Annotated in this window: 97 protein-coding genes, 10 tRNA genes, 1 rRNA gene and 1 riboswitch; of the genes, 55 read left to right on the top strand and 53 right to left on the bottom strand. The window is 45.0% G+C overall.

All coding sequences use genetic code 11. The features are described from left to right. Positions 1-3: 3 nt before the first annotated feature. The 3 genes from rrf (at position 4) to MU515_RS16975 (ending at position 1,417) form a co-directional block, all read left to right on the top strand. Positions 4-119: ribosomal RNA gene (rrf, locus tag MU515_RS16985) — 5S ribosomal RNA — on the top strand. Between the two features lie 68 nt (positions 120-187). Continuing rightward, positions 188-264, top strand: a tRNA-Asp gene (locus MU515_RS16980). A 457-nt stretch (positions 265-721) separates the two neighbouring features. Then, on the top strand, positions 722-1,417 hold the full coding sequence (locus MU515_RS16975) for a DedA family protein (protein ID WP_260261575.1): 696 nt from the start codon (positions 722-724) through the stop codon (positions 1,415-1,417). 66 nt (positions 1,418-1,483) lie between these two features. Here MU515_RS16975 and MU515_RS16970 read toward each other — a convergent pair whose 3' ends face one another. Beyond that, positions 1,484-2,767, bottom strand: coding sequence for a cation:proton antiporter (locus MU515_RS16970; RefSeq protein WP_260261574.1), 1,284 nt, complete (start codon positions 2,765-2,767; stop codon positions 1,484-1,486). Positions 2,768-2,940: 173 nt separating this feature from the next. On the opposite strand from MU515_RS16970, the gene metH reads away from it, so the two are divergent. Next, positions 2,941-6,618, top strand: a complete 3,678-nt coding sequence (gene metH / locus MU515_RS16965) for a methionine synthase (RefSeq protein WP_260261573.1) — start codon at positions 2,941-2,943, stop codon at positions 6,616-6,618. Between the two features lie 70 nt (positions 6,619-6,688). Here the strand turns inward: metH and mgtE are convergent, their stop codons facing one another. The 12 genes from mgtE to MU515_RS16905 all read right to left on the bottom strand — a co-directional run bounded on the left by mgtE (position 6,689) and on the right by MU515_RS16905 (position 15,859). Further along, positions 6,689-8,044 carry a magnesium transporter gene (mgtE, locus tag MU515_RS16960; RefSeq protein ID WP_260261572.1) on the bottom strand — a complete coding sequence of 452 codons (1,356 nt, stop codon included), beginning with the start codon at positions 8,042-8,044 and terminating at the stop codon, positions 6,689-6,691. Positions 8,045-8,158: 114 nt separating this feature from the next. Further along, entirely contained in the window at positions 8,159-8,437 is a 279-nt protein-coding gene (locus MU515_RS16955) for an HPr family phosphocarrier protein (RefSeq protein WP_260261571.1), read from the bottom strand. A 3-nt stretch (positions 8,438-8,440) separates the two neighbouring features. Then, positions 8,441-9,304 (bottom strand): RNase adapter RapZ, encoded by an 864-nt coding sequence (rapZ, locus tag MU515_RS16950; protein ID WP_260261570.1) that lies wholly within the window; start codon positions 9,302-9,304, stop codon positions 8,441-8,443. 7 nt (positions 9,305-9,311) lie between these two features. Continuing rightward, a complete protein-coding gene (gene ptsN, locus MU515_RS16945; RefSeq protein WP_260261569.1) occupies positions 9,312-9,758 on the bottom strand; it encodes a PTS IIA-like nitrogen regulatory protein PtsN in 447 nt (148 codons plus the stop codon). Between the two features lie 2 nt (positions 9,759-9,760). Then, positions 9,761-10,048, bottom strand: coding sequence for a ribosome hibernation promoting factor (gene hpf / locus MU515_RS16940; RefSeq protein WP_260261568.1), 288 nt, complete (start codon positions 10,046-10,048; stop codon positions 9,761-9,763). 24 nt (positions 10,049-10,072) lie between these two features. Then, a complete protein-coding gene (locus MU515_RS16935; RefSeq protein WP_260261567.1) occupies positions 10,073-11,533 on the bottom strand; it encodes an RNA polymerase factor sigma-54 in 1,461 nt (486 codons plus the stop codon). 43 nt (positions 11,534-11,576) lie between these two features. After that, on the bottom strand, positions 11,577-12,302 hold the full coding sequence (gene lptB, locus MU515_RS16930) for an LPS export ABC transporter ATP-binding protein (RefSeq protein ID WP_260261566.1): 726 nt from the start codon (positions 12,300-12,302) through the stop codon (positions 11,577-11,579). 2 nt (positions 12,303-12,304) lie between these two features. Next, on the bottom strand, positions 12,305-12,802 hold the full coding sequence (lptA, locus tag MU515_RS16925) for a lipopolysaccharide transport periplasmic protein LptA (protein WP_260261565.1): 498 nt from the start codon (positions 12,800-12,802) through the stop codon (positions 12,305-12,307). Continuing rightward, positions 12,783-13,346 carry an LPS export ABC transporter periplasmic protein LptC gene (gene lptC / locus MU515_RS16920; protein ID WP_260261564.1) on the bottom strand — a complete coding sequence of 188 codons (564 nt, stop codon included), beginning with the start codon at positions 13,344-13,346 and terminating at the stop codon, positions 12,783-12,785. The genes lptA and lptC overlap by 20 nt, the downstream gene beginning before the upstream one ends. Then, on the bottom strand, positions 13,343-13,900 hold the full coding sequence (kdsC, locus tag MU515_RS16915; protein WP_260261563.1) for a 3-deoxy-manno-octulosonate-8-phosphatase KdsC: 558 nt from the start codon (positions 13,898-13,900) through the stop codon (positions 13,343-13,345). The genes lptC and kdsC overlap by 4 nt, the downstream gene beginning before the upstream one ends. Further along, entirely contained in the window at positions 13,900-14,865 is a 966-nt protein-coding gene (locus tag MU515_RS16910; RefSeq protein WP_260261562.1) for a KpsF/GutQ family sugar-phosphate isomerase, read from the bottom strand. The genes kdsC and MU515_RS16910 overlap by 1 nt, the downstream gene beginning before the upstream one ends. 22 nt (positions 14,866-14,887) lie before the next feature. Beyond that, positions 14,888-15,859, bottom strand: a complete 972-nt coding sequence (locus tag MU515_RS16905) for a calcium/sodium antiporter (protein WP_260261561.1) — start codon at positions 15,857-15,859, stop codon at positions 14,888-14,890. Positions 15,860-16,093: 234 nt separating this feature from the next. Between MU515_RS16905 and mlaF the strand changes: the two genes are divergently transcribed. From mlaF to MU515_RS16860, 9 genes are all read left to right on the top strand, one after another. Then, positions 16,094-16,888, top strand: a complete 795-nt coding sequence (gene mlaF / locus MU515_RS16900) for a phospholipid ABC transporter ATP-binding protein MlaF (protein ID WP_260261560.1) — start codon at positions 16,094-16,096, stop codon at positions 16,886-16,888. Beyond that, positions 16,888-17,679: a lipid asymmetry maintenance ABC transporter permease subunit MlaE gene (mlaE, locus tag MU515_RS16895; protein ID WP_260261559.1), complete on the top strand. Its 792-nt coding sequence runs from the start codon at positions 16,888-16,890 to the stop codon at positions 17,677-17,679. The genes mlaF and mlaE overlap by 1 nt, the downstream gene beginning before the upstream one ends. Before the next feature lie 2 nt (positions 17,680-17,681). Continuing rightward, positions 17,682-18,170 (top strand): outer membrane lipid asymmetry maintenance protein MlaD, encoded by a 489-nt coding sequence (gene mlaD, locus MU515_RS16890; RefSeq protein WP_260261558.1) that lies wholly within the window; start codon positions 17,682-17,684, stop codon positions 18,168-18,170. 2 nt (positions 18,171-18,172) lie between these two features. After that, positions 18,173-18,811: an MlaC/ttg2D family ABC transporter substrate-binding protein gene (locus MU515_RS16885; protein WP_260261557.1), complete on the top strand. Its 639-nt coding sequence runs from the start codon at positions 18,173-18,175 to the stop codon at positions 18,809-18,811. After that, positions 18,808-19,119: an STAS domain-containing protein gene (locus MU515_RS16880; protein WP_260261556.1), complete on the top strand. Its 312-nt coding sequence runs from the start codon at positions 18,808-18,810 to the stop codon at positions 19,117-19,119. Before MU515_RS16885 ends, MU515_RS16880 begins: the two co-directional genes overlap by 4 nt. Positions 19,120-19,132: 13 nt before the next feature. Beyond that, positions 19,133-19,387 carry a BolA family iron metabolism protein IbaG gene (ibaG, locus tag MU515_RS16875; RefSeq protein WP_260261555.1) on the top strand — a complete coding sequence of 85 codons (255 nt, stop codon included), beginning with the start codon at positions 19,133-19,135 and terminating at the stop codon, positions 19,385-19,387. Between the two features lie 9 nt (positions 19,388-19,396). Next, entirely contained in the window at positions 19,397-20,662 is a 1,266-nt protein-coding gene (murA, locus tag MU515_RS16870; protein WP_260261554.1) for a UDP-N-acetylglucosamine 1-carboxyvinyltransferase, read from the top strand. A gap of 107 nt (positions 20,663-20,769) precedes the next feature. Further along, entirely contained in the window at positions 20,770-21,498 is a 729-nt protein-coding gene (locus MU515_RS16865; protein WP_260261553.1) for a 1-acylglycerol-3-phosphate O-acyltransferase, read from the top strand. Between the two features lie 132 nt (positions 21,499-21,630). After that, the gene (locus MU515_RS16860) at positions 21,631-22,671 is read left to right on the top strand and encodes a serine hydrolase domain-containing protein (RefSeq protein WP_260261552.1); all 1,041 of its coding nucleotides are present in this window, start codon (positions 21,631-21,633) and stop codon (positions 22,669-22,671) included. A gap of 60 nt (positions 22,672-22,731) precedes the next feature. Here the strand turns inward: MU515_RS16860 and MU515_RS16855 are convergent. The 13 genes from MU515_RS16855 to mutY form a co-directional block, all read right to left on the bottom strand. Next, positions 22,732-22,807, bottom strand: a tRNA-Asn gene (locus MU515_RS16855). Positions 22,808-22,812: 5 nt separating this feature from the next. Further along, positions 22,813-22,888 (bottom strand) — tRNA-Thr (locus tag MU515_RS16850). 39 nt (positions 22,889-22,927) lie between these two features. Then, positions 22,928-23,003: transfer RNA gene (locus MU515_RS16845), tRNA-Asn, on the bottom strand. Between the two features lie 40 nt (positions 23,004-23,043). Further along, positions 23,044-23,119: transfer RNA gene (locus tag MU515_RS16840), tRNA-Thr, on the bottom strand. A 54-nt stretch (positions 23,120-23,173) separates the two neighbouring features. Beyond that, positions 23,174-23,249 (bottom strand) — tRNA-Phe (locus MU515_RS16835). A 221-nt stretch (positions 23,250-23,470) separates the two neighbouring features. Further along, on the bottom strand, positions 23,471-25,096 hold the full coding sequence (locus MU515_RS16830) for a methyl-accepting chemotaxis protein (protein WP_260261551.1): 1,626 nt from the start codon (positions 25,094-25,096) through the stop codon (positions 23,471-23,473). A 635-nt stretch (positions 25,097-25,731) separates the two neighbouring features. Beyond that, a tRNA-Asn gene (locus MU515_RS16825) sits at positions 25,732-25,807 on the bottom strand. A 38-nt stretch (positions 25,808-25,845) separates the two neighbouring features. Next, positions 25,846-25,921: transfer RNA gene (locus MU515_RS16820), tRNA-Phe, on the bottom strand. A 7-nt stretch (positions 25,922-25,928) separates the two neighbouring features. After that, a tRNA-Thr gene (locus tag MU515_RS16815) sits at positions 25,929-26,004 on the bottom strand. 59 nt (positions 26,005-26,063) lie between these two features. Next, positions 26,064-26,139 (bottom strand) — tRNA-Phe (locus MU515_RS16810). 103 nt (positions 26,140-26,242) lie between these two features. Then, positions 26,243-27,379, bottom strand: a complete 1,137-nt coding sequence (gene mltC / locus MU515_RS16805; protein WP_260261550.1) for a membrane-bound lytic murein transglycosylase MltC — start codon at positions 27,377-27,379, stop codon at positions 26,243-26,245. Positions 27,380-27,436: 57 nt separating this feature from the next. Next, positions 27,437-27,709 carry an oxidative damage protection protein gene (locus MU515_RS16800; protein ID WP_260261549.1) on the bottom strand — a complete coding sequence of 91 codons (273 nt, stop codon included), beginning with the start codon at positions 27,707-27,709 and terminating at the stop codon, positions 27,437-27,439. Positions 27,710-27,768: 59 nt separating this feature from the next. Next, positions 27,769-28,821, bottom strand: coding sequence for an A/G-specific adenine glycosylase (gene mutY / locus MU515_RS16795; RefSeq protein ID WP_260261548.1), 1,053 nt, complete (start codon positions 28,819-28,821; stop codon positions 27,769-27,771). Between the two features lie 173 nt (positions 28,822-28,994). On the opposite strand from mutY, the gene trmB reads away from it, so the two are divergent. Continuing rightward, positions 28,995-29,714 carry a tRNA (guanosine(46)-N7)-methyltransferase TrmB gene (gene trmB / locus MU515_RS16790; protein WP_260261547.1) on the top strand — a complete coding sequence of 240 codons (720 nt, stop codon included), beginning with the start codon at positions 28,995-28,997 and terminating at the stop codon, positions 29,712-29,714. A 122-nt stretch (positions 29,715-29,836) separates the two neighbouring features. Continuing rightward, positions 29,837-30,757 (top strand): glutaminase B, encoded by a 921-nt coding sequence (gene glsB, locus MU515_RS16785; RefSeq protein ID WP_260261546.1) that lies wholly within the window; start codon positions 29,837-29,839, stop codon positions 30,755-30,757. A gap of 76 nt (positions 30,758-30,833) precedes the next feature. Here glsB and hemW read toward each other — a convergent pair whose 3' ends face one another. The 6 genes from hemW to MU515_RS16755 all read right to left on the bottom strand — a co-directional run bounded on the left by hemW (position 30,834) and on the right by MU515_RS16755 (position 35,235). After that, positions 30,834-32,009, bottom strand: coding sequence for a radical SAM family heme chaperone HemW (gene hemW, locus MU515_RS16780; protein WP_260261545.1), 1,176 nt, complete (start codon positions 32,007-32,009; stop codon positions 30,834-30,836). A gap of 5 nt (positions 32,010-32,014) precedes the next feature. Further along, entirely contained in the window at positions 32,015-32,611 is a 597-nt protein-coding gene (locus tag MU515_RS16775; protein WP_260261544.1) for an XTP/dITP diphosphatase, read from the bottom strand. Between the two features lie 124 nt (positions 32,612-32,735). Next, positions 32,736-33,026, bottom strand: a complete 291-nt coding sequence (yggU, locus tag MU515_RS16770; RefSeq protein WP_260261543.1) for a DUF167 family protein YggU — start codon at positions 33,024-33,026, stop codon at positions 32,736-32,738. Continuing rightward, a complete protein-coding gene (locus tag MU515_RS16765) occupies positions 33,026-33,598 on the bottom strand; it encodes a YggT family protein (RefSeq protein WP_260261542.1) in 573 nt (190 codons plus the stop codon). The genes yggU and MU515_RS16765 overlap by 1 nt, the downstream gene beginning before the upstream one ends. Positions 33,599-33,689: 91 nt before the next feature. After that, the gene (proC, locus tag MU515_RS16760) at positions 33,690-34,508 is read right to left on the bottom strand and encodes a pyrroline-5-carboxylate reductase (protein ID WP_260261541.1); all 819 of its coding nucleotides are present in this window, start codon (positions 34,506-34,508) and stop codon (positions 33,690-33,692) included. A gap of 19 nt (positions 34,509-34,527) precedes the next feature. Further along, positions 34,528-35,235: a YggS family pyridoxal phosphate-dependent enzyme gene (locus tag MU515_RS16755; protein ID WP_260261540.1), complete on the bottom strand. Its 708-nt coding sequence runs from the start codon at positions 35,233-35,235 to the stop codon at positions 34,528-34,530. Between the two features lie 24 nt (positions 35,236-35,259). Between MU515_RS16755 and MU515_RS16750 the strand changes: the two genes are divergently transcribed. Together MU515_RS16750 and MU515_RS16745 are read left to right on the top strand one after the other, a co-directional pair. Further along, a complete protein-coding gene (locus MU515_RS16750) occupies positions 35,260-36,291 on the top strand; it encodes a type IV pilus twitching motility protein PilT (protein WP_260261539.1) in 1,032 nt (343 codons plus the stop codon). An 11-nt stretch (positions 36,292-36,302) separates the two neighbouring features. Continuing rightward, positions 36,303-37,409: a PilT/PilU family type 4a pilus ATPase gene (locus tag MU515_RS16745; protein WP_260261538.1), complete on the top strand. Its 1,107-nt coding sequence runs from the start codon at positions 36,303-36,305 to the stop codon at positions 37,407-37,409. Positions 37,410-37,470: 61 nt separating this feature from the next. On the opposite strand, the gene lysC is transcribed toward MU515_RS16745, so the two are convergent. After that, positions 37,471-38,823 (bottom strand): lysine-sensitive aspartokinase 3, encoded by a 1,353-nt coding sequence (gene lysC / locus MU515_RS16740; protein WP_260261537.1) that lies wholly within the window; start codon positions 38,821-38,823, stop codon positions 37,471-37,473. A 122-nt stretch (positions 38,824-38,945) separates the two neighbouring features. Next, positions 38,946-39,124: riboswitch (Lysine riboswitch) on the bottom strand. 229 nt (positions 39,125-39,353) lie between these two features. Here lysC and MU515_RS16735 point away from each other — a divergent pair. Next, positions 39,354-40,475, top strand: a complete 1,122-nt coding sequence (locus tag MU515_RS16735; protein ID WP_260261536.1) for a pyridoxal-phosphate-dependent aminotransferase family protein — start codon at positions 39,354-39,356, stop codon at positions 40,473-40,475. Between the two features lie 68 nt (positions 40,476-40,543). Here the strand turns inward: MU515_RS16735 and MU515_RS16730 are convergent, their stop codons facing one another. The 4 genes from MU515_RS16730 to MU515_RS16715 all read right to left on the bottom strand — a co-directional run bounded on the left by MU515_RS16730 (position 40,544) and on the right by MU515_RS16715 (position 46,999). Beyond that, positions 40,544-42,307 (bottom strand): PglL family O-oligosaccharyltransferase, encoded by a 1,764-nt coding sequence (locus MU515_RS16730; protein WP_260261535.1) that lies wholly within the window; start codon positions 42,305-42,307, stop codon positions 40,544-40,546. Positions 42,308-42,395: 88 nt separating this feature from the next. Then, positions 42,396-45,218 carry an excinuclease ABC subunit UvrA gene (uvrA, locus tag MU515_RS16725; RefSeq protein WP_260261534.1) on the bottom strand — a complete coding sequence of 941 codons (2,823 nt, stop codon included), beginning with the start codon at positions 45,216-45,218 and terminating at the stop codon, positions 42,396-42,398. Between the two features lie 142 nt (positions 45,219-45,360). Then, positions 45,361-46,233, bottom strand: a complete 873-nt coding sequence (galU, locus tag MU515_RS16720; protein ID WP_260261533.1) for a UTP--glucose-1-phosphate uridylyltransferase GalU — start codon at positions 46,231-46,233, stop codon at positions 45,361-45,363. Between the two features lie 118 nt (positions 46,234-46,351). After that, the gene (locus MU515_RS16715) at positions 46,352-46,999 is read right to left on the bottom strand and encodes a LuxR C-terminal-related transcriptional regulator (RefSeq protein WP_260261532.1); all 648 of its coding nucleotides are present in this window, start codon (positions 46,997-46,999) and stop codon (positions 46,352-46,354) included. A 392-nt stretch (positions 47,000-47,391) separates the two neighbouring features. Between MU515_RS16715 and MU515_RS16710 the strand changes: the two genes are divergently transcribed. The 26 genes from MU515_RS16710 to tldD all read left to right on the top strand — a co-directional run bounded on the left by MU515_RS16710 (position 47,392) and on the right by tldD (position 77,504). Next, the gene (locus MU515_RS16710) at positions 47,392-47,919 is read left to right on the top strand and encodes a single-stranded DNA-binding protein (protein WP_260261531.1); all 528 of its coding nucleotides are present in this window, start codon (positions 47,392-47,394) and stop codon (positions 47,917-47,919) included. 217 nt (positions 47,920-48,136) lie between these two features. Further along, on the top strand, positions 48,137-50,143 hold the full coding sequence (gene csrD, locus MU515_RS16705) for an RNase E specificity factor CsrD (protein WP_260261530.1): 2,007 nt from the start codon (positions 48,137-48,139) through the stop codon (positions 50,141-50,143). A gap of 7 nt (positions 50,144-50,150) precedes the next feature. Next, on the top strand, positions 50,151-51,590 hold the full coding sequence (locus MU515_RS16700) for an MSHA biogenesis protein MshI (RefSeq protein ID WP_260261529.1): 1,440 nt from the start codon (positions 50,151-50,153) through the stop codon (positions 51,588-51,590). Then, a complete protein-coding gene (locus MU515_RS16695; RefSeq protein WP_260261528.1) occupies positions 51,590-52,243 on the top strand; it encodes an MSHA biogenesis protein MshJ in 654 nt (217 codons plus the stop codon). Before MU515_RS16700 ends, MU515_RS16695 begins: the two co-directional genes overlap by 1 nt. Further along, the gene (locus tag MU515_RS16690) at positions 52,236-52,559 is read left to right on the top strand and encodes an MSHA biogenesis protein MshK (protein ID WP_260261527.1); all 324 of its coding nucleotides are present in this window, start codon (positions 52,236-52,238) and stop codon (positions 52,557-52,559) included. The genes MU515_RS16695 and MU515_RS16690 overlap by 8 nt, the downstream gene beginning before the upstream one ends. Before the next feature lie 15 nt (positions 52,560-52,574). Next, positions 52,575-54,224 carry a pilus (MSHA type) biogenesis protein MshL gene (mshL, locus tag MU515_RS16685; RefSeq protein ID WP_260261526.1) on the top strand — a complete coding sequence of 550 codons (1,650 nt, stop codon included), beginning with the start codon at positions 52,575-52,577 and terminating at the stop codon, positions 54,222-54,224. A gap of 3 nt (positions 54,225-54,227) precedes the next feature. After that, positions 54,228-55,067, top strand: coding sequence for an ExeA family protein (locus MU515_RS16680; RefSeq protein WP_260261525.1), 840 nt, complete (start codon positions 54,228-54,230; stop codon positions 55,065-55,067). Between the two features lie 3 nt (positions 55,068-55,070). Next, positions 55,071-56,195 (top strand): tetratricopeptide repeat protein, encoded by a 1,125-nt coding sequence (locus MU515_RS16675; RefSeq protein WP_260261524.1) that lies wholly within the window; start codon positions 55,071-55,073, stop codon positions 56,193-56,195. Then, positions 56,185-57,909: an MSHA fimbrial ATPase MshE gene (gene mshE, locus MU515_RS16670; protein ID WP_260261523.1), complete on the top strand. Its 1,725-nt coding sequence runs from the start codon at positions 56,185-56,187 to the stop codon at positions 57,907-57,909. The genes MU515_RS16675 and mshE overlap by 11 nt, the downstream gene beginning before the upstream one ends. An 8-nt stretch (positions 57,910-57,917) precedes the next feature. Then, on the top strand, positions 57,918-59,138 hold the full coding sequence (locus tag MU515_RS16665) for a type II secretion system F family protein (protein WP_260261522.1): 1,221 nt from the start codon (positions 57,918-57,920) through the stop codon (positions 59,136-59,138). Between the two features lie 3 nt (positions 59,139-59,141). Beyond that, complete coding sequence (locus MU515_RS16660; RefSeq protein ID WP_260261521.1) at positions 59,142-59,612, top strand: MSHA biogenesis protein MshF; 471 nt, start codon at positions 59,142-59,144, stop codon at positions 59,610-59,612. A 69-nt stretch (positions 59,613-59,681) separates the two neighbouring features. After that, entirely contained in the window at positions 59,682-60,257 is a 576-nt protein-coding gene (locus tag MU515_RS16655) for a prepilin-type N-terminal cleavage/methylation domain-containing protein (RefSeq protein ID WP_260261520.1), read from the top strand. A gap of 36 nt (positions 60,258-60,293) precedes the next feature. After that, the gene (locus MU515_RS16650; RefSeq protein WP_260261519.1) at positions 60,294-60,764 is read left to right on the top strand and encodes a prepilin-type N-terminal cleavage/methylation domain-containing protein; all 471 of its coding nucleotides are present in this window, start codon (positions 60,294-60,296) and stop codon (positions 60,762-60,764) included. 124 nt (positions 60,765-60,888) lie between these two features. After that, complete coding sequence (locus tag MU515_RS16645; RefSeq protein WP_260261518.1) at positions 60,889-61,356, top strand: type II secretion system protein; 468 nt, start codon at positions 60,889-60,891, stop codon at positions 61,354-61,356. Continuing rightward, on the top strand, positions 61,353-61,913 hold the full coding sequence (locus MU515_RS16640; RefSeq protein ID WP_260261517.1) for a type II secretion system protein: 561 nt from the start codon (positions 61,353-61,355) through the stop codon (positions 61,911-61,913). The genes MU515_RS16645 and MU515_RS16640 overlap by 4 nt, the downstream gene beginning before the upstream one ends. Then, entirely contained in the window at positions 61,913-62,695 is a 783-nt protein-coding gene (locus tag MU515_RS16635; RefSeq protein WP_260261516.1) for a PilW family protein, read from the top strand. The genes MU515_RS16640 and MU515_RS16635 overlap by 1 nt, the downstream gene beginning before the upstream one ends. Continuing rightward, positions 62,685-63,128 carry an MSHA biogenesis protein MshP gene (locus MU515_RS16630; protein WP_260261515.1) on the top strand — a complete coding sequence of 148 codons (444 nt, stop codon included), beginning with the start codon at positions 62,685-62,687 and terminating at the stop codon, positions 63,126-63,128. Before MU515_RS16635 ends, MU515_RS16630 begins: the two co-directional genes overlap by 11 nt. Beyond that, on the top strand, positions 63,125-66,640 hold the full coding sequence (locus MU515_RS16625; RefSeq protein ID WP_260261514.1) for a DUF6701 domain-containing protein: 3,516 nt from the start codon (positions 63,125-63,127) through the stop codon (positions 66,638-66,640). Before MU515_RS16630 ends, MU515_RS16625 begins: the two co-directional genes overlap by 4 nt. Before the next feature lie 166 nt (positions 66,641-66,806). Further along, positions 66,807-67,850 (top strand): rod shape-determining protein, encoded by a 1,044-nt coding sequence (locus MU515_RS16620; RefSeq protein WP_260261513.1) that lies wholly within the window; start codon positions 66,807-66,809, stop codon positions 67,848-67,850. Between the two features lie 69 nt (positions 67,851-67,919). Further along, on the top strand, positions 67,920-68,807 hold the full coding sequence (gene mreC / locus MU515_RS16615; RefSeq protein WP_260261512.1) for a rod shape-determining protein MreC: 888 nt from the start codon (positions 67,920-67,922) through the stop codon (positions 68,805-68,807). Beyond that, positions 68,797-69,285: a rod shape-determining protein MreD gene (gene mreD, locus MU515_RS16610; RefSeq protein WP_260261511.1), complete on the top strand. Its 489-nt coding sequence runs from the start codon at positions 68,797-68,799 to the stop codon at positions 69,283-69,285. The genes mreC and mreD overlap by 11 nt, the downstream gene beginning before the upstream one ends. A 2-nt stretch (positions 69,286-69,287) precedes the next feature. Beyond that, positions 69,288-69,848 carry a Maf family protein gene (locus MU515_RS16605; protein ID WP_260261510.1) on the top strand — a complete coding sequence of 187 codons (561 nt, stop codon included), beginning with the start codon at positions 69,288-69,290 and terminating at the stop codon, positions 69,846-69,848. A gap of 20 nt (positions 69,849-69,868) precedes the next feature. Next, positions 69,869-71,338, top strand: a complete 1,470-nt coding sequence (rng, locus tag MU515_RS16600) for a ribonuclease G (protein WP_260261509.1) — start codon at positions 69,869-69,871, stop codon at positions 71,336-71,338. A 7-nt stretch (positions 71,339-71,345) separates the two neighbouring features. Then, positions 71,346-75,218, top strand: a complete 3,873-nt coding sequence (locus tag MU515_RS16595) for a YhdP family protein (protein ID WP_260261507.1) — start codon at positions 71,346-71,348, stop codon at positions 75,216-75,218. Between the two features lie 12 nt (positions 75,219-75,230). Further along, on the top strand, positions 75,231-76,049 hold the full coding sequence (locus tag MU515_RS16590; RefSeq protein ID WP_260261506.1) for a carbon-nitrogen hydrolase family protein: 819 nt from the start codon (positions 75,231-75,233) through the stop codon (positions 76,047-76,049). A gap of 9 nt (positions 76,050-76,058) precedes the next feature. Continuing rightward, the gene (tldD, locus tag MU515_RS16585; protein ID WP_260261505.1) at positions 76,059-77,504 is read left to right on the top strand and encodes a metalloprotease TldD; all 1,446 of its coding nucleotides are present in this window, start codon (positions 76,059-76,061) and stop codon (positions 77,502-77,504) included. An 88-nt stretch (positions 77,505-77,592) separates the two neighbouring features. Here the strand turns inward: tldD and arcA are convergent, their stop codons facing one another. Continuing rightward, positions 77,593-78,813: an arginine deiminase gene (gene arcA / locus MU515_RS16580; protein WP_260261504.1), complete on the bottom strand. Its 1,221-nt coding sequence runs from the start codon at positions 78,811-78,813 to the stop codon at positions 77,593-77,595. A 583-nt stretch (positions 78,814-79,396) separates the two neighbouring features. Between arcA and rraB the strand changes: the two genes are divergently transcribed. Further along, on the top strand, positions 79,397-79,810 hold the full coding sequence (gene rraB / locus MU515_RS16575) for a ribonuclease E inhibitor RraB (protein WP_260261503.1): 414 nt from the start codon (positions 79,397-79,399) through the stop codon (positions 79,808-79,810). Between the two features lie 118 nt (positions 79,811-79,928). Continuing rightward, positions 79,929-80,729, top strand: coding sequence for a glycosyl hydrolase 2 galactose-binding domain-containing protein (locus MU515_RS16570; protein WP_260261502.1), 801 nt, complete (start codon positions 79,929-79,931; stop codon positions 80,727-80,729). A 6-nt stretch (positions 80,730-80,735) separates the two neighbouring features. Here MU515_RS16570 and MU515_RS16565 read toward each other — a convergent pair whose 3' ends face one another. The 5 genes from MU515_RS16565 to argR form a co-directional block, all read right to left on the bottom strand. Further along, a complete protein-coding gene (locus tag MU515_RS16565; protein WP_260261501.1) occupies positions 80,736-81,122 on the bottom strand; it encodes a DUF2061 domain-containing protein in 387 nt (128 codons plus the stop codon). A gap of 131 nt (positions 81,123-81,253) precedes the next feature. Continuing rightward, positions 81,254-81,691: a universal stress protein gene (locus tag MU515_RS16560; protein ID WP_260261500.1), complete on the bottom strand. Its 438-nt coding sequence runs from the start codon at positions 81,689-81,691 to the stop codon at positions 81,254-81,256. A gap of 45 nt (positions 81,692-81,736) precedes the next feature. Continuing rightward, on the bottom strand, positions 81,737-84,316 hold the full coding sequence (locus tag MU515_RS16555) for a TRAP transporter permease (protein WP_260261499.1): 2,580 nt from the start codon (positions 84,314-84,316) through the stop codon (positions 81,737-81,739). 217 nt (positions 84,317-84,533) lie between these two features. After that, a complete protein-coding gene (locus MU515_RS16550) occupies positions 84,534-85,502 on the bottom strand; it encodes a TAXI family TRAP transporter solute-binding subunit (RefSeq protein WP_260261498.1) in 969 nt (322 codons plus the stop codon). Positions 85,503-85,835: 333 nt separating this feature from the next. Further along, the gene (gene argR / locus MU515_RS16545) at positions 85,836-86,306 is read right to left on the bottom strand and encodes a transcriptional regulator ArgR (protein WP_260261497.1); all 471 of its coding nucleotides are present in this window, start codon (positions 86,304-86,306) and stop codon (positions 85,836-85,838) included. Between the two features lie 362 nt (positions 86,307-86,668). Between argR and mdh the strand changes: the two genes are divergently transcribed. Further along, on the top strand, positions 86,669-87,601 hold the full coding sequence (gene mdh / locus MU515_RS16540; RefSeq protein WP_260261496.1) for a malate dehydrogenase: 933 nt from the start codon (positions 86,669-86,671) through the stop codon (positions 87,599-87,601). A gap of 112 nt (positions 87,602-87,713) precedes the next feature. Continuing rightward, complete coding sequence (locus MU515_RS16535; RefSeq protein ID WP_260261495.1) at positions 87,714-87,905, top strand: hypothetical protein; 192 nt, start codon at positions 87,714-87,716, stop codon at positions 87,903-87,905. A gap of 77 nt (positions 87,906-87,982) precedes the next feature. On the opposite strand, the gene ispB is transcribed toward MU515_RS16535, so the two are convergent. Then, on the bottom strand, positions 87,983-88,954 hold the full coding sequence (gene ispB / locus MU515_RS16530) for an octaprenyl diphosphate synthase (protein WP_260261494.1): 972 nt from the start codon (positions 88,952-88,954) through the stop codon (positions 87,983-87,985). Between the two features lie 270 nt (positions 88,955-89,224). On the opposite strand from ispB, the gene rplU reads away from it, so the two are divergent. The 6 genes from rplU (at position 89,225) to folA (ending at position 93,138) form a co-directional block, all read left to right on the top strand. After that, entirely contained in the window at positions 89,225-89,536 is a 312-nt protein-coding gene (gene rplU / locus MU515_RS16525; RefSeq protein ID WP_260261493.1) for a 50S ribosomal protein L21, read from the top strand. Between the two features lie 20 nt (positions 89,537-89,556). Then, positions 89,557-89,817, top strand: a complete 261-nt coding sequence (rpmA, locus tag MU515_RS16520; protein ID WP_027251812.1) for a 50S ribosomal protein L27 — start codon at positions 89,557-89,559, stop codon at positions 89,815-89,817. 251 nt (positions 89,818-90,068) lie between these two features. Further along, complete coding sequence (gene cgtA, locus MU515_RS16515) at positions 90,069-91,241, top strand: Obg family GTPase CgtA (RefSeq protein ID WP_260261492.1); 1,173 nt, start codon at positions 90,069-90,071, stop codon at positions 91,239-91,241. Positions 91,242-91,412: 171 nt separating this feature from the next. Continuing rightward, a complete protein-coding gene (locus MU515_RS16510) occupies positions 91,413-92,177 on the top strand; it encodes a threonine/serine exporter family protein (protein WP_260261491.1) in 765 nt (254 codons plus the stop codon). Then, positions 92,174-92,647 (top strand): threonine/serine exporter family protein, encoded by a 474-nt coding sequence (locus tag MU515_RS16505; RefSeq protein ID WP_260261490.1) that lies wholly within the window; start codon positions 92,174-92,176, stop codon positions 92,645-92,647. The genes MU515_RS16510 and MU515_RS16505 overlap by 4 nt, the downstream gene beginning before the upstream one ends. Positions 92,648-92,658: 11 nt before the next feature. Continuing rightward, on the top strand, positions 92,659-93,138 hold the full coding sequence (gene folA / locus MU515_RS16500) for a type 3 dihydrofolate reductase (protein ID WP_260261489.1): 480 nt from the start codon (positions 92,659-92,661) through the stop codon (positions 93,136-93,138). A gap of 70 nt (positions 93,139-93,208) precedes the next feature. Here the strand turns inward: folA and apaH are convergent, their stop codons facing one another. Genes apaH through lptD form a run of 6 tightly spaced genes read right to left on the bottom strand, consistent with a single transcriptional unit; the run spans position 93,209 to position 99,984 of the window. Next, positions 93,209-94,012: a bis(5'-nucleosyl)-tetraphosphatase (symmetrical) ApaH gene (gene apaH, locus MU515_RS16495; protein ID WP_260261488.1), complete on the bottom strand. Its 804-nt coding sequence runs from the start codon at positions 94,010-94,012 to the stop codon at positions 93,209-93,211. A 22-nt stretch (positions 94,013-94,034) separates the two neighbouring features. After that, positions 94,035-94,415, bottom strand: coding sequence for a Co2+/Mg2+ efflux protein ApaG (gene apaG / locus MU515_RS16490; RefSeq protein WP_260261487.1), 381 nt, complete (start codon positions 94,413-94,415; stop codon positions 94,035-94,037). Positions 94,416-94,473: 58 nt separating this feature from the next. Beyond that, entirely contained in the window at positions 94,474-95,289 is an 816-nt protein-coding gene (gene rsmA, locus MU515_RS16485; protein WP_260261486.1) for a 16S rRNA (adenine(1518)-N(6)/adenine(1519)-N(6))-dimethyltransferase RsmA, read from the bottom strand. Next, positions 95,286-96,275, bottom strand: a complete 990-nt coding sequence (gene pdxA, locus MU515_RS16480; protein ID WP_260261485.1) for a 4-hydroxythreonine-4-phosphate dehydrogenase PdxA — start codon at positions 96,273-96,275, stop codon at positions 95,286-95,288. The genes rsmA and pdxA overlap by 4 nt, the downstream gene beginning before the upstream one ends. After that, complete coding sequence (gene surA / locus MU515_RS16475; protein ID WP_260261484.1) at positions 96,265-97,560, bottom strand: peptidylprolyl isomerase SurA; 1,296 nt, start codon at positions 97,558-97,560, stop codon at positions 96,265-96,267. The genes pdxA and surA overlap by 11 nt, the downstream gene beginning before the upstream one ends. Before the next feature lie 51 nt (positions 97,561-97,611). Then, positions 97,612-99,984: an LPS assembly protein LptD gene (gene lptD, locus MU515_RS16470; RefSeq protein WP_260261483.1), complete on the bottom strand. Its 2,373-nt coding sequence runs from the start codon at positions 99,982-99,984 to the stop codon at positions 97,612-97,614. Positions 99,985-100,132: 148 nt separating this feature from the next. On the opposite strand from lptD, the gene djlA reads away from it, so the two are divergent. After that, positions 100,133-100,984: a co-chaperone DjlA gene (gene djlA, locus MU515_RS16465; RefSeq protein ID WP_260261482.1), complete on the top strand. Its 852-nt coding sequence runs from the start codon at positions 100,133-100,135 to the stop codon at positions 100,982-100,984. 77 nt (positions 100,985-101,061) lie between these two features. On the opposite strand, the gene MU515_RS16460 is transcribed toward djlA, so the two are convergent. From MU515_RS16460 to pyrB, 3 genes are all read right to left on the bottom strand, one after another. Further along, entirely contained in the window at positions 101,062-101,451 is a 390-nt protein-coding gene (locus tag MU515_RS16460; protein WP_260261481.1) for a RidA family protein, read from the bottom strand. Between the two features lie 134 nt (positions 101,452-101,585). Then, positions 101,586-102,047: an aspartate carbamoyltransferase regulatory subunit gene (gene pyrI, locus MU515_RS16455; protein ID WP_260261480.1), complete on the bottom strand. Its 462-nt coding sequence runs from the start codon at positions 102,045-102,047 to the stop codon at positions 101,586-101,588. 16 nt (positions 102,048-102,063) lie between these two features. Beyond that, on the bottom strand, positions 102,064-102,993 hold the full coding sequence (gene pyrB / locus MU515_RS16450) for an aspartate carbamoyltransferase (protein WP_260261479.1): 930 nt from the start codon (positions 102,991-102,993) through the stop codon (positions 102,064-102,066). Positions 102,994-103,171 lie beyond the last annotated feature (178 nt).

Here is a 103,171-nt window from a genome sequence, read left to right as displayed (position 1 = left end):
TTGCTTGGCGACCATAGCGTTGTGGACCCACCTGATTCCATGCCGAACTCAGAAGTGAAACGCAATAGCGCCGATGGTAGTGTGGGGTTTCCCCATGTGAGAGTAGGACATCGCCAGGCTTACATTTAGTTTTTAGATTTTAGAAAAATCTAAAGGCAAAAACTTAGACTTCAAGTCTAACCAGTGCGGAGCGGTAGTTCAGTTGGTTAGAATACCGGCCTGTCACGCCGGGGGTCGCGGGTTCGAGTCCCGTCCGCTCCGCCACTTATTTAGAAACCCAGTCCTCGGACTGGGTTTTGTCGTTTTAAACGTATCAAATATCCCTTTCAGAGAACGAGCCTCGGTTGCCCGCAACCCCGGACTAGGCGTCCCCACCATCATCCACTTATTTTAAGACAAAGCCCTAGACTACGCGTCCCGGCAGAAATGCTAGGGCTTTTTCATTTGCAATGAGCAAATGAGTCCCGGTTGTGTGCAACCCCAGACTAGGCGTCCCCACCGTCAGTCACTTATTTCAAGATAAAGCCCTAAACTACGCGTCCCGGCAGAAATACTCGGCTTTTTCGTATCTATAAGATCCTAATTTTTCTTCTTATTTTCTTTCTCTTATTCTTTAATCCTAACGATAGATCTTGCTAGTTGAACCAAACTGATACTAGGGATAAAACCCTATCAGTATAAAAGTATTCCTAGTCTTTTTATGACTGGTTTGGGGTTAGCAATGTTAGAGTCTATCTACTCTGTTCTTATCGCGCTTTGGCAACAAGACTTTACTGCCTTGATGTCTCCAGGAAGCGCTGTTCTTGTTTATTGCGTTGTCGGTGGTTTGATTTTCTTAGAGAGTGGCTTTATTCCTGCGGCTCCTTTTCCATGTGATAGTGTGGTTGTTTTGTCTGGTACGCTTGCTGCAGTTGGTGTACTTGATCCATTTCTCTTGTTGGCAATCATCATAAGTAGTGCGGCGTTAGGTAGTTGGGCGGCTTATGGGCAAGGACATTGGCTTAATCGACTACCGATAGTGCAGCGCTGGGTAAGTGCTGTACCAAGTAATAGAATGCAGCAGGTTGACGTTTTACTTGGTAAGCATGGCCTTGTTGCGTTGTTTTGCGCGCGTTTTGTGCCTGTGGTTCGTTCTTTGTTACCACTAATGATGGGTATGAGGGCGAATAAGGTCGCGAAGTTTCATTACTTCTCGTGGCTGAGTGCAATCTTATGGACTCTGCTATTGTGCTCGTTAGGTATGTTGCTTCCTCAATTGCCTGAACACTTGAGCCGTATCGTTACTATGGTGCTTATGGCTGCGCCTGTGATTACTTTGGTTACTGCTATCATCGGTATTGTGTCAGTGAAGCTACGTAAGACATATAAGCAGCAAAGTAAGCTAAAAGCAGTCGCTAGTGAGCAGAGGGTAAAATAGATTTTCTCAATCAACAGTTATAAAAAAGGCAGCCGGTTGGCTGCCTTGTTGTATCACTATTCCTAATTATAGCTGAAGTGGCTTCTCTGCTTGCTTGGCTTTCTCAATCATAGGTGTGATAGTCGAGCCTTGGATCAAGATAGAGAACACAACTACTGAATAAGTCATCACCAAGATGATTTCTTTCACATCGATAAGCTTATCGGGAATAACCCAGATTCCGGCAGGGATTGAAAGTGCCATCGCTAGTGCTAAACCGCCTCTTAGCCCACCCCATGTCAGGATTCTAATCGACCATGGGTTGTAGCTGCGATAGCGCTTAAAGCCAACATAAGATAGGGCGACACTAAGGTAACGTGCAGCGAGTACTAGAGGTATAGCAAATGCCATTAAGATGAAGTCTTCTTGATGGAATTTGAATAATAGCATCGACATACCAATTAGCAGGAATAGCACACCATTTAAGAACTCATCGATCAGTTCCCAGAAGTGGTCTAAGTGATCTTCACTCTCTTTGGAAAAGCCGATAAAGCGTGTCCAGTTGCCAATCATAATGCCTGAAACAACCATAGCTAATGGGCCTGATACATGGATGACTTCAGCAAACGCATAACCCGCCGTCGGAATACCTATAGTCAGCAATAACTCCATCGAGTGATCATCAGTCGCGCTGATTAGGTAATGGAAGAGAAGGCCAAGAGCAAAGCCGTAGGCGATACCACCGATAGCTTCTTGAGCAAATAGCATGGTGACGCTGCCGACGGTTGGCGTTTCAGTGCCAAACGCGATGGTGTATAGAGTGACGAAGATAACTAATCCAAAACCATCGTTAAAGAGTGACTCGCCCTCAATTTGAGTCGAGATACGGCGCGGCGCATCGAGTTTTTTCACTATTGCCAGAACCGCAATCGGATCGGTTGGGGAAATCAGGGCGCCAAATAGTAAACAGTAAACTAAGTCGAACTGAATGCCGATAAGTTGGCAGAATCCGTAAAGTACGAATCCAATAAAGAAGGTGGAGAAGAGGGTTGCCCCTAATGCTAGAACGGTAATTTCCCATTTCTGATCTTTGAGGTTCGGCAGCTTGATGCCAAGCCCTCCTGCAAACAGCAAGAAACCAAGAATCCCCTTGAGTAGGAAATCTTCGAAGTTAATACTCGCGACTGTTTCAGTCGCAATCTCAGTTAACTGGAACCAATCGTTCTGACCTGCAATCAGGATCAGTAGTGAAAGCATCATTGAGCCAGCAGTGATGGCTATCGTGGTCTGCATTTTACCTATTTTGCTGTTTACAAAGGCAATTAGCATAGCTGCTGCAGAAAGGAAGCAAAGCGTGTAATAGACCGACATGAGATAACTCTTATGTAACAAATTATGAATAAGAATTTTGTGCCTAGAGTGGATAAATAGCAAACTTTATTTTGTTGGTATCGTGTCAGGGATTTAGTTGTTTTAGACGTCTAGACACCTTTTTAATCTGTGATAGGATGGAGAGATAATTAAAGGAATAATGAGGCTGTATTGTGGGAAGCAAGTTAAGACAACAGATAGAAGCTCAGCTAGCGCAACGGATTATGCTGATCGATGGTGGTATGGGCACCATGATTCAGGACTACAAGCTAGAAGAGAATGACTATCGCGGTGAGCGATTCGCTGATTGGCACTGTGATTTAAAAGGTAACAACGATCTGTTGGTATTGACCCAGCCAAAGATGATCAAAGATATCCACTTAGCCTATTTGGAAGCGGGCGCGGATATTTTAGAAACTAACACTTTTAACGCGACGACTATCGCGATGGCTGACTATGACATGGAAAGCCTCAGCGAAGAGATCAACTTTGAAGCGGCTAAATTGGCTCGTCAAGCGGCTGATGAGTGGACAGCTAAAACGCCAGATAGACCACGTTATGTCGCAGGCGTATTGGGCCCAACCAACCGCACGTGTTCTATCTCTCCAGATGTAAACGATCCTGGCTATCGAAATGTTAGCTTTGATGAACTTGTTGAAGCCTATTCTGAATCGACTCGAGCCCTAATTAAGGGCGGTTCTGATCTTATCCTTATCGAAACCATCTTCGATACGTTGAATGCTAAGGCGTGTGCATTTGCCGTCGAGACTGTATTTGAAGAGCTTGATAACTATTTACCTGTGATGATCTCCGGCACCATCACCGATGCGTCAGGGCGAACGCTTTCTGGTCAAACGACGGAGGCTTTCTATAACTCGTTGCGTCACGTCAATCCTATCTCATTTGGTTTGAACTGTGCGTTGGGGCCTGATGAATTACGCCCTTACGTAGAAGAACTGTCGCGAATTTCTGAAAGCTATGTTTCTACTCACCCTAACGCCGGTTTACCTAACGCATTTGGTGAATATGACCTCTCGCCTGAAGATATGGCTGAACATGTTAAAGAGTGGGCGCAAAGTGGTTTCCTAAACCTCATTGGTGGTTGTTGTGGTACTACGCCAGAGCATATTCGTCATATGGCAATGGCCGTTGAAGGTATTAAGCCTCGCGCGCTGCCTGAGTTAACCGTCGCCTGTCGCCTGTCTGGCCTTGAGCCATTGACCATCGAAAAAGAGACACTATTCCTAAACGTTGGTGAGCGAACTAACGTCACAGGTTCGGCTCGCTTTAAGCGTCTAATCAAAGAAGAGCTGTATGAAGAAGCATTAGACGTTGCTCGTCAGCAAGTTGAAAACGGTGCGCAGATCATCGATATCAATATGGATGAGGGTATGATCGATGCGGAAGCGTGTATGGTACGTTTCCTAAATCTGTGTGCCTCAGAGCCTGAAATTTCAAAAGTGCCGATCATGGTCGACTCTTCCAAGTGGGAAGTGATCGAAGCCGGTCTGAAGTGTATTCAGGGTAAAGGTATCGTGAACTCAATTTCTCTCAAGGAAGGCAAAGAGAAGTTTTTACAGCAAGCTAAACTGATTCGTCGCTACGGCGCTGCGGTTATTGTGATGGCTTTTGATGAAGTTGGCCAAGCAGAAACGCGAGAGCGTAAGCTAGAAATTTGTACCAATGCCTACAACATTCTAGTGGATGAAATAGGCTTCCCGCCAGAAGACATTATTTTTGACCCGAACATCTTTGCCGTCGCGACAGGTATTGAAGAGCACAATAACTACGCGGTGGACTTTATCGAAGCGGTTGCGGATATTAAACGCGACCTACCGTATGCGATGATCTCAGGCGGCGTATCTAACGTTTCTTTCTCTTTCCGCGGTAATAACTACGTTCGTGAAGCGATTCATGCGGTATTCCTTTACCACTGTTTCAAGAACGGTATGGATATGGGTATCGTTAATGCTGGTCAGTTAGAGATTTACGATAACGTTCCTGAAAAACTGCGAGAAGCAGTAGAGGATGTGGTGCTTAACCGCCGTGATGATTCTACCGAACGCCTGTTGGATATTGCCTCTGAATATGCAGGTAAAGGCGTGGGTAAAGAAGAAGATGCTTCTGCGCAAGAGTGGCGTACATGGTCAGTCGAGAAGCGTTTAGAGCACGCACTAGTTAAAGGTATTACTGAGTTTATTGTCGAAGATACAGAAGAAGCGCGAGTGAATGCTTCTAAGCCACTAGAAGTGATTGAAGGCCCTCTAATGGATGGCATGAACGTAGTAGGTGATTTATTTGGTGAAGGTAAGATGTTCTTACCTCAGGTGGTGAAATCAGCTCGTGTAATGAAGCAAGCGGTGGCTCACCTTGAGCCATATATCAATGCATCAAAACAAGCAGGCTGTTCAAACGGTAAAATCTTACTCGCTACCGTAAAAGGTGATGTGCATGATATCGGCAAGAACATTGTGGGTGTTGTACTGCAATGTAATAACTACGAGATTATCGATTTAGGGGTGATGGTCCCGTGTGAAAAGATCCTCAAAGTCGCCAAAGAAGAGAACGTCGATATTATCGGTCTATCTGGGTTGATTACTCCTTCTCTAGATGAAATGGTTCACGTAGCAAAAGAGATGGAGCGTCTTGATTTCGAACTGCCACTTCTTATTGGCGGCGCGACAACCTCTAAAGCGCATACTGCGGTTAAGATTGAACAGAACTACAAAAACCCAGTGGTGTATGTGAACAATGCTTCACGTGCCGTTGGTGTATGTACCTCATTGCTTTCTGACGAATTACGTCCTGGTTTTGTTGAAAAGCTCGATGCGGATTACGTTCGAGTGCGTGACCAACATAACCGTAAAAAACCGCGTACTAAGCCTGTTACTTTAGAACAAGCACGTGCGAACAAGGTTGCAATTGATTGGCAAAACTACACACCACCAGTGCCGGCAAAGCCGGGCGTCCATGTATTTGATGATTTTGATGTTGCAACGCTACGTAATTATATCGATTGGACGCCGTTCTTCATGACTTGGTCATTAGTTGGCAAATACCCAGCTATTTTGCAGCATGAGGAAGTAGGTGAAGAGGCTAAGCGTCTATTCAAAGATGCGAATGATTTATTAGATCGTGTTGAGAAAGAAGGTCTTTTGAAAGCGCGCGGTATGTGTGCTTTATTCCCTGCTGCTTCTGTAGGCGATGATATTGAGGTTTATACCGACGAGTCTCGCACCCAAGTTGCTAAGGTGCTGCATAACTTGCGTCAGCAGACAGAGAAGCCAAAAGGCTTTAACTACTGTTTATCTGATTACATTGCTCCCAAAGAGTCAGGTAAGAAGGATTGGATCGGTGCATTTGCCGTAACCGGCGGTATTGGCGAGCGCGAGCTGGCTGATGAATATAAAGCCAACGGTGATGACTACAATGCGATTATGATTCAAGCTGTTGCTGACCGTCTTGCTGAAGCCTTTGCTGAATACTTGCATGAGCAAGTGCGTAAAGAAATTTGGGGTTACTCCGCAGATGAGAACTTATCGAACGATGATTTGATTCGTGAGAAGTATCAAGGTATTCGACCTGCTCCGGGTTACCCTGCATGTCCTGAACATACAGAGAAAGGCCCACTGTGGGAGCTTCTTAAAGTAGAAGAAACCATTGAGATGTCGCTGACTACCAGTTATGCCATGTGGCCGGGTGCCTCGGTTTCTGGTTGGTACTTCTCTCACCCAGACTCGCGCTACTTCGCGATCGCACAGATCCAAAAAGATCAGGCAGAGAGCTATGCCGATAGAAAAGGTTGGGACATGCTTGAAGCTGAAAAATGGCTCGGGCCAAATATGAACTAATCGATAGGTCTATAAGTACTAAAAAGCGCTGTGATTACAGCGCTTTTTGTTTGCTGGTGGTCTGAAAAGATTAAATCAGAATAGTCGCTAAGCCTAGGAATACCGATAGACCAATAACATCGGTTACCGTGGTTAAGGCCATACCGCCAGCTAAGGCTGGGTCGATATTCATCTTTTTCAGTAAGATGGGAATTGTTACCCCCGCAATACCCGCGACCAGTAAGTTGGTCAGCATGGCTGCGGAAATAATACCGCCAAGCATCCAATTGCCTTTCCAAGCCACTACGATACCGCCAATAATCAGCGCCCACATAATGCCATTCAAAAAGCCGATCGCAGCTTCTTTCATTAGTAGTTCGCGTTTGTTTGAGTCACCAATGTGACCAAGTGCTAAGCCACGAATAACCAGTGCAACGGTTTGGTTGCCGGCAACGCCACCCATTGAAGGTACAATCGTCATCAGTACCGCAATGGCCGCCATTTGGTCTAATGTGGCTTCAAACATGTTGGAAACTGATGCAGCAGCAAGAGCCGCCAATACATTAGCACCGAGCCAAACACTACGTTTACGAGCCGATTTGACCACAGGTGCGAAGGTATCTTCGTCATCATCCATACCCGCCATACTCATCATTGAGTGTTCTGCATCTTCACGAATGACGTCTACCACGTCATCGATGGTGATACGGCCAACAAGGTGTTGGTTTTCATCAATGACCGGCGCAGATACCCAATTACGACGTTCAAACAGACTGGCAACATCAGAGTCGCTCATGGCAACTTCAATTGCTTCGTCGGCATCTTCCATTACATCGGCAACTTTGACATCTGGCTGAGTGGTTAAAATGGTGGTTAAAGAGATCTCACCAATCAGTCGGTCTTCATCGTCGATGACGTATAGCGCATCGGTATTTTCTGGTAACTCCCCCTTTATTCGCAGGTAACGCAATACCACGTCCACATCGACATCACCACGAATGGTGATAACGTCGGTGTTCATGATACTACCAGCGGTATCTTCAGGATAAGAGAGGGCGGTTTCTACGCGCAGACGATCTGCGCTGTCCATCTGTGAAAGAACTTCACGAGAGACATCGTCAGGTAAGCTACGTAGTACGTAAGCAACGTCATCGGTGTCCATACCTTCGGTTGCTTCGGCGAGTTTCTCTGGCGCCATTTTGGCGACGAGATCGTCTTTTACATCCTCGTTTAGCTCATCGAGGATTTCACCATAATCTTCAGGATCGGTAAGTTGCCACAGGACTTCACGGCTTTTACGCGGGGAGGCTTCTAGCAGGTGGGCGATATCTTCCGGTTCCATGTCTTGTAGCTGACGACGGACATGGACGAAACGGCCATTTTCTAGAGCTTCAGTGACTTCTTGGAGGGCTTGGTGAGCTTGGTCGAATTCTATTTGCTCTGCCATTCATTCCCCCTAACTCTATCTGCTTACAATGCGTTGAATAGTAACTTAATTTTAGATCGAGTTTAATAAGTTAATGTGAAGGGAGGAAAAATAAATTTTTAGAGTGGGTGATGGTCACTCTTCTTCGTCAAATTTATGCTCAATTAATTGGCACACCGCATCCAACGCTTGAGGGGCATTATTGCCTTCAGCTTGAATGGTGACGTATTCACCCTGGGCTGATTCCAGCATCAATAAACCCATTACACTATCAGCAGTTGCGGTTTTTCCTTCGTGGTTTTCAATCGTTAGAATAGCATCAAAAGATTGGGCGAGTTCAACCAGTTTAACGGCAGCACGAGCATGTAGCCCCAAACGGTTTTGAATCAGGACGGTTTTGCTCTGTTGCTGCATTGATTAATCCTTTAGGTTTTTCTCAAGCGAGGTATGTCTGATTTGAACTTGATGACCAAGCTCTGCAAAGTATTCGCCTAACTGTTGGGTTAAGTACACGGAGCGGTGCTTACCACCAGTACAACCAATCGCGACAGTCAGGTAGCTGCGGTTATTCTTCTCTAATGATGGTAGCCAACACTCGATAAACTTGAGCACTTGTTGCTTCAGTTCCATCACCTCTGGGTGGCTTTCTAAGAAGGATTTAATTGGCGCATCTAAGCCGGTCAATGGGCGCAAGTCTGGCTCCCAGTGCGGGTTAGGTAGAAAGCGCACGTCAAACACGTAATCTGCATCGCTTGGTAGACCGTATTTAAAGCCAAATGATTGGAATACCATCACAAGGTCTTTACGCTCGCGGCCTTCTACGCGGCGGCGCACCGTTTCACTGAGTTCGTGCAGTGACTGATTGCTGCTGTCGATGATTAAATCAGCATGCTCTTTTAGCGGAGATAGAATGGTCTTTTCTTTCTCAATGGCTTGCTCCAAAGAGGTGCTTTCTTCAGTGCGAGATAGTGGGTGGATGCGTCGAGTTTCGCTGTAGCGTTTTAGTAAGGTGTCTTTATTCGCATCAAGGAATAGCACGCTTACGTCAGTATCTTGCTTGAGTTTATGCAAGACATCTTCAACTAGCGTTGGCTCTTCTGGCAGGTTACGAATATCGATACTTACCGCTACATTTTGCTTACTGCCTTGTACTGACTGAACGAACACGTCCAGTAAGTTAACTGGCAGATTATCAACGCAGTAGTAGCCTAGATCTTCAAGCACACGCAGTGCGACACTTTTACCAGCGCCAGATTGGCCACTTACCACTATTAATCGCATGAGGTGATTACCTGTTGATCATGATGTCGTAAAGCTCTTGGTCTGACTCAGCTTTACGAAGTTGTTTGAGGATCTGTTTGTCGTTAAGACGTTCAGCCATACTTGAAAGGGTTTTGAGATGCTCTTTGCATTGCGCATCTGGCACAAGCAGTGCGAACAGCAGATCGACCGGTCGATTGTCGATCGCGTCAAATTCAATAGGGCTTTCACATTGAAGTAGAACCGCTACTGCTTGATCGCTTGAGTGCATACGAGCATGGGGAATGGCTATTCCATTTCCAATGCCAGTACTGCCCATTTTTTCGCGGCTAAGCATACATTCAAACAGTTCGGTGGAGTTTTGCCCGGTTTGTTCTGCGACAATTTCGCTGATCATTTCTAGGGCACGTTTCTTACTTGTGCATTGGACTGCACTTTTGGTGCAGTCCAATGATAGGATTTCGCTAAGTTGCATGGTTAATGACTGTGTAGTTTTTCTTTGTGCTTGTTTAACTGTCTAACAAGTTTGTCGGTTAGAGAGTCAATAGCGGCGTACATGCTTTCTTCATCTGCAGATGCATGAATTTCGCCTTGGTTGACGTGAAGGGTAGCTTCAGCGATTTGACGGAGTTTTTCAACTTTTAATACCACATGGACACTGTTGATATGGTCAAAGAAACGCTCAAGTTTTTGAAACTTTTCGTTTACGTAGTCTTGCATTGAATCGGTAAGATCAACGTGATGGCCATTAATATTGATTTGCATAGACTTTCCTTCTCGGTTGTTGCCTTAAAGCAGGCGTTTGCGCTGACTCGAAGGGGCAATGCCTAGTGACTCTCGGTATTTGGCTATTGTTCGTCTAGCTACCTGAATCCCTTGGTCAGCGAGTAGAGCTGCAATCTTGCTGTCGCTGAGTGGCTTAGCACTGTTTTCAGCAGCAACAAGCTTTTTAATTAAAGCGCGGATTGCAGTCGATGAACATTCTCCACCATTATCAGTGCTGACATGGCTAGAGAAGAAGTACTTCAATTCAAATATACCACGAGGGGTATGCATGTATTTCTGTGTGGTGACACGAGAGATGGTTGATTCATGCATATCCACCGCTAATGCGACGTCATTGAGTACCATAGGCTTCATTGCCTCTTCGCCATACTCAAAGAAATCTCGTTGATGTTCAACAATACACTTGGCAACTTTGAGCAGCGTCTCGTTTCTACTCTCTAGGCTCTTAATAAGCCATTTTGCCTCTTGCAAATTGGAGCGAATGTACTGGCTGTCTGCACTATTGCCTTTTCCGAGTGCCGCATATTGTTGATTTACTTTAAGTCTAGGAATGGAATCTGGGTTGATGGTGACCACCCATTTACCATGATCTTTAAATACAGAAACGTCAGGAATAACGTACTCTGCATGCTCCTCTGAGATACGACTACCAGGGCGAGGATCAAGCTGCTGAATCAGTTTCAACACTTCTCGTAGATCCGCTTCTTTTAGCTTGGTTTCTTTAATAATCAGTTTGTAATCACGGTTACCAAGCTGATCAATATGATCGGTTAAGATCAGTTTAGCTTCATTTAGCCAAGGTGTATCTTCAGGGAAAGTCGCAAGTTGCAGCAATAAGCAATCTTGCAAGTTGTTTGATGCGACGCCAAGCGGGTCAAACTGCTGAACGCGCTTGCGTACTGCTTCGATTTCGTCGAGTTCAATTTCTTCGTTATCAAAACTTTCAAGAATGTCTTGAGTTGATACGGTCAAATAGCCGTAGTCATCGATGGCATCGATAAGAGCCATGGCGATGGTGCGGTCTGTGTCACTAAATGGTGTGAGGTCTAATTGCCAGATGAGGTAATCTTGCAGCGACTGGGTGGTCTCACCTTGATAAATCGGTGCGTCATCATCCAGCGCAAGCCCAGTGCTGCCACTGTTGGCGCTGTAGACATCATCCCATGTGGTATCGATTTCGAGTTCAGAGCTGATTTCAGACTTTTCAATTAGCTCTGAGCTATCAGAAACTTCAGGCTCGCTAACCTCTACACTTGGCTCTTTTTCTTCGTTTACTGGTTTCTCTTCACTCACTGCGACATCTTCATTACCGTCTTCTACTTCGAGAAGAGGGTTGGAATCCAAGGCATCTTGGATCTCTTGTTGAAGATCTAACGTAGACAGTTGCAACAAACGAATTGCTTGTTGTAACTGAGGCGTCATCGCCAACTGCTGTCCTAGCTTGAGTTGTAATGAGGGTTTCATTCAGTAATACGTGCCTTTTTAAGTGCTACAGACTTTCTTTTAATCATAGACGGAATTGCTCACCGAGATAAACTTGTTTTACTTGCTCGTTATTGAGCACGTCATCTGGTGTCCCTTCTGCGATCAGGTGTCCTTGGCTAACAATGTATGCTTTTTCACACACATCCAAAGTTTCGCGAACGTTGTGGTCAGTGATTAAAACACCGAGGCCACGGTCTCTCAAATGCTCGATAATCTTCTTAATATCAATTACCGAGATTGGGTCAACGCCTGCAAATGGTTCATCCAACAGAATGAACTGTGGGTTTGCTGCTAGTGCGCGTGCAATCTCTACACGACGACGTTCACCACCTGATAGTGCCATACCCGCACTTTCGCGAATGTGCTGAATGTGGAATTCTTCTAACAAATCTTCGAGCTTGTCCTGGCGCTGTTCGCGTGTTAATTCTTCGCGAGTTTCCAGTACCGCCATGATGTTATCTTGTACAGAGAGCTTACGGAAGATAGACGCTTCTTGCGGCAAATAGCCAATACCCATACGTGAACGGCTGTGCATTGGTAAGATACTAATATCTTGGCCATCAATGCTGATGGTACCTTCATCTCGGGCTACCAAACCAACAATCATGTAAAAAGATGTGGTCTTACCCGCACCATTTGGGCCAAGTAAGCCTACTATTTGGCCAGACTCAACTTGTAAACTAACGTCTGACACTACCTTACGGTTTTTGTAGCTTTTCGCTAAATGCTCTGCTTTTAAGACTGCCATAATTACTCTTGTACCGCTTGAGGCTGTAGAACTGTCGAGACGCGGTCGCCTTTTTGTTTGCCGTCAGCAATTAGCTTTTGTGACGAGATTTTGTAACGAATTTTAGGGCCGCGAATCTCACTATCATCTTGAGACAGCATGGCTTCGTCGATCATAGTGAGCTGGTCTACACTCACTTCGTAGTAAAGCTCTTTTGCTTCGCCGTATAGAGTTTTACCGTCGTCAGTCAGCTGAGAGAAGGTAGCTAAATCACCATAGCCTTCAATTTTTTGAATTGAGCCGTCAGCTTTACTACGAGTCACAATAACTTTGTCAGCATTGATGGCAATACTGCCTTGCTTCAACTTTACATCACCAGCGAAGGTTACTTGGTTGCTTTGCATATCTAATTGCTGAGTATCAGAATAGATATGTACTGGTTGGTCTCTGTCAGTAGACAGTGCCATCGCCTGTGTTGATGCGAACAAACAAGCAATTAAACTAAGGTGTGAGAGTTTCATATCTGCCTTGTACATGTTTGTAGAGAATAGCGGTATTTTCAGCAAAGTTACCTTTCATTGCTTGGCCTACCGTCTCAAACTGAGGGCCGACTAAAGTTACTTGGTTGTCTGCCCAAAAATCACGATTATCGAGTTGGATACTCAATGTATCCGTGGATAAGGTATCAAAACCTGAGTCAGGTAATAAGTTTTTACCTAATACATTGTGATGCAGTGTAAGAACATGGTCACTATTTAACACGCCTTGCTCTGCTGTAATTTCCCATTCTTGAATTGAACCTTGCTTATAAACTTTTAGTACGGGTTTATCAAAAATGGTGTCGCCACTTTTTGCGTAGTTTTCTAGGTGAGTTGAAGTGATCACATAGCTACGCACACCGGCTTCACTGTATGAGGTGTTTTTTAAGTTGCGACCCGTAAACATGGGTAGCTCTGTATCTGGCTCAACTTGAATATCGTATGTATCGCCACTGTTGGTCAGGTAATAGGCTGACACAGCAATGACGAGCAACAATAGTAGCTGGCCAATACGCGCTAAACTCATATGCTTAAACCTTTGTGCACATCCAGTTCATTTCTTGCTTGAAGAATGAGATCGCAGACTTCACGTACAGCGCCATGACCACCACGGATAGTGGTGACGTAGTTGGCACGTTTTACCAATAGTGGATGACCATCTGCAACACACACTTTTAGTGCTACTTTTTCCATTACAGGCCAGTCAATCAGATCATCGCCAATATAGCCAGTATGTTCAGCGGCAATGTCTAGTTTGTCACAGATATCTTGGTACGCTTTTACTTTGTCATCTTGGCCTTGGTAAATCAGAGAAATACCGAGTGCTTTCATGCGGTTTTCCACGATTTTTGATTGGCGGCCAGTGATGATGGCAATTTCAATGCCTGCATTCATTAATGATTTTACGCCATAGCCGTCACGGGTGTGGAAAGTTTTTAGCTCTTCACCATCATTACCCATGTAGACAAGGCCGTCAGAAAATACGCCATCAACATCGCAAATCAGTAGCTTGATCTGTTTCGCTACGGCGAGGATTTCTGGCTCGACTTCACCATAAAGTGTTTCGATTTTCGCTGACATTACATCACTCCTGCTTTAAGTAGATCATGCATGTTAAGTGCACCGACGACTTTGTTATCTTGGCAAAGCAGTAATCCGTTAATGCTTTTCTCTTGCATTAGATTTACCCCTTCCGCTGCTAGCATATTCGGGTCAGCGACGGTTGGGTTTTTAGTCATGACATCACCAATAAGCGCGGTATGAATATCGACACGCTTATCTAGAATACGGCGTAAATCACCATCGGTAAAAATACCTTGCAGCTGGTGGTTTTCATCTACGACCGCAGTCATACCTAAGCCTTTTTGGCTGATTTCAAGCAAAGCTTCTCGGATAAGTGTATCTGAAGAAACCAAAGGCAAAGCGTCGCCAATGTGCATGATATCAGACAGCTTAAGCAGCAATTTTCTTCCCAATGCACCACCTGGATGAGACAAAGCGAAATCTTCAGCAGTAAAGCCGCGCGCTTGCATCAAGGCCATTGCTAATGCATCGCCCATCACTAAGGTTGCTGTAGTGCTTGACGTTGGCGCAAGCTGAATTGGGCAAGCTTCTTTTGGCACAGTGATTTGCAGGTGAATATCTGCCAGTTTCGCCATGTTGGATGATGGCTTGCCTGTCATACTGATGATGGTGATTTTAAGGCGTTTTAATACTGGGAAAAGCGCTAAAATTTCGTCAGATTCACCTGAGTTTGAAATCGCTAGCACGATATCACCGGGCTCAATCATACCAAGGTCGCCGTGCGCCGCTTCACCAGGGTGAACAAAAAACGCGGAAGTGCCCGTACTTGCAAGCGTTGCCGCAATCTTATTACCGATATGGCCTGATTTACCCATACCCATTACAACGACTTTGCCGTTCTCGTTGGCCAGAATAAGTTCGCAAGCACGAATAAAATCATCATTGAAGTATTGTTCTAGCTGTTGAATGGCTTGAACTTCAGTGTTTAAAACTTCTAATGCGGCAGCGCGGTAATCAAACATGGATAACTCCTGCAAAAACAGATTAAGCGGTCATATTGACGATTAGGTAGCCTTGATAGGCAATAAATAGGGTGAATAAGATGCCACCCTCAATGCGATTAATACTTCTCGACTTACCAAGGGCCATTACGACTAATAGTAGTGAGATAGCGAGCATCACCCAGAAGTCTCGTCCCATCGCGAATTCGCTAAGGAAAGATGGGTTCAAAATGCCCGGAATGCCCATTACGGCAAGGATGTTGAAAACGTTTGAGCCGATGATGTTACCAACGGCCATGTCATCTTCGCCTTTCATTACACCCGCTAGCGAGGCTGCAAGTTCTGGCAAGCTAGTGCCCACGGCAATGATGGTTAGACCGATCACCAGATCGCTCATACCTAGTTCTCTAGCAATTTCTACCGCGCTATCCACTAGTGTATCGGCAGCGATCGGTAAAACTATTAGGCCAATGACAACCCAAGCCGCGGCTTTAAGGTTGTTAACGCCTTCAGGTACTTCAGATTCTTGCTCTTCTAGTAGGGCGTCAGCTTTGTCTTTGGCTTTCTCTTTACGTGAAATGTAAAGCATGGTCAGAATGAAGGCTGCAAAAAGTACAAACAGTAAAATACCTTCATAGAAACCAAGATGGCCATCCCATAGGATAGCGCCAGCAATCAGTGTTACACCAATCATCAATGGCAGCTCTCGGCGCAACACATCTGAGCTAATTGAGAGCGGTTTAATTAGTGCGGTAATACCTAAGATTAACGCGATGTTGGCAATGTTTGAGCCCAGTACGTTACCGACAGCGGTGTCAGTTTTACCGTCTAGGGCTGCAGTTGCGGATACCATCATTTCAGGGGCTGAAGAGCCCATCGCAAGGATAGTCATGCCGATCACTAATGGGGAAATACCGAAATTGCGAGCTAAGGCCGCAGCACCAAACACCAGTTTGTCGGCGCTCCAAACAAGAAAAACAAGACCTATAACTAGAAACGCAACCGCCTCAAACATGATATTTCCTAATTGATGTATAAAGAGAACAAATTAACCGCCAATTTTGACGCGTTGAGGTTTAAAAGGGAAGCTGAACATTCAATTATTTGTCGGTCATTTTGTATTTAAAAGTGTTAATTATTAAATATGACGTTCCATAAATGCGAAGTGTATAATCGAACAGTGCTTTTAATTCTACGCTAATGTGCTTATGATTGCCCATTCTAAAAGGATTCTTATTAAGAGAAATGCATGTCATTGAATGATTTGGTCACGATCAACAATCTGACTTTCTCACGCGGCGAGCGTAAGATTTTTGATAATGTAAGTTTGCACGTACCCAAAGGCAAAGTGACGGCCATCATGGGGCCTTCAGGCATTGGTAAGACAACCTTATTACGCCTGATTGGAGGTCAAATCTTACCTGAGCAGGGAGAGGTTATCTTTGATGGCGACAACATTCCTACTCTTAGCCGCAGTAAACTCTATCAAGTGCGCAAAAAGATGAGCATGCTGTTTCAATCTGGTGCGCTTTTTACCGATCTCTCGGTATTCGATAATGTGGCCTTCCCTCTACGAGAACACACTCAATTAGATGAATCTCTAATTCGTACTTTGGTGTTGTTGAAGCTAGAAGCCGTTGGCTTACGCGGCGCAGCTCAATTAATGCCGAGTGAGCTTTCTGGTGGCATGGCAAGACGAGCGGCACTTGCTCGCGCGATTGCACTTGATCCAGAACTCATCATGTTTGATGAGCCTTTTGTCGGCCAAGACCCAATCACCATGGGCGTATTGGTCGAGTTGATTCGAAATCTTAATCAAGCACTTGGCGTAACCTCTGTGGTGGTTTCACACGATGTCCCTGAGGTGATGAGTATTGCTGATTGGGTTTACATTCTGGCCAATGGCAAAGTGATTGCCAGTGGTACGCCAGACGAGTTACGCGCAAATCCTGACCCACAAGTTCAACAGTTTTTATTAGGTGATGCGGATGGGCCTGTACCATTTCGTTATCCTGCTAGCCCAATTAGTGAGGATCTATTCTGATGATGTCGATGCTATTGGATTTTGTCGCTAGCACAGGTCGCCGCGCGATGGCGACATGCGAATCCGTTGGCCGAGCGAGTTTAATGCTGTTTGGCGCTCTTGCTGCGCGTCCGCGACCAATCAAAAACGCACCGTTACTGATCAAACAACTTTATAGTGTTGGTGTTCAATCTTTATTGATCATCGTTTTGTCCGGTCTGTTTATCGGTATGGTACTTAGCCTGCAAGGTTACGTAATACTGATTGATTTTGGCGCAGAGGGCGCATTGGGCCAAATGGTGGCGCTTTCGCTGTTGCGTGAGCTTGGCCCTGTCGTGACGGCTTTGTTGTTTGCTGGCCGTGCTGGGTCGGCTTTGACGGCTGAAATTGGCTTAATGAAAGCCACAGAGCAGCTTTCAAGTATGGAAATGATGGCGGTTGACCCACTTAAGCGGGTGATTGCTCCGCGCTTTTGGGCGGGTGTTATTTCTATGCCTTTATTGGCAATGATTTTTATGGCGGTCGGCATTTGGGGCGGCCAACTCGTTGGTGTTGATTGGAAAGGCATCGACCATGGCAGTTTTTGGTCTGCAATGCAGGCTTCGGTAGAGCTTGGCCAAGATATTGGCAACAGCTTTATCAAAAGTTTAGTGTTCGCAATTTCAGTGACTTGGATTGCGCTCTTTAATGGATACGATGCTATTCCTACTTCGGAAGGCATTAGCCGTGCGACAACTCGCACTGTTGTACACTCTTCATTGGCAGTACTTGGACTAGACTTCGTACTGACCGCATTGATGTTCGGGAACTAATCATGCAACAAACACGAAAAACAGAACTTTGGGTGGGCAGCTTTGTACTCGCGGGTATTTGCGCAGTCTTGATTATGATTTTTCAAGTCGCTGACGTAAAAGGTATTGGATCAAACGATACTTACACTTTGAGTGCCGAGTTTGACAACATTGGTAGTTTGAAGGTGCGTTCGCCGGTTAAAGTCGGTGGCGTTGTCGTTGGCCGAGTCACCAGCATTAGCCTTAACCCTGAGTCATTGTTACCTGTGGTTAAAATGGCAATCAGCAGTCAATACACTCAGTTTTCTGAGACCTCAAGTGTGCAAATACTTACTTCTGGCCTGATTGGCGAACAGTACATCGGATTAAACCCTGGCTTTGTGTTTGAAGATGAGCAAATGCTGGTGGATGGGGATTATGTTGAAGACACTAAATCAGCTCTAGTGTTAGAAGACTTAATCGGACAAGTTTTATATAGCGTAGGTGGCTCTGGTTCAGAGAGCGGAGAATAACAATGCTTAAAAAGTTAGTACTTACTTTTGTTGCGCTGCTTTTACCTATGGTAGGTAACGCGCAAGACGTAGATAGAACGCAGCCTTACCAAATGATGACTCAAGTGGCAGAGGTCGCGTTTGAGCGTCTTAAGGCGGAACAAGATTTAGTAAAGCAAGATCCTAATCATTTGAAAGTGATTGTCGAACAAGAGTTGATGCCGTACGTGAATGACAAATATGCGGCGCTTAAGCTTCTTGGTCCTAACCTCAAGGGAGCGAAGAAAGCCGACGTGGCGGAGTTCATCACTGCGTTTCGTGCATATTTGGTGAGTTCGTACGCGCAAGTATTGACTCAATATACTGATCAGCAGATTAAATTTGGCCCAGAGCCAAAGCTTGACCCTAAGAAGACGATTACCGGCATCAAAGTAGAGATCATCGATTCTCCACGTCCTAATATCCAAATCGAATTTAAACTGCGTAAGGATAAGAAAACTGGCGAATGGAAAGCGTTCGATATGATTGCTGAGGGCATCAGTCTTCTTTCTAGTAAACAATCGGAGTGGAACACTAAGCTGCGCCAAGAAGGTATTTTATCTGTGGCCAAAGAACTTGAAGGTTTAGCAGCGCAACCGATTCGATTCGAGACTAAGCAATGATTGCTCACCCTCAATGGCAACCATCTAACGACCAACAAATGGCGTTAAATGGTGTGCTGGATAGAGACTCTGTGCCGAGCTTATGGACTGCGCTAAAACAGTGGCAGCCCTCGCAAAGCCAGCTGGAAATCAGTCTTGAGCATGTTTCTCGTGTAGATTCTGCCGGAATGGTGATGCTGATTCACCTATTAGAGCATGCAAAAAAACAAAACTGTCATATAATGCTCAGCTTCGTGCCGCAGCAGCTGGAGACCTTATTCCAGTTAAGTAACGTGAATACGTATGTTGCTGAGCATATAAAGAATTAGTTAGAGGTAAATTGTGGATAGCGCAAAAGTACAACAGATTTTAAACGACGCACTAAACCTAGAAGAGATACACGTAAAAGGCGAGGGTAGCCATTACGAAGTGATCGCTGTTGATGCTAGTTTCGAGGGAATGAGCCGCGTTAAGAAACAACAACTTATCTATGCACCATTAATGGAGTATATCCAGAGAAATGACATCCATGCTGTTTCAATCAAGGCGTTCACGCCGGAAGATTGGGCGCGCGACAAAAAGTTGATGTCTCTGTAAGGTTTTAGAATGGAAAAATTTAGAGTAACAGGTTCCAAGCAGCCGTTGGTTGGTGAGGTTACCATTTCTGGTGCGAAGAATGCCGCACTGCCTATTTTATTCGCCTCTATTTTGGCGGAAGACGCAGTAGAAGTAGCAAATGTGCCACATCTGCGTGATATTGATACGACAATTGAATTACTTAAGCGTTTGGGCGCGAAAGTAGAGCGTAATGGCTCTGTTCACGTTGACCCTAGCAGCATTAATGAGTTCTGCGCTCCGTACGATCTTGTAAAGACCATGCGTGCATCGATTTGGGCACTTGGCCCGCTAGTCGCACGTTTCGGTGAAGGCCAAGTATCTCTGCCTGGTGGCTGTGCTATCGGCGCTCGTCCAGTTGATTTACATATTCACGGCCTAGAGCAGCTAGGCGCAACTATCACACTAGAAGATGGTTATGTAAAAGCGAAAGTAGATGGTCGCCTGAAAGGTGCTCACATCGTAATGGATAAAGTGAGTGTTGGTGCAACTATCACAGTGATGTGCGCAGCAACATTAGCCGAAGGCAAAACCGTACTAGACAATGCCGCGCGTGAGCCTGAAATTGTCGATACTGCAGACTTCCTAAACGCACTGGGCGCGAAAGTGTCAGGTGCAGGTACTGATACCATCACGATTGAAGGTGTGGAGCGTCTTGGTGGCGGTAAACACTCTGTAGTGGCAGACCGCATCGAAACGGGTACATTCCTTGTAGCAGCAGCGGTGTCTGGCGGTAAAGTAGTATGTCGCAATACAAGCGCACATCTGCTTGAAGCGGTATTAGCGAAGCTAGAAGAAGCTGGTGCGAAAGTTGAATCTGGTGATGATTGGATTTCTGTCGATATGACTGACCGCGAACTAAAAGCGGTAACAGTGCGTACGGCACCTCATCCGGGTTTCCCTACAGACATGCAAGCGCAGTTCACGCTACTTAACCTAATGGCGAAAGGTGGTGGTGTTATTACTGAAACTATCTTCGAAAACCGTTTCATGCATGTACCTGAATTGATGCGTATGGGCGCGAAAGCTGAGATCGAAGGCAACACAGTGATCTGTGGTGATGTCGATTCTCTAAGCGGCGCACAAGTGATGGCAACCGATCTGCGCGCTTCAGCAAGTTTGGTTATCGCTGGCTGCATTGCCGAAGGCGAAACTATTGTTGACCGTATCTACCACATCGACCGTGGTTACGACAAAATTGAAGATAAGCTAACGGCACTTGGTGCGAAAATTGAACGTTTTCGCGACGATAGCTAATTTAAGCTAACATATGTAAGCCGAAACTAAGGTTTCGGCTTTTTTATGGCTTGAAGATACGTTAGATTATGAGCCATTACTCTACCCATTGTTCTTGGAGAGCATGAATGATTGCACTGTTACGTGTTTTTGCAGTCGCACTTTTTGCGATTGTTATGTTTGTTTTTGGATGCGGTTACTGCTTACTGAGCCCACGTAATCCAAAGCACGTATTCACCTTTGGTCGCCTATTCGGCAAGATGTCTCGTGTATTTGGCATCAAACTCGAACTGCGTTTGCCAGAAGACGCTTACCAACGAGGTCAGCATGTTTACATTGCTAACCACCAAAATAACTGGGATATGTTTACGGTATCTTCAGCAGTGACGCCTAAAGTAGTGACTGTGGGCAAAAAGAGCCTAGCTTGGATGCCATTGTTTGGTCAGCTTTACTGGCTTACGGGTAACATTCTGATTGACCGTGCTAATCGCAGCAAAGCGGTAGGTACAATCGATCAAGTGGTCAACAACATGAAAAACAGCGATGTGTCAGTGTGGATGTTCCCTGAAGGTACGCGCTCTCGTGGCCGTGGTTTACTGCCATTTAAGACAGGCGCTTTTCATGCTGCAATTGGCGCTGAAGTGAATGTGGTGCCAATTGTGTGTAGCTCCACTGATGGCATTAATTTAAACCGTTGGAATAACGGCCATGTGATTGTCGAGATGCTGCCTCCAGTGAGCACAGAGGGCTACAAGAAAGAGAATGTTCGTCAGTTAGCGCAAGAGTGCCGTGAGCAAATGGAAGCGAAACTGAATGAGTTGAATGAAGAAGTGAAGCAGTTGAACAAAGCGAGTTAACTTCTTATTGAACTGAATATCCAATAAAGCGTGCGCTTGGTCGCACGCTTTTTTTATGCCTGTAGAAGCACGCTGTATTCCCTCACGAAATTTGATTTATTAGTTTTATAAATCTCGGAGGGAGCAAAATAAATGAGGCTCGTATGTGTTCTGGCGCTGCTTTTAGTTGGATGCGGGCAGCCAGAGGTTGATGTTGTGGTAGGGAAGGAGGACTTCGCCTCAATTGTTGAGAGAGTGGAAAGTGGTAAAGCCAATAACATCCACTCACTGATGGTTTGGCAGCAGGGCGAAAAGGTCTTTGAGCTGCATAGACAAGGCGGAGGTATGATTGGCACTCGAACTGCGCCTAATATCCCTGTTGGGCCTGACGAACTGCATAACCAACACTCCATCACTAAATCATTCGTTGCCACGTTGATCTTTATGGCGGTTGATGAAGGCAAGCTAACCAGTCTCGATGTGCCCATTTTTAGTTTATTCCCTGAATACCAAGCAGATGATAGAGATCAGAAACTGCAAATTACCATTCGTGATGTTCTGAATATGTCTACTGGATACGCATTAGATGAGCTTGCGACATCTTATGCTTCGGGGGCTGGTAACCCGTTCATGTACCACTATTATGCGAAAGATTTAAAAGCTCAGTTTCTTGAGACAAAACTCGCTTTTATACCTGGAACTCGATTTGCCTACAGTGGCTTATCTACCGTTGGGTTATCAAAAGTTATCGAGCAGCTGTATCAAGAGCCATTTACCAAGGTCATGAAGCGTAAGATATTTGTACCGTTAGGCATTGAAGACTATCAGTGGGAAACGAATCAGGGTAGCGGAGAAGCTGGTGCGGACTGGGGGTTGAGATTAACGCCAGAAGATATGGGTAAGTTTGGCGAGCTGTGGCTGAATAAAGGTGAATACCAAGGAAAAAAACTGCTTGGTGAGCAATGGTTTAGGCAATTACAACAAAGTAAGTTCTACAGCTATACCTTTGGTTATGGTTTGCATTTCTGGCAAGTACCGTTAGTAGATGGCGCTGTATCAGCTGTTGGGATAGGGGAGCAATACATTATGATGTTGCCCTCTAAAAAAGCCGTTATAGTGGCTACAGGAGGCAATTACGACATGCCTCAAAGCCCAACCTATACCACGTTAGTTGAATTGACCAAGTTACTGTAATTTCTCTGGATGCTAGAAACGAAAAAAGCCAAATCTTTCGATTTGGCTTTTTTCTTAATATGGCTCCCCCTGCGGGACTCGAACCTGCGACATACGGATTAACAGTCCGCCGTTCTACCAACTGAACTAAGGGGGAAAAGATGGTGCCGACTACCGGAATCGAACTGGTGACCTACTGATTACAAGTCAGTTGCTCTACCTACTGAGCTAAGTCGGCGCCGTTTTAATTAACTAGTGTAGACTAGCTAATTGAAAGTGGCTCCCCCTGCGGGACTCGAACCTGCGACATACGGATTAACAGTCCGCCGTTCTACCAACTGAACTAAGGGGGAATTATCTTTTCTTGTATAAAGACCGTTCTTAAGTAAAGAATGGTGCCGACTACCGGAATCGAACTGGTGACCTACTGATTACAAGTCAGTTGCTCTACCTACTGAGCTAAGTCGGCGTTCTTTATACTATTACTCGTGATGTCTTAACAGCACCAGCAATTAATAAATTGTGGTGCCCGGAGGCGGAATCGAACCACCGACACGAGGATTTTCAATCCTCTGCTCTACCGACTGAGCTATCCGGGCGACGAGGTGTATTAAACGGTTTTTCGCTTTTGAGGTCAACATTAAATTGCAAAAAAAATATCGTTTGTTGCTTTTCTATACTTAATGGGCTGTTTTTGTTCATTTGCCAATGTTGAAGTACCGACAATCAGCGAAAAATGAAAGTTAAATGATAGGGTTTATCGGTTAAGGACATAAAAAAAGCACGCTAAAAAGCGTGCTTTTACTATTTAAGTTATCGATTACTGCTTAACAGTAAACTTACTTACCCAATTTTCAAGTTCGTTAGCCAATTGCGCAAGGCTTTGAGTGCTGTTATGACTCTCTGTCACAACGCTACTTAGCTGAGTACCACTCTCTTCAATCATGTTGATGCGTTTCGAAATATCATCACCAACTTGCGTTTGTTCTGCGGCTGCAGTGGCAATCTGATGGCTCATTTCGGTAATCGATTCTAGAGCTACGACGATTTGCTGCAGAGCTTCAGACGCATTTTGTGATTCTTCAACGGTGCTTTGGCTTGTTTCCGCACAAACCTCCATAGTTTGAATCGCATTGCGAGAACCTTCTTGCAGGTTAGTGATCATCTGTTGAATTTCTTTGGTGCTTGATTGAGTTCGACCTGCAAGGTTACGAACTTCATCTGCAACAACGGCAAAACCACGGCCTTGTTCACCAGCACGTGCCGCTTCAATCGCAGCGTTCAGTGCTAGAAGGTTAGTTTGCTCGGCAATATCACCGATAACATCAAGTACTTTAACTATGTTGTTTACGTCATTGTCTAAGTCAGCCACTGCTTGGCTTGCAGTACCTAGCTGCCCCGCTAAACCTTGAATATTATCAACCGTGTTATGGATAAGCTGCTGCGTGTGTTGGCTCTGCTTGTCCGCTTCTTCGGTGTTGCGTGCCGTGTCGCTTGCTGAGTCTGCCACGTTGTTGGCTGATGAAGCCATTTCCGTCATTGCTGTTGCAATCATTTCTGTTGATTGCTGTTGCGTGCCTGTTAGATGCGAGATGCTCGCAGCACGCTCTTCAACATGAGAAAGCTCACTACGCAAAGCGACCATTGAACCATCTAAGTTCTTCACTAGCTGCGCAAGCGATAGACTCATGTTCTGCACGGCTTCGTAGATGCTGCCTTTCGGTGCTTTGTGTTCGAATGATGCTTGAATATCACCATTAGCCACTGCTTGTACTGCTTTGCGAACATCTTGAGGCTCACCACCAAGTAGGGCTAGCATCTTACGAATTGAGATAATTAGAGATGCAAGAATAGCTGCTGCAATCACTAGACATAGAGCAAGCTGCCACTGAGCGGTTGACCAGAAACGTGCATTCACTTCGTTGAAGCCGATGCCTGTACCTACTACCCAACCCCAATGAGGTGTTTTTTCTGCGATGGAAAGCTTTTCTTCGATAGAGCCGTCAGGCAGTTTCTGCGTCCATGTATACTCAACAATTTTGCCAGTACTGTTACCAAGAACATCAATGATGAGCTGACCAACACTGTTACCATCGCCATCTTTAAAGTCATGGAAGCTAGTGCCATGCAATTGAGGGTCCAGTGGAGTCGCCACGAACATCATGTTTTCATCGGCAACATAAACGTATTCGTTGTCTTTGTAGATGTTGTTACGAAGCAGGCGAGTTGCCAGTGTCTTCGCTTCATCTTCTTCTAGTGTGCCTTCAACAGCCATCTTCTCAACTTCAGTTAGAATGCTGTATGCACTTTTGAATAGCTCAGTTACACGAGCTTTGTTGTCGAGATCGCTTGCTACGCGAAGTGTCCATAGGCCAGTTGCTGTCAGAGCTAAAAGGGCGACCAAAATGATGGCTGACAGAATATAGGCTTGAGTTTTTAATTTCATATACCCTCACGATTTTGCTTACCAGGTAAGGACTCATATTGGCAGAAGCATCCACTTCATCTGCTTGAGTCACTTTCTCTGAGTTATTTATTGCACAATTATTACGTTAGGACTGAACTCGGTATAGCAACATTCAGTCAAAATATGACCTGGATTAAATTTTTGTTGCGAAATAATTAAAGAGAACGATTGCTTATCACTTGATACTCTAGAGTTAATTTCAAATGTGAGAGCTACGTTTGAAATTAAGTGTCGATCTTGTTTGGTTTTTTTCGTTTGTTGCGAATTATCTCCTATAAAACGGAATCGTTATTTCTATTAATAGATAAGTAATAATGTAAGCGAGTTGATAGGGTGGTTATTGAATAGGGATCACACAATCAAAGTTTGCGTGGCTAAATTCTGTGCATGTTGGTTTTTGGAGAGAAATAAGCACAATTTGCTTTGTTAGAGGTAATTAGCGAGCACGGAGATTAGAGGGCTCAAATCTTTAAAGCAAGAAGCAATAAGCAAGAAGTAAGAAGCAATAAGCAATGTAGTGGGGATGTTTGGTTGGAAGTGTCTATTTGGAAGCTGCTAGTGATGACTGCAGATACGAAAAAGGCCAAATCTTTCGATTTGGCCTTTCTCTAATATGGCTCCCCCTGCGGGACTCGAACCTGCGACATACGGATTAACAGTCCGCCGTTCTACCAACTGAACTAAGGGGGAATTATTTGTGTCATCTCATTGAGATAAGCACCAAATAATGGTGCCTCGAGGCGGAATCGAACCACCGACACGAGGATTTTCAATCCTCTGCTCTACCGACTGAGCTATCGAGGCAAAAGAATGGTGCCGACTACCGGAATCGAACTGGTGACCTACTGATTACAAGTCAGTTGCTCTACCTACTGAGCTAAGTCGGCACACTGTATTCTTTGTGCAAATTGCTGATGATGTTTAAGCACCAACAATTATCAAATTGTGGTGCCCGGAGGCGGAATCGAACCACCGACACGAGGATTTTCAATCCTCTGCTCTACCGACTGAGCTATCCGGGCGACGGAGCGCTATTAAACGGATTTTCCGCTCCCCCGTCAACTGCTTTTTTTAAATAATTTCAAAAAAGTGTGTGTTTGCTTGGTTTTTATCCAAAACTTAGGCTTAAGTTTTACCAGCGTTAAAATCCTTTTTGAATTTTGTAACTTTTTCCAAGTATCTGCGTGCTTCGGCGTTGGGGTGTTTTTTAGTTAGCGCCCAATAAACTTGATTTGGTTGCAGTGAGTTGAGATCTCTCATTGCTCGTTTGCGGTCATTACGATTAAAGGTGTTTAACACGCCGCCGGTTCCACCGTTATACGCTGAGATCATGCTGTATTCTAACGACAGAGGATGATCGACATCTTTCAGGTAGCGATTTTTCAAAATATAGAAATACGCAGTGCCCGTATCGATGTTGTTTTCTGGGTTGAACAAATATTCAGGGCTAGGTTGTCCAGAACGCTTCTTCACTAATTTGAATACGTCTTTACCCGCAGTTTTAGGCACTACTTGCATCAAGCCATAGGCATTGGCCCAGCTTACCGCGTAGGGGTTGAAACTACTCTCGGTTTTAATGATGGCGTAAATCAAATCTTCTGGAATGTTGTACTTACGAGAAGCTCGGCGAACGATGTCGGCGTATTTGTAACTGCGGATTTCCACTTGGTTTTCAACCATTGGAATTTCCACGTAATACGCTTTTTTGAAATCAACATCTTTCACTTTTAGATGATTGGCAATGAGGTAGTCCGCAAAACGGTTCGCGCGCCAAGACCATTGAATCGCCTTTTGATCTTGGTCTACCACTTGCTGGTAGAGAAAAGGACGGCCTTCGAGTTTGATGCTTTTGGATGAAAAAAGGTCAACATTGGCAGGATCATCAGGGGTTAGCAATGTCGTTATGATCGCGTTTTTTAGATGAACTTTGGGTTCGGTAGGGGAAACGGTTTCGACAATGATGGTGCCTTTGGCGAAGTTTACTTCCGAGCGGCTTAGATAATTGTCTATGTATTTCACATAGTTACTTTTACCAGCAACTTTAATCTCATTTCGGCCCCAACGTTTTTGAATGTTGCCGTTAAAACTGTTGATCAAGGCATCGAGTGCGGCTGTGTCTTTTTGAAATTGTCCCGGGAGCTGGGCGAGGTTCTTGGCGAAACGGTTGGTCGGCTCGTAGTCGACTTCATAAATACTTTCGATGAATTCACGGCTGCAACCGACTAACAGCAAGGCTGTTAAACAAAACGCGAGTTTTTTCATGGGCGTCCTAACTGCAAAAATGGCACTGCATCCTATGCAGTGCCATTCTAATTCGACTTATTCACTTGGTGGCGTGTAGCCTTCGATGTGTACGTCTTTACCTTCAAATAAGAAGTTAACCATTTCAGTTTCCAGTAACTTACGGTGTTCTGGGTCCATCATGTTTAGCTGCTTCTCATTGATCAGCATGGTTTGTTTGTGTTGCCACTGAGCCCATGCTTCTTTTGAAATGTTATCGAAAATACGTTTGCCTAGATCGCCAGGGTAAAGTTGAAAGTCTAAACCTTCAGCGTCTTTCTGTAGTCGAGCACAAAATACAGTGCGGCTCATAATGGTTTCCTTTTATTGATACCAAACTAGATTTTTGTCTTGATAAATCTAGGGTATGACTAACGAAGTTCATACGGCAAGCTTTCAAGTAATTGTTTTACAGGTGCAGCTAAGCCGACTTCTTCAGGTTGAGATAAGTTATACCAAAGACCTTTGTCTGCTTCCATTACCACATCCGGCTGCTTTGACATGTTCACCAAAATTGGTGTGATATCGAGGTGATAATGGCTAAAGGTATGGCGAAAGGCGATCAATTGTCTTTGGTCTATGATGTCTTTGCTTGCAATTGAGCGGCGGTCTAGCTCGTGATGAATGGCATCACTGCTACTTTCTGGGAAGCAAAATAGCCCGCCCCATATGCCTGATTGTGGGCGCTGCTCTAGCCAAATTTGGCCATCACAGTGCAGCATGACAAACCAAGTTTGCTTCACTGGCTTCTCTTTTTTCGGTTTTTTCCCCGGATAATCGAGTTGATTGCCTTGTTTTTGCGCGACACAAAACGACTCCACAGGGCATAGGGTGCATTTCGGTTTACTGCGAGTGCAGACCATTGCACCCATATCCATCATAGCTTGGTTGTACTTGTCGGTATCACTGCTCGGCGTGTTTTCTTCCGCGTAGTGCCAAAGTTGGTTTTCCACTTTCTTTTGCCCCGGCCAGCCTTCTACAGCAAAGCTGCGCGCCAATGTGCGCTTTACGTTGCCATCAAGAATCGCGTGAGGCTTTTTGTAGACTGATGAAAGCACCGCTGCCGCAGTCGAGCGGCCGATGCCGGGTAGGGCATTTAGCTGTTCAATATCGGTAGGAAAATCGCCATTGTATTCCTGAGCCACGATTTTGGCGGCTTTGTGCAGGTTACGCGCCCTTGCGTAGTAGCCAAGCCCGGTCCATAGGTGCAGGACTTCATCTTGCTCTGCGTTGGCAAGGTCTTTCACGCTTGGGAATCGCTCAAGGAAGCGTTGGTAATAAGGGATCACGGTTGCCACTTGAGTTTGTTGCAACATAATCTCTGAAAGCCAAACACTGTAGGCGGTTTTGTCTTGTTGCCAAGGTAGGTTCTTTCTACCGTAAGCGTCATACCAAGTTAAAATGGCTTGGGCAAAAGGGGTCACGACGAGCTCGATATAGTGTAATTGTATTATTGGGCTAAAATTGCACCATAGAATTGTGGTTAAGTACAACCTATAAAGTGTACGGTTTTAGCGATAAAAACTTGCACCCTTGGCAATTCTTTGGATAATCACAATCCCTTTGAGTCGAGACCAATTTTTAAACAGGCAAAATCATGAGTGAAGTGACCACAAACGAATACAATGAAGACGGCAAACTGATTCGCAAAGTACGCAGCTTTGTGCGTCGTGAAGGTCGTTTAACCAAAGGTCAAGAAAACGCGATGAAAGAGTGTTGGCCGACCATGGGTATTGATTACCAAGAAAAGCTTCTAGATTGGAAAGAAGTATTCGGTAACGACAACCCTGTGGTACTAGAAATTGGTTTCGGTATGGGCGCATCTTTGGTTGAAATGGCAAAGAATGCTCCTGAGAAAAACTTCATCGGTATTGAAGTGCATAGCCCAGGTGTTGGTGCTTGTTTATCAGATGCTCGTGATGCAGGTGTGACTAACCTACGTGTTATGTGCCACGATGCGGTAGAAGTGTTTGCTAATATGATTCCGGATAGCAGCCTAGCAACGCTACAATTGTTCTTCCCTGACCCATGGCACAAGAAGCGCCACCACAAGCGCCGTATTGTTCAGCTTGATTTCGCTGAGATGGTTCGCCAAAAGCTTCAAGTTGAAGATGGTATTTTCCACATGGCGACTGACTGGGAAAACTACGCCGAGCATATGATTGAAGTGATGACGGCGGCTCCTGGTTACGCCAATATTGCGGTTGATGGCGATTACGTACCTCGTCCAGAAGAGCGCCCATTAACTAAGTTTGAAGCGCGTGGCCATCGTCTCGGCCATGGCGTGTGGGATATTAAGTTTAAGCGCATCGCTTAATCTCACGGTTTTAAAGGGAAATCCCTTTTATAATTGACTAAAAGCCAACATGAAAATGTTGGCTTTTTGCCCCCTAAAGCAAGCCGTTTTAGGCAAAGACAATAATAATCGATAGGTCACACATGAAACCAACACAAGCAATCTTGGCTGATATCTTACAAGAAGTTCGCCCTTTGATTGGTCAGGGTAAGGTCGCTGACTATATTCCTGCGCTAGCAAAAGTTTCGAACCAAAAACTGGCGATCGCGGTGTATACCAATCACGGTGAAGTGATCAAAGCCGGTGACGCGGAAGAAGGCTTTTCGGTGCAGTCGATCTCTAAGGCGCTCAGTCTTACATTAGCGATGTCTTTGTATAAACCGGAAGAAATTTGGTCTCGCGTGGGTAAAGAGCCATCTGGCCAAGCGTTTAACTCGATGATTCAGCTTGAGATGGAGCAGGGTATTCCTCGCAACCCATTTATCAATGCGGGTGCTATCGTTGTTGCTGACTTATTGCATAGCCGTCTGTCAGCCCCTAGGCAGCGTCTGTTGGAGTTTGTGCGCCAATTGTCGGGTGATACTCACATTACTTACGACAAGGTGGTAGCAGCCTCTGAGATGCTGCATAGCGACCGCAATGCAGCGATTGCGTATCTGATGCGCTCGTTTGGCAACTTTGAAAATGACGTGATCCCAGTATTGAACAATTACTTCCACGCTTGTGCACTTAAGATGAGCTGTGTGGATTTGGCTAAGACATTCAGCTATTTGGCCAATAAAGGCGTATCGGTACAAACAGGTAAGCAGATCATTACTCCGACCCAAACCAAGCAGTTGAATGCTTTGCTCGCGACATGTGGCTTATATGATGGTGCGGGTGAGTTTGCTTATCGGGTGGGTATGCCGGGTAAATCAGGTGTCGGCGGCGGTATTATTGCCGTTGTTCCGGGAGAAATGACCATTGCGGTTTGGTCGCCAGAGCTAGACCCATCAGGTAACTCGTTGGCGGGTACTAAGGCGTTAGAGCTGCTTTCAGAGCGCATTGGGCGTTCTATTTTCTAGCCTTTAGTTTCTAGTCATCAATGAATTTGCAGCCTTGTGCGCTGCAAATTCATATTTTTATGATGACGTTTTCTATCTACTCTTCTTCTGCCATGAAGGCTTCTAGCAAATCATTGAGGAACAGTTTTCCTTTTTCTGTGATTTGCCAATGAGTGTCACTTTCACTTAAGTATTGCTTACCTAATGCCCAATCTATAGTGGGTTGAATCGCTTTTAGCGGTAGCCCTGTCGTATCTATGAAATCTTGTTTTGGGCACGCCTCCAGTAATCTAAAGCGGTTCATAAAGAACTCAAATGGCCTATCTTCATTTGCCACTTCAAACTCATCACTGATGTAAGGTTTCACCATATTTTGGTAAGCGGCTAAGTAGCCTCTCGGGTGTTTTACTTTGGTGGTACGAATAATGCGCCCATCGCTAAAGCTGAGTTTACCGTGAGAGCCACAGCCTATGCCTAGGTAATCACCAAAGCGCCAGTAGTTGAGGTTGTGTTGGCATTGATAACCCGGTTTGCTGTAGCCAGAGATTTCATATTGCACGTAACCCGCAGCGCTCAGTTTTTGGTGGCCTTGTTCAAAAATGTCCCACAAATCATCGTCGTCTGGCAGAGTCGGCGGTTTGTAGTAGAACATGGTATTAGGCTCAATAGTTAATTGATACCAAGATAGATGCGGCGGATTGAGCTCGATCGCTTTATCTAAATCAACGAGCGCTTGCTCAATACTTTGATCCGGAAGGCCATGCATTAGATCGAGGTTAAAGCTGTTTAAGCCTATTTGATGGGCTAGATGAGCGGCATTGATTGCTTCTTGAGGGCCGTGAATTCGCCCTAGCTTCTCAAGTTTTGATTGCTCAAAACTTTGCACTCCTAGCGAGATACGGTTTACCCCGACCGCTTGGTAGCCAGTGAAGCGCTCGGCTTCTACCGTGCCTGGGTTGGCCTCCATGGTGATTTCAATATCATCTTTAAACGGGATTCGCTGTTCAATACCCGTTAAAAGGCGGCCAATTCCTTCTGCAGTGATAAGGCTTGGTGTGCCACCACCGATAAAAATCGAGTGCAACGCTCTCGGTGCGTCATTTAATCGATACTTCTCTATATCGGTATCAAGATCTTCTAATAGTGCATCGATATATTGATCTTCAGGGATCTCAGCTTTTAGTGCATGTGAGTTGAAATCACAATACGGGCACTTTTGTACACACCATGGGATGTGTACATATAAGCTAAGTGCTGGTGGAGATAAGCGCATAGAGTTTACTGTTGCTCTGATAGGGTTGCGAACAGCTGTTTGAGCGCTTTGCCGCGGTGAGACAGTTGCTTCTTACGTGCTGGCGCTAATTCTGCTGATGCACAATTATCTTCTGGGACAAAGAATACTGGATCGTAACCAAAGCCGTTGTCACCTTGAGCTTCGGTAAGAATTTGGCCCTCCCATTTGCCGTGGCAAACAATTGGTGTTGGGTCGTTTTCATGACGCATTAGTACCAGTACACAATGAAAGCGTGCAGTGCGTTGCTCTTGCGGCACGCCTTTCATCGCATCAAGCAGTTTTTCTAAATTCTGTTGGTCACTTGCGTTTTCACCAGCGTAGCGCGCTGAGTAAATGCCCGGAGCGCCATTAAGAAAATCCACTTCCAATCCAGAGTCATCTGCAATTGCTGCTAGGCCTGTTTCTTTGGCTGCGTGACGAGCTTTGATGATGGCATTTTCGATAAAGGTTGTACCGGTTTCAGCGACTTCTGATACGTTGAATTCGCTTTGTGCTAATACTTCAAAACCGAAATCTGACAGTAGATCTGCCATTTCTTTTACTTTGCCTTGGTTGCCTGTCGCAAGAACGATTTTGCTCATCAGTAGCCTCGTTTAATTTCAATGAAAATGAATTGGGGTGAACTTTAAATGGCCTTTACCATGAATGCTAGTTTTTGCTGCAGACTATTTACAGGTTACTTAGCGACAAATAGTAAAAAAGCCATCATAGGATGGCTTTAATCTCTTCGGGCATTTGTGTCGGAGCGGTGATTCGCACTTGCTTGTGCCGCCCCAGTTCACCTTTTTCGATGCTAATAAGGCCTTTGGCGACCTTAAACTGTTTGGCGAGGTACTTACTCAAATGCGCATTGGCTTTGCCATCCACAGGTGGAGCCGTAATTGCGATTTTTAATTCTTCACCGTGTAAGCCAACAATTTTATCTCGGCTGGCCTTAGGTTGAATGTAAAGGCGAAGAACCACGTCTTCGCCTTCAAGCCATGCGGCATTGGACATTACAACTGGAACCAAAGGATGCCAATTAGTGGCGAGAGCAACTCACCGACCAGTCGGTTAGCAAACTGTAAGGCAATAAATAGCACCAAGATACTGAAATCGAAGCCGCCCATTGCCGGAATTACACGGCGAATTGGTGCAAGCATAGGTTCAGTTAGCTGGTGGAAAACATATTCCACAGGGCTTCTTCCTTGGCTTACCCAACTCAAAATGGCACGCACGATCAGTACATAGAATAAAATCTTACCCATGGTTTTGACTAACGCGAACATTGCAACAAATAGGTGGCCTTGTAGGGTTACGCTGAAGGCCTCTTTTGGCGCAACAAGCGCTATCAGTGCAAATTTGCCGACCATTAGCGCGTAAGCAAACAGCAAGGTGGCGAGGTCAATACTACCAATCGACGGAATAAAGCGACGTAAAGGGCCTACGACAGGCTGGGTTGCATTGACGACAAATTGAGAAAATGGGTTGTAGAAATCTGCGCGCGCAGCTTGCAGCCACATGCGTAGAATGACCACCATGATGTACAAATCAAATAGGGTGGCAATAAGAAAACTCATTGAACTCATAGGTTTCCCTTAATTCATGAGAGCTAACTGACTAGCTCAGGTTAATATACCAATCGAGATGAGCTGATACGCTTTCTCGTGGTGAGTGTTATTAAAATTGTTTTTCCATCTCTTCAGCACGAGTGACGGCAGCTTGCATTGCTTTGGCTACAATATCAGACAATTGATGTTGATTGAATGTACGTAACGCTTCTGCTGTTGTACCGCCTTTAGATGTCACTTGTTCGCGCAAGGTCGAAAGCTCAGTTTCAGGATTAGCTATAACCATTTCTGCTGCGCCCAATGCCGATTGTTGAACAAGTAAACGAGCGGTTTGCTGATCAAAACCTTGTGCGATAGCCTCAGCCTGCATCGCTTCCATAAATAGGAAGAAATAAGCCGGTGCGCTACCTGCTGCTGCGATTATGTTATTGATGCCAGATTCTGTCTCTACCCAGCACACTTTACCAACCGCAGTCATGAGATCAGCGGCAAATTGCTTGTCTTGCTCTGTTACTTGTTTAGGTGCGTACAGACCACTCATACCTTGGCTGACAAGCGCTGGGGTATTTGGCATGACACGTACCAGCTGTAATTGAGCCGCGAACATTTCATTTAAACGTGCAGCACTGATACCTGCCGCAATCGAGATGACTAATTTATCGCTATAATCGATGCTTTGTAGCCCTTCAGCCACAACTGACATCAGCTGAGGTTTCACAGCCAGTACGATGACGTCTGCACCTGAAGCGGCAATTAAGTTATCAGCTTCGGTTTGAATGCCATATTGCGTAGCAAGGAAATCACGCTGATCTTGATTTGGGTCGGTAGCAGTAATGAGTTTGGCGGGATACCCGCTTGCAACTAGACCAGCAATAATTGAGCGCGCCATGTTTCCTGCGCCGATAAACGTAATTTTCTTGTGTTGCATAATGGCTTCCTAATTTATTTTATTTGTAATCACGAGCACCGAAAATGGCCGTGCCGATACGAACCATGGTACTACCTGCTTCAATGGCGGCTTCCATATCACCACTCATACCCATCGAAAGTGTATCGAGATTTAGATCTGGGTAGCGCGCAGATAACGCGTCTTTTAGTTCGGCTAACTGATTGAATGCCTGTAACTGTGACTGATAGTCAGTCACGTTAGCTGGAATTGACATCAACCCTCTTAACGTGAGGTTGGGTAGAGAATAAATCAACTCGGCTAACTCAAATACTTGCTGATCATTAACACCAGACTTGCTGCTTTCAGCACTGGTGTTGACTTGGATAAGTACCTGAAGTTTATCCAAGCTCGAAGGGCGTTGATCATTTAATCGCTGCGCAATTTTTGCTCTATCAATAGTATGAACCCATGCAAAATTCTCTGCGACAGGTCGCGTTTTGTTGGATTGGAGTGGGCCAATGAAGTGCCACTCCAACTTGAGCTCTGGATGGTGTTCTGAAAAATATGCTATTTTATCCACGCCCTCTTGCACATAGTTTTCACCGAATGCAGTTTGACCTGCATGAGCGGCTTCTAAGACAGCTTGATTCGGTTTGGTCTTACTCACCGCCAGAAGTTGCACGGACTCTTGAGTACGACCACACTTTTGCTGCGCGGCTAAGATCTGTGAGGTGATCTGTTCAATATTTTGTTGAATACTACTCATGGCTAACTTTACTAAGGAATTTAAATGGATATCGCTGAGTTATTGGATTTTAGTGTAAAACATAATGCGTCAGATCTACATCTTTCTGCTGGAGTTTCTCCAATGGTGCGCATTGATGGTGAAGTGAGAAAGCTCAGCATGCCTGAATTAGCTCACGCGGACGTGCACCGCTTGGTGTTTGAAATCATGAATGATGCTCAGCGCAGCGAGTTTGAAGAACACCTTGAAGTGGACTTCTCATTTGAATTGCCAAACGTTGGTCGTTTCCGTGTTAATGCATTCAATCAAACGCGTGGCTGTGCGGCGGTATTTCGTACCATCCCAACTAAGGTTCCTACGCTTGAAGAGCTTGGTGCGCCAGATATATTCAACAATATTGCCAATATAGATAAAGGCCTAGTGCTTGTGACTGGCCCTACGGGCTCAGGTAAATCGACCACTTTGGCGGCCATGGTGGATTACATCAACCGCAATCACAAAAAGCATATTCTTACCATTGAAGACCCAATTGAATTTGTGCACAGCAATAATCAATGTTTGGTTAACCAACGCGAAGTACATCGAGATACTCATAGCTTTAAAGCGGCGCTGCGCAGTGCGCTGCGTGAAGATCCAGATGTCATCTTAGTAGGTGAGCTGCGTGACCAAGAGACGATCAGTTTAGCGCTTACCGCGGCGGAAACAGGCCACCTAGTGTTTGGTACTTTGCACACTAGCTCAGCTGCTAAAACTATCGACCGTATCATCGATGTGTTCCCTGGCAGTGATAAAGATATGGTGCGTTCAATGCTCTCTGAATCTTTGCGTTCGGTTATTGCACAAAAACTGGTGAAGCGTATTGGCGGCGGCCGTGTTGCTTGTCATGAGATCATGATGGCGACACCAGCGATTCGTAACTTGATCCGTGAAGATAAAGTGGCACAGATGTATTCAGTGATTCAGACTGGAGCTTCTCAAGGCATGCAAACGATGGAGCAGAATGCGAAACAGTTAATTGCCAAAGGGTTAGTCGACCCGCAAGAAGTTGCTTCTATCATTGATACAACGACGTTTTAGGGAGAAGGGATATGGATATCGATGCTTTTTTACATGGAATGACAGATCAGAAAGCGTCTGATCTCTATATTACGGTTGGTGCTCCAGTGCTCTATCGGGTTGACGGTGAGCTGCGCGCGCATGGTGATAAACTGACTCAGTCGCAAGTGATGCAGTTACTCGACACTATGATGGATAGCGAACGCCAGCAAGAGTATCGCCGCAGCCGTGAGGCCAATTTTGCAGTGGTACGCGATATTGGCCGTTTTCGTGTGTCGGCATTCTTCCAGCGAGAACTTCCGGGCGCTGTAATTCGCAGAATCGAAACCAATATCCCGACATTTGAGCAGTTAAAGCTGCCCGATGTGTTGCAAGATTTAGCAATTGCAAAGCGTGGTTTAGTGCTGGTTGTTGGTGCAACGGGGTCGGGTAAATCAACCACCATGGCAGCAATGACAGGCTATCGTAATATGCACCGAACAGGGCATATTTTAACGGTAGAAGATCCGATTGAATTTGTTCATGAGCATAATCGTTGTATAGTTACTCAGCGTGAGGTCGGTTTGGATACCGAAAGCTATGAAGTGGCACTTAAGAACTCTCTGCGTCAAGCACCTGACATGATTTTGATTGGTGAGATACGCAGTCGTGAGACTATGGAATATGCCATGACCTTCGCCGAAACTGGCCATTTGTGTATGGCGACATTGCACGCCAATAACGCCAACCAAGCTTTAGAGCGTATTTTGCATTTGGTGCCTAAAGAGCAAAAAGAGCAGTTTTTGTTTGATTTATCGATGAACCTAAAAGGGGTGGTGGGCCAGCAACTCTTGCGCGATAAGCATGGCCAAGGACGTCATGGTGTGTTTGAGATACTGCTTAATAGCCCGCGCGTGTCTGACTTGGTTCGTCGTGGTGATCTGCATGAACTTAAATCAACCATGGCGAAATCACAGCAGGTAGGGATGCAGACCTTTGATCAAGCGCTATATCAGTTGGTCATCGATGACAAAATCAGTGAAGAGGATGCGTTGCACAGTGCAGATTCCGCCAATGATTTACGCATTATGCTTAAAACGCAACGCGGCGAGAGTTTTTCTGGTGGTGCACTTTCGAATGTTAAGATTGATATGGATTAAGGTCTGGGTTTAACAGAAATAAAAACGAGCGCATTGGTGCTCGTTTTTGTTTGAGGAGAGTTTAACTTTCAAAAAGCTCGGTGTGCAGCTTTTGGATAGCCTGACGAGAGACAGATTCGTGTAGCAAGAAGCACAAGTTGTGTGGGCTTGCACCGTAGCAAATCATGCGTAAGTTGAAGTCTTCTAAAGTGCTGAATACTTGTTTCGCGTAGCCTTTGCTTTCACTCATATTGTTACCAATTAGAGCCACTAAGCAGAGGTTCTGCTCGACATCGACGGTACACAACTGTTCTAACTCTTCTTTTGCCGCTTGCGGCAGTTCAGGCGCACCGCCAGATGTGTCTGTTTGATCAAGTGTTAAAGAGACGCTGATCTCTGACGTAGTAATGAGATCAACAGAGACTTTATGTTTCGCAAGGATCTCAAACACTTTAGCTAAGAAGCCATAGGCATGGAACATGTTCGCGCTGCGCAGCGTCACCATGGTTTGATTGCAACGCAATGCCAACGCACGGAAAAGTGGCGAGCTTTCTACTTGATGACGAATCCAAGTGCCGCCTTTTTCTGGTTCTTTTGAAGAGCCGACAAAAACGGGAATGTCGTGACGAAGAGCTGGGATAAGAGTCGATGGGTGCAAAATCTTAGCACCAAAGTTCGCCATCTCAGATGCTTCACTAAAGCTGATTTCTGGGATAGGAGAGGCTTTGGCCGCAATGCGCGGATCGGTGGTGTAGATGCCCGGAACGTCTGTCCAAATTTCTAGGCCACTCGCTTGTACCGCCTCAGCAATTAGGGCTGCGCTATAGTCACTGCCGCCGCGACCTAAAGTGGTTGTATTGCCCTCTGGGTCAGAACCTATAAAGCCTTGCGTTACTACCACGTGGTTTTGACATAGAGGAACGAGTTTTTGTTCTGCCAATTGACGAATCGTTTCTAACTGAGGTTCTGCTTTGCCAAAGTTATCGTCTGTTTTGAGTACATCGCGAATATCAAAACGAACCGCATTGAGCCCGCGCTCTTTCATTAATTGTGTAAGTAAGTGAGTAGACATCAACTCACCACACGCGACTAAATGATCGGTCAATTTAGTGCTGGCTTGAATTGAAGCTGCTTCAGCTAAGTTAGTGACGGTATCGAGAATTTTTACTATCTCAGCCGCCGTTTCATCTGCGACTTCTAGCTTATCCAACACTGCTTGGTGAATAGCCGCTAGTTTGGTTAGAATTTCTGCGCGTTGAGCAGAGTCTTGCACACCATTGGCAAGCTCGACCAATAAGTTGGTCACGCCTGAACATGCGCTACTGACAATCAGTTTGGTATTTGGATTTTGTTCAATGATGGCCGCACAACGGCTCATTGCTTCAAAGTTTGCGACACTTGTTCCGCCGAATTTGGCGACATTAAAAGAGCTCACAGTGATTCTCCCACGACTTCCTAAGTTGTTGTTGGTTGTCCAACGTCCGATGTTTTGTTTGAAATCTCAAACAAGAAGAGAGTTTTTGAGCGATAAAAGAGGTAGATGTTTGCAACATTATTCACCTCAGAAGCGCTTCATCAGGCTGCGCTGATGACAATTGATGAGATTCAACTCAAGTCAACCGACGTACCGAAACCTGCAACTTCGGTCAATCTCGGCATTACTCTCCCTCAATACATCGTTTAGGATTTGCGGCTCCACGATGCATCTACCTAGGTAATGCTCCTCTTCTGTGAATAATTATTGAACGTTTTTATGTGATCAAAGTCAACGGTTAATTTGGTCAAAAAATCATTAATTTGTAACAAGCAGGAAAACGTTGGCGATGAATAAAACCTAGTTTCGAAAAGCTAAGGGTTGATGCAGATCTTCTATAGACTTAGGGCCAATTGCCGAGTTTGGTTTAATACTCTATGGTGGCTATGAATAATAATTAAATTCGAACAAGTCTGCTGCAAGGAGTGATCATGACAATCCAAAGTTTTATTCCCCCTCATCGTATTTTAATGGGGCCTGGGCCTTCAGATATATCACCTCAAGTTCTCCAAGCATTGAGTCGCCCTACTGTCGGCCACTTAGACCCACTATTTATCGGTATGATGGATGAGCTTAAACAGTTACTGAAATACGCCTTTCAAACCGAGAACGATTTTACTATTGCGGTATCTGCGCCGGGTAGCGCTGGTATGGAGGCGTGCTTCGTTAATTTGATTGAGCCGGGCGACAAGGTGTTGGTTTGTCGCAATGGCGTGTTTGGCGAACGAATGCGTGAAAACGTGGTTCGTGCTGGTGGTGAAGCGATTATTGTTGATGATGAATGGGGTACGCCTGTTTCTGTAGAGAAAGTAAAAGACGCTTTAGCGCAGCATGATGACATTAAAATTGTGGCATTCGTTCATGCTGAAACCTCTACAGGGGCTGTTTCTGATGCGGCATCACTCGGCCAATTAGCCAAGCAATATGGTGCGCTGACTATTGTTGATACCGTGACATCACTAGGTGGTGTTGAGCTACGCGTTGATGAATGGCAGTTAGATGCGGTCTATTCGGGCAGTCAAAAGTGTTTGTCTTGTGTGCCTGGTTTATCTCCGGTGACCTTTTCTCAGCTAGCCATCGAGAAAATTAAATCTCGTCAAACTCCGGTACAGAGCTGGTTTTTGGATCAAAGCTTAGTGCTTGGCTATTGGAGTGGTGAAGGTAAACGTAGTTACCACCATACTGCGCCAGTAAACAGCTTATATGCGCTGCATGAGGCGCTGTTGATATTGAAAAATGAAGGACTTGAAAATGCATGGCAGCGCCATAAAACCATGCATGAAACCTTGAAAACCGGATTAGAAAAACTCGGTTTTCGCTTCGTGGTGGATGAAAAGCATCGTTTACCACAACTAAACGCGGTTTATGTACCTGAAGGCATCGATGAAGCGAAAGTGCGTAATCATCTACTTGATACCTATAATCTTGAAATTGGCGCTGGCCTTGGCGCGCTCGCGGGTAAAGCGTGGCGAATCGGTCTCATGGGCTATGGTGCTCGTGCGGAAAATGTCGCCTTGTGTCTTCGAGCGCTAGAAGAGTCACTCACTCAATAGTCTCGGAAAAGATAGCAATGAAAGAAAAAGCGGCTTCATGATGAAGCCGCATTATTAAGATGCTTGGTTTATTCTGCTGCTGATGCTTTTAAAGCATCAATGTCCGGTGCTATGTACTGGACTTTATCAAAGTCTCGCGCTGGAAATAAGAACTGCGCTTCGCTGCGTATTTGCTCCGCTTTTTGCTCTTCCCCTAAGCCTTGGTAGGCCATTATAAGGTTGTTATAGAAGGCCGGCCTTGGTGTGTCTTTGATAATTTTCAACGACCAATCAACATAAGGTTGAATGTATTCGGGGTTTTGAGTCACCAAGCCTATGTTTAGATACACACTATAGACGTCCCAGTCGTAACGGTTTTTCCACACAATTGGATTAGACACTTGAGCCAATATATTCGGGTCTTTTGGCTGTGATTTTTCAAATTGAGTGAGCACATAGTTGGTATGAAGCGAGCTACCCATATATAGGGTGATGACTATCGGGACGACTAAACTGAACACTCTCAATAGTGTTTTCGAGACAATGCTAAACGAAAATGTGCGATAAGAATTCGCTCGTTGATCGACCCAGTAGAGTAAAACAATAAAGATGATCCAATGAATTATGGAGTGATAAAACGGATACTCTAATTGGCTATGAAGCAATATTGGTACGAATAACGCGAACATGGCCAAGCGAGTTCCTTTTTTCGCTTGATACATACGCAGAAGTACGAAAATAGCGGCTAATAGAATCCCAAGTAGAGGCAATAATCCTCCTTCCACACCCCAATACAGTAGCTCATTGTGCGGGTGATCCAGTGCTGCTAAACCAACGTGATAATCGGAATTGAGTTGATGCTGCCTTGCCGTGTACAAAATATATTCAGCTTCAAAGCGGCCATAACCGTATCCTGTAAATGGTTTTTCAACCAGCATATCTGCCGCTTGTGGGTAGATGTAGCTTCTCGCACTCTCTAAGTTTGCCTTCGCTTCAATAGAACCTGTTGCTTTATTTAGCGCTGGGAGCGTAAAAGCAATGGCAATACCTAAACATACCGATGCGCACCAACCAAGCAGGCGCTTTTGTGTGGCGAAGCGATATAAATATGGAATGACCAATACTGTTGCTAGGGCAGCACCTAACCAGCCAGTACGAGAGGCAAGAAATACCAACAACGGAATCGTGAGGGCGGGCATGATATACAGAATGATGACGGCACTTAAACGGCTTTGGTATTTCGCTGGGTGGCGCGCCAGTAGATAGCCTGAAAGCACAAATCCTGTTGCAAGAAAGCTTGCCATCACGTTTGGTTGTTGGAATATGCCGTATGGTCTGTTGGCGGATACGTCGTAACCCATAAAGTTGCCAGGTTCGAGAATAAGGTATTGTGTCCAACCAAGTAGCGCTTCAATCAATACGGCAATGATGATAAACCAGAGTAAACGCTGCTTCTGACGGTTACTAAATCGGAATTGCTGCAAGATGACAAACAGCATAAAGCCAACCCAAAGCCCGGAGAGTCGACCAAGACTCAATTCTAATGAGGCATTGGGGTAGAGCACAGGGGCGGTTAGCATTAGACATACGGCAAATAGAACAATAGTCAGCTTGTTGTAGCGAAGCGCTCCTTCAGTGCCAATTTGATACAAACCAATTGCAATTGCCACACCTAAAGCGAGCCATGTTGTTGCATTAAAAGATAGCGCTAGCCCAGAACCACCAGGGTTAGGCATAAAGAAGTGCATGGCTACGATGAACATCACAGCTATAGAAACTAAAAATGGACGAATCAGCGGAACTCTAGGCGCTTGGGGTTCAAGTTGAGTGCCAGATAAATGAATGGTTGCCATACACGCTCTTTGCTAAAAAGAAACCAGCGTATCATACGCTGGTTTGTTAGTTCACAGACCCTTGAGGATCACAGGTATAAAGATTTTACTACTTTAACATAGGTTTAAGGAATCTGGCTGTATGTGAACCTTCGACTAAAGCCACATCTTCTGGCGTACCTTGTGCAATGATTTCACCGCCACCTTGACCGCCTTCAGGGCCTAAATCGACAATCCAGTCTGCAGTTTTGATCACATCAAGGTTGTGCTCTATCACTACCACTGTATTGCCATGGTCGCGTAACCTATGCAATACCGTTAGTAACTGTTGAATATCGTGGAAATGCAGGCCGGTTGTTGGCTCATCCAAAATGTAAAGGGTCTTACCGGTATCGCGTTTTGATAGCTCACGCGCCAGTTTTACTCGCTGTGCTTCACCGCCAGATAGAGTGGTGGCCGCTTGGCCCAGTCGAATATAGGACAAGCCTACATCCATTAATGTTTGAAGCTTACGAGCAATGACAGGTACAGGATCAAAGAATGTTCGCGCATCTTCAACGGTCATTTCCAACACTTCATCTATGGTTTTGCCTTTGTAGCGCACCTCTAATGTTTCTCGGTTGTAGCGTTTACCTTTACATACATCACACGGTACATAGACATCAGGTAAGAAGTGCATTTCAACTTTGATTACACCATCACCTTGGCAAGCCTCACAACGGCCTCCGCGGACGTTAAAGCTAAATCTGCCTGGTTTATAGCCTCGAGAACGAGCTTCTTGAGTGCCCGAAAACAGTTCACGAATAGGTGTGAATATTCCGGTGTAAGTCGCAGGGTTTGAGCGAGGTGTACGGCCGATAGGGCTTTGATCGATATCGATCACTTTATCGAAGTGTTCAAGGCCTTTGATCTTTTTATATGGTGCAGGCATTGCTGTGGTTGCACCATTTAGCTGAGTATGAGCAATTTTAAAGAAGGTATCGTTGATAAGAGTCGATTTACCTGAACCCGATACACCAGTAATACAGCTGAATAGGCCGACGGGAATTTGCAAGTTGACGTCTTTGAGGTTGTTGCCGCTGGCACCTTGCAACTCGACAATTTTCTTCTTATCAAAAGGAGTGCGCGTGGTTGGAATCGCAATCTCTTTTGCGCCGCTTAGATATTGGCCTGTTAGAGAGTCTGGCGTGGCAAGTATCTCTTCCATCGTGCCTTGGGCAACGACAGAACCGCCGTGTACACCTGCTCCAGGGCCAATATCAATCACATGATCGGCGCAGCGAATTGCATCTTCGTCGTGCTCGACGACAAGAACGGTATTGCCAAGATCTCGTAAGTGAGTGAGGGTTTTAAGTAGGCGCTCGTTGTCACGTTGATGAAGGCCAATCGAAGGTTCATCTAAAACGTACATTACGCCAACGAGACCTGCGCCAATTTGGCTAGCAAGGCGAATACGCTGTGCTTCACCACCGGATAAAGTTTCCGCACTGCGTGATAGGTTTAGATAATTGAGACCAACATTGACCAAAAATTCTAAGCGGTCGTTGATCTCTTTCATGACCTTTTCGGCAATTTTGGCTTTTTGGCCATCTAGCTTGAGTGAAGCGAAAAAGCCTAACGCGTCAGCAATACTTAGCTCAACAATCTCAGGCAATGTAGTGTCAGCAATAAAGACATTACGCGCTTCGAGACGTAGGCGACTACCATCACAACTTGAACAGCATTTGGTTGAGATATATTTGGCGAGATCTTCGCGCACGGTGTTTGACTCAGTATCTCGGTAACGGCGCTCAAGCGTGTTGAGAATCCCTTCAAACGGGTGACGCTTAACTCGCATATCACCACGATCATTGATGTATTTGAATTCGATTTCTGTTCTGCCAGAGCCTTTTAAAATGATCTCTTGGGTTTTCTTCGGCAGTTGTTCAAAAGGTTGGTGAAGATCAAAGCCGTAGTGATCTGCCAATGAGGTCAACATTTGGAAATAGTAGTAGTTCTTTTGATCCCAACCGCGAATTGCCCCTTGAGCCAGGCTTAGAGATTCGTCTTGAATCACGCGCGCAGGATCAAAATATTGCTGAACACCTAGACCATCACAAGTACCACATGCACCGGCAGGGTTATTGAATGAAAATAATCTTGGCTCTAACTCTTGCATGCTATAGCCACAATGAGGACAGGCAAAGTTAGCGGAGAATACCGTTTCTTCGCCATCACCATCCATAGGTGCTACGACAGCAATACCACCGGATAACTCTAGAGTGGTTTCAAACGATTCTGCCAATCGCTGCTGAAGATCGCTACGTACTTTGAAACGGTCGACAACGACTTCAATGGTATGTTTTTTATGTAGTTCTAAAGGAGGAGGATCGGATAAATCGCAGGTTTCACCATCAATACGGGCGCGAATGAAGCCTTGTGCTGCAAGGTTTTCCAATGTCTTTACATGCTCGCCCTTACGCTCTTTGACGATAGGGGCAAGTAGCATCATTTTAGAACCCTCAGGCATCTCAAGCACCTTATCGACCATCTGAGAAACCGTTTGAGCTGCTAAAGGCACTTTATGAGTCGGACAGCGCGGTTCACCGACGCGAGCATAGAGTAGGCGTAAATAGTCGTAAACTTCGGTAATAGTACCAACGGTCGAGCGAGGGTTATGCGACGTGGATTTTTGCTCGATAGAAATAGCCGGTGATAAACCCTCGATATGATCGACATCGGGCTTTTCCATCAATGACAGAAATTGACGGGCATAAGCTGAAAGCGATTCAACATATCGGCGCTGCCCTTCCGCGTATAAAGTATCAAAGGCTAATGAAGATTTACCTGACCCCGATAAGCCTGTGATGACAATTAATTTGTCACGAGGAATAGTGAGGTTGATATTCTTGAGGTTATGCGTGCGGGCGCCACGAACTTCTATCTTATCCATTATTATCGCTCTAACTCGTTTAGCTTAAATTAGCAATCAACTAAGTATTACATAGTGCGAGAAATGTTCAAAGAAAATACTGGATAAAAAGACAGTAAAAAGGCAGCGATTGTCGCTGCCTTTGAAGGTAATATTAGAAGAATTAAGCTTTCTTAGTCGTCGGAGTTTTACCTAGTTCAGATTTCTTACTGTCTTTTTGGTAAAGGTTTTCGAAACAGTAGTTGGTTGCTTCGATATAACCTTCAACGCTACCACAGTCAAAACGTTGGCCTTTAAATTTGTATGCCAGTACGCAGCCTGCTTTCGCTTGTTTTAACAGCGCATCAGTGATCTGAATTTCACCGCCTTTGCCTGGTTCAGTATTTTCGATCAATTCAAAAATATCAGGAGTCAGAATGTAGCGGCCAATAATCGCCAGATTGCTTGGCGCAGTGCCTGGTTCTGGCTTCTCGACCATGTCATCGACGCGGTAGATGTCGTCTTTGATCATCTCACCAGAAATTACGCCATATTTATGGGTTTCGTCTGCTGGCACTTCTTGAACCGCAACGATAGAGCAACGGAACTGCTTAAATAGTGCGACCATTTGTGCAAGTACGCCTTCTTGCTCATTAACACATAAGTCGTCGGCAAGAACTACTGCAAACGGTTCATCACCAATAAGCTCACGGCCAGTAAGAATCGCATGGCCCAGGCCTTTCATTTCGCGTTGGCGAATATAAGTAAAGTGAGCAGATTCGATAATATCGCGAATATCAACCAACAGCTCTTCTTTATTAGTGCCGTTGATTTGATGTTCTAGTTCATAGTTTTTATCGAAGTGATCCATGATGGAGTGTTTACCACGACCGGTGACAATACACATGCCATCCATACCCGCTTGGATAGCTTCTTCAACACCGTATTCAATCAATGGTTTATTTACAACAGGCATCATTTCTTTTGGCATTGATTTAGTTGCAGGTAGAAAGCGAGTTCCGTATCCAGCTGCAGGGAATAGGCATTTTTTAATCATGATAAAACCCTTTATCTTTTCTGACGAAATTTAAATTGGCGACACCATATCACGGTTTTTATGAATAGATAATTAATGACTTAGTGCAAAAGTTGATTTTTTGGCCGTTGCTTTAAATTTAAGACATTAGGTGTTGGTTTGCCCAAGATATGGCTTGAACGCGATTTTTCACCGAAAGCTTCTTGAAAATTTGATAAAGATGCGATTTTACCGTGAACTCGCTGATGAACAGGTCTTCTGCAATCTGAATATTAGAAGCGCCAGTTTTGAGGCTACGCAGTATTTGAATCTCGCGGGTGGTGAGGTCAACGGTTGCTGGCGCAGTCTGGCTGTCGATTACATGGCGGTAATGATGAAGCAGCTGTGCGGCTACTTTTCTCGGTAGCCAGTTTTGGCTGTTGATGACCTCTCCGCATCCGTAGGCGATATCTTCAATGGCGTCATTACGATAGAACAGTGCTTTCAAGTTGCCAAAGCTGAGTAACTCATCTGTGGTTAGGCGCTTTTCCACGTTAAAAATAACCGTTTCAAAAATCTTGTTGGATAGCGGTAAGTTGCGAATAGCGCTATTTAATTTTTGATAGTCATTGTGATCAATCAGCAAAATTTTATGTTTGTGCTGCTGCATCGCCAGCATGAACTCTTGGGGTTCCATTTTAGGAATAGGTAAGCCGAGGGCCTTTTCAATTCTTTCAACGTTAGGGTATTGCGCGTTTTTGTCTTCGCAAAGGAAGTAAAGGGTGCGTGCGTAGATATTCTTAGCCATAGTCATCTCGTTGTTAGTCAGTTCATTATTGAGTGCTTATTTTTTGCACTATCCTCGGTGATCTTTTGTCAGAATACGATTGTGATATTGTCAATTTTGCATCTTGTTTCATATTTGATATGGCGTTAGTTTTCTCTCATATAGATTGCGGAGAAAGTTACGGAACCCCATATCAAAAGGGGTGACGTTGCTTCAAAAAGGATGAAACAGAATGAGAAGATGGCATTGTTGAGAAGGGTGAACGACAATTATTAGAGCGGTATTGAATTCTGGAACTGGGTTCGGCAATTCTTTACTGATAAGCGACTATCGATAGTTGTGCCATTTGCATTTAATGTTATCCTTATGCGCGATTAAAATTGAACACCAAATTAACCGAGACGGAGCGAAACATGGCTAGCCGTGGAGTAAACAAAGTAATCTTAGTAGGCAACCTTGGGGGAGACCCAGAGGTACGTTACATGCCTAGTGGCGGCGCAGTTGCCAATATCACCGTAGCGACATCTGAATCATGGCGTGACAAAGCAACCGGCGAGCAGCGTGAAAAAACCGAATGGCACCGTGTAGCTCTGTTCGGCAAGCTTGCTGAAGTAGCGGGTGAGTACCTGCGCAAAGGCTCTCAAGTTTATATTGAAGGCCAACTTCAAACACGCAAATGGCAAGATCAAAGTGGCCAAGACCGTTACACGACAGAAGTTGTCGTGCAAGGTTTCAATGGTACGATGCAAATGCTAGGTGGCCGTGCGCAAGGCGGAGCTCCTGCACAAGGCATGGGTGGTCAGCCACAGCAGCAAGGCTGGGGTCAACCTCAACAGCCTGCAATGCAGCAAAAACCAGCTCAACCTGTACAACAGCCGCAACAGCAGCAGCCTCAATACAATGAGCCACCAATGGATTTTGACGACGACATCCCGTTTTAATCTATCCAAATTGAAAAAAAGCCGCGAATATCGCGGCTTTTTTATATAGTGAATTCTTATAGTTCGTTACAAGTGACGTTGAGTGATGAAAGCTGGGATAGTTAACTGTTAGAATCTGTCAGGGAGACGATGGTTCTATGTGATTTAACGCCCAACTGACTAAATCGTTTCATTCGGTAAACTTATAACATCTCACTGAGAAGGGAATTCACCACCTATGAGGTATACGCCTACCTTAAAGCTTAGTACTCGTCTTGTTGCTTTTGTTACGGTTATTGTTACCAGTGCCATGTTTATTCTGTTTCTTGGCGGTACTTTGTCGTTTAAAAGTTTAGGGCAAGAGTACTTGCAGCATTCCTTAAAAGGCATTGTTGAAGTGGTCGATAAAGAGATGGAAGATCCTGACGCGGCCTATTCTCTTCAGCGCTGGATGCCGAAAATGCTGCAAGCATCGAATATTGTTGAGATGCAGCTTTCCTCAGAGGTTGGAGTGATTTACCGCTTTAAAGATACCTCCTCCCGAGTTGATCCTGCCTTTTTACATCAAGCCGAATATTTACTTGAACGAAACAGCGGCTACTCGATTCGTTTTAAAGCCATTCCACCATACCTTGGTTACGGCTATTCAATGCAGGCCTTATGGTCTATCACCCTCGCGGTACTTTTGATTGTGTTCTGTTTGGTGCGTGGGGTGAAATGGCTCAAAGAGCAGTTGCATGGTTCGGAGTTACTAGAAGAACGTGGTCGTATGATCTTAGCTGGCCGCGTTGAAGAATTTGCCAAAGGTGATGAGCGTGAGTGGCCATACACGGCAAGCGAAGCGCTAGATCGCTTAATAGAAGAATTGCAAGATGCCCGGCAGGAGCGCAGCCGTTTCGATACCTTTATTCGCACTCAAACTTTCCTTGACCAATTAACGGGCACGGCCAATCGCGTGTTGTTTGACAGTAAGTTGGAAGCAGCATTATCAGAAAGTGGCTCGCACGGTGGCGTGCTGTTACTCAGAATCGACGATTGGCAACATGTCAAAGAGGAGTCTGGTAAGCAAGTTGCGAATGATTTTGTGGTGGAAGTGGGTGAAAGCATTAGTAATGTTATTCAGCGCTACCCTGATGTTATTTTGTCGCGTTACTACAATTCTGATTTCGCGATATTTGCCCCTCACTTGAGCAGTAAAGATACCTCGAGCATTGCGATTAACTGCCTTAAACAGTTAGCAAAAGTAACACCACCAGAGCCGTTAGATAGGGATAACTGGTGCCATATTGGTATCAGTATGTTCCATGAAGGCGAGCGCCAAGGCAAAATAATGGATGAGGCTGAAACGGCATTAAAAAGTGCTCAGCTTCAGCAGGTTAATACTTGGAATCGCTTCCAAAAGCTGGCAACACAAGAGCAGGAGCGTGGCAGCGTACGTTGGCGCACCCTGTTTGATAAAGTACTTAAGCCAGAAAAGCTGTTTATTTTTGAGCAACCCTGTTTCTTACTTGGTTCGCATCAAGAGGAAAAACTTCATCACCATGAGCTGTTTGTTCGAATAAATGATCCAGAGAAAGGTTTAATAAAGGCGTCACGTTTTAATCCTGCAATTGAGTCAGTCGGTTACGAAAGTCTTTTAGATCGCTCAGTTTTTTGTGCTGTCGCCAAATTTTTGAAAGCGTCAAAAAATGGTTTATGTTATTCTGTAAACCTTCATGTGACTCCATTTGCAGATAGAAAGTACTTTCGTTGGTTTAGAGACGAGTTATTGCAATTGCCAATGGATAAACGTCAGCAATTAATGTTTGAATTTGCTGAAGCCAGATTAGTGAAGCACCTCGATTATATGCGACCTGTGATCAAGATGATTGCCGGTTTAGGGTGTAAAGTAGTGGTGGGTCAAGCTGGGCGTTCTATTGTAAGTACTCACTACCTGAAAGACTTACCGATCGATTATCTAAAACTGCATAGAAGCCTGGTCAAGGAAATCGATAAAAGGCATGAAAATCAATTGTTTGTACGAAGCTTACTTGGCGCGTGCAAAGGCTTGAAAACAAAGGTCATCGCCGTTGGCGTAGACCAAAAGCAAGAATACAAAACCATGTTGGATCTTGGCGTGAATGGCGTGCAAGGTAGGTACTTCCAGCAAGAGCGACAGATGCTCCCTGTTCAACAGGCGACTCAAAATGTACAGACTCAATCGAAAGTTAAGGTTGGGCGACGGAATCGTTGGCGAAAAAGTTAAGTAGTAGATGAATATAAAATCTTTAATAGGAAAGTTTGGTTCTGGTGCGCGTTCAACTAACTGCCTAAGAGTGGTTGTTCAGCCGTACGCCTTATATTTTTCGCCATTGGAAGGCGTAGAGTTACCTAAGCGTGTCTCGATTGAAAGTGGCGATTGGCAAAAGATTTTGGTGGAAACGCTCACTAAAGCCAATGTAAATGATTTAACGATCGATGTGGTGCTCAACTCCAATTTATATCAAACCTATCAGATAGATAAGCCCAATGTGCCTGACGAGGAGTTAGGTCAGACTCTGCCATTCCTACTCAAAGATCTTATCTCTGAAAAAATCACCGACATCATCGCTGATGCCACGGCACTTCCAAACAGCAACAAGCTGCAAGTCTATGTGGTACCTAAAGCTTTAGTATTTGGTTTGGTTCAACGCTTGGAAAAAGCCAAGTTGAGCTTAGGCCATGTGTTAGTTGAAGATGATGTTTGGGGACTAGCAGCCACAGACGCAGAGCGTTTTGTGTTATTGCAGCGCAGTAAAAACAGCCAATATAAAGTCAGTGCATTTATCGATAACCGCTGTGTGTTCCAACGCACGATTCGCGGAGTAACAGCGCCACTGGTTGGTGTTGCGAGTAGCAGTTTGCAGCTTGATGGCATCGCACTAGAACTACAGCGCTCTGTCGATTACCTTTCATCACAGCTACGCGGTGCAACCTTACACCACATGAAAGTGTGTTGTGATGAAGAAAATAACGATGATTTGGCTCGAGAGCTGGATGAACGCCTCAGTGTTAAAGTCTCCCGTTTAACCGACTTACCGTTGGAATCTGGAGAGCTTCTTACTCAATATGTCGCGGATATTTGTGATTCGGGGATTAATTTATACCCAGACCATCTAAGGCCAAAAGTAGAGCGATTTACGCTTAATACGGTCGCTGCGGTATGTGCCTTAATTGCGGTTACTTTGCTTGGTAGTTATGGGTATTTCACCTGGCAACAAGTCGGCCTCAACGCTGAACTGTCTAGCCAAAGAAGCCAAGAAGAGCAGTTAAAACAGCAAGTTCAACAGCTTAATCAAAAGCTAGCTAAGCATAAGCCTTCGGCGCAAAAAGTCGCTGCGGTAGAGCGTTTGAAAGAAGAAATTCGTGCCAAGCAGGATTCTTTACTTGCCGTTTCTCGTTTTGATGATGAGCAAAATGTCGGTTATTCCGGTGTGATGAAAGGCCTAGCCAAGTTAGGGCGCAATGATATCTCGCTGAACTACATCAAAATGAGCTCTGACGTATTGGATTTAAAAGGTCTAGCGCGCGAACCCCAGTCTATCCCCAATTGGGTGAATCAATTTAAGAATGAGTTGAATCTTGTTGGACGCTCATTTGAAAAGTTAAAGATAGGACGTAATGAACAAGATGTACTCACCTTTGAGTTGCACACCAAAGAGGATAAGAAGTAATGGGTACATTTTGGAGTAATTTGAACGACAAATTTGCCAAGCTGAGCCAGCGCGAGAAGGTGCTGATCAGCTTGTGTTGCGTGGTGATAATTTCGCTTGGTCTGTATTTGTTGGTGGTTGAGCCAGCATTTAAGTCTAGTCAGGCACTGAAAAAACAAGTGGTCGCAACTAAGTTAGCCAACCAACGCTTGGAAGGTGAAATTTTAGCGATCACCGCAAAATTGAAAAAAGACCCTGATCAAGCGATCAATATCGAGTACAAAAGGTTATTGAAAGATAGCCAAGTGTTGTCAGAGCAATTAGCGAAAATTATTGAGAATCTAATTTCACCAAGCCAAATGGCTGAGTTGTTAGAGCAAGTTCTGGCTGGTACATCTGGATTACAACTTGTGTCGTTGGAGTCTTTGAAAGCGGAGCCTATCGTAGGGAATCAAAATGCGGATCAACAATACGCCGGATATTACGTCCATCCTGTGCGTATTGAATTAGAAGGGAAGTACTTTGCGATTCTAAAATATTTAGAAACGTTAGAGTCATTACCGATGAACTACTACTGGCGCAGCTTTAGCTATCAGGTTGACGATTACCCAACCGCAACCTTAGTGCTTGAAGTGTATACCCTAGGAACCAGACAGGAGTTCATTGGTGGCTAATAAGTTTTTAATCGCATTATTAGGTTTTTCTTGTAGTGCTTTTGCGCAGCAAGACCCAACAGCACCGCTAGGTTGGCAAAAAGCACCGGAGAGTCAACCGGTGAAAAGAGTCGTGCGCCATAAAGTCCCAACGTTGCAAAGCATCGTGTGTGGTGTGCAGTCAGAGTGTTACGCCATCTTAAATGGTAAGGCGCTCTCTGCAGGTGAAAAAATTAACGGCTATCAGTTGAATAGTATTCAAAGTGGCTACGTCACAGTGGCTCGTGGCGGTAAGCAATGGAAACTTGAGATGTTTCCTTTAGAAGTAAAACAATAAGGTTATTGGAATCGTATGCGTAAACTCGTTGTAGCAATCACAATCGCTTCGTTAGTGGGCTGTTCTAGCACTATGGGCCACAGAGACCCAGTTGAAGCGAAAAGTACGTTGAATGAAGCAATCAATGAATCGAATAGCCGTGCATTGCAAGAGCTGCCACCTTCTGTTGAAGCGGATCTTATGCCTGATCTTGAAGGTTCTAGCCCTACTGCTGTTGAAACTATGAAGCGCTTCCGAGTTCAGGCTAACAATGTGGATGCTCGGGCATTCTTTGCTAGCTTGGTCAAAGGCACTGAATTTAGTGCTGCGATTCACCCTGATGTTAGCGGACAAATTACGGTTAACCTTTCGGATGTGACGCTGGATGAAGTGCTTTCTGTCGTAAGCAATATGTACGGTTATGATGTACAGAAATCTGGCAAGGTGATTCAAGTTTACCCTGCTGGTTTGCGCACCGTTACTATTCCAGTCGATTACCTGCAATTCAAACGTTCTGGTCGTTCGTTGACCTCTATTACGACAGGTACGATTACCAATACCGATAGTGGTTCATCTTCAACGTCAGATTCTGATTCGTCATCTTCTAGCAGCTCGACAAACTCAGCAAAAGGCGGTACTGAAATTGAAACCACAAGTGAAAGTGATTTCTGGCCACAACTTGAAGTAGCGGTAGGTCAGTTGATTGGCTCAGGCAAAGGCCAGAGCGTGGTAGTTACCCCTCAAGCGAGTGTATTAACGGTTCGTGCTTATCCTGATGAAATTCGCCAAGTTCGCGAGTTCTTAGGTGTTTCTCAACAGCGTATGCATCGCCAAGTTATTCTAGAAGCCAAAATTCTTGAAGTGACTTTGAGTGATGGTTACCAACAAGGTATCAATTGGTCGAAAGGCTTCACTTCTAATGGCACTGATTACTCATTCGGTTCAGGTTCAATCGTTAAAGATACCAACGGCAATATTCTTCCAACTGTACTTCCGGGCTTAGACACTATCGGCAGTCTACTTGGTGGTCAGAGTAATATCGTTATCTCAAGCGGTAGTTTTGATGCGGTATTGAGTTTCATGGCGACGCAAGGTGATTTGAACGTGCTATCAAGTCCGCGTGTAACCGCGTCAAATAACCAAAAAGCAGTGATCAAAGTCGGTACCGATGAGTACTACGTAACTGATTTATCTAGCGTTGTTGGTACGAGTGATAACTCTGAGCCTTCTCCAGAAGTTGAACTAACGCCATTCTTCTCAGGTATTTCTCTGGACGTAACGCCTCAAATTGATGATCAAGGCAATGTATTACTTCATGTTCACCCTGCTGTTATAGATGTTGATGAGCAAGTGAAGGAGATTGGTTTTGGTGGTTCAAGTATCACGCTACCTTTAGCTCGTAGCTCTATTCGTGAGTCAGATTCTGTGATTCGCGCGCAAGATGGTGACGTGGTTGTGATTGGTGGCTTGATGAAGTCGAACACTATTGACCAAGTTTCAAAAGTACCGTTTTTGGGCGATGTACCCGCTCTGGGTCACTTGTTCCGCAATACCACTAAGCTGACAGAAAAGACGGAGCTAGTGATCTTGCTAAAACCAACCGTTGTTGGCGTGAACACGTGGCAGAAAGAGCTAGAACGTTCGCGAGACATACTGCAAGAGTGGTTCCCTGAACAGCAGCAATAAACCATGTACTTAGAGCACTTTGGTTTTAATCAACTTCCCTTTCATCTAACCCCAAATACAGAACTGTTTTTGGGGTTAGAGCCTCATTATGAGGCGATCCAAACAGTCAATGCTGCGCTGGATATGGGCGAGGGAGTGATTAAGGTGACGGGCGAAGTCGGCACAGGAAAAACCATGGTGTGTCGAATGTTGGTCAACCATTTCGAGTCTCATATTCAGTTGGTTTATCTTCCCAATTCAGCTCTGAGTGGTGATGAGCTTAGACAAGCCGTCGCGAGTGAACTTGGGGTTAAGGTTAAAAATTCGCGCTCCATTGTTGATGATATTCAAACCAAACTGATCGCTTTGGCAAAGAGAAACAAACAAGTGGTGGTATTGGTGGATGAAGCTCAGGCTTTGAATGATGATGCTCTAGAAGTTTTGCGCTTATTCGGTAACCTAGAAACTGAACAAAAAAAACTGCTGCAAATCGTGCTGTTTGGTCAGCCGGAATTAGATGAACGGTTGGAGCAATATCATCTGCGCCAATTTAGACAGCGAATCACCTTTAGTGCCAAGTTGAGGCCACTCTCTTTAGATGAAACAGTCGCTTATATTACTACGCGATTAGAGAAGGCGGGCGGTTATAGTGAGGTGATTCCTCTTAGTTTAAAAAAAACGATCTGGAGAGCAAGTGGTGGAATTCCGCGATTGATCAATCAGATATGTCATAAAAGTCTGGTGCTCAGTTGCAGCCAAGGCAGTAATTTAGTGACAAGCCAACAAACATATTCGGCAATTCAAGATACATTTGATGCCAATAAACCCAAATTTAGATTCCCTGTGATGTGGGGCTGGAGTTAGAACATGAGTGCGATTAATAACGCGCTATCGGAATTATCGAAATCTAACAGCGCCAAGAATAGTATTGAAAAGGCCGAAGTAAAAACAGTCAAACAGCGCTCGGTTGTGCCGTGGGTTTTAGGTGGTTTTACTTTAAGTCTCGCTGTTGGTGGCTGGGCGATTTCATCGCAGCAACCAGCGGAACAAGTTGTGCTTGAGTCAAGTGTGAGCACGCAGCAAAGCACAGAAGTATTGGCATCGCCAACCGCGAAAAAGACCAATGCTGTTGATGCTATCTATCAAGCGCCTAAAATCGAGAAGCCGCGTGAAGTTGTAGAAGTGAAGCCTATCGCTATTGCGCAGGTTGATACAACCAAGACACAAACTAAAGTAGTCGAACAACCTCTGCAGGATGTGACGGAAACGACCATTCAACAAGCTCCGATTCCAGCTAAAAAAACCGAAGTCAATACAGCGGCTGTTGATACAATAGAAGCAGTGCTGGAGCCTAATCAGCAACAAAATCAGCAAGTTGTGATTGAGCAAGTTGAACTAACTCCTGCTCAGCTGGCGGGTAAAGCTCAAGAGCGCGCTAAAAAAGCACTAGATAGTAATAATCTTGCAGAGGCCATTGCTCAATACAGTGATGCTCTTCGTTACACGCCGCGTGATGGTGACGTGCGACAAAAGCTAGCTGCGCTTTACTATGGCAAAGGCGAAGCGAGAAAAGCGGCAGAATTGCTGCAAAAAGGTATTTCTCTAGCTAAAGAAGATCAGGATTTGCGTATTGCTTTAGCTAAGTTGCTATTGAAAGAGAAGCAGCAAGCCGCGGCATTAAGCCCATTGGTGTATCTACCTAACAACCCAAGTATTGATTATCTCTCGCTACGGGCTGCGTTAGCTCAAAAGAACAATCAAGATCAGCTGGCATTCGACAGTTACCAACAATTAGTTCAGTTAGAACCTGACAGCGGACGATGGTGGATGGGGCTTGCCATTCAGATGGAACGAAATCTAGATATACCAAAGGCTATTGAAGCTTATCAGCAAGCTTTGACTAAGGTCGGGTTGTCTAACCAATCTCAACAATTTATTCGCGATCGCCTTGCGTTACTTCAGCGTTTAGAGGAACAGCCAAGTGCAAATTAAACTACGTAAACGTCTCGGCGACTTGTTAGTCGAAGAAGGCATTATTACTGAGCAGCAAGTAGAGCAAGCTCTCGCAGCCCAAAAAGCAACGGGGCGTAAGCTTGGTGCAACGCTAATTGATTTAGGTTTCTTGTCTGAAACTCAAATGCTGACTTTCTTGTCTCAGCAGCTTGATTTGCCTTTGATTGACTTAAGCCGTGCGAACGTCGATGTGGAAGCGGTTCAGCTACTACCAGAGGTTCATGCTCGCCGTTTACGTGCATTGGTAATTGGACGAAATCTCGATACGTTGCGGGTAGCAATGAGTGACCCCGCGGATCTGTTTGCTCAAGAGTCGCTACTTTCTCAACTTCCTCAATATGGCATTGAGTTTGTTATTGCCCCTGAGAAACAATTGGTTGAAGGCTTCGATCGCTACTATCGCCGCACCAAAGATATTGCTAACTTTGCCGAGCAGTTGCAAGCAGAGCATCAGGTCACCGAAGCGTTCGATTTTAGTATTGAAGATGCTGACAGTGATGAAGTTACGGTTGTTAAGCTAATTAACTCATTGTTTGAAGATGCCATCCAAGTCGGCGCCTCGGATATCCACATTGAACCAGATGCCAATGTGCTGCGCTTACGTCAGCGTATTGATGGTATCTTGCATGAAACCTTGCTGAACGAAGTGAACATTGCACCGGCATTGGTATTGCGTTTAAAGCTGATGGCGAACTTAGATATCTCTGAAAAGCGTTTGCCGCAAGATGGTCGATTCCAAATCAAAGCGAAAGGCCAAGCGGTGGATATTCGTATGTCGACCATGCCAGTTCAGCACGGCGAATCTGTAGTAATGCGTTTGCTAAACCAGTCTGCTGGGGTTCGTAAGCTTGAAGAGTCAGGTTTACCTGATGATTTATTAGTTAGACTGCGCCAACAATTGCGTCGCCCGCACGGTATGATTTTGGTTACCGGTCCGACGGGCTCTGGTAAAACCACCACCTTGTATGGCGCACTTTCTGAATTAAATGAGCCGGGTAAGAAAATCATCACAGCGGAAGACCCTGTTGAATATCGATTACCTCGTGTAAACCAAGTACAAGTTAACCCTAAAATCGATTTGGATTTCTCTACGGTACTGAGAACCTTCTTGCGTCAAGACCCGGATATTATCCTCGTCGGTGAGATGCGTGACCAAGAAACCGTTGAAATTGGTTTGCGAGCAGCTCTAACGGGTCACTTAGTGTTAAGTACGTTGCACACCAACGACGCGGTTGATAGTGCTCTGCGTATGATGGACATGGGCGCTCCCGGTTATCTCGTGGCCAGTGCGGTTCGCGCAGTGGTCGCGCAGCGTTTGGTGCGAAAGGTGTGCCCAGATTGTAAAGTTGAGCATGAGCCAGATGAAAGCGGTAAACAGTGGTTACAACAGCGTTTTCCAAATCAGGTTAATGCGAAGTTTGTGCGCGGTAAGGGCTGTCAAAACTGTAACCTTACGGGCTATCGTGGCCGTATTGGTGTGTTTGAAATCTTAGAGCTTGAGCAAGATATGATGGATGCTCTGCGTGCTAACGATGCGGTTGGTTTTGCTCAAGTGGCACGTAATTCAGCAAACTATAAGCCATTACTGGCGTCGGCGATGGAATTGGCGCTCAAAAATGTAGTGAGCTTTGATGAAGTGATGAATCTTGGCGAGGGTGACTCGTCAGGCAGTGTTCAAGCGATTTACTTGTAAGGGCGACTATGTCGGTATTTAACTATCAAGGACGTAACCTAGACGGAAGCAAAGTCTCTGGTCAAGTTGAGGCTGCAACCGCTGAGCTTGCGGCTGAATCTTTGATGGCTAAAGGGGTCATTCCACTAGAGATCAAAGCTGGTAGCAGTGGCTCTGCTCTCAATATTGATCTTAAAAGCTTGTTTACGCCGGCTGTGCCATTAGAGGTGCTGGTGATTTTTTGTCGCCAAATGTTCAGTTTGACCAAAGCGGGTGTCCCTTTACTGCGTTCAATGAAGGGCTTAACGCAAAATTGTGCCAATAAGCAGCTCAAAGAAGCATTAGAAGATGTCACTAATGAATTGACGAATGGTCGCAGCTTATCTGCTGCGATGCAGATGCATCCTAAAGTGTTTAGTCCACTGTTTGTCTCTATGTTGAGTGTGGGTGAAAACACGGGTCGTTTGGATGAAGCCTTGCTGCAACTTGCCAACTATTACGAGCAAGAACTGGAAACTCGTAAACGCATTAAAACCGCAATGCGTTATCCAACGTTCGTAATCAGCTTTATCGTACTGGCCTTGTTCATCTTGAACGTTAAAGTAATACCACAGTTTTCCAGCATGTTTGCGCGCTTTGGTGTCGATCTTCCTTTGCCCACTCGTATCTTGATGGGCACGTCTAACTTCTTTGTCAATTACTGGGGCTTAATGTTGGCCTTGATTGTTGGGGCTTTGTTTGCTTTTCGTGCGTGGCGACAAACCGCACAAGGGCGAGAAAAATGGGATAAGTTTCGTTTACGCATGCCAGTGGTTGGCAGTGTCGTTAATCGAGCTCAAATGGCGCGTTTTGCTCGTACGTTTGCGCTGATGCTAAAAGCGGGTGTGCCGTTAAACCAGTCACTAGCATTATCTGCAGAAGCCTTGGACAATAAATTTTTAGAAGCTCGCTTATTAGAGATGAAATCATCTATCGAGGCAGGTGGCACAATCTCCAGCACTGCGATTAATAGCGGTATATTCACCTCTTTGGTTATTCAGATGATCTCGGTCGGTGAAGAAACCGGTCGAATTGATGAGTTATTGCTTGAGGTCGCAGACTTTTATGACCGAGAAGTGGATTATGACCTTAAGACACTAACCGCCCGAATAGAACCAATACTACTCGTTATTGTGGCGGGTATGGTTTTGATCTTAGCTCTGGGTATCTTCTTGCCAATGTGGGGCATGCTTGATGCGATTAAGGGATAGGGCATGGCGACCAATTTAGAGCGATCACGCTGGACGATTTGGTTGCTAGTGATATTGGTACTAGTACTTGCGTTTATGTTGATTTGGAAAGACATTGAGCAAGAAGCAAGCGACACCGCGTTGGCTCTTGTCAGTAAGCGTTTGGTTGATCGAGCGAGCTACTTTAAACAACAATGGCTTTTGGCTAAACAGCCAGAGACGTTAACCATTGAAGGGAAACAGATCGTTTATTCCCATACTGGCTGGGTGAAACCAATAAATGAAACGCAACAAGTTGATTGTGAATTCTGGTTAGAGGTTTTGTATCAGGAAAAGCGAGTTTTTGAGTCTTTGCCGGAAAAAATTACCGATAATTCAGAAGGCTCCGATTTTCGTTGTGAGTACTTTTATAGTCGAGGCCATGCTCTAAGTATGGAACTAAAGCAGGACAAATTTTCTGTTGGCGTCAGCTTTTCGTCAGGTTATGTTTTTTGACGCAAGTCGTCTAGTAATATTGTATTAGACGCGTATAATACGTTGTACTAAAAAGCGGGTTGAAGAATTATGAAAAATAAACAAGCTGGTTTCTCATTAGTTGAACTTGTTGTGGTGATCGTCGTGGTTGGTTTGCTAGCCGTTGCTGCATTACCGCGCTTTCTTGACGTGACTGATGAAGCGAAAAAAGCCAGTATTGAAGGTGTTGCTGGTGGTTTTGCAACTGGCGTCCTTTCCGCAAGAGCTCAATGGGAAGCAGAGTCGCGTCCTTCCGAGACAATAGATAATGAACGTTATAACTTCGTCAATTACGACGGGGTGGACTTTTGGTTGACTCGTTCTGAAAGCGCGAATGGAAACTCTACTGGTTTTCGTGATGGTTACCCATATGCGTTGAAACAAGGAAATGTTGGTTTTCCGAGTGACTTAACGCATGAAAGCTGTGTTGCTTTGATGGAGAACTTGCTTCAGAACCCACCAAAAGTTGATACTGTTGACAACGCAAAAAATGACAAAAACGTCAAATATACCGCTCAAGCGGATGTGAGCACAGATTCTTGCATTTACATTCAGCAAGAAGGTGGCACTCAGCATCAGTTTGAGTATGAACTCAAAACCGGTCGTGTGACCGTAACCTTGCAGTAAAGCTGCGATAATATTAAACATAGAGAGATTGATACTATGAAAAGACAAGGCGGTTTCACCCTGATCGAACTAGTGGTGGTAATTGTTATTCTGGGTATTCTTGCAGTAACTGCAGCACCACGTTTCCTTAACCTACAAGATGATGCGCGTAACGCATCTCTAGAAGGCCTAAAAGGTGCAATGGCTGGCGCAACTGGTATTGTTTATGGCCGAGCTGCTATTAATGGTGTTGAAGATGCTGATCCTGGTGCGGTTTCTGGTGCGAACGGTCAAGATATCGCAACAACGCTTGGTTACCCACAAGCTTCAGCAAACGGTATTGGTCGTGCAGTCGTCGGTCTAGAAAATGGTGGTGACTGGGCAATTGTATCTGGCTCTGCTGTAACCGGCTCTATTCAGTACACGTTTGCAGGAACAACGACAACAGCTGGTACATGTGCTGTAGAGTATGCAATGTCTTCTGCTGCTGGCTCTGAACCAAACATCACAGTTCACGAATGTAACTAATTGTGAATAAGGCCAGCTTAGCTGGCCTTTTTTCTACCCCGTCTCAAAAATCCCTACTATTCAAACCTTTTGCATAAATATTACGGTATACTGCTAAAGTTTACTTTCATCTGGCGAAGGTAGAATGACTTTCCAAAAATCCCAAGGTTTCACATTGGTCGAATTGATTGTGGTGATCATCTTATTGGCCATCGTTTCTGTATATGCTGCGAGCCGCTATATTGGCATCGGCAGCTTTTCTGCGTTCGCAATTCAAGAAAACGCTATATCCGTTATTCGACAAGTTCAGTTGACTCGGATGCAATCAAATTCTGATGTAACCGCCGGATTAAACGATTTGACGCTTCAAATTAGTGCGGACTGTATTGGCTCTACGTTGGCGTGTTCTGAACGCTCTGAAATGTCGAGCAATTGGATTAGCGATGACAACGTAGTGTTTTCATCATCAGTACCTCAAGTTCAGTTTGATTTGTTGGGTAACCCTAATATCACTTCCCCGCTTGAAATCACAATAAGTGATAAAACGGGCGCAAGCTCAACCTCTGTGACTATTTGTCCAAATGGTCTTGTTTCTAGCTCGGGGTGCTTATGACAAAACACCTGCGCGGCTTTACTTTAATTGAAAGCATTATCGTCATTATTGTAATGGGCATTGCAATGCTGACGATTGTGCATTTTCTCTCGCCGCAAATTACGCGCTCCGCTGACCCGCATTACCAATCTCGCGCATCCGCGTTGGGTCAAAGCTTGATGAGTCAAATTCTGTCACGCAACTTTGATGAGCAAAATAATCAGTTAGGTGGCGGTCTTCGTTGTGATACCAGTACGTGTAGTGGATTTACCTCAGTCGTTCTCGGGCCTGATGGCACTGAGACGCCAAGTCAATATAATGATGTTGATGACTTCATCGGCTGTTGGACGACATCAACACCACTCGGTGCATGTAAAGACTTGAACTTACTATTGAACGATTCTGGCGCAGATAGTAGTTATCATAACTTTTACGTTGATATTGCTGTCAGCTACGCACCGCCTTGCACTCCAAGCGCAGCATCTTCGTGCGGGAAAATGCTTAAAAAAATAGACATGACCATCACCGCAGGTAAGCAGCCGCCATTTACCTTAACTGCCTACAGAGGAAACTACTAATGAAGCAACGTGGTTTCACTTTAATTGAAATGGTGCTGACTATCATCGTAGGTGGCATTTTGGTGCTAGGTATCGCAGGGTTTGTTGAGTTAGGCACGAAAGGATATTCAACCACCGTTGATCGGCAGCGTTTGCAAACTCAAGCTAAGTTTGTGATGGAAAAGTTGACGCGAGAGGTTCGTCACGCTGTGCCCAATGTGTTTGTTGATCATGGTGTAGGCAACGATCGCTGCGTTTCCTTCTACCCTATTGTTGAATCTGGTTTCTACAGTGTTTCAGGGGCTGATATTCAATTTATTGTCGGTAACCCAAGCGCATCGGTCAGTTCGTTGAATGGTTTAACGTTATTGATTAACCCAACACAACAATTGAGTAATAGTCAGTCTTTATCAGATTTAAACAATAGTTTTGCTCTCAACCCTTCAACGGTCGGCACGCTTACCGTTTCAGGTGCAGTTGGGGCAACCTTTGTACTTGCCAATCAGGCAAACAGCTTGGTTGGTGGTTCTGTGGTTAACCGCCATTATATTACCGATGGTAATCGTCAAATCACTTATTGCGTCAATACTGATGAGCGCGTGATGCGTGGTGAGGGCAGTACTGCTTTGTTAGCCGACATGGAGCCGTTAACCGATGCTGCATGGGTTAGCGTCAGCGGTGCGATTAGCTATCAGCCTGCAAGCGTACAATACAATGGTGTCGTTCATGCGGACTTGCAGTTTAGTCAGAACGATGAACTGACTCGTTTTCAACAAGATGTGCAGGTGCTGAATGTCCCATAAACGAAACCGACAGTTAGGCAGTTTGTATGTAGTGGTGATTTTTGTCCTCGTGGTGATGGGCTTTCTCGCTACGACGTTAACGCGCATTGAGTTTTCTAATACCGATGCGCATGTAAAAGAGTTGCTTGGCACACAAGCTTGGATGCTGGCTCAATCGGTGAATGAAGAGGCGCTGACGATCGTTTATCCATTAAATAGTACAAGCAGTGCGATTGCCGCGAATTGTTCTGCTGCGATGCCAATAAATACCATTGTAGATGGTGCTAATAGATTTCACTCAGTGGCCAGTTGCGAGCTTTTACAAGCAAGCTGTGAGCCGGTGGGGACACTTGCTGATATGAATTATTTCAAACTTACCGCACAAGTAAGCTGTGGCAGCGGAAAAAGTTTGGTCGAACGCTCAGAAGAAATCTGGGTTAGGGAGTCATTATGATGAAACAGATATTATGGATGCTGCTTCTGCCTCTCGTGAGCTTTATTAGTTGGGCAGATGATGATGAAATTCGTACTTGTAACATCAAGTTAAATAAAGATTTCACCATCTTGGTTGATTATGGTGAAAATGATGATGATTCCCTATCAAGTATGGGTAGTGACGACTTTGATGATGAAACTTTATACATCACAAATCGATCGAATAATAACCCAGTGAAAATTTGGGCTGATGAAAGTGATGAAGGTGCGCTATTTTATGATGACCTTGATGATGACGAGCATAATGAAATTCGTATCGACTTCACTTATCAAAGTAAAAAAGCTCAGCAATATACGGGTAAATTTACCTATTACCTTAAGAAGAACGGAACTTGGTTAGAACAAGCGTCTAAAGTGGAAACGATAGATGTTGGCACTAAGCATGCTCAAGCGTTAATAGACGAAGATGATGATAGGGAGGAGTTACATAACCTTCGCTGTGACGATGCTCTTCCTCCAATAGAACCGCCCGTGTTTTCCTTAGATGTTTGTCCTTATGTGCCAAATACGGTTCAAACTAACAACCTTGCTTCGGGTGCGCCGTTTGGTGCGCTTCATGTGAACACCCACTCTGAAAACTATGTCCAAATTGCGGGTGAAAAGAGCGAGTTTTTCCTATCGAGTGTAACCAATGCTGAGGTGTGTCGGACTGAATCAGGGAAAATGGTCAAGTGTGATATCACAAGTACGCCACCTATCGAGCCATGGCCTCCAACACTAACTTGGGAGGCAACTCAGAAAGGTAAAGATATCACTTGTGATTCCAATTGCTCGTTAGATGGGGATGCTGATGTATATAGAAAATTGACAATCAATCGCAATGCAACAGTTGTTCTTACTGGAGGTAAGTACTATTTCGAGGAGCTTAAATTTGCTGATTCGCATGCTTCTTTGCAAATAGAAGGGCCTACAGAAATTCACTATAAGAAGATAATGTTTGAGAAGCCGGGGGTATCAATTAATGCTAAAAGGCATGCTTTTGATCCAGATGACTTTGAGAAAACGTTTGACCCAAATAATCTTTATGACCCTAACGATACCTATGAGCCTTTGCCTAGTAAGTCGCTATTAATCGTTGGCCATGGTAAAGATGCGAATTTTGCTCCAAAAAATGATGCCCATGCAATCACAATTAATGGTTATGTTCATGTTAATTACCATTCAGAGATGGCGGATAACGGTTTTACTTTTTCTGCGACTTATAACAAATTAACTGGTGGTGTTACTTCACACTCTATTGCTCTAGCCGGCAGGAATAACACCATTCATACTGGCTCGTTGGATTGCTATGACACATCACCAAAAATCGCCGCTATAAACATTATTCCCAATAATTTCCATCTGACTTGTGAAGATGACAAATATGTTGATGTCGAAGCGTTAGATTCAGATGGAATTCGTATCACTGATTTTGACGCAGGTACTAAATCAATCACTCTTGTCTCTAGCCAACTAACCTTTTCTGAAGGGGGCTTTGACCCATCATCAGGGTTATTCCGTTTTAAGATTGACACGAAAAATAGCAACAACTCCGAAGCTGTACCTGTAACAGCAAGCGTTATTGCTGACACCACGATAAAAGACAGCAGTGATGTGGTTTTTGTCCCGCTTAAGTTCAATGTAAATGATGGTCAAGAGCTAGAGATGATCGCTGGTTACGACGACCATCAGATCTCCATTAAAACCATGGCTTGTAATGCCGATGGAAAACAGATTACAGGTAACTACAGTAAAACACTGACCCAAGATAATTTGCAGGTAAGTTCTTTCTCTCCTGGCTTATGGGATGACAGTAAAAGTGATCTTTCGATGACAGCTGCATTCAACAACGGTGTTGCGGATGCTTCAATTGTTTTTAATGACGCAGGGCAATACGTAGGCCAGTTGGTTGATAGTGTTTCATGTGATGACTTTGGCCAAAATGTACGAGATTGCCCGTCGGGTCAAACGCAAACCATTAAGGGTGAATTGAAATTTAAAGCCCGCCCTTGGACGTTTGCAGTTTGTGGTTATGGCAGCACCGCTGGTGGTGATTCGAATAGTGGCGATGCATTTATGCCAGCCGGAAAAGTGTTTGATTTAACCGCGAAGCCAGTTATTTACAGCTCTGCATTAGATACATATCAGTCAAAGCAAAAGCTAAAAGGCGATGAATTCTGCAAATTGCAGGTGACGGACAATTTCTTCAAAAATGATTCGGCATATAACTCTCAAGTTGAGCTTTCACACGGCGTTGCTACCCCAGCTGGGGGGCAAGATGGCGCGCTAAGCTATGCAGGGCCGCAAAACAATTATGATGGCGTATCATCAATTGCACTTAACGATGTTTCGGTGTCGGAAGTTGGCAGTTTTCACTTCGCGGTAAGTGGTAATGACACCAGCTTTTACGCGGGAATATTGGGTGGCATCGATATTGGCCAGCGAGAAATTGGCCGTTTCTATCCAAATCGTTTCTCCATAACAGCTTCGTCTTTCCAAGGTGAATCTCAGCAGGAGCATATCGCTTATATGGGGCAGCCGTTCTTCCTAACGCAAATAATGATTGGTGCTTATGCATTTGACAGCACCTCTGCTTTGCAAAATTACTACTTATTTGCTCCAAGCCTACAAGCAGATTTTGCAGCTAAACAGGATTCGGTGGTTAATAATGAGCTCCGCTTCTCAGCTGACTTGGCTGCGATTAATTGGTCAGCACCAGACCCAGCAATAAGCCTAGATTCTTATTGGATCTTGAATGATCTGGATGCTCAAGTTACTCGTTCTTTGGTTAAAACAGAGACGGTGAGTGGTAAAACGGTCATGTTTACTCAGCCAAATGGCCCATTTAATGATGGGGTGGGTACAACCACCACCGACTTTGGCTTTACCATCAGCGGTAGTGATCCTGTGTCGTTCTCAGATACAACAGAACTGCTTGAACAAGCTTTCCCAACTCAACCGACAGTGCGTTATGGCCGTATGGTGATGGGGAGCTCCGGTGGTACGTCGGAGCATACGCTGAATGTACCGTTAAGAGTAGAATACTGGAATGGTTCGGCCTTTATGATTAACGAGGACGATAGTTTTTCTAAGCTGACATCGAATGGCAGCAATGTATGTAAACAGATACTTTGGCAAGATGATGAAGACTCTGGCTCTGACAGCGCTCTATCGGGTGTATCTTCAGTGCAAAGTGTTTCCTCTGGCCTTTATCAAGGTTTGCAAGCGACGCCAAACAGTTCAAATGAGCGTGAGCAAGATCGTTTTTGGATCATGCTTGATGATACTGCGGAAACGCCAGCTGAACATACGTCACCGCAGCGATTACTCTCAGATGTTAGTTGCGGCGCTTCAGGACTTAATCAGCCGTGGTTGCAATACAACTGGCGAGGCCAAGGAGATGAAGACCCATCCACTGTTGCGACGTTTGGTATCTTCCGTGGCAACGATAAAGTGATCTTTAGGGCTGAACCTAACTTAGTTGGAAACTAATTTATCGGAGCGATAAAATTGTCAAAAACCTGCGCTACGTAAGGAAACTGTTAGAAATTGCGGGTTTCACTCCATCTTTATAAGACAATGCCTTGCTGTGATGGCAAGGCATTGGTACATTTAGAACAATTTTTATCTTCTAATTCTTTCAGGACGAACGAAGAACATGTTCAAGAAACTTCGTGGCATTTTTTCTAATGACCTATCAATCGATTTAGGTACAGCCAACACTCTTATTTATGTTAAAGGACAAGGTATTGTTCTTGACGAGCCATCCGTAGTCGCAATCCGACAAGATCGTAAAAGCGCAGGTAAAAGCGTTGCAGCAGTAGGCCATGCAGCAAAACAGATGCTAGGTCGTACTCCGGGCAATATCTCTGCAATTCGTCCAATGAAAGATGGTGTAATTGCCGATTTCTACGTGACTGAAAAAATGCTGCAGCACTTTATCAAACAAGTGCATGACAACAGCGTACTAAAACCAAGCCCACGCGTGCTTGTATGTGTGCCTTGTGGTTCTACTCAAGTAGAGCGCCGTGCGATTCGTGAATCAGCGCTAGGTGCGGGTGCACGTGAAGTTTACCTAATCGATGAACCAATGGCGGCAGCGATTGGTGCTGGCCTGCGCGTTTCTGAACCAACGGGTTCTATGGTAGTTGATATCGGTGGTGGTACAACTGAAGTGGCGGTTATCTCACTAAACGGTGTGGTTTACTCTTCTTCTGTACGTATCGGTGGTGACCGCTTTGATGAAGCCATCATTAATTATGTTCGTCGTAACTACGGTAGCTTGATTGGTGAAGCAACAGCAGAGAAGATCAAACATGAAATCGGTTCTGCCTACCCAGGTGATGACGTAGAAGAGATCGAAGTACGTGGTCGTAACCTTGCAGAAGGTGTGCCGCGCAGCTTTAGTCTAAACTCTAATGAGATTCTCGAAGCGCTACAGGAGCCGCTAACGGGTATTGTTTCTGCTGTGATGGTTGCTCTAGAGCAATGTCCACCAGAGCTAGCTTCTGATATTTCAGAGAACGGCATGGTACTAACCGGTGGTGGTGCACTATTGAAAGACCTAGACCGTCTATTGACTGAAGAAACGGGTATTCCTGTTGTTATCGCTGAAGATCCACTTACTTGTGTGGCTCGTGGCGGCGGTAAAGCTCTTGAAATGATCGACATGCATGGTGGCGATCTATTTAGCGAAGAATAATCGCATAGGCTTAAGTCAATATAAGTAGAGCTTAAGCAGTAAAAGAAAGATTAAAGGAACTCACAATCCATGAAGCCGATTTTTGGCCGAGGACCTTCACTTCAATTACGCCTATTTTTCGCCGTGATTCTATCAGCCAGCCTTATGCTGGCTGATAGTCGTTTAGGTGCCTTCGCTCAAGTACGTTATCTGCTAAACAGCGTAGTGGCTCCAATTCAATACGTGGCCGATTTACCAAGGGTTATGTTTGATGGGGTTTACGAGCGTTTTAGCGTGCGACAAGATGCGATGGAGAGTAGTCGTGTTCTTAAACGAGAAGTGCTGCGTTTAAAAAACGATTTATTGCTGCTCGATCAATATCGAGAGGAAAACCAACGCCTACGTAAATTACTGGGTTCATCTTTCGTCCGTGATGAGCGTAAAGTAGTGACGGAGGTGATGGCTGTAGATACTTCCCCTTATCGCCATCAAGTGGTGATAGATAAAGGACAGATTGACGGTGTTTACGTTGGTCAGCCTATCGCGAATGAAAAAGGGATTGTTGGACAAGTTACTTTTGTTTCTGCGCATAACAGTCGAGTATTGCTATTAACGGATGCCAACAGTGCCATTCCTGTTCAAGTGATTCGTAATGATATCCGCGTGATTGCCTCGGGTAACGGCAAGGTGGATCGTATTCACCTCGATCACATTCCGATCAGTACTGATATTCAAGAAGGCGATCTGCTCGTGACTTCGGGCCTTGGTGGTGTGTACCCTGAAGGTTACCCAGTGGCGCATATTGCTAAAGTTGAGCGAGATAGCCAACGTGAGTTTGCGGTAATTGAAGCTGACCCTGTGGTTGATTTCGAACGTCTTCGCTACTTGCTATTAATCTGGCCAAGCGACTCTCGCCAAGAAAAGGTTCAACAAGTAAGCCCTGAGGGAATGATAGAAGGATCAAACGATGGGCAATAGTGTTTTTAGAGGCAAAATGGTGTTGTTTGCGTCGTTTGTTATCGCTTTGACGCTACAGACGATCCCATGGCCGGGAGTGCTTGATCTTCTTCGTCCATCTTGGTTATTGCTTGTGACCTGTTACTGGGTGTTGGCGCTGCCTAATCGCGTTAATGTCGGTACGGCGCTAGTGCTTGGCTTGTTGTGGGATCTACTATTAGGTTCTACATTAGGTATTCGTGGCATGATGATGTCGATCATTATCTATATCGTCGCGCTTAACTTCTTGGTTATTCGTAATATGGCCTTATGGCAGCAGGCGATAGTGATTGGTGTCATGTCAGTTGCATTAGAAGTGATGATTTTCTTTGGCGAATATCTAATTCAGGACATTACGTTTAATCCAATGTCACTGTGGAGTGGTTTAATTAACTGCGTGCTATGGCCTTGGATGTTCCTATTAATGCGCCGTGTTCGTCGTCATTGGCATGTGAGGTAGAGATGAAAAAACCTTTGGTATTGGCCTCTGGCTCACCGCGTCGTAAAGAGTTATTAGAACAACTGGGCTATCAGTTTTCGATAGTTCGTCTTGATGTTGAAGAACAAAAGCAGCCACATGAGACGCCTAGCGCTTATGTGGCGCGCTTATCGCAAGATAAAGCGATGGCAGGGGTAGAGCTTGCACCTCAATCCATCGTTGTTGGGTCCGATACGATTGTCGTGTGTGACGATTGCGTATTAGAAAAACCACAAGATCTGGCCCACTCAAAACAAATGCTTAGCCAACTGTCTGATCGTGCTCATCAAGTAATGACGGCGGTAACAGTGGCGACAGAAGAACAGCAAAAAACGGTAGTTGTGACTACCGACGTATGGTTCAAGCCATTGTCAGAATCAGAAATCGAACAATATTGGCAAACAGGCGAACCATGTGACAAAGCTGGCAGTTATGGTATCCAAGGAATTGGAGGAAGGTTTGTTACTCGGATAGAAGGCAGCTATTACGCTGTTGTAGGCCTACCACTATTTGAAACTGACCAGCTATTGCGACAATTTTTATAATTTCAGATAGAGGTGCGCTCATGAGTGCAGAGTTGTTGATCAACGTGACCCCGAGTGAAACTCGTGTGGCCATGATCGAAGGGGGCGTCTTACAAGAAGTCCACGTAGAGCGAGAAGCGAAACGCGGTATTGTAGGTAATATTTATAAAGGGAAAGTGAGCCGAGTACTTCCCGGGATGCAAGCTGCATTTGTCGATATTGGATTAGACAAAGCGGCCTTTTTGCATGCCTCCGATATCGTTCCCCACACCGAATGCGTTGCTGAAAACGAAAAGCAGCAATTCCAAGTTCGTGATATTTCAGAGCTAGTGCGCCAAGGGCAAGACATTGTGGTGCAAGTGGTGAAAGACCCACTTGGCACGAAAGGCGCGCGCCTAACTACCGACATTACCCTTCCTTCTCGTTATCTGGTGTTTATGCCAGGCGCAAGTCATGTTGGCGTATCACAGCGCATTGATAGTGAGAAAGAACGCGAGCGCTTAAAGCGAGTGGTCGCTCACTACTGCGATGAAGACGGTGGCTTTATCATCCGCACTGCGGCTGAGGGGGCGGATGAGCAAGAGCTATCGCAAGATGCCGCTTTCCTTAAACGTTTATGGTTCAAAGTGAATGAGCGTCGTTCGAAGTACAAAACCAAGTCGACCTTATACGGTGAACTTGGCCTCTCTCAGCGCATTCTGCGTGATTTTGTAGGCACAGAATTAACCAAAATTTTGGTCGATTCGCGTTTAGAGTTTGAAAACCTAAAAGAGTTTACCTCGGAATACGTGCCAGAGCTGACAGAGAAGTTAGAGCTATACGAAGGTGACAAACCTATCTTCGATATGTACGACACAGAGAACGAGATCCAACGTTCTCTTGAGCGTAAAGTCGAGCTAAAGTCCGGCGGTTATCTGATAATCGATCAGACTGAAGCTATGACTACGGTAGACATCAATACGGGTGCGTTTGTTGGCCGCCGTAATCTAGAAGAGACTATCTTCAATACCAATATCGAAGCGACACAAGCCATCGCGCGTCAGCTGCGTTTACGTAACTTAGGCGGCATCATCATTATCGACTTTATCGACATGATCTCGGAAGAGCACCGCAAGCGTGTCGTGAGCTCTTTAGAAGCAGCATTGGCGAAAGATCGCGTAAAAACCAACATCAATGGCTTCACTAATCTTGGTTTAGTCGAGATGACTCGCAAACGAACTCGCGAAAGTATTGAACATGTACTGTGTTCTACTTGTCCAACTTGTGAAGGGCGCGGTAGCGTCAAAACAGTGGAAAGTGTCTGTTACGAAATTCTACGTGAAATTACGCGTGTTAATCGTGCTTATGACGCGGATAAATTTGTGGTTTATGCTTCTCCAGCGGTGGCGGAAACTTTGCATGGTGATGAGTCTCATGCTCTCGCTGAGCTAGAAGTCTTTATTGGTAAGCAAGTGAAAATACAAGCAGAGCCGCTCTACATTCAAGAGCAGTTTGATGTGGTTATGATGTAAGGCGAGCATGAAGGTCGTTATTTCTCGTTTTACCCAAGTGATCAAATGGGGATTGGTGAGTGCGTTGGTGTTATTGGCCATCGTAGTCACCGCCTTGAGGATCGCTTTACCCAATTTAAACCATTACCAAGCCGAGTTACTGACTTGGCTTAGTAAAGAAACTCAGGTTGAGCTGCAGGTCGATTCCATTGGTGGCTTTTGGCGCAACGCTCATCCTTCGATTTCTCTCACTAATGTTGTCGTTCAAACCCCACAAGCCAGTGGTATCGAGTTCACCGCTCAAACGGTCGAAGTTGAATTCGACCTGTTTCAATCCATTTCTCAGTTACAACCGGTTATTGCTGATCTTAACGTTCATGATTTGAACTTAGATGTGCGTTCTATTCAGTGGGTAAAGCAGGATGGTGTTGAGCAACTGACCCCTCAAGGTGAGCAGCAAGATGTGGTTGAGCAGATTGACCAATTATTGCTTCGCCAGCTCGATAGATTCTCACTGTATAACTCGACGGTTCGTTTAACGGCGGTCAATGGTGATGAACGTGTACTCGATATCGCGCGCTTAAAATGGCAAAACCAAGGCCGTCGACATCTGGTCGATGGCGAAATTACCATTGCGGGTACACAGCTTAACTCATTAGATGTACAAGCGAATTTTGTGGACCACGGTTCACTTAAAGAGGTCAGCGGTGAGTTTTATCTCGCGGCCGAGAATGTATTGGTGACCCCTTGGCTGACCAAGTACCTGCAAAGCGAAACTGGGATTGAAAAAGGCCAAGTGAGCTTAAACAGCTGGCTCACCTTGTCTCGCAGCAAACCTATCAATGCTTACGTGGAAGTATTGCCATCAGAATTGACTTGGCAGGAAGGCCAAAAACATGAGCTTATCTTTGAGTCAGGCATCTTTGTACTCGAACCGAGTAACCAAGGCTGGCAAGTAAATGCTCACTCACTTAAGTTGCGTACCGATGATAATCCATGGCCAGAATTTGACGTGGCCTTCAATTGGCAACCAGAGCAGTGGCTGCTCAATGTTTCTCAACTCGATCTAGAAGCCATCACGCCATTAATTAAGCTTGCGCCAGAATCCAAGTCACTTACTAATGTGCTGCATAAGCTGCAACTTGGCGGTCAGTTGGAAGATATTCGTGTCTCAATGGCCGACTCGATTGAATCTTTAAAATATTCTGCCACTTTAGATCAAGCAAGCATGCAGCAGTGGGAGCTACTGCCAGAGCTGCACCATTTACAAGCCACCGTGATTGGTGATGCTCAGCAAGCTAAAGCGCAGGTCACTTTGATTGATGATGTGCTGCCGTATGGTGATGTATTCCAAGCTCCGCTGAATATTAAGCAAAGCCAAGTTGATATTGTTTGGCAGAATCTTGGTGAGCAAGGCTGGCGTTTGTGGGCAGACAAAGTCACTGCCGCCACACCTGATCTACAGGTGCTTGGCGCTTTTCGTTTAGATTTCCCGGTAGATAAAAGCCCATTCTTATCTTTCTATGCCGAAGCGGATTTATACAACGCAGGTGAAACTTGGCGTTACTTACCAACGTTAGCGCTTGGTTTGGAGCTTACCGATTACCTCTCAAGTGCTATTCAAGGGGGGAAAGTGAATACCGCCAAGTTGCTTTGGTATGGCGAGTTGGCTGATTTTCCTTACCGTAAGCACGATGGTATGTTCCAAGCGTGGGTAGGACTCAAACAAGCGAAGTTCTCCTTCGATACCGCGTGGCCTCCAATTACCGATTTGCAGCTCGATCTTCTGTTCCAAAATGATGCCATGTATTTGGACTCGCGCAGCGCCAAGCTGATGGACGTCGATGCTAAACGCATTACGGGTCGTATTCCGGAGTTGGCGGAGAATGGCCATATTGAGATTGAAGCGACGGCTGTTGCTCAAGGTAATGCGGTACGGGATTACATGACTGCTTCGCCATTGGTTGATTCAGTAGGTGCAGCACTGACCACGATTCAAGTTCAAGGCGAAGTAAAGTCTGAGTTTAAACTGCATATTCCATTTGATGATTTTGATACGCGCGCATGGGGATACGCAGACTTAAGTAAAAACCAAGTCACCATAGAAACGCCGCCAATGGAACTCGCGAAAGTTTCAGGCCGAATTGAGTTTGATAATGATGTGGTGAAAGGTGCTGGCCTTGCCGCTGACCTTATGTCTCAACCTATCTCGATTGACTTTAATGGCGAAAATGCCGGAAAGGGCTACTCAGTTGGCATTGATGTACTGGGCGAGTGGGAAGTCGAACCGTTAGGCCCTTATGTTGGACAGCAATGGTTAGAGCCTTTAGCAGGCCATGTACCGTGGCAAACTAACGTCGATATTCAGCTCAATGACATCGGCTTTACTTACCAAGTGGATGCCTCCGCTGATTTGCAAATGCTAGCCAGCGATTACCCGTATCCATTAGGTAAAAAAGCGGCGACTCGTGCTAAAGCGAGCATGCAGGCTTCGGGTAACCAAGAGAGTATTACTGCTCGCCTGCAATTGCCTGACTTTAAATATCAAGCTGAAATCGATATTGGCTCAGACACTCCGGTAATCAAAGCGACCAATCTGATTTTGGGTAAAGGCAGCTATAAAATTAGCCCGATTGTTGGCCATCAGTTACGTATTCGCGCCAAACAGTTTGATTTGGATGCTTGGTTAGCGGCGTTAACGCCACAGAATGAAGCCCAACCGTCAGCACTCGCTAAGTTGAATACGCCTACTATGCCTAAGCCTCAGCGCGTCGACATCAATGTGGATGAGCTAAAACTTGCCACGATAGATTGGAATGATGTCGCCTTCACGGCTAAGCGTAAAAACCTTGGTTGGCACATGAACGTGAGTAGCCAAGAAGTGGAAGGTGAAGCGAGTTACATCGAACCGTATGATTTGAGCGTAAAACTCGAACGTCTGCATATTTTCTTGCCTATGCTTGATGATGAGGCCTATAAAAACAAACGTTTATTTGAAGCTGACGAGCAAGATGCACCGTTGATTTCAGAGTTCGACCGTGCATTCCACAATAAAGCGCCGAACGTAACGCTCGCGATTGATGACTTGTGGGTTCAGGGCTACAAGCTTGGTCAAGTTTTGCTGGATTTACAGCGTCAAGGCAAGCGAATCGAGTGGAAGCAGCTTTCGGTGAAAAGTGGCACTAGTGAGCTGGAAATGCAAGGCAGTTGGTTGCTCGATGGTGAACGTAGCCGTACTAAGATGAAGCTCAGCGTATCGGGTGATAACAACAGTGAAGTGATGGAGCGTTTTGGCGTTTCGTCTGGGGTGCAAGAAGCGCCGTTTAAGATCAGCTCAAACCTAGAATGGAACGGAGCACCTTGGTCGATGAAGGTGAACTCACTCTCTGGTCAGATTGACTCTCGCTTAGGCAAAGGGGTGATTTCTGATGTGAGTGGCGCAGCGAAATTCCTTGGTATGTTCAGTCTTGACTCGATCATTCGTAAGATGCAGCTCGACTTTAGTGACGTATTTGATAAAGGGATGGCGTTCAATTCCATCACTGGTAGCGGTGAAATTAAGAATGGCATTTTCGTGACTAATAACATTCAAATGGATGCAGTCGCCGGTGAAATGAGCATTAAAGGCCTTGCGAACTTAAATTCACGCACGGTTGATGCGGAAGTTAACTTTGTGCCCGATATTACATCTGGCATTCCTGTATTGACTGCTTTCGCTGTGACGCCACAAACTGCATTGTATGTTTTGGCGATTACGACGGTGATTTCACCAGTGGTCGAAGTGTTCTCACAAGTAGACTACGAAGTGAAAGGCACATTTGATGCGCCTGTGGTGAAAGAGCTATCAAGAAGTAAGGGCGAGTTTAAACTGCCAAACAATTTGCGCGACGCGTTAAAATAGTAAGGAGCACTCATGGATAGAGTTGGTCTGATTCAAATGACATCGGGTAAAGACCCGTATGACAACCTTGCCTATATTGCAGAACAAGTACGCTTACTTGCTCAACAGGGGGCAACTTGGGTTATGACACCTGAAAACGCGATTGTGTTTGGCTCTCGCAGTGACTATCACACAGTCGCTGAGCCACTAAACCATGGCCCAATACAGTCTGCTTTGAAAGAGATATCTGCGCGTCATGGTGTGTGGTTAGTGCTTGGCAGTATGCCTATTCAAACGGAAACGGGTGTGACAACAACAACTCTTGTATTTGATGACAGGGGAAGTTTAGTCAGCCATTACGATAAGCTGCACATGTTTGATGTCGATGTCGCAGATAGTCATCATCGTTACCGTGAGTCGGAGACGTTTCAAGCAGGGGATAAAATCGTCACCCTTGCAACGCCTTTTGCTCATTTGGGCTTAAGTATTTGCTATGATGTGCGCTTTCCTCAGCTCTATAGCGAGCTTGCGCAGCGTGGGGCCAATGTACTGCTAGTGCCCGCGGCTTTTACGGCTGTAACCGGAAAAGCCCACTGGCAGCCGCTTTTGATGGCGCGTGCGATTGAGACACAATCTTGGATTGTGGCAGTAAATCAGGTTGGTACTCATGATGGCGGACGCCAAACATGGGGACATTCCATGGTGATATCTCCATGGGGGGAAGTCATCGCAAGTTTAGCTGACCAGCCTGCGAACTTGTTGGTAGAAATAGATTTATCCGCAGTGAATGAGATAAGAACGGCAATGCCGACCATGGCTCATTGCCGATTCAGCAATCAGATAAAGAATTAAGAGCAAACTATGACAATTAATCATGTAGAAGAAGCACTATTGCATGCTGCAGGCCTTACAGAGCAAGATCTTGCTGACACTTTAGGCAGTATTGCAACACGTCAAATCGACTATGCAGACATCTACTTTCAATCCAGCTGGCATGAATCTTTGGTGCTAGAAGATAGCATCATTAAAGATGGCTCATTCAATATTGATTGCGGTCTAGGTGTAAGAGCGGTGAGCGGTGAAAAAACCGGTTTTGCTTATTCAGACCAAATTCAACTAGATGGCTTAAAGCAGAGTGCGATTGCTGCTCGCGGTATTGCTAAGCAGGGACAAAATGCTCAAGTTCAAGCGTTTAAGCGCTCTGATAATCAAGCTTATTATGCTGCGGTAAATCCGTTAGAAAGCTGGCAGAAAGAACAAAAAACAGCGTTACTAAAAGAGTTAGATGCTTACATCCGCACTAAAGAGCCATTGGTACAAGAAGTGTCGATTAGCCTAAGTGGTGTGCATGAGCAGATGTTAGTGGCAGCAACAGACGGCACTTACGCCGGTGATGTTCGTCCATTAGTACGCTTATCTATTACGGTATTGGCGCAGAAAGGCGATCGCCGTGAACGTGGCAGTGCTGGTGGCGGTGGTCGCTTTACTTACGATCATTTCTTAACTGATAGCGACGGTATGCAGGTTGCGTATCAATTTGCTGATGAAGCGATTCGTATGGCATTGGTTAACCTAGAGGCGGATGCCGCGCCAGCAGGTGCAATGCCGGTAGTTCTTGGTTCTGGCTGGCCGGGTGTTTTACTACATGAAGCGGTAGGCCACGGTCTAGAAGGTGACTTTAATCGTAAAGAGTCTTCAGTATTTAGCGGTCGTATTGGTGAGCAAGTGACGTCTAAGCATTGTACGATTGTTGATGATGGCACACTGAAAGATCTTCGCGGTTCACTGAACGTCGATGATGAAGGTGTTGCGGGTCAATACAATACCTTGATTGAGAATGGTGTGCTGAAAGGTTACATGCAAGACAAGCTTAATGCTCGTCTGATGGGTGTGGCTCCGACAGGTAATGGCCGCCGTGAATCATACGCTCATTTACCAATGCCACGTATGACTAACACCTACATGTTGCCGGGCGAGCATACACCAGAAGAGATCATCTCAACGGTGAAGAAAGGCCTATACGCCCCTAACTTTGGTGGTGGCCAGGTTGATATTACCTCTGGTAAGTTTGTTTTCTCGACGTCAGAAGCTTACTTGATTGAAGATGGTAAGATCACTCGCCCAGTGAAAGGCGCGACCTTAATCGGGTCAGGTATTGAAGCGATGCAGCAAGTATCTATGGTAGGTAATGATCTTAGCATTGACCGTGGTGTCGGTGTGTGTGGCAAAGCAGGCCAAAGTGTACCTGTAGGCGTAGGTCAGCCAACCTTGAAGTTGGACTCAATCACGGTTGGTGGTACTGAGTAATCAAACCTTACGTTATCACCCTGCATTAAGCACCAAACACAATAGAAAAGCCGCGTAATCACGCGGCTTTTGTCATTCTATATTATGCTTAAATATCATCACGCTCAATTGGGCAGCTCATACAGCGAGCGCCGCCACGCCCACGTCCTAGCTCGTTGCCAGGAATCGTGAGAACTTCAATACCAGCTTTGTCATATTTCTCGTTGGTATAGACATTACGCTCATAGCCAATTACGACACCCGGTTTGACCGTAAGAACGTTGTTGGCATCGTTCCACTGCTCACGCTCTGCCTCGTAGCTGTCACCACCTGTGGTAATGATCTTAAGCGCATCCAAATCTAGGGCGCTTTCAATCGCGGAGATGTAGCTCTCGGCTTGTTCAACATGGATTTCACCGTTGGTCTCTGGCGTTAAACTCCAAGTATCGAGATCTTTGCGCATGATCTCTGGGTAAACCGAGAAGGTATCGATATCCATATGAGTCATCACGGTATCTAAGTGCATGCATGAACGATGTTTAGGAAGATCAATTGCGATCACTTGTTTGGCTTGGCCATGTTTAAACAGCTGGGCAGCGAGGTTTTCAACCCCTTGAACTGTGGTTCGTTCAGACATGCCGACCAATACAGCACCTTTACCGATAACCAATACGTCACCGCCTTCAATATTGGCATTGTCGTAATGCAGGTCTTCATCACCAAAGTACTTGATGAAGTCTTGTCCGGCAAAGGTTGGGTGCCAACGATAAATGGCGCGTAAATGGTTAGTTTCGCGCTGACGAGCAGGTTTCATCATTGGGTTAAGTGATACCCCACCATAAACCCAACAAGAGGTGTCTCGTGTAAATAGGTGGTTGGGTAGTGGTTCAATAGCAAAATCCAATGGGCGATGCATCTTAGGTAAAATCGATGCCGATTTTATAGGTAATTCAGAGTAAGCTAAGCCGCCGAGTAAAATGGTCGCGAGATGTTCATTGTCCATCTCGGCCAAATAATGGCGAAAGTCATGAGCGAATAGAGGACCATAACGAAAATCTGAGATTTGAGTTTCAAGTAGCCATTGCTTAGCTTCGGGAACCGCTAATGTTTCCACCAATAAATCATGCAGAAGTAGCACTTCAACATCTTGATGGCGCAGGGTATTGGCGAATACGTCATGTTCTTCGCCTGCCGCTTCAACAGCAAGCACATCATCAAACAGTAGTTCGTGACAGTTAGAAGGGGTGAGGTGGGTTAAGGCTCTTTCTGGTCTGTTTAGCAGAACTCTTCTTAGTTGGCCTACTTCCGATCCGACATACAACTTACTCATTTTGCATCCTTACAAATAATCCTAGGCTATTTATGACAACCTTAAGCGCAAGTTGCAAATGACCATGATGGTCGCAATGACTGTTAATTTTATCATTTGTGGCTAATTAAGCTGTATTTATGTTGATTGTTGGTAATTAACTCCATTTAACTCATCTTGAAAAGAGGGTTGTGATAATGAGTGACGATGCAAACTGAATATCGCTAAGAGATCACTAACTAAGCGTTACCACTCGGTTAACTATGCACTTAATTAAAGCTATTTACGGTTTTAGTTCATGGTTATGCAATTTGGCTTACAGTGGAGAGATGCAACCGATGACAATAAATAAGCATATGCTCAGCCAAAGCACGAGAGAGTTTGGCCGCATAATGCTCTAAATTGGATGTAAGGTTAAAACTTGACCTAAGATCACGATTTACGATCGTGTTGGAACGCAAAGGATCTTGTGAAGCAAGTAAGCAAGGTAGATAGGGTAAAAATCGTGGTTTAAGCGCAACAGACCCTAGCAATTTGTCGAGATCCATGCGATATTTCGTCGCGTTGAAAACCAATCTATTTGATCACTATCTGGAGCACAAATATGTCTCATGAAGATGAATATCTATCTGTAGAAGAATTAATTGAAATTCAAAAGGAAGATACTCGCGATATTATCCAAGCCTTGCTTGAAGATGGCAGTGATCCAGATTCTCTGTACGAGATCGAGCACCACCTATTTGCTGAAGACTTCGATACGCTAGAGAAAGCGGTTGTTGAAGCATTCAAGATGGGTTTCGAAGTTCTAGAAGCAGAAGAAACTGAAGACGAAGATGGCAATAAACTGCTTTGCTGCGACGCAACTATGCAGTCAGCGCTAAATGCAGAAGCGATCGACGAGCAGGTTGAGAAGTTGGTCAACCTAGCAGAAAAATACGACATTATTTACGATGGTTGGGGCACTTACTACGAAGGTGAAGATGCTATCTACCCAGATGATGAGGACGATGAAGAGTAATTTTTCATCTCATCCAACCATTTAAAAATACCAGCGACTAAGCTGGTATTTTTGTATCTATAGTCACTTAGATTCATTATAATCTTGGCTAATATTGATCTAGCGCAAGTTTGTAGCCATGCAATTTCCCCTTTCTGGTTTATGGCAGTTGTCTCCGCTGACCGACCTTTCAATCCCTCAAGATGATTTGAGCTTTCCTGCTCCTTTAAGCCAAGTTCTGCCCGATGAACTGACTGAGCAAGCCATCGCAGAGCAAGAGTGGCATTTGATGCACGATATTGAAGTGGATGAAGCTATGCTCGCTTTCGCTGCCGTCGATTTAGTGATTGCAGGTGTCGATTACCATGCTGAAGTTCGGGTTAATGGTGTGGCGGTATTTGATTGTGATGGAAGCCAAGCTCAATACAAGAAAGACATTCGTCCTTACTTACAGATGGGTCGTAATCGATTTGAGATTTTGTTTTTACATGATGACGATGATTGGCTATTGGATGAGGATACCGAACAGGTCTGTCCGCTAGGTGCGCAATCTGAGCCGAACAGCGATTCGAGAATGGGTATTTGGCAAGCGCCTTATTTGCAGTTCATTCGCAATGTGCGTCTAGAGCATGTCACCACCGAGCAAATATGGCACCACGGTGGTGGCTGTGAGTTTATGGTCGACTTGCATTATCAGACCTATCGCCCGGGGTTAGTCTCAGCATCGGTAAGCTTTAATGGGATGACTTACCATTTGCCCATTGATGTGCGTAGTGATCATGCCTCAGCATTGTTTCAAATTGAGGCGCCTATCTATGCCGATGTGAACAATCCTAACCCGAAAGATCTTTATCAGTTGGAAGTGACCTTAGATGGGCAAATTCAGCGTTTTAATATCGGCTTAAGTGAAAACCTTTGTGTTACTCACTTTCCCGTGTAATTAAGCTTAGTGGGCGCAGGCCCACTCAGTTGATTGCTGTTTGCGCAGCCAGATCTTTTCATGAAAGTAATACACGCAAGTGTTAATGGTAGGCTCAATAGCCGCCATGATCCCACCGACAAACGCATCACCTGTCATCAGGTAAACCACGCCAAACGCAACACTAAAGTGAACCACAGCAAAGCTGGTGGTCTTAATTTTTGCAGATTGAGCTAGCTGTTTCAAAGCTGTCGATTTTTGCCACACCATCTCATGAAAATAGAAAGCGACGGTGTTCACTGCTGGCTCAAGCATTGCAATCATACTACCGATGATGATGTCACCAGTAAGCAAGTACGCAACGGTAAAAGCGACGGTAAAATGTAAGCTGGCAAAGGTAAGTGTCTTTTTCATAATGATGTTCTTAACTAAGGAGTTAACATCATTATCGGCGAGAGATTTAAATAAATAAAATTGGAAGATTTGATAAATTTGATAGGCAAATTCTATTAAGGCGTCCGATGGACGCCTTAGCTTGATGCAGTTCAACCTTGCGGTTTCACCACTAAAACGTTAATTGGTGAGCTTTGCACCACTTTGCTTGCCACTGAGCCGAGCACTGCTTTATCGATCTTAGAGCGCTTATGGCTAGGCATAATAATTAAATCAATCCCAAGCTTGTCGGCATAACGCAAGATGGTTTTATACGGCTTACCTTCTGCGATGTGCACTTTATGGATGACATCTTCAGGGATATGCTGCTTGGCAAACGCCTTGAGTTGGTTTTCCACATCCTTTTTCATTTTTTGCGCAGCATCTTTGGGAAAGTAGCTAGCTACCATCGACATGTGAATACCGGGTAATACGTTAAGTAACTGGATCTCTGCATTGGATGTTTTGGCATGCCACACTGCAAGTTCCACCGCACGATCAGAAAAACCTTTGTCGTTTAAATCCACTGGTACAAGAATTTGTTTATACATTTATTTATTTCTCGATTTGGCCCCGAGTTTACGGGGCCATATTTATTAGGCGGTGAGCTGCTCTCTACGTACGCGACGTTTTTGGTTGGCGGCCATCGCTAACAATATAAGTAGACAAGGTAAGAATACCCACTCTTTCATTGGACGATCCGCATCTTGAACCACCCAATTAATCTGCCAGTCGAAATCAACGCCTGAAGCCTCCGCAGGGCTGTCAAACTCGACCATATCAACAATCATTCTGCCTTCATTTTCCGTTAGCATGAGACCCATTGAGCTGATTCGATCTTCCGCACTGATGGCATCGTCATCAAATGGTAGGCGAACAGTTTTCTCAATATAGTCACCTTCAAGGTTCTCACCGGAAACGCGCAGCTCAATGGATTGACCTACATCGAGAGATTCGGTGATTTGAGCAATCTCGGTTCCCGGAGAAAGCACTTTGGCTGGGTAAACCATATCCCACCAGAAGCCTGGGCGGAAGAATGAGAAAGTCAGAACAAGAAGCAGCACGGTTTCCCACCACTTATTCTTGGTGAACCACCAACCTTGGGTGGCTGCGGAGAATATCAACATCGCAATAACGGAGGATATGATGGTGAGCATCAAGTGCCACCAACTGTCTATCCCCATCAATAGGAGCTGAGTATTGAAGATAAACATGAACGGCAATATTGCGGTTCGAATATCGTAGGTAAAGCCTTGGATACCGGTTCGAATTGGATCGGATTTCGCGATTGCGGCAGCGGCAAATGCGGCTAAACCAACTGGCGGCGTATCATCGGCTAAGATACCGAAGTAGAATACAAATAAGTGAACGGCAATCAGTGGGATGATGAGGCCATGTTGCGCGCCTAGGGTAACAATTACAGGTGCCATTAGAGTTGAAACCACAATATAGTTAGCCGTGGTTGGTAGACCCATACCCAAAATCAAACTAATTACCGCGGTAAACAGCAGCATCAATACAACGTTACCACCCGAGATAAACTCGACAAATTCAGTCATTACAAGGCCGATACCCGTTAGGGTAACCACACCTACAACCGTACCAGCTGCAGCAGTAGCAACACCGATACCAATCATATTACGCGCACCTGAAACCAAGCTTTCTGCTAAATCGACAAAACCCGCTTTAGTTTGTTCCATGATGTCATTTTGCTTAGAAAGCAATGCGATCAAAGGGCGTTGAGTGATCAAGATGAAGATCATGAATACGGTTGCCCAGAAAGCAGAGAGACCCGGCGAGAATCGTTCAACGGTCAAACACCAAACCAATACAACGATTGGTAATAGGTAATGCAAACCAGATTTCACCGTAGGGCCAGGATCTGGCACTTCTGTTAGCTCAGCATCAATTTCAATCGCGCCTTCTTTTGCATATTTCGCAGAAACGTTGAGTAGACCAATGTATGAGATTAATAGAGCGACAGCGACAATTGGCGTAGCAGCTTCACCGAACACATCTTTTGTCCAACCCACACCGTAATAAACCGCAGCACTAATCACACACAGACCTAAAATTGTTCCGGTGAAAGAAAGTAAGCTTTGAATCACGGTAGGAGTATGGCGACGAGGAAGGCCAGTCATACCTGCTTTACACGCTTCTAAGTGCACAATGTAGATAAGCGCAATGTAGGAGATAAGCGCAGGAAGTAGCGCAGCTTTAATTACTTCTACATAAGAAATACCCACGTATTCCACCATCAAGAAGGCTGCTGCACCCATGATTGGTGGAGTTAGCTGACCATTAGTAGAAGCGGCAACTTCTACCGCACCTGCTTTTGTCCCCGGGAAGCCAACTCGCTTCATTAGTGGGATTGTAAATGTACCTGTGGTTACAACGTTCGCAATCGAAGAACCAGAAACAAGGCCGGAAAGACCAGATGCCACAACGGCCGCTTTAGCAGGGCCACCTTTCATGTGGCCAAGTAGCGAGAAGGCCACTTTAATGAAGTAAGCACCCGCGCCAGCGCGCTCAAGCATTGCGCCAAACAGCACGAATAGGAAAACAAATGAGGTGGAAACACCCAGTGCAACACCAAATACACCTTCGGTTGTTAGCCATAGATGGGACATCGCTTTGTTTAAGCTTGCCCCTTTATGGGCAATAACGTCTGGCATGTGTGGGCCAGCAAAGGTGTACAGGAGAAATACTGCTGCAACCACCATTAGTGGTGGACCTAAAGCACGGCGTGTAGCCTCAAGTAGCAAAACCATACCTGTAACAGCTACGGCAATATCAATAGTGGTCGGCGCACCAGAGCGATCGGCTAGCTGAGTGTAGAAAAGATAGATGTATGCGGCAGAAAAACTACCCGCTAACGCTAATACCCAATCTAATGCGGGAATGCGGTCTCGTGGAGAATCTTTCAATGCGGGATAGGCTGTGAAAGCTAGAAAAACCGCGAAAGTTAGATGTATTGAACGGGCTTCTGTGTCATTGAGGATGCCAAAATCAAAAATAAAAGGTAATGGAGAGGCATACCAAAGTTGGAATAGAGACCAACATAATGGCACAAACCAGAGGATACGACCGGGAATCCCTGACGGCGAACGGGCTCCGGTATCTGATTGTGCTACCATTTCTTGCACATCTTGCGACGGTGAACTTGTCTGCGTCATGTACTTTGTCCTTATTATAAATGGTCCGTATTGTTGTTGTGTTTGAACCAGTGTTTTGCATCTTTCAGTTTAGTGAATAGCTGAGAAAATGCTTATTAGTTTGATGTAATAGGTATATAAGAGAATCGATTTCAAGAAGTGAAATCTAAAAGATATTCAGCTGCGATTGAGCTGAATTAAACAAGGAGGCGCTTGGCCTCCTTGCTAGAGCGAAAGACTACTTAAGAAGACCAACTTCTTTGTAGTACTTCTCTGCACCTGGGTGTAGAGGGATTGAAAGACCTGCTTTCACCATGTCCTCTTTTTTCAGGTTTGCAAACGCTGGGTGTAGACGCTTGAACGTATCGAAGTTTTCGAATACAGCTTTCGCTACGTTGTAAGCGACTTCGTCTGAAACGTTTGTGGTAGTTACCATTGTTGCAGCAACACCGAAGCTGTTTACGTCTTTTTCAGTACCACGGTACATGCCAGCAGGTACTGTGCTGAACGCGTAGTATGGGTTGTCACCCACGATCTTGTCGATCTTCTCGCCTGTCGCAGAAACTAGCTTAGCGTCACATGATGTGGTTGCTTCTTTGATTGAACCATTTGGGTGACCAACTACGTAAACGAACGCGTCAATTTTGTTATCACATAGTGCTTGTGAACGCTCAGAGCCTTTTAGCTCAGAAGCCAGTTTGAAGCTGTCGTTAGTCCAGCCCATTGCATCCATCACAACGCTCATGGTTGCGCGGTCACCAGAGCCTGGGTTACCGATGTTCACGCGCTTGCCAGCTAGGTCAGCAACGTTTTCGATACCAGCATCTGTACGAGCAATGATGTTGAAAGGTTCGGTGTGTAGAGAGAACATAGCGCGTAGCTCTTTGTACGGGCCTTGTTCAGCAAACTTACTTGTACCGTTGTAACCGTGGTATTGCCAGTCAGACTGAACGATACCGAAATCCAGTTCGTTAGCACGGATAGTGTTCACGTTGTAAATCGAACCACCTGTCGATTCAACTGAACAACGAATGTTATGGTCTTTACGGCCTTTGTTCACTAGCTTACAAATTGCACCACCTGTTGGGTAGTAAACACCTGTAACTGAACCAGTACCAATAGTAATGAACTCTTGTGCGTTCGCTGCACCAGCGCCCATAACGGCAGCAGCAATTGCGCCGACCTTAATAAGTTTGTTAAATGCCATGAATTTCCCTTCCTTTATTCATTATTAACCCCTCTGCAAGTGTAGTTGCTTTGGGAGTTTCCTATATTGGAAACGGCATCTTTTTCAATCCATTTGATGAAAAAGTGGCTGAATAATACCAAAAAAACCACACATAATTACATGAATGTTAAACATTTTAGCAATATTAGCTATTTTGTTACCTAGAATTTTCTTCTGAACAACAAGGTAAAATGCTTTTCTATCAATGATTTATGCAGAAAGTATGAGGTAAGGTGAGTTTTAGCTAAGATGTGACATAAATCACACCATTAAAATGATGTGATTTATGGAAATTGATGTGCAAGCAATGACTTAGCCAGCGTACTCGAATAGGTCACAAACTGAGTTAAATAACTGCTCAGTGGTGATGTTGAGCGTAGGGGTGATGAAGATAGTATCGTCGCCGGCAACGACGCCTAGAATACCCTCAGATTTCCCGAGAGAATCAAGCAATCGAGCGATTAATTGCGCCGCACCCGGGCCGGTGTGGATAACAACTAACGCATTGTTGTGGTCAATATCAAGCACCAATTCGCGTAGTGAACTTGAAACGGTAGGGACACCTAGCTCAGCCGGTAGACAGTACACCATCTCCATTTTTGCATTACGTGTTCTTACCGCGCCAAACTTAGTTAGCATTCGAGAGACTTTGGATTGGTTAATGTTTTCAAAGCCTTCATTTTTTAGCGCTTCAACGATATCGCCTTGAGAGCCAAATCGCTCTTCTTTGAGTAGGGACTTAAACGCGCGTACGAGGTTATCTTGTTTTTCTGAATGACGCATGGTTCTCTATTTTTCTCGTAGTCAAATCAAGTGAATAGTCTCGCATAGCTATGCAATTTGTGCCAGTTGTGAGGGTAAAATATGTCTAGAGCGTCACTGTAAATTTGGCATTAAATTTTGACACTTGAGGCGTTTGTCATTTTGACAGAATTCTTATTTAAACCCTTGTCAAAAAAGGGGAATAACGTGCTAATATCGATGGATTTTGTAGCACGTAAAGCTCGAATTGCGCAACCTCGCAAAGCTGACGTTAAATAATTGTAATCATTGGTCGGTTATTATAGCTTGAACTCGTAACGTGATTAAAATTTACCCTACTAAAAACATTATATAAGTGAGATAAAATCTCAAGGAGAACTACGATGAAAGTAGCTGTTATTGGTGCCGCTGGCGGCATCGGCCAAGCCCTAGCCCTACTACTTAAGAATCGCCTTCCTGCAGGCTCTGATCTAGCACTTTATGATATTGCGCCTGTGACTCCTGGCGTCGCTGCGGATCTTAGCCATATCCCAACGCCCGTTGCGATCAAAGGCTATGCAGGTGAAGACCCAACTCCAGCGCTTGAAGGTGCGGATGTGGTTCTGATTTCGGCAGGTGTTGCGCGTAAGCCTGGTATGGATCGAGCGGATCTGTTCAATGTGAATGCCGGTATCGTAAAATCTTTAGCAGAGAAAATTGCCGTAGTTTGTCCTAAAGCATGTGTAGGTATCATTACTAACCCAGTCAACACCACAGTGCCAATCGCAGCTGAAGTTCTTAAAAAAGCGGGCGTTTACGATAAGCGTAAGCTTTTCGGTGTTACCACTCTAGACGTGATTCGTTCAGAAACGTTTGTCGCTGAATTAAAAGATAAAGATCCAGGTGATGTTCGTGTGCCTGTGATTGGTGGTCACTCAGGTGTTACGATTCTTCCTCTACTATCTCAAGTTGAAGGTGTAGAGTTTACTGATGAAGAAGTCGCGGCTCTGACGAAGCGCATTCAAAACGCGGGTACTGAAGTTGTTGAAGCAAAAGCGGGTGGCGGCTCTGCAACATTATCAATGGGTCAAGCTGCATGTCGTTTCGGTTTGGCGCTAGTGAAAGCCCTTCAAGGTGAAGAAGGTGTGGTTGAATGTGCGTATGTAGAAGGTGCGGGCGAGCATACAGAATTCTTCGCTCAACCTGTGAAGTTAGGTAAAGAAGGCGTTGAAGAAGTATTGAGCTACGGTGCATTGAGCGATTTCGAAAAAGCAGCGCTAGATGGCATGTTAGAAACACTAAATGGTGATATCAAAACAGGCGTCGATTTCGTTTAATCAAATAACACTATTTTAAAAGTTACAAAGCCGGCTGATGAGTCGGCTTTTTTGATCCTTTCAATATCGCAAGCGTAACTATCTTGGAGATAAACGGATACGAGAAGCGACAATGGATATTGAGAATGTTCATAAAGGAATGTTGGTTGAAACCAAATTCGGGATAGGCAAGGTGCTAGTCATTGACCCACAAACTGACTCGTTACTGATTGAGCAAGTAGAGTCTCATCACCAGTTGGCGGTTGATATTAATGATGTGCTCAATCAAGAGCAGTTACACCTAGGCTGTGATAAGTATTACTAAAGGGATAGTGACAGTTTAAAAAGGCAAGCGGATGCTTGCCTTTGTCTTTATATATAGAAGCGATTTTTCTAGTTGGGCTATTTACTGCGGTTTACTGCAAGATGAGCAATCGTAACTAGCGCTTGCTTATATTCAGATTCAGGTAGAATAGCCAATTCAGCAATGGCCTTATCCGCTTCTTCATCTGCCTTGTTACGGGTGTACTCTAAAGATCCTGTTTGATCCATTGCCGCGAGAATATCATCCAAACGATCCATGCCATTGGCTTTTTCGATCGCTTCGCGGATCATTGCAGTCTGCTCTGGGGTGCCGTGTTGCATCGCATATAACAGCGGCAGGGTAGGTTTACCTTCTGTAAGATCGTCACCCACGTTTTTGCCCATCTCTTTGCCATCAGCGGTGTAATCCATCACATCATCGATAAGCTGGAAAGCAGTACCTAGGTATTTACCGTAGTTTTGCAGTGCAGTTTCTACTTCGGCCGGCGCATCATTCAAGATGGCACCAATTTGCGCAGCTGCTTCAAAAAGACGCGCTGTTTTTGAGTAGATGACCTGCATGTAACTTTCTTCGGTGGTGTCTGGGTCATTACAGTTCATTAATTGTTGAACTTCGCCCTCAGCTATCACATTTACCGCGTCGCTCATCAGCTTGAGCACTTTCATTGAGCCAAGTTCGGTCATCATCTGAAACGAACGGGTGTAGATGAAATCGCCAACCAATACACTTGCCGCATTGCCAAACGCAGCATTTGCTGTCGCTTTACCGCGGCGCATGTCTGATTCATCGACGACATCGTCGTGCAACAGTGTTGCTGTGTGAATGAACTCAATAAACGCCGCAGCAGTCGTATGAGCCTCTCCTTTATATCCAAGAGCACGAGCAGACAAGACTGCAAGTAGCGGGCGTAGGCGCTTGCCACCACCACTGACGATATAGAAGCCTAATTGGTTAATTAGTGATACGTCAGAGTTGAGCTGGGCTTGAATTGTTTCGTTCACTTTTGCCATGTCATCGGCAGTAAGCGTTTGGATAGCTTTAAAATCCATTGTAATTCCGGCTGAGGTTAGAACCTGTCTGGTCTTTCTATCTACTTTTAAAGATGAATAATACACTAAAAAACGTTGCTAAATACATGCTTTAAGGGCATGATCTCGGCACTTTTAATTGGCGATTAGCTTTTCGCCATTTTTTTCAAAATATGGCTTGTCATAGGGACATCTCTTCTGTAGAATCTGCGCCCTATTGATGATTAGTTTAGCGCACACCCAAGATGCAATACATACGCATATGGCTGTGCGGAAAAAGCGGAGTAAGATATGTACGCTGTTTTCCAATCTGGTGGTAAACAACACCGTGTAAGCGAAGGTCAAACCCTTCGTTTAGAGAAATTAGACGTTGAAACGGGCGCAACAGTAGAATTTGATAAAGTTCTTCTTGTAGCAAACGGCGAAGACATTACAGTTGGCGCACCTCTTGTAGAGGGCGGCAAGGTAGTTGCTGAAGTAGTACAACACGGTCGTGGCGATAAAGTTAAAATCGTTAAGTTCCGTCGTCGTAAGCACTCACGTAAGCAACAAGGTCACCGTCAGTGGTTCACAGAAGTGAAAATCACTGGTATCAACGCTTAATTGATTAGGAGAGTTTAACAATGGCACACAAAAAAGCTGGTGGTTCTACTCGTAACGGCCGCGATTCAGAAAGCAAACGCCTAGGTGTTAAGCGTTTCGGTGGTGAATCTGTTCTTGCAGGTAACATCATCGTTCGTCAACGTGGTACTAAGTTCCACGCTGGTAACAACGTTGGCCTAGGTAAAGACCACACTCTATTCGCTCTAACTGACGGTAAAGTTAAGTTTGAAGTGAAAGGTCCTAAGAACCGTAAATTTGTAAGCATCGAATCTGCTGAATAATTTCGTTTCTACCTGAATATCAAAGCCCTGCCGTTTCGGCGGGGTTTTTTATTTATAGCAACCTAGCTTTTGTTAGGAATTGATATAAAGACACTTTGGATAGAGTCTCCTTATATACATTCCTTAGTGGCAGAGATCGAAGATCAAGGTGATCGATCTGAATGTGGAATCTGCTAGAATTTATATCATTGTCAATTGAGTCTATATGACTTTGTACGTGGTATTACAACGCACAAAATGCGGAGTGACAGATGAAATTCGTTGATGAAGCGGTAGTTAAAGTTCAAGCCGGTGATGGCGGTAGTGGTGTAGTGAGTTTCTGGCGTGAGAAATTCGTTACTAAAGGCGGCCCAGACGGTGGTGATGGTGGTGATGGCGGTGATATCTACATCGTTGCCGACGAAAACCTCAATACTCTAATCGATTACCGTTTTCAGCGCTTCTATGAAGCGGAACGTGGCGAGAATGGCCGCGGTGGTAACTGTACCGGTAAACGTGGTAAAGATAAAATCTTGCGCGTGCCAGTAGGTACACGAGCTGTTGATATTCATACTAATGAAGTCGTGGCTGAAGTTGCCGAACATGGCAAAAAGATGATGGTCGCAAAAGGCGGCTGGCACGGTTTAGGTAACACGCGATTCAAATCGTCAGTGAACCGAGCTCCACGTCAAAAGACATTAGGTACTAAAGGTGAGGTTCGTGAACTTCGTCTAGAGCTATTGCTGTTGGCTGATGTTGGTATGCTTGGCCTGCCAAATGCAGGTAAATCGACCTTTATCCGCGCAGTGTCAGCGGCTAAACCAAAAGTGGCTGATTACCCGTTTACGACACTTATCCCAAGTTTGGGTGTTGTGAGTGTTGTTCCTGAAAAGAGCTTTGTTGTTGCCGATATTCCGGGCCTAATTGAAGGTGCGGCAGACGGCGCAGGCTTAGGTATTCGCTTCTTAAAACACTTAGAGCGTTGTCGTGTGCTTCTGCACATGATCGATATCATGCCAATTGATCAATCTGATCCAGTTCAGAATGCACTAACGATCATCGACGAGCTAGAACAGTACAGCGAGAAGCTAGCTGGCAAGCCACGTTGGTTAGTGTTTAACAAAGTCGATCTGATGCCAGAAGAAGAAGCGGATGAGATCATCCAAGGTATTCTTGATGCGCTAGGTTGGGAAGAGCAATTCTTCAAGATCTCTGCTGTAAACAAGCAAGGTACTAAGGAACTGTGTTACAAGCTTGCTGACTTTATGGAAGCATTACCACGCGAAGAAGAAGAAGTTTCTGAAGAAGAAAAAGTAAACTTCATGTGGGATGATTACCACAAAGATGCAATTGCGGGTAACGACGTTGTGACTGAAGATGATGACGACTGGGATGATTGGGACGATGAAGAAGACGACGGCCACGTTGTTTACGTTCGCGATTAATCGAGTTTACTAATAAAAACCGCAATTTATTTGCGGTTTTTTTATGTTTAAATCAAAGTCATTTGATTAGTTTTCCCGCACAATAGTGCGTTTGTTTTAATACTTGATGTCGTTATTATTGTTTCTCCCTAGTTTGGGAGCTTGTTGTATAAATGGAGTTAAGAACCAATCATGGATTCTAAGCAGAGAGCGGTTTCTCGCTTAATTGCTCAGGCGGGGCAAATGTTGTTAGCTCACGGTGCAGAGAGCACCCTAGTGGGTAATATCATGCAGCGTATTGGCCTTGCCTGCGGTATGGACGAAGTGGAAGTATCTTTGTCTGCCAGTTCTCTTGTTGTGACTACCGTTCATCATGGTCACTGTATTACTACCGCACGACGATGTGCCGATCGCGGTATCAATATGCGGGTCATAACTCAGGTTCAGCGTATTTGTATCATGCTTGAACGTGGGATCATCGATGACTACCTTGCTCAGCATAAAATCAATCAAATCAGTCCCAAACGTTACAACCGTTGGTTAGTGGTTGTGATGATTGGCTTATCGTGCGCGGCATTCAGCCGTCTTGCAGGAGGTGATTGGACTGTTTTTGCCATGACGTTTTTAGCCTCTTCTGTGGGGATGATCGTACGTCAAGAAATCGGCCATCGTCATTTCAACCCATTGGTTAATTTTGCGGTGACCGCTTTTGTGACTACCGCTATTTCAGTTCAAGCCGTGGTGTATGAACTTGGTAACTTACCATCTGTGGTGATGGCATCGTCGGTATTGATGCTTGTTCCGGGTGTACCATTAATTAACTCAGTCGCCGATATGCTTAAGGGCTATATCAATATGGGCATTGCCCGATTCGTAATGGCAAGTTTGCTGACATTATCGACCTGCTTGGGCATTGTCGCGGCCATGACAGTCTTAGGTACTTGGGGGTGGGTATGATCACAGTGGATCTTTTACTTGGTTTACTTAACGATATGTTTTTCGCCGCTATTCCAGCTGTCGGTTTCGCGTTGGTATTTAATGTGCCACAAAAAGCGTTAATCTATTGTGCGCTTGGCGGTGCGATAGGTCATGGCTCTCGTTACTTAATGATGCACTTTGGTGTTCCGATTGAGTGGGCTACCTTTTTTGCCGCGACGTTGGTCGGTATGATAGGTGTTCATTGGTCGCACAAGTTTTTTGCGCACCCTAAAGTGTTTACGGTAGCTTCGTTGATCCCTATGGTTCCGGGAGTATTTGCATTTAAAGCCATGATTGCTTTAGTTGAGTTGAATCATAAAGGCTTTAGCCCTGAGTTATTTGCTATGCTCACCACCAACTTTTTGAAAGCGATGTTTATTATTGCTGGCTTAGCGGTTGGTCTTGCTATGCCGGGTCTGTTAATTTATCGCCGTCGACCTATTGTTTAAGAGGCTTTTGAATGATCATTAGTATGATTGCCGCGATGGCAAACGATCGAGTTATTGGTAAAGACAACCAGATGCCATGGCACTTACCTGCGGATTTCGCTTGGTTTAAACGCTGCACCATGGGTAAACCTGTCATCATGGGGCGTAAGACCTATGAATCGATTGGCCGACCACTGCCGGGAAGAACCAATATTGTCATTAGTCGCGATAGTCAGCTTGAAATTGAAGGTGTGGTTACTGTGACCTCTATTGAACAAGCGCTAAAAGCGGCGGGAGACGTGGAGGAAGCGATGATCATTGGTGGTGGCGCGATCTATGCAGCATGCTTACCGCTTGCTACTAAGCTCTACGTGACGCACATTGATGCTCAGATTGAAGGTGACACTCAATTCCCTGCTTGGGGAGAGGAGTTCGTAGAAAGCTACTCAGAAGCGTTTACTGCTGACGATAAGAATGCCTATAACATGCGTTTTGTGGTGTTAGATAAGTAAGCCTTAAAATTGCTTATAAGAAAGGAGAGCGCAGGCTCTCCTTTTACTATTTATTTTTATAACAGATAGATCACAGCGCGGGTTGAGTGAAGTATTGTTTGTCTTCCCAACGCAGCATGGTGAGCGAACCACCCCATACACACCCCGTATCTAAACCAATTTCGCTCTCTGTGAACAGACCTTCCAATGCAGCCCAGTGGCCAAAGATGATTGGTTTTTCTATCGTTTTACGTGAATCGAGCTTAAACCAAGGAATCAACGAGCCATCAGTTACCTCTTGTGGTGGCAACTTACTGTCCATATCGAGGCGAGCATCAGCGTAGCAAAAACGCATACGGGTAAACGCGTTGATGATATAGCGATAGCGATCAATGCCTTGCAAATCATCATTCCAGATATCTGGTTGGTTGCTGTACATGTTCTCAATCAGCCATTGCCATTGGTCACTGCGTAATACCGATTCCACTTCGCGTGCCGCTTCACGTGCTGTTGCCAAATCCCATTGCGGAGAGATGCCCGCATGGCACATAGCAAACTCAGGATGTTCAAGCAGTAATGGCTGCTTGCGTAGCCATTCCAATAATTGTTGCTTGTCGTCGGCTTCAAAAATGGGTGCGGTTTGGTCTTTCTCTTTTACTCGATGAACCCCGAGAGATACCGCCAGTAAATGGAGATCATGATTGCCTAAAACGACTTTACCGCTATCGCCCAATTCCTTCATAAAGCGCAAAGTTTCGAGTGATTTTGGGCCCCTAGCAACAAGATCACCTGCAATCCAAAGTTGATCTCTGCTTGGATTAAACTGGACTTGTTCGAGTAAGCGCTGCAATTCGTCAAAGCAGCCCTGAATATCTCCGACAATGTAGGTCGACACGTTATTTACCTTAAAAATCGAATTAATTGAGTACGTTGGGTATGGCTAATCGAAATGGCTCAATTTCAGCCGCAAACTCTTTGCCTTTTTCATCGAGCATAATGTATTGCCCCTGCATCACACCAACAGGCGTTTCAATGGCGGTACCACTGGTATAGGTGTATTCGTCCTTAGCAGCAATGAAGGGTTGCTGTCCGACAACACCTTCGCCTTCAACGCTCATCTGTTTACCATTGGCATCGGTAATTAGCCATCGACGGCTAATAAGCTGAACCGTTTGAGTGCTTAAATTTTTGATGGTGATGATGTAGGCAAAGATATAGCGCTTGCTATCAGGTTCTGATTGCTCGGGAATGTATTTGGTATGGACTTGGACTTTGATACAAGGCTGAGAAACATCCATGCGGCCTCCTCGTACTTCATTTAGTCAAAAGGGCGCTGATGCGCCCTTGTAGTTAGCTTTATTGCTGTTGTGCGTGGTTAGCATCTAGCCAGTTAGCCATTGCAACGAATTGCTCTAAGGTAAGGTTCTCAGGGCGCATCGATGGGTTAATGCCTAGCGCTTCTAACTGCTCTAAGCTCAATAGTGACTTGTAACAGTTACGTACTGTTTTACGACGTTGGTTAAAGCCTTCACGGCATACGCGATCTAACCATTTCAAGCTTGTCGCTGGATGCGGTAGTACATCGTAAGGTACTAAGCGCACGACAGCTGAATCTACTTTTGGTGGCGGAACAAAGGCTGTTGGTGGTACTTCTAACACAGGAACAACTTTACAGTAGTATTGCGCCATTACTGTAAGTCGGCCATAAGCTTTGCTACCTGGGCCAGCTGCTAAACGGTTAACCACTTCTTTTTGTAGCATAAAGTGCATGTCTTGAATGTCTTTATGAAACTCAAATAAGTGGAACATCAGCGGCGTAGAGATGTTGTATGGTAGGTTACCGAAGATACGCAGCGGATTGTTTTCTTTTACAAGCTGAGTGAAGTCGAAGCGCATTGCATCGCCTTCATGAATCGTCAATTTATCAGCCAGTTCTGGGTGATTACGCAGACGCTCTGCAAGATCACGGTCTAGCTCAATAACAGTAAACTTATCGACTTCACGACCTACAGGCTCGGTGATTGCACCAAGGCCAGGGCCAATCTCAACTAAGTTTTGGCCTGGTCTAGGGTTGATGGCAGATACGATACCATCAATGATATAAGGATCGTTTAGGAAGTTTTGACCAAAACGTTTACGCGCTTTGTGCCCTAAGTGGACATCATTTCTCATTGTTTTTTCTCTACTAAATCTATTGCATGCGTCAGCGCTGTTCGGAAGCTCCCTGTATCCGCTTGCCCCGTCCCTGCAAGTTCTAGTGCTGTACCATGATCGACTGATGTTCTAATAAAGGGTAGACCAAGAGTAATGTTTACTGAACGTCCAAACCCTTTATATTTAAGAACTGGTAGAACCTGATCGTGGTACATGCCTAAGACTGCATCGGCATCATTTAAATACTTTTCATTAAAGATGGTATCTGCTGGAAGCGGACCAATAAGGTTGTACCCTTTTTGATCTTTTATCTTGTTCAACGTCGGCGTGATCGTGTCTATTTCCTCACGCCCTAAACAGCCATCTTCCCCTGCATGAGGATTAAGCCCGCAAACATAGATGTTTGGACGACTAATAGCAAATTTTTCTACTAAGTCGTTATGCAAAATATCGATGATTTTTTCCAAACGCTCTTCAGTGACTGCTTTAGACACATAAGCGAGAGGAATGTGGGTCGTCACTAACGCAACACGAAGTCCTTCTGTTGCCAGCATCATCACCACCAAAGGTGTATTGGATTTCTCGGCAAAGAATTCGGTATGGCCACTAAATGCAACACCCGCACGGTTAATAACTCCCTTGTGAACAGGGCCCGTTACGATGGCATCGAATTCACCATTCATACAACCTTGAGCTGCTCGCTCTAGAGTTTGCAATACATAATGGCCGTTGGCTTCGTTTAGCTCACCGGCCACGGTTGGTGTATGCAGATCGATATGGTCGACAATTAGAGAGCCAGCCTGCTGCGCGCTTGCTTGAGCGCCAATTTGGTAGTCATGAAGCTCAACGTCAATGCCGAGTAGTTTTGCACGCTCGGCTAGCATTGTTTTGTCTGCACAAACCACGATTTGATGATCCCAGCTTTGCGTTGATAACGCTAAAACAAGATCTGGGCCTATGCCCGCAGGTTCACCTGCGGTGACAACAATACGTTTAATTGACATTGCGCTCGTCTCCTACCATTTCAACAAATGCACTCGCACGGATTTCTTGCAGCCATGCATTGGCTTCTTCATTGAATTTACGGTTAAACAAAATTCGGTATGCTTTGTTTTTCAATGCTGAGTCAGTACGGTCAACTTCGCGGCGATCAAGCACCTCAACAATGTGCCAGCCGTGTACGGTTTGGAATGGCGCACTGATTTGGCCGACAGGCAAGGTATCAATTTGGTGTTTGAACTCAGGTACGTAAAGATCGGAAGTTTGGTAACCCAGTTCACCATCCTTCGCTGCTGAGCCAGGGTCTTGGCTGTATTGTTGAGCCATATCACCAAAGGTTGCTTCACCTGCGTTGATTTGAGCAATAATACCATTTAGTTGCTTCTGAACCCCTTTATCGCTCAGGATTACGGTTGGTTTGATCAAAATATGACGAGCATTGATTTCTGTAACCGCAACAGTTTCTAGCCCCTTCACATCCTCAATTTTTAGAATGTGGAAACCAACGCCGCTGCGGAATGGGCCAATAATACTGCCTTTGTTTTGCAGCTTAATCTGGTCAGCAAAGATAGTTGGCATTTCTTCTTTACGCATCCATCCCCAGTCACCGCCTTCTAGTGCTTTCGGGCCTTTAGAGTATGAGTACGCCAAGGTACTGAAATTAGCACCATTGTTTAGCTTTTCGACTAGCTCGTTAGCGAGATCTTCTGCTTCTGACTTATCTTCACCATCGTTAACACGCAGTTGAATATGGCCAATTTTGTATTGCACCGTTGCGCTAGTTTCTTGTGCTAATGCATCCGCTAGGTTCTCTACCTCTGCTGGTAGAATGTTAATACGACGACGAACCAATGCGTTGCGCGCTTCGCTTGCCGCAATCTCTTTACGAATTTGGTTACGGAATTCGCTGTAGCTAATGCCTTCTTCACTTATTGAAGCAATCATCTGATCAACGGTTTGGTTATTGTTTTTGGCGATATCTTCGATAGCTGAGTTTACTCGGCTGTCATCAACACGGACACCAATGCGTTCCGCTTCTTGTTGTTGAATGGCTTCAACAATCAATTTTTCCGTCACCTGCTCGATCAGTACATCGTCACTAGGCAGTGCTTGACCGCTTTTTTTTGCGTTAGCACGAATCGTTTTTAGTGCAGTATCGATGTCACTTTGCAGTACAACGCCTTCGTTTACGATGACTGCCACTTTATCCATTTCAACCACTTGAGCATTTGCTGCGCCAATGTGGCAAGCGGCTACTAGGGTCAGTAGCGCGTGTTTCCAAATTTTCATTTAAAACCCTATAGACGTTAATGCCAGCTCACATTCGAGCTGGCGTAATAATTAGTTGTTTAAGAAGAATGGGCGACCATAGCCAAGAGAATTGTTTGAGCCATCTGAGCTTTCTAAGCCAGAGTTAGAACCAATGTTCGTTCCAAAACCAACGATACCGAAGTTTACAGTAAAGTTACTCTCATAATTTGGTTCTGAATTTGGATAGCTTGAGAACGATGGTACCCAACTACGCAGTTGGTTACTGTATGTAAAACCAATGTACCAACAGTCATCAATGTAATTAAGCTTCGCTAGCCATTCAATTGCCTCATCGGTCGTGAGATCGTAGTAGTATTGTGCGCTTGCATTCCAGTTGCGGGAGATGTTGTAGCCCGCTAATAGACCAGCTTGAGAGATACCATTGCGAGTAATTGAATTGATATCGCCATCTGTAATGCTATCGAGATCGACGGTTTGCTCAATGTATTCTTTGGTTACATAGCGGTAGTTACCTTGGATATAGCCACTCGAAAAACGATACTCAAGTGTGCTATTACCTAACTGTAATTCACTTGAGTCAATATCGTATTGAATTCCACCGTGATAGAACAAGTAATCGTTATAGTTGAAATCCATTTCAACCGCCCAAGCAGAGTAGTTGGTTTGCTCAGCATCAGGGTTAATTGCAGTACTGTTTTTGGTTTCTTTATCCAAATAAAAAATCTGACCAAATGAGATGTTCAAACGTTCTTTGTACTGATCATCATAAAAACGGGTTGATGCACCATAGCTAAATTGATTTGCTGCGGAGATTCGGTCAACACCGCTGTATTTACGACTACGGAATAGACCATAGTAGTCTGTTTGCAATAAGGTAGTATCGTAAAGATAGATCTCACTTTGATCTTCTTTTGGCACATAGAGGTATTGAATTTGAGGCTCAAGCGTTTGGGTGTAACCACCCAAAACATAAGCGTCTCGCTCCAAAACAATACCCGCATGAGAGCGGAATTCAGGAATGACGCGCGAAGTGGTTTCTTTTAGATTATAGCCACTGTACTGGCTGTCACTCAAGTTGATACCATCAAGGTCTTGCTGGTAGTAAGTCGCTAAAACTCGGGCTTCTGTTGTCCAGCTTCCCCAAGTAGTGCCAATTGGAATAGTAAGGCCAGGTTCAATATGAGCTCGCGTTGCTGATGGCTTGCTGCCATCATCGGTGTCAAAGCGTGACACGTGGCTAACCATGTCGAAATCTAAGAAACGCATAAGTTCTGGTGCGTAATAGTTGAATTTCAACTGTGGCAGTATCCTATAGGGCAAATTACCATTTTCAGTCAATACTTGGAAATCACGAGTTAGTAAAGATGCATCCCATGATGCAGAGCGGTAAGTGACTTCTGCCTCTTGAAGCAGTTGCCCCTCTTCTCGGTTACCTATGTTCGAATCAACATCAGTGAAGTAATTGATATCACTGACTTTTGAGTAGTCGATACGAAACTTCCATGACTGATCTAATATGCCATCATGAGTAAATTGAAAACCCCAACGGTTATCCTGTTCAGGGTATTTTTTATCACTAGATAGGTATTCTGCTTCTAGTTGACCAGCTCCAACCCCAGTTAAGTAACGGAATTTATTGTTCCATTGAGTGCCACGTTGTTCCATGTACTTAATGGTCGATTCTAAATCGTAATTAGGTGCAATGTTCCAGTAAAAAGGTACTTCAAGCTCAAGGCCGTCACTTGAACCGTATGAAATTGTTGGGTAAAGAAAACCAGTTTTACGAGTATCGCCAATTGGTACTGTCATGTACGGCATATAAAAAACAGGTACATTCAACACTTCAAAGCGAGGGTTGTAGAAAGTCGCTTCTTCTTCATTCTGATCGATTTCAATAGTCGATGCGGTCATACGCCACGATTTGTCGCCTTCAGGACAAGATGTCAGCGTGCCATCTTCAATTTCGTAAACCGCTTTGCCCGTTTTAGCGATGTAAGCCGCTTCACCACGGCCTGGTTCACACAAAAACTGATAGTCTGTGTTAGTCAGCTCAACATGGTCAGTGTTTAGGTTATTGACTGCTTTGTCGGATTGAGTTTTTACTTCACCGTCACTGAAGGTTACGTTACCCTCAGCCACAACAACGTTATCTTGTTGATGTAGGGTGACATTATCAGCCAACATGCGTTTTTTACCTTGAACAACAACTACGTTGCCACTGTAAGTCGCTTTGTTACCATTCACCGCTTGTAGGCTATCGGCTTCAACATTGATGGGTTGCTGATTAGGGTTTTCTGCTTCAGGTTCGTCGATCAAACATTGATCTATAGCGGGCAGTTCCTGCACACTATCGTCTACTATGGCTTCATTAGCTTGAACCTGAGACGCAAATACAGCGGCACTGATTGAAGCGGCAAGTAACGTGCGGGGAAAACGTGACATCGAGTTTTACTATCCTGTTGAACTTGATAAATCCGGTAAATGGATGACCGAATAAAAAATAAAACGGTCTTTATCATAAAGGAAATTCATTCATCCGGCACTATAAGACCGCGCTACGATGAAAAAATTCAGAGATTGAGAGCACATAATGCATATTTTTGGCAAAATTCTGGGGACCTTTTTTGGGTTGCTGTTAGGCAATGTATTGGGAGCAGTGATAGGTTTCTTCATTGGTCACCAGTTTGATAAGGCTCGTCGTTTAAGCCAAGCCGGTTTTAATACATCAGGTTTTAGTGGCCCTAGCCAAGCGGAGCGCCAAGAAGAGTTCTTCAAAGCAGCCTTTGCTGTGATGGGCCATGTCGCGAAAGCAAAAGGACAAGTGACCCGTCAGGAAATTGAGCTTGCTAGCGCAATGATGGACCGTATGAATCTTCATGGTCAGCAACGTAAAGCTGCGCAGGATGCATTTCGTGAAGGTAAATCCAGTGATTTTCCGCTGATTTCAATTCTTGAGAAGGTAAAAATTTCGACTGGTGGTCGCTTTGACTTGCTTCAATTCTTCCTAGAGTTACAAATTTCAGCCGCATTTGCTGATGGCGATATTCACCCAAGCGAGCGTGAGGTTCTACATCGTATCGCGGTTGGACTGGGGTTCTCGTCTCAACAGCTTGAGCAAAGGCTGCGTATGCAAGAAGCGGCTTTTCGTTTTCAGCAAGGTGGTTTTGGTGGTCAAGCAGGCGGTCAGCAACAGTCTGGTGGCTGGCAACAACAAGCGTCATCAGCTAATCAGTTAGCCGATGCATACAATGTATTGGGTGTGGATGAAGATGCTGACAGTAAATCCGTTAAGCGTGCTTATCGTAAACTGATGAACGAGCACCACCCTGATAAATTGATGGCCAAAGGTCTACCACCTGAAATGATGAATGTAGCGAAAGAAAAATCACAAGAGATCCAGAACGCTTACGATTTGATTAAGAAGGTCAAAGGTTTTAAATAAAGTTTGAATGGCTAGCAACTAATACTATAAAGGCGAGCATGAGCTCGCCTTTATATATTCTACAACGCAAGTTTAGTTTATTTGCGAACCGCGATGGCTTCGATTTCGATACCCACATCTTTTGGTAGGCGAGCCACTTCAACACAAGAGCGTGCAGGGTAGTTTGCTACTTTGTGCTCATCAAAGAATGCGCCGTACACTTCGTTTACCGCAGCGAAGTCGTTTAGGTCTTTAACGAAAACGGTCATTTTTACGATGTCAGCAACAGTTAGGCCTGATGCTTCAACGACTGCTTTTACATTGTCTAGAGATTGACGTGCTTGCACTGTGATCTCTGCAGATACTTCGCCTGTTACTGGGTTTACAGGGATTTGGCCAGAAGTAAGAACCATGTTGCCAAGATCAACACCTTGTACGTATGGGCCGATTGCTGCTGGAGCAGCTTCTGTATGAAGTACTTTTGTCATGGTCGTTTCCAATGTTATTACGAAATGAAAGGCAAACAGTTTGCCCTCAATCCGCAACTAGGTAAAGCGCTAAATACCTCACCTAAAAGGTCAACAAAGTGAGGTATTATGCTAGTTGCACAACGGTCTTTAGACTATCGCTCGGTCACAATTTCACGCGAGAATACTTTCTCACAGTATTTGCACTTCAAACGAATATCATCTTTGGCTTCAAATATCTTGAAGCTGCTTTCAACCGGTTCACCATGGGTAATGCAGTTGGTATTCGGGCATTCAAAAACGTTGTTGATCTGCTCTGGTAGTTCAAGCGGCAGTTTTTTTACCACCGAGTAGTTCTCGATTTGGTTTACCGTCGCATGAGGCGCATAGAGTGCGAGCTTGCTCGCTTGCTCTTCGCTGATGAACACATTTTCAATCTTGAGTAGATCTTTGTGGCCAAGAGCGGAAGAGGGCAAGTTTAAGCCGACAGTCACACGTTGCTGGCTATTGTGCATGTTAAATAGCTTGAGAACTTTAATGCCGATTAGCGCAGGAATATGGTCGATAACCGTGCCGTTTTTGATGGCTTCTACCTGCAATTGAGTTTCTTTAGTCATAGGTCTTTCTCCTCGATTACAGTGATTGATTAAGAACGAGTGCAAGCAGGGCTTCACGAGCATAAACGCCGTTTTCTGCTTGTTGGAAGTAATAAGCGTGCGGAGTCTTGTCTACATCGGTAGTGATCTCGTCAACACGTGGCAGTGGGTGCAGTACCTTAAGGTTCTCGCGCGCATCTTTCAGTAGAGCGGCGGTAAGAATATAAGCCGATTTAATGTGTGCGTACTCTGATTCATCAAAACGCTCTTTTTGCACGCGAGTCATGTACAGAATATCAAGTTCAGGTACTACAGTTTCCATATCGGTATGCAGGCTGTATTGAATGCTTGCTGCATCCAACTCTTCACAGATGTAATCGGGCATAGCTAAAGCTTCCGGTGCGATAAAGAAGAAACGCACATTGTTAAACTTGGCTAATGCTTGAGTGAGAGAATGCACGGTGCGGCCATATTTTAGGTCACCGACAAAGGCTACGTTGAGGTTATCTAGTCGGCCTTGAGTTTCTGCAATGCTGAAAAGATCGAGTAGAGTTTGTGTCGGATGTTGGTTTGCACCATCTCCTGCGTTAATCACAGGCACGCCATTGGAAAACTCAGAAGCAAGGCGAGCTGCGCCTTCTTGAGGGTGGCGCATCACAAAGGCATCCACGTAAGAAGAGATAACTTGCACGGAATCCGCTAAGGTTTCGCCCTTTTTCGCCAGTGAAGTGTTACCGCCATTATCAAAGCCAATCACGCTGCCACCGATGCGTTGGATAGCAGTTTCAAATGATAAGCGGGTACGAGTCGATGGCTCAAAGAAACAGCTAGCGATGACTTTATCTTTAATCAGATTAGTATTGGGTTCGGATTTCAATTGGCCTGCAGTGCTCACTATGAGTTCAAGTTCTGCACGCGACAGTTCTGGAATCGAAATGATGTGCTTGTTAAAAAGCGTGTTAGTCATAATCGTCGTCCCTATCTGAGAATAAAATTTAGGCAATAAAAAAGCCCCCCAATAAGGGAGTAATGCCGATCAGTTAAGAAATTTTTGAGATCATTTGACCGATCCTCAAAAAGCTTCAAAATCCGATATTAGGAAACTAATATCGGATTTTTTTATGCCTTTAGAAAGCCAACTTGCG

Source organism: Vibrio intestinalis (assembly GCF_025195085.2).
Lineage (GTDB): Bacteria > Pseudomonadota > Gammaproteobacteria > Enterobacterales > Vibrionaceae > Vibrio > Vibrio intestinalis.
Note: the sequence above shows the minus strand (reverse complement) of the source record. Positions and strands in the feature narration are given on the sequence as shown.

What these genes read in the sequence shown, in the direction of transcription:
- MU515_RS16975 (WP_260261575.1), top strand. Translation starts at nt 722, where the DNA reads ATGTTAGAGTCTATCTACTCTGTTCTTATCGCGCTTTGGCAACAAGAC.
- MU515_RS16970 (WP_260261574.1), bottom strand. Translation starts at nt 2,767, where the DNA reads ATGTCGGTCTATTACACGCTTTGCTTCCTTTCTGCAGCAGCTATGCTA.
- mgtE (WP_260261572.1), bottom strand. Translation starts at nt 8,044, where the DNA reads ATGGCAGAGCAAATAGAATTCGACCAAGCTCACCAAGCCCTCCAAGAA.
- MU515_RS16955 (WP_260261571.1), bottom strand. Translation starts at nt 8,437, where the DNA reads ATGCAGCAACAGAGCAAAACCGTCCTGATTCAAAACCGTTTGGGGCTA.
- rapZ (WP_260261570.1), bottom strand. Translation starts at nt 9,304, where the DNA reads ATGCGATTAATAGTGGTAAGTGGCCAATCTGGCGCTGGTAAAAGTGTC.
- ptsN (WP_260261569.1), bottom strand. Translation starts at nt 9,758, where the DNA reads ATGCAACTTAGCGAAATCCTATCATTGGACTGCACCAAAAGTGCAGTC.
- hpf (WP_260261568.1), bottom strand. Translation starts at nt 10,048, where the DNA reads ATGCAAATCAATATTAATGGCCATCACGTTGATCTTACCGATTCAATG.
- MU515_RS16935 (WP_260261567.1), bottom strand. Translation starts at nt 11,533, where the DNA reads ATGAAACCCTCATTACAACTCAAGCTAGGACAGCAGTTGGCGATGACG.
- lptB (WP_260261566.1), bottom strand. Translation starts at nt 12,302, where the DNA reads ATGGCAGTCTTAAAAGCAGAGCATTTAGCGAAAAGCTACAAAAACCGT.
- lptA (WP_260261565.1), bottom strand. Translation starts at nt 12,802, where the DNA reads ATGAAACTCTCACACCTTAGTTTAATTGCTTGTTTGTTCGCATCAACA.
- lptC (WP_260261564.1), bottom strand. Translation starts at nt 13,346, where the DNA reads ATGAGTTTAGCGCGTATTGGCCAGCTACTATTGTTGCTCGTCATTGCT.
- kdsC (WP_260261563.1), bottom strand. Translation starts at nt 13,900, where the DNA reads ATGTCAGCGAAAATCGAAACACTTTATGGTGAAGTCGAGCCAGAAATC.
- MU515_RS16910 (WP_260261562.1), bottom strand. Translation starts at nt 14,865, where the DNA reads ATGTTTGATTACCGCGCTGCCGCATTAGAAGTTTTAAACACTGAAGTT.
- MU515_RS16905 (WP_260261561.1), bottom strand. Translation starts at nt 15,859, where the DNA reads ATGTTTGAGGCGGTTGCGTTTCTAGTTATAGGTCTTGTTTTTCTTGTT.
- mlaF (WP_260261560.1), top strand. Translation starts at nt 16,094, where the DNA reads ATGTCATTGAATGATTTGGTCACGATCAACAATCTGACTTTCTCACGC.
- mlaE (WP_260261559.1), top strand. Translation starts at nt 16,888, where the DNA reads ATGATGTCGATGCTATTGGATTTTGTCGCTAGCACAGGTCGCCGCGCG.
- mlaD (WP_260261558.1), top strand. Translation starts at nt 17,682, where the DNA reads ATGCAACAAACACGAAAAACAGAACTTTGGGTGGGCAGCTTTGTACTC.
- MU515_RS16885 (WP_260261557.1), top strand. Translation starts at nt 18,173, where the DNA reads ATGCTTAAAAAGTTAGTACTTACTTTTGTTGCGCTGCTTTTACCTATG.
- MU515_RS16880 (WP_260261556.1), top strand. Translation starts at nt 18,808, where the DNA reads ATGATTGCTCACCCTCAATGGCAACCATCTAACGACCAACAAATGGCG.
- murA (WP_260261554.1), top strand. Translation starts at nt 19,397, where the DNA reads ATGGAAAAATTTAGAGTAACAGGTTCCAAGCAGCCGTTGGTTGGTGAG.
- MU515_RS16865 (WP_260261553.1), top strand. Translation starts at nt 20,770, where the DNA reads ATGATTGCACTGTTACGTGTTTTTGCAGTCGCACTTTTTGCGATTGTT.
- MU515_RS16860 (WP_260261552.1), top strand. Translation starts at nt 21,631, where the DNA reads ATGAGGCTCGTATGTGTTCTGGCGCTGCTTTTAGTTGGATGCGGGCAG.
- MU515_RS16830 (WP_260261551.1), bottom strand. Translation starts at nt 25,096, where the DNA reads ATGAAATTAAAAACTCAAGCCTATATTCTGTCAGCCATCATTTTGGTC.
- mltC (WP_260261550.1), bottom strand. Translation starts at nt 27,379, where the DNA reads ATGAAAAAACTCGCGTTTTGTTTAACAGCCTTGCTGTTAGTCGGTTGC.
- MU515_RS16800 (WP_260261549.1), bottom strand. Translation starts at nt 27,709, where the DNA reads ATGAGCCGCACTGTATTTTGTGCTCGACTACAGAAAGACGCTGAAGGT.
- trmB (WP_260261547.1), top strand. Translation starts at nt 28,995, where the DNA reads ATGAGTGAAGTGACCACAAACGAATACAATGAAGACGGCAAACTGATT.
- glsB (WP_260261546.1), top strand. Translation starts at nt 29,837, where the DNA reads ATGAAACCAACACAAGCAATCTTGGCTGATATCTTACAAGAAGTTCGC.
- hemW (WP_260261545.1), bottom strand. Translation starts at nt 32,009, where the DNA reads ATGCGCTTATCTCCACCAGCACTTAGCTTATATGTACACATCCCATGG.
- MU515_RS16775 (WP_260261544.1), bottom strand. Translation starts at nt 32,611, where the DNA reads ATGAGCAAAATCGTTCTTGCGACAGGCAACCAAGGCAAAGTAAAAGAA.
- yggU (WP_260261543.1), bottom strand. Translation starts at nt 33,026, where the DNA reads ATGTCCAATGCCGCATGGCTTGAAGGCGAAGACGTGGTTCTTCGCCTT.
- MU515_RS16765 (WP_260261542.1), bottom strand. Translation starts at nt 33,598, where the DNA reads ATGAGTTCAATGAGTTTTCTTATTGCCACCCTATTTGATTTGTACATC.
- proC (WP_260261541.1), bottom strand. Translation starts at nt 34,508, where the DNA reads ATGCAACACAAGAAAATTACGTTTATCGGCGCAGGAAACATGGCGCGC.
- MU515_RS16755 (WP_260261540.1), bottom strand. Translation starts at nt 35,235, where the DNA reads ATGAGTAGTATTCAACAAAATATTGAACAGATCACCTCACAGATCTTA.
- MU515_RS16750 (WP_260261539.1), top strand. Translation starts at nt 35,260, where the DNA reads ATGGATATCGCTGAGTTATTGGATTTTAGTGTAAAACATAATGCGTCA.
- MU515_RS16745 (WP_260261538.1), top strand. Translation starts at nt 36,303, where the DNA reads ATGGATATCGATGCTTTTTTACATGGAATGACAGATCAGAAAGCGTCT.
- MU515_RS16735 (WP_260261536.1), top strand. Translation starts at nt 39,354, where the DNA reads ATGACAATCCAAAGTTTTATTCCCCCTCATCGTATTTTAATGGGGCCT.
- MU515_RS16730 (WP_260261535.1), bottom strand. Translation starts at nt 42,307, where the DNA reads ATGGCAACCATTCATTTATCTGGCACTCAACTTGAACCCCAAGCGCCT.
- uvrA (WP_260261534.1), bottom strand. Translation starts at nt 45,218, where the DNA reads ATGGATAAGATAGAAGTTCGTGGCGCCCGCACGCATAACCTCAAGAAT.
- galU (WP_260261533.1), bottom strand. Translation starts at nt 46,233, where the DNA reads ATGATTAAAAAATGCCTATTCCCTGCAGCTGGATACGGAACTCGCTTT.
- MU515_RS16715 (WP_260261532.1), bottom strand. Translation starts at nt 46,999, where the DNA reads ATGGCTAAGAATATCTACGCACGCACCCTTTACTTCCTTTGCGAAGAC.
- MU515_RS16710 (WP_260261531.1), top strand. Translation starts at nt 47,392, where the DNA reads ATGGCTAGCCGTGGAGTAAACAAAGTAATCTTAGTAGGCAACCTTGGG.
- csrD (WP_260261530.1), top strand. Translation starts at nt 48,137, where the DNA reads ATGAGGTATACGCCTACCTTAAAGCTTAGTACTCGTCTTGTTGCTTTT.
- MU515_RS16700 (WP_260261529.1), top strand. Translation starts at nt 50,151, where the DNA reads ATGAATATAAAATCTTTAATAGGAAAGTTTGGTTCTGGTGCGCGTTCA.
- MU515_RS16695 (WP_260261528.1), top strand. Translation starts at nt 51,590, where the DNA reads ATGGGTACATTTTGGAGTAATTTGAACGACAAATTTGCCAAGCTGAGC.
- mshL (WP_260261526.1), top strand. Translation starts at nt 52,575, where the DNA reads ATGCGTAAACTCGTTGTAGCAATCACAATCGCTTCGTTAGTGGGCTGT.
- MU515_RS16680 (WP_260261525.1), top strand. Translation starts at nt 54,228, where the DNA reads ATGTACTTAGAGCACTTTGGTTTTAATCAACTTCCCTTTCATCTAACC.
- MU515_RS16675 (WP_260261524.1), top strand. Translation starts at nt 55,071, where the DNA reads ATGAGTGCGATTAATAACGCGCTATCGGAATTATCGAAATCTAACAGC.
- MU515_RS16665 (WP_260261522.1), top strand. Translation starts at nt 57,918, where the DNA reads ATGTCGGTATTTAACTATCAAGGACGTAACCTAGACGGAAGCAAAGTC.
- MU515_RS16660 (WP_260261521.1), top strand. Translation starts at nt 59,142, where the DNA reads ATGGCGACCAATTTAGAGCGATCACGCTGGACGATTTGGTTGCTAGTG.
- MU515_RS16655 (WP_260261520.1), top strand. Translation starts at nt 59,682, where the DNA reads ATGAAAAATAAACAAGCTGGTTTCTCATTAGTTGAACTTGTTGTGGTG.
- MU515_RS16650 (WP_260261519.1), top strand. Translation starts at nt 60,294, where the DNA reads ATGAAAAGACAAGGCGGTTTCACCCTGATCGAACTAGTGGTGGTAATT.
- MU515_RS16645 (WP_260261518.1), top strand. Translation starts at nt 60,889, where the DNA reads ATGACTTTCCAAAAATCCCAAGGTTTCACATTGGTCGAATTGATTGTG.
- MU515_RS16640 (WP_260261517.1), top strand. Translation starts at nt 61,353, where the DNA reads ATGACAAAACACCTGCGCGGCTTTACTTTAATTGAAAGCATTATCGTC.
- MU515_RS16635 (WP_260261516.1), top strand. Translation starts at nt 61,913, where the DNA reads ATGAAGCAACGTGGTTTCACTTTAATTGAAATGGTGCTGACTATCATC.
- MU515_RS16630 (WP_260261515.1), top strand. Translation starts at nt 62,685, where the DNA reads ATGTCCCATAAACGAAACCGACAGTTAGGCAGTTTGTATGTAGTGGTG.
- MU515_RS16625 (WP_260261514.1), top strand. Translation starts at nt 63,125, where the DNA reads ATGATGAAACAGATATTATGGATGCTGCTTCTGCCTCTCGTGAGCTTT.
- MU515_RS16620 (WP_260261513.1), top strand. Translation starts at nt 66,807, where the DNA reads ATGTTCAAGAAACTTCGTGGCATTTTTTCTAATGACCTATCAATCGAT.
- mreC (WP_260261512.1), top strand. Translation starts at nt 67,920, where the DNA reads ATGAAGCCGATTTTTGGCCGAGGACCTTCACTTCAATTACGCCTATTT.
- mreD (WP_260261511.1), top strand. Translation starts at nt 68,797, where the DNA reads ATGGGCAATAGTGTTTTTAGAGGCAAAATGGTGTTGTTTGCGTCGTTT.
- MU515_RS16605 (WP_260261510.1), top strand. Translation starts at nt 69,288, where the DNA reads ATGAAAAAACCTTTGGTATTGGCCTCTGGCTCACCGCGTCGTAAAGAG.
- rng (WP_260261509.1), top strand. Translation starts at nt 69,869, where the DNA reads ATGAGTGCAGAGTTGTTGATCAACGTGACCCCGAGTGAAACTCGTGTG.
- MU515_RS16595 (WP_260261507.1), top strand. Translation starts at nt 71,346, where the DNA reads ATGAAGGTCGTTATTTCTCGTTTTACCCAAGTGATCAAATGGGGATTG.
- MU515_RS16590 (WP_260261506.1), top strand. Translation starts at nt 75,231, where the DNA reads ATGGATAGAGTTGGTCTGATTCAAATGACATCGGGTAAAGACCCGTAT.
- tldD (WP_260261505.1), top strand. Translation starts at nt 76,059, where the DNA reads ATGACAATTAATCATGTAGAAGAAGCACTATTGCATGCTGCAGGCCTT.
- arcA (WP_260261504.1), bottom strand. Translation starts at nt 78,813, where the DNA reads ATGAGTAAGTTGTATGTCGGATCGGAAGTAGGCCAACTAAGAAGAGTT.
- rraB (WP_260261503.1), top strand. Translation starts at nt 79,397, where the DNA reads ATGTCTCATGAAGATGAATATCTATCTGTAGAAGAATTAATTGAAATT.
- MU515_RS16570 (WP_260261502.1), top strand. Translation starts at nt 79,929, where the DNA reads ATGCAATTTCCCCTTTCTGGTTTATGGCAGTTGTCTCCGCTGACCGAC.
- MU515_RS16565 (WP_260261501.1), bottom strand. Translation starts at nt 81,122, where the DNA reads ATGAAAAAGACACTTACCTTTGCCAGCTTACATTTTACCGTCGCTTTT.
- MU515_RS16560 (WP_260261500.1), bottom strand. Translation starts at nt 81,691, where the DNA reads ATGTATAAACAAATTCTTGTACCAGTGGATTTAAACGACAAAGGTTTT.
- MU515_RS16555 (WP_260261499.1), bottom strand. Translation starts at nt 84,316, where the DNA reads ATGACGCAGACAAGTTCACCGTCGCAAGATGTGCAAGAAATGGTAGCA.
- MU515_RS16550 (WP_260261498.1), bottom strand. Translation starts at nt 85,502, where the DNA reads ATGGCATTTAACAAACTTATTAAGGTCGGCGCAATTGCTGCTGCCGTT.
- argR (WP_260261497.1), bottom strand. Translation starts at nt 86,306, where the DNA reads ATGCGTCATTCAGAAAAACAAGATAACCTCGTACGCGCGTTTAAGTCC.
- mdh (WP_260261496.1), top strand. Translation starts at nt 86,669, where the DNA reads ATGAAAGTAGCTGTTATTGGTGCCGCTGGCGGCATCGGCCAAGCCCTA.
- MU515_RS16535 (WP_260261495.1), top strand. Translation starts at nt 87,714, where the DNA reads ATGGATATTGAGAATGTTCATAAAGGAATGTTGGTTGAAACCAAATTC.
- ispB (WP_260261494.1), bottom strand. Translation starts at nt 88,954, where the DNA reads ATGGATTTTAAAGCTATCCAAACGCTTACTGCCGATGACATGGCAAAA.
- rplU (WP_260261493.1), top strand. Translation starts at nt 89,225, where the DNA reads ATGTACGCTGTTTTCCAATCTGGTGGTAAACAACACCGTGTAAGCGAA.
- rpmA (WP_027251812.1), top strand. Translation starts at nt 89,557, where the DNA reads ATGGCACACAAAAAAGCTGGTGGTTCTACTCGTAACGGCCGCGATTCA.
- cgtA (WP_260261492.1), top strand. Translation starts at nt 90,069, where the DNA reads ATGAAATTCGTTGATGAAGCGGTAGTTAAAGTTCAAGCCGGTGATGGC.
- MU515_RS16510 (WP_260261491.1), top strand. Translation starts at nt 91,413, where the DNA reads ATGGATTCTAAGCAGAGAGCGGTTTCTCGCTTAATTGCTCAGGCGGGG.
- MU515_RS16505 (WP_260261490.1), top strand. Translation starts at nt 92,174, where the DNA reads ATGATCACAGTGGATCTTTTACTTGGTTTACTTAACGATATGTTTTTC.
- folA (WP_260261489.1), top strand. Translation starts at nt 92,659, where the DNA reads ATGATCATTAGTATGATTGCCGCGATGGCAAACGATCGAGTTATTGGT.
- apaG (WP_260261487.1), bottom strand. Translation starts at nt 94,415, where the DNA reads ATGGATGTTTCTCAGCCTTGTATCAAAGTCCAAGTCCATACCAAATAC.
- rsmA (WP_260261486.1), bottom strand. Translation starts at nt 95,289, where the DNA reads ATGAGAAATGATGTCCACTTAGGGCACAAAGCGCGTAAACGTTTTGGT.
- pdxA (WP_260261485.1), bottom strand. Translation starts at nt 96,275, where the DNA reads ATGTCAATTAAACGTATTGTTGTCACCGCAGGTGAACCTGCGGGCATA.
- surA (WP_260261484.1), bottom strand. Translation starts at nt 97,560, where the DNA reads ATGAAAATTTGGAAACACGCGCTACTGACCCTAGTAGCCGCTTGCCAC.
- lptD (WP_260261483.1), bottom strand. Translation starts at nt 99,984, where the DNA reads ATGTCACGTTTTCCCCGCACGTTACTTGCCGCTTCAATCAGTGCCGCT.
- djlA (WP_260261482.1), top strand. Translation starts at nt 100,133, where the DNA reads ATGCATATTTTTGGCAAAATTCTGGGGACCTTTTTTGGGTTGCTGTTA.
- MU515_RS16460 (WP_260261481.1), bottom strand. Translation starts at nt 101,451, where the DNA reads ATGACAAAAGTACTTCATACAGAAGCTGCTCCAGCAGCAATCGGCCCA.
- pyrI (WP_260261480.1), bottom strand. Translation starts at nt 102,047, where the DNA reads ATGACTAAAGAAACTCAATTGCAGGTAGAAGCCATCAAAAACGGCACG.
- pyrB (WP_260261479.1), bottom strand. Translation starts at nt 102,993, where the DNA reads ATGACTAACACGCTTTTTAACAAGCACATCATTTCGATTCCAGAACTG.